Source organism: Corynebacterium sp. Marseille-P8863, assembly GCF_946902955.1.
Lineage (GTDB): Bacteria > Actinomycetota > Actinomycetes > Mycobacteriales > Mycobacteriaceae > Corynebacterium > Corynebacterium gottingense.
This window is the reverse complement of the sequence record NZ_CAMPQC010000006.1, coordinates 1-115343: the sequence shown is the minus strand read 5'-3', so window position 1 is coordinate 115343 and position 115343 is coordinate 1. Positions and strand designations below refer to the sequence as shown.

Genomic DNA, 115343 nt, shown 5'->3' with positions numbered 1-115343 from the left:
CTTCACCACCGTGCCATTGACCTGCTCCAGGGTGCCGTGCTGGAAGCTGATGGTGAGACCGCCGGCGCTGATGTCCTGCATGTCCGAGGTGGGCCAGCCCAGCTCGCCCTGTTCGTAGCCGCGCTTGCCCCACTCGTCGAAGATGTCGCCGTAGTAGATGACGTGCGCGCCGGACTCAGCGGACCAGTAGATGTTGCCCTTCTCAAACGGCTGGAAGAACCCGCCCTTGATGGCAATCTCGTTGCCTGTGGGGAAGCCCAGGTCCGAGGTGGCGGTGCCCATCTCGCCGTACTTCGCGCCGATCGCGCCGTGGACGATGTGGTGGGTGCCGTCCGGGTTGCGGGTGAGGAAGCCGCCCTGGAACTGCTGGACGTAGCCCTCGCCAACCTTGTTGGCCTCCTTGACCGGGTACTTCAGGTCGCCTGTCTCATAGCCGTTCTCGCCCCATGCCTGGAACATGTCGCCCGGGATGGCGTAGGCGCCTGTCTCCGGGGTCCAGTAGATGGAGCCGTTTTCAAAGTGCACGAAGCGGCCGACGCCGTCCGGGGTCGCCTGCTCGCCCGTGGTGGGGAAGCCGAGCCAGCCTTGCGCGCCGCCCAGGCCGCTGTACTTGGCCAGGATGGCGCCGTACAGGGCGTGCGCGCCGGTGTTGGGCGCCCAGAAGGCGGTGCCGCCGCGGAAGTCCTGGGCCTTGCCCTGCTTGTCCTTGCCCGCGTCGTACTCGTTGTTCACGCAGGAGCCGATCGAGCCGTCCGCGGTGACCTCGGCGATCGCGCCAACCGGGGTGCAGTCCGCGCTGCGGTCCGCCTCGGCCACGCCGAGCGAGTTGGCGATGTAGGGCCACGCCTGCGTCATCTCGAACTGCCAGTACTCCCAGGAGTGCACGCCGGACGGGCGGAACTTCACAATCGGCTTAACGTTGGTGCGGCTGGCGTAGTCCACGAAGGTCTGGGTGGACAGACGCGAGAGCACCTCGAGGCCCACGCCCGCCGGGTTGGCCGCGCCCTTGGCCACGGAGTCCGGGCTGCCAAAGTCGTCGCGGCCCGAGCCGGAGGAGACGTAGACCGTCTTACCCTCCAGGTTCTCAATGCCCAGCTTGGGGTCGTGGTCGACCCAGTCCTGCGAGCCGAGCGGGCCCCACATGGCCTCCGCGTCGTAGCCGCCCGCGTCCAGCTGCGCCGCCTTGATCGCCGACGGCATGCCGGTGGTCGTGGTGTCCAGGTAGCCGGAGAAGGAGCCGACGAAGTCGAACAGGTGCGGGTTGCGCTCCGCCAGGTTGATTGCCGAGGTGCCGCCCATGGAGATGCCGGTCAGCGCGCGCTTGTCGTTGGAGCGGAAGCGGTTGTGCAGGACCGGGATGAGCTCCTTGATAAAGAAGGTCTCCCACTTGTAGTTCTTGCCGTTGTTCGGGCGCTGCCAGTCGGAGTAGAAGGAGGACTCACCGCCCACCGGCAGGATCACGTTGACGTTCTTGTCGGCGTAGAACTGCTCGATGTTGGTCTCAATGGTCCAGCCGTTCTCGTCATCACGCGCGCGCAGGCCGTCGAGCGCCCAGACCTCCGGGAACTTCGCGTCCGGGTTCTGGTGCCAGTCGCGCGCCAGGAGGATCTGCACCTGCATGAGTTGGTCAGGCATCGCCGCGGACTTGATAAACACGGCGACGCGGCGGTTGGTCAGCCACTCGATGCGGTCCACGCTCACGCCGTCCGGCAGGCCCGGGATCTGCGGGTGCTCGTCGACCTCGATCGGGGTCCGCGCCGGCGGATCCTTTGGACGGATCGCGTCCGAGAGACCGCGGGAATCGCCGAACGTGCTGCTACCACTGCTCAGCTGTGCCTGCGCCTGCGGGGCGACGCCGGGAAGCGCCGATGCGACCATGAGCGCCGCAGTGGGCACTGCTGCTACCCGAGCGATACGGGCACGCAGCCTCGTGTTGGGGGAACGGTGTTCGCGCATGAAGGTGTCCTGCCTCATCAATTCGTCTGGTCATGGGGGCGTCGCGCCCCTGCAGGCTGGTCCGGGGGTTCCCCTCCCCCGGCGTAGCCAGTGCACGAGCGCTTGTGTAACCCAAAGGTTAAGTTTGACTTGAGACTTTACACGGTGACACGCCGGGAACTTTTGGGGCAAATGTTTTCCGTGTGACTGCGCCGCGGGCGGGGCGCGGACAGCGCCCGCACAGTGCCCGCACGGTGCCAGAACGCAAACTGGCCCCGCTCCCGCGAATGCGGGGAACGGGGCCAGCGGCAGCCGGGGTTTACCAGGCGTTCATCACGTTGAGAATGCGCGGCTGAGTGGCCACGAGCTGGGAGCCGAACTGATCCCAGTTGTGCAAGCCAGTCGGCGTGAACACGGCGGTGTGCTGTACGCCCGTCACGGTCGCCTTCGCGCTCCACAGGTGGGTGGTGAAGTTGGCGATGGACTCCAGCGCGATGCCCGACGCGCGGTGCTCCGGCAGATACTTGTCATCGGCCGGACCTGGGACCGCGCTACCGGAGGACACGTAGACGTCCTTGCCGCGCAGGTTCCCCATGTTCAGGAACGGGTCGTTCTCGTAGCGGCGGGGATTGAAGATGGAGCCCCACATGGCGTTGAGGTTGTACAGGCCGCCGTCGAGAAGCGCGACGCGTAGCGCCGTCTGGCCACCAGGGATGGTGGTGGTGAGGTAGCCGGAGTACGAGAGGACCTGGCGGAACTGGTTCGGGTGCAGCGCGGCGAGGTTGATCGCGGCGGTGCCGCCCATGGATAGGCCGAGGATGGAGTTGTTCGTGGGCGAAACGCCGAAGTTGTCCCGGAGGTAGCTCGGCAGCTCCTGGGACAGGAAGGTGTCCCACTTGTAGGTCACCGGGTGGTTGAAGTCGTACGTCGCGGGCGCGTTCCAGTCCGTATAGAAGGAGGACTGGCCACCGACCGGCATGACGAGCGTGATGTTGTTGTCTTTGAACATCTGCGCCGCGTTGACGTCGTTGACCCAGGCGTTGGTGATCTCCGTGGCGCGCAGGCCGTCGAGCATGTACAGGCCCGCGTTGCCGCCGCGCTGCGCCGGCTGGATCTGCACAGTAATGTGGCGGCCCATCGCGGGCGACCAGACGGTGCAGCGCTGTACCCAGAAGCCGACGCGGTCCCACTCGCACGTACCCGTGGAGTCGGGGCGCAGCCAGTCACGGTTTGCTGCCGAGGCTTGCGGGGCGCTCACCACTGCGCCCAGGGCGGTCAGCAGCGCCATGAGCAGCGCAAGCAGACCACGCTTCGATTTCGTCGCGGACATTACTCTCCCAACTTCGGTGAATGTTTTTCAGCTTTTGGTTACAGCAACGTTACCAAGTTGAGACCGTCAGGGCCATTCAGTTCACCGGCCAGGCGATCCGCTTCCCCGAAACCCCAGGGTCCTCACCCTTTTTAATCTCCCGGATCGTCTCGTCCGAGAGGTAGACCGTTGGATCCTGCTCAAGCTGGAGCGAGCGACCGTCACCCAGGGAATACTGCACATTCTCCCAGAAACGGTGCCAGCTCATCGGCTCGCGCGAGCTGGCCAGCAGGTCCGCGATCGGCTCCTCGCGCAGCGCCGCGCGCACCGCACGCGCCTGCTCGCGGTCCACGTCCTTGGGCATCGAGTCGATCTTCGTCGCGGAGTCCGCCACCTGCCACTCCATGGGCAGGTACTTGTCGTGCCCGACGCGCCCGTCCGGGTCGCGGGGCATGCGCGCGGCCAGCGGCGTGGCCAGGCCCACCGAGTCCAGCACGCGCATCTCCAGCGGCGCGTTCATGCTCGTCATGCCCAGGTTGGTGAGGTATGCCGTGGTCGGCAGGTCCAGCAGGTCGCTCCCCTTGGCCTCGTCCTCGTCCATGCGGGGGCGCCAGTACCAGGAGTATTCGTCCGGGTGAGTGCTCAGCCGCGCGATGTTGAGCTGCCCGGCGTCGTGCTCCTGCCCGTTCTCCACCGCCTCGGTCCACGATTCCATCAGTTTGGAGCCGAGGAAGTCCTCCGCGTGCAGCGGCGGGTCGGCCGGGCTCTGGCCGATTGCGTAGGACCAGAACTCGCGCTCGTCGACAATGTTCAGCTCCTTCTCACCGCGCTCGTACGCGAACCAGTCGATGGGGTGCGCGCGCACGATCGTCACGCCGGCGAACACCGTCGCGGCAAGCGTCAGCGCGATGGTCACGCGCGTCAGCGGCACCGTCATCATCGGCAAGAGCAGGGCAAACAGCGGCAACAGCAGCATGCGCCCGTGCATGAAGTCGCCGCCCACGCGCAGCACGTACAGCACGTGCACGAGGGCGCAGCCCGCGGTGAGCAGGACAATTGCTAATCGACGCCCCCTCGCACCCCGCAGCAACCACACCGCACACCCCGCGACGACCAGCAGCGGCAGCCAGAGCCAGTAGTAGCCAACAAAGTCCCAGAAGTAGGTCCCGCCCCGGGCCCACTCCGCGTCCGAGGCGGACTTGGCCACCGCCGTGTGCGGGGTGAGCAGGCCGTAGAAGCCCATGCGGAATAGCTGGTACGCGGCGGGCACCGGCAGCGCGGCTGCGAGGATGCCCGCCCACTTGCGGGGACTGTGCGCCAGCAGCACGATGCCGGTCACCCCGCCGTAGAGCGCAAGCTCCGGGCGGACCAGCCACGACAGGCCGCACCAGAACGCCAGCCAATACCCGGACACCGGGAGGGCGCGGCGCCCGATCGGGGCGGCCCACTGGACCAGCAGCGCCCACCACACGGCGAGCCACATGATGCACAGGCCCCACTCCAAACCGGAGGTGGCAAAGTCGCGCGCAGGCGGGAGCGCCAGGTAGATGAGGATGCCAAACGGCAGGACAACGCCGCGGGTGGCGGCAGCCTGGTCCCAGAACCGGCCCGAGCCCACGGTGGCCACGACGGCGCCGATGACGGTGCAGGCGAGCGCGAGCCACATCGCCACGTCCTCGAGCCGGGCGCCCGTGAGCCAGCCGAACGCCGTGATGAGGTACTGCCACAGCACTGAGGTGTTGGCCTCCACGCGCTCGCCGATGTTGAACACGGGGCCGTTGCCCGCGAGCAGGTTGCGCACGGTGCGCAGCACGATGAGTCCATCGTCGGACATCCAGCGGCGGGTAAATCCTCCCCAGAACGCAAAGATGCCCGCGATTGCCGCTGCAGCGAGCAGCGAAATGCGGGCCTGTTTGTTCATTCCAGCGATACTACTAAGCCACCGCCGGAATGACGTAAACCGCCATGACGATGCAGAGGATCCACGCCAGGGCGAGCAACTGCAGGACGCGGTCCTCCAGCGCGATCTCGTCCGGCGCGCCGCCCTTGCCGCCGTCCACCTCTGCCGCGTAGCGCAGGATCGCGATGACGAACGGGACCATGGAGATCTGGTACCAGATCGCGGCCGGGCCATCGGTGTCGTTGGACAGCTGGAAGCCCCACAGCGCGTAGCTCATCACGACCGCCGTTGCGGACAGCGTCCACACAAAGCGCAGGTACGTGGCCGTGTAGCCCTCCAGTGCCTTGCGGATCTTCGCGCCCGTCTTCTGCGCCAGCAGCATCTCCGCGTAGCGCTTGCCCGACGCCATGAACAGGGAGCCGAACGCGGCCACTAGCAGGAACCACTGCGACAGGGCGATGCTCGCGGCCACGCCGCCGGCCATCGTGCGCAGCATGAAGCCGGACGAGACCAGCGCGATGTCAATCACCGGGATGTGCTTCCAGCCGAAGCAGTAGCCCAGCTGCAGGGCAATGTAGATGCCGATGACCAGCGCGAGCGCAGGGCCGTCCGTGGCCAGGAAGGACAGGCCCAGGGCCAGGGCGATGAGGATGGCAGCCATGCCGAAGGCCAGCTTGATCGGCAGCATGCCGGAGGCGATCGGGCGGAACCGCTTGGTCGGGTGCTCGCGGTCCGACTCGACGTCCAGGGCGTCGTTGACCAGGTAGATGGAGGACGCGCCGAGGCAGAAGACGATGAATGCGAGTGCGACGTCGATAAGCGTGCGGCCCGTAAACTCACCGGCGGCGAGCGGGGCGGAAAGCACGAGCACGTTCTTGACCCACTGCTTGGGGCGCAGGCCCTTGATCATCGCGTCGGGCAAGTTCTTCGGCGGCTTGCGCTTGGTGCTGATGTCCACGCCCGTGGTGTGCGGCTCAGGCTTGAGCAGGGGCTCGTCGTATTCCTTTTCCGTCATCGGGTTGTCCTTTCCACCTCAACTGCAACCTTGGCCACCGCCGCGCCCAGCGCAGCGCCCGCCAGGGTGTCCGTAGGGTAATGCACCCCGAGCACGTTACGCGAACACATCATTACCGGCACGAGAAGCCACGGCAGTTTCGAGCCCGTAATGTCCGCGAGGTGCACCGCGGCCGCCGCCGTGTTCGTCGCGTGCGAGGAAGGAAACGACAGCTGCGACGGCGTCTTCACGCCGATCTGCACGCGCGGGTCGTGGGGGCGCGGCCGCCGCACGATGCGCTTGAGCACCACGCTCGCCGCGTGCGCAACGAAGGTGCCCGCGCCCAACGCCAGCCACTTCCGGCGGTTCGCGCTTGTCGACGCCGCGCCCACCGCAGCCACGCCCATCCAGCCCAAGTCGTGCTCGCCGAAGTGGCTCAGCGTGCGCGCCACCTTCGTGGTGGCCGGGGTAAACGCGCGGTCTTGCAGGGCGATGAGCAGCTCGGCCTCACGGGCGTCGAGCGAGTGCTTGTTACTGGGCTTTCTGGGCTTACTGGGCATCGAAAATCTTCCCCCACTCCTCGTGGCTGGTCAGGCGTGGCATCGCGGCGCGGTACTCGGACTGCAGGTCCGACCACCGCTCCTTGATCTGCGCCTGGAGTTCCTTGGTCTGCTTGAGCAGGGCGTCGCTCGTGGCCTTGTCGCGCTTGCGGAAGGCCACGCCCGTACCGCCGGCGGTGGATACCGTAGCGGAATCGACGCGGGCCAGCGTGTACCAACGGGCCTCCTCTGCCGTGAGGTTGAGCTGCGGCGCGTCCCAGTGCGCGCGGTCCTCGGTGGTGAACTGGTGGCGCAGCGCCTTCAACGCCCACGGAATCTTCTTCACCTTGGCCAGGCGACCGCCGATGTTGCGGGTGGGCACGCCCGGCGCGCCGGTGGGCGCAGGTAGGTCCGCGGCGGAGCCGATGACCTGAGCGTCCGGGTACTGCTTGCGGATTTCCTGGATCCTTGGCAGCGAGGACTCGAGGATGCTGAACAGCTGGTCCGGCCCCTTGAGGAAGTCCTGCATGGCCTCCACCTGGATCGCCATGGTGGAGTACTCCATGCACATGATGTGCTTGTAGGTGGATTTGAGCATGTTGCGCAGGATGCCGTCGGCCTTCTCCGGGCCGTACATCGCGGCGACGATGAGGCGGTTGCGCAGGTGGAAGTAAGCCTGCCAGTCGATCGCGTCGTCCTTGTCCGCCCACGCCATGTGCCAAATGGCCACGCCCGGCCAGGTCACCGTGGGGTAGCCGGCCTCCTTGGCGCGCAGGGCGTACTCGGTGTCGTCCCACTTAATAAACAGCGGCAGCGGCAGGCCGAGCTGCTCGGCGACGGCGCGCGGGAACAGGTTCATCCACCAGCCGTTGTAGTCCACGTCGATGCGACGGTGCAGCGCGCGCGAGGTGGTCTTGCGCGGGTCCAGCTCCTCTTCCTGGGTGCCCACGTAGCCCAGCGGGTACTTGGAAAAGTCGTGGTCGTAGACGGCGTGCTCGGCAGCGCCCCACATGAAGGTGGAGCGGTCCACGGCCTCGCCGGTGGTACGCAGCTGCGCGCGGTCCTGCAGGTTGAGCATCTGCCCGCCGACCAGGATCGGGGTGCGCGCGTAGCGGGCTGCCTGCACCGCGCGCACGATGGAGTCGGGCTCGATCGCGATGTCGTCGTCCATGTAGAGGATGAACGGCGCGTCCGTATTGTTCAGGCCCTCGTACATGATGCGGCTGTAGCCGCCGGACCCGCCCAGGTTGCCCTGCGGGAAGATGCGCAGCTTGTCACCGAGCGCGGCCTGCGCCTCCGCGAAGTCCGGCTCGTCCGCCGGGTGCTGGTTGCCCTGGTCCGGCATGAGCACGTGGCTGATGCACGCCTCCACTACCGGGTCCTCGGCCAGCGCGTGCAGCGCGTTGACCGCGTCGCGGGGGCGGTTGAACGTGGGGATGCCCACGGCTACCTGCTTGGGCTGGGGAGGGATCGTGGTGGCGTCGTGAAGCACCTGCTCCTGCGGCGCCTGGTCGGCGCACCACGCGGCGTTGGTGACGGTGGCGTCGGACTCCGCGGTGATGTCGAACCAGAGCCAGCCGCCGTCCTCGAAGTTTTTCAGCGGGAGCGGAATCTCTACGTGCTGGTCGGCGACCTCAACGTTGGTCACGCTGATGCGCACGCCGTCGTGCTTCGAGCGGTAGACGGAGATGGTGGCCGCGCCCTGAATATCCAGGCTCAGGACCACGCGGTCCAACTGCGACCAGCGACGCCAGTAGGAAGCCGGGAACGCGTTGAAGTAGGTCTCGAAGCTGACCTCCTGCCCTTCCGGGACAGTCAGGGTCGTGCGGTCCGACCAGCGCACGCGCTGCTTATTCTGCTCCGCCTCAACGAGGTACAGCGAGCGCACGTCGTGCGGTTCGCCCTTGCGCGGCATGAGCACGCGCGCCAGCGTCTCTACGGCAATCTGCGTATCCAAGAGGTCTCACTTCCACTGTATTTGTGTACTGGGTTTGTGTACTGGACGTATTTCAGACAGTTCCTCCCCAGCGTAATGGCTCGCGGCCCGTTTGCTTCGTGCGGCTCGCGCGGCAGCGGGGTTTTCGGGTTGGGATGACAGAGCGGTTGCGCAGCGCCGGAATAGTAACAGTAGTAAGAATAGTAAGAATAGTAACGAGTAAAAACGAGGTGCCTCATGCCACAGCTGCCGCGACGCCCCCGCAACCCGTACACCGCCACCATGGGCAAGACCCCTCCCGTCGTGGCGGGCCGCGACTCCTACGTCCAGGACTTCGCCGAGGCGCTTTACGACGGCCCATCTCCATACGTGACGTATTCAACCATCCAACGGTCCGAGAATTGTCCGACCTGATCGCCGACATCGTCGGCAGCGACGTAGAAGAAGGCGAAATTTAGAGTTCATGCCACACCTGTTTCACTCACCTGACAAGCCACTTGCCCCCAACCCAGTGCTACGCACAAGCAGCCTAATCTGAAAGGAAACATCATGCCCAGTACTCCCCACACCACCCCGAAAGATGCAAAAGCAGGACGGCTGAACATCACCGACCTGATGAACATCGGCATCTTCTTCGTCATCAACTTGGTAGCCGGCGTGGTCATCGCCTTCATCGGCATCACCCCCATCACCTACGTGATGATCACCAGCGTTCAGGCCCTCATCCTGGGCATCCCGATGATGCTGTTCTTGGCCAAGGTGCACAAGCCCGGCATGGTCTTCATATTCCTTCTTCTCAGCGGCCTCGCCAGCCTGCTGCTTGGTTTAGGCATATGGCCACTGCTGCTCAGCTTGGTCATGGCCGTGTTTGCCGAGTTAATTTTGCGCGCCGGCAAGTATACGAGCGCAATACACAGTGTGATCGCCTATGCCTTTATAGCAGTGTCACCCACCGCATCATATATTCCGCTTTTCTTCACCACTCGGCGCTACATAGAGAGCAGCGGCATGCAGACCAAATATGGTGCTAGTTTCGCGGATGGCCTCACCTCTATTGGCCAGATGACTTGGCTATTCCTCATCATTGTGATAGTAACCTTCGTCTGCGGGATCCTCGGCGGGATCCTCGGCCGGCGCATCTTCACCAAGCACTTCCAGCGAGCAGGAATCGCCTGATGTCGCCCACTTTGCCCGGATCAGGCACGCACACAGCGGGACTCCATCTGGACCCACGCACCACGGTGCTGGTCATCCTCGTGGTGTCCTCGGTGCTCATCTCACCGGCCGGGTCCAGTGGGGCGCTGGGCAGCACCGCCCGGTGGATGCTCATTGCCGTTCCCGGGGCACTTTTCCTCGCCTCCGGCATGGTGGCCGCTGCACTGCGATACGCACTCACCTTCGCGGTGCTCGCCGGCTTTCCTGCGGTGGTGGTACAGGCCCTGCCCGAGCGCCACATCATCGTGGACGTGTGCGCTACGTGGTTCGCAGGGCTTTCGCTCATCCTCCCTGGCATCACGTGCTGCTGGTACCTACTACGCACCGTCTCGGCCAGCGAATTCATGGCCGCGATGCAGCGCATGCGGAGCCCCGACGCCCTGACCATCCCCACGTCCATCATGTTCCGGTTCTTCCCGACGATTCTCGAGGAATACCGCGATATCCGCACCGCCATGCAGATGCGTGGCATCTCGGGCCTGCGCAACCCGATCGCTATGCTCGAATACCGCTTTGTGCCACTGTTGGCGTCCGTTGTGAGCATCGGCAACGAGCTGGCTATGTCTGCAGTGACCCGCGGATTGGGCTCGCCTCGCCGACGAACCACGCTGTGCGAGATAGGCTTCCGCGTAGGCGACGCAATAGTCATAAGCGTGCTCGTCGTGTCCCTGATCCTACTACTGGTAAATATAGTGATGCTGCCGTGATAAAGCTGCACGATGTGTCACTATCCTATGGTCAAAACACAGCGGAGCCGGTGCTGCACCACGTAAATCTCACCGTGGCGAAGGGCGAACTAATTCTAGTGTGTGGCGAATCAGGCTGCGGTAAGTCCAGCCTGCTACGCCTGATAAACGGCGTGGCGCACACGTTCTGCGACGCCCAGATTTCGGGGGAGGTGCTGCTGGACGACGAAGACATCACTCATGCCCACCCACACGACATCGCCGAACGCGTAGGCTCAGTGTTCCAAAACCCCAAGTCGCAATTTTTCACGCTGGAAGTAGCCAGCGAACTCGCCTTTGGCTGCGAAAACCTCGGCGTGGCGCCCAACGAGATTCGACAGCGTATTGGGGAACTTTCCGCAGATTTCGGCATGGTTCATCTCCTCGACCGGCACCTGTTCACACTTTCCGGCGGCCAGAAACAAAAAATAGCATGCGCTTCAGTGGCCGCGATGCACCCACAGGTACTACTACTAGACGAACCATCATCAAATCTCGACCTCGCCGCCGTCGATGAGCTGCGCCGCATCGTCGCGCAGTGGAAGACACAGGGCCGCACCGTCCTGATCGCTGAGCATCGGCTTTCCTACCTAGTTGACATCGTGGACCGAGTGCTGGTTATGCAGGACGGGCAGATCGCTCATGATCTCAGCGGCTCGGAGTTTCGCACCCTAGACAAGGCCGAACTGTACCGCATGGGCTTGCGCTCAGCGCAGCAGGTCCCCGAGGTGACCCGCGAGCCACGCCCTTCAAGTGGCACGATGGTGCTCAAAAAGCTACAGTTCACCTACCCCAAGGCTACAGAGCCATCCCTGAGCATCAGCCACACGGAGTTGCCGCAAGGACAAGTCATCGGCGTGGTAGGACGCAACGGGGCCGGAAAATCTACCTTTGTGCGCGTTCTGACTGGCCTGGAATCTAAGGCCACCGGCGTGGTGGACATCAATAACCGCTCGCTCTCGGGTCCCCGGCAGCGCCTGCGCCAGTCCTATTTAGTAATGCAGGACGTAAACCACCAGCTTTTCGGGGAGAGCGTGGAGTCCGACGTAATCATCGGCACCAGTGGACCGGCTGGGAAAAACGAAGCGCGCCTTACCGAGGTGCTTGGTGCACTTGATCTCGCGGACAAGCGGGCCCGGCACCCGATGTCGCTTTCGGGCGGCGAACGCCAGCGCGTGGCCATCGCCTCAGCAGTCCTAAGTGAGCGCGAGGTAATCGTCTTCGATGAACCCACCAGCGGGCTGGACCTGTGCCGCATGCACCGGGTGGCCCACCTGCTAGACGCCCTAGCCCGGCAGGGCAAGACCGTTTTGGTAGTAACCCATGACATGGAGCTGGTGGCGCGGTGCTGCGATCTTCTCCTGCGCGTGGAAAAAGGCCGCCTTACCGCCTGCGAACCGTGCGATGATCTCGCACTGGCGCGCACGGTGCGGTATCTACGCGGCCGCGACAGCTAGTCCCTACAGCTTCCAGCTGGTGGCGTCGCTCTTTTCACCCCAGAAGCTGCGGTAGCGTGGGGAACTCTCCATGAGTTCCTCGTGGTTGCCGATAGACTCCACGGTGCCGGAGGGACTCATCATCACAATCTGGTCCGCGTCGCGGATGGTGTGCAGCCGGTGCGCAATGACGACGATGGTGCGCTCGGCAGAAAGCGTTTTCATACCGCGCATCACAAGGTGCTCATTCTGCACGTCTAGGAGCTAGTCGCCTCATCAAGCAGCACGATCCGCGCGTCCTTCAGTAGCGCACGAGCGATGGAGACACGCTGACGCTCACCACCGGAGAGATTCTGCCCGCCCTCGCTAATCAGGGTGTCAAACCCCTGCGGCAGCTGCCGGGCAATCTCGGTGACACCGGCCAACTCCGCTGCGCGGAGCACCTCCTCCCGCGTTGCATTGTGGCAGCCCAGGCGGATGTTTTCATACAGTGTGTCCTCGAAGAGGTACACGTATTGGAACACCATAGCCAGCGAATCCAACACCGCCCGGGAGCCAAGATCGCGAATATCCACACCACCGATACGGATGGTCCCCTGGTCAACGTCATAGAAGCGTGCCGCAAGTTTTAGCAAGGTGCTCTTGCCGCAGCCGCTGGGACCCACCAACGCAGTAGTAGTTCCGGGCGCCACGCGGAAACTCACGTCGCGGACCACTGGGGTGTTGGGTTCGTAGCCAAAGCCCACCCCATCGAACTCGATGCCATAGTCGCGTGGCGCCGCCGGAACCGCAGGCTCCGGCAACACCCGCGCATCGAGGATCTTTTGGATCTCATCTAAGGTATTGCGCGCGGATTCCAAGCCCTCGCCGTAGGGTATGCCCGACATAGCAACGCGAGCCAGGATGAACACCAACACAATGACGCCAATGTAGGTGCCTGCTTCTAGCCAGTGGTTGAGAAGTAGCACGGTGGCCAGGGCATCAATGACCACGGTACCGACCATGATGATTAAAGCCAGACGACCCATGATCATCTCACCTGTCTTCTGGGTGTGCTGCTGGGCGCTAAGCTGCTCTCGAATCGAGGCGCGCACGGCGCGCTCCCCCAGCGAATCCGGCCCAGCCATGCGCAGCACCGGCTGCACCTGGGCGAACTCCAGCACCTCCGCGGCGCCGTGCTCGTTGCGCTCGCCCTTCTGGCGCTCTGCCACGCGGTACTGCCGCATTAGGCGGTTATAGGCGAACCACACCACGGCAGCCACTGCAACGGTAACCAGCCCCAGCCGCCAGTCCACGGCGATGAGAAACACGCAAGCCAAACCGGCCGAGGCAGCACCGTGCAGCATGGGCCGCAGCATCATTGCCGGCGCGTTAGCGGCAAACAGCGCACCGCTGGTGGCTACAACACCGATCTGGCCGGCGCGATCTTCTTCAAAATAGCCCAGGGGTAGCTGTGCCGTGCGATCGGCGATAAGCCGGTGGATGCGCAGCACGTAATCATGCCCCAGGTCCTGGGCAATAACCTCAGTGGGCCAGTCTGCGGCGGCGTAGACGAGGACGGAGATAATGATCCAGGGCAACCATGCTGCGGCCTGCGCGGGATCTTCGCTAAACAGCGTGTCCAAAAACAGTGCAATGAGGATAAAGCCAATGGCCAACGCCACCGCGGAAATCCCAATTAGCGTAAGGACCAGCACCAGACGGCGACGATCAGCCGGACTGCCCAGTGAATAGAGCGTGCGGATCATTATTTTTCCTCCCCTTGGATGCCCGCCTGCGCGGTTTGGTAGCGTGCCCACATCGTGGCGTAGCCCTTGCCTGCCGCCACTAACTCTTCGTGAGTGCCTGCTTCGGTGACCTCACCGTTTTCCAGCATGAGGATCCGGTCAGCGCCGGTGATCGTGTGGAGCCGGTGTGCGATAACTACTAGCGTGCGCCCGGCCACCAGCTCGGTAATGGCCCGCTGGATCGCGGCCTCGGAGTCCGGATCCGCAAAAGCGGTGGCCTCATCCAACACGAGGATCGGCGCGTCGAGCAAGATGGACCGGGCAATAGCCAGCCGCTGCTGCTCGCCACCGGAAAGCTGCGCGTCCTCTCCCACCACCGAGTCGTAGCCGCGCGGCAGATGGGTAATGCGCTCATGAATCTGGGCGGCGCGGGCGGCGCGAACCACGTCTGCGTCGGTGGCCTCCGGGTGAGCGAGGCGAATGTTATCCCGCACGCTCATCCGCATAAGGTAAGGGTCCTGGAAGACGAACCCTACCCTACGGTAGAGCTGGTCAGATCGGAGATCAGTACTAGGGACGCCACCAATGCGCACCGACCCCTCCGTGGGGTCTAATAGCCGGGGGATGAGCGCGGCTAACGTGGACTTCCCCGAGCCGGAAGGTCCCACCACCGCAGTGATGCTGCCGGCGGTAAGTTTTTGGTTAATGCCGGAAAGCACCGGGGTGTCCGGCACGTAGGAGAAGCTTAAATCTTTCAACTCAATTCCGGCGTTTGCAGGCTCCCTGCCGCCAGCAGCGGGCGGCAATACCGGGATGTTGAAGAACTCGGTGAGATCCGCCGCGGCAGCCTTCGCCTCCGAAAACATGATGTTAGTGCGCGAAAGCATAAGCAGAGGCGCGGCGATGTTGTTGATGAACAAAAACGCTGCCAGCACATCGGCCACTGGTACGCCCGCAGACGTGATGAGCCACGGGCTGGCCGCGGCTACCACCAGCAGGCCAAACCCGGTGGAGGTGAAGATCTTCATCAAAGCGGTGGGGTGTACGGTGGCGTGCAACCACTCGCGATAGAACCCACCAAAACTCCGGGAACGACTAAGGAAAATGCTCTCGTCGTAGCCTTCCGGAACAAACACCTTGATAACCGGGATGCCGCGCACCAACTCTACGACGGCGGCGTCTAGCTGCTTCTGGCTGGACTTAAATTTCTCCGCCTTTTCTTGAAACTCGCGCATCATAAACGGCATGGTGGCCACTGCCAACAGCAGTGGTACCAGGCCCAGCAGGCCTATCCGCCAGTCCACCACGAACATGTATCCCAGGCTCAATAGCGGTACGAGTACACCGGCCGAATAATCGTGCGGCGCGTGGGCGATGAGCTGGTGGATCTTGGTGACGTCGTCTTCGATGTAGGTTTTCACAGTCCCCGAAGGTGTCCGCGTAAACCAAGACAGCGGGAGCCTACCCAGCTTGGTAATCTGCTGCTGGCGTAAGTGCTCGCCCAAAAGGCCGTCGGCCTGGTGGCTTACCTGGAGGCTCTTCACGGTTGCCTGTCCATGTAGGACGGTGGCCACCATGAGCGCCGCGACTAGCAGCCACAGCTTTGACGCATCTATCGGCTCTCCCTGGAAGGACAGCATTACGGTGCGCACCAGCTCAACCAGCACGATTACCGGCACCAGCGACAAAACCGCCGCCAGCACCGCCAATAGCAGCGACACCGTGATCTGCCGGTGGGCAGGTTGAGATATTTGCCTAAATGTAATGGGTGGTTTTTGTTCGGTCATCGGGGCCTCTTTACTTAACAGTCACAATCACGCATTGTTCCGCGCTAACCAGGCAGTGTTCCCAGTAATTCCCGCTAGAAAACCGGCAAGCAGGTCGAGGAACTCGGTTCCAGTATCGAGCGGGAAGAAATGCCCACCCGGCAGGACCTTCAGTTCAAAACTACCGCTGGTAAAATTTTCCCACCGGGAAAGCATCTCTGGGCTGACAGCTGGGTCGCTATCCCCCGCCAATGCCAGCACAGGAGAGCGAAGCACCGTGGTTGCATGGTGAAAGCCCTCGTGTAACACATAATCGCGACGAATGTCAGCGAGCAGCAGCTTCATCACATCATCATTGGCAAGGATCTCAGGTGGTGTGCCACCTACCTTCTCAAACTCCCTGCGCAGCGCACCGAACCCCATTGACGAGTGGTATTCCCCAGGCACGGTTTCTCCGGGCGCCTGCCGTGCGGCCACCACCACGGCTTCCGGTATAGTGGGCCGATGCATCTGCTGCAGGCAGGCAGCAACCTGGTAGGCCAGCGCTGCCCCCATGGAGTGGCCGTACAACGCAATCGGCGCGCCCGCCGCCAGATCTACTATCTCGGTTGCGCACATATCGGCGAGCTTGTCAAAGTCGCTTACCCATTTCTCTCGGCGACGGGTTGCCTTTCCGGGAAGCTCCACCGGCACCACGTCAATGCTTGGGTTGACCCCCACCCATCCACGATAGACGGAAGCGCTGCCTCCTGCGTGATGGAAGCAAAACAAGAGGGTTCCAGTGCGATGTCCGGCCACAAACGGAAAGACTCCCTCGCAGCTGATTTCTGTCATTTTTCGCCTTTCGCTAGGTCGGACTGATTAAGCACGATTTCTACTGCTGCGACGGTACCCGGGTCTGTGGCAAGCAACTCGGGCATCCTGCGGGCTGCGGAGTCGTATGCTCCACTTACCAAATCGGCAATTCCGGCGGCCAGGGACTGGGCACTCAGTTCGCCTCGCTGGGCGTCAATATAGTTCGGCCCGGCACCGTTTCGACAAACTGCGTTGGCATGGAAGTGTTGGTCACCACCGAATGCAACCGCAAGGCACGGCTTGCCGGCGCGCAGGATCGCCCCGGTGGTGCCCAGTGAGCCGTGGCAGATGCCTGCACGGCACCACGGAAGCACAGTCGCGAACGGGACCCGGGCGACGGTGAGGATTCCTTCTCTCACACCAGGCTCATGATCGGGATCGACGATTATCGCCCGCAGACCATGCTCGATGCACGCGTCTCGAGTCCATCGTTGAAGGTCATAAACGCGATCTGAGACCATACTCCCAAAGCTTGCCAGAACCGGGGCCGAGCCGGCAGCCACAAACTCCTCGACTGCTGGGTCTAGGGCGAGTTCACTGTGGTGCGGGTCAAGCCACTCGCCAGTGACGTGAATGTGGTTTTTCCATTCCGGCGCCGGCGGACTCAACGCGGGACTGAATTGGTAGATCGTGGTTGGTGGAGAGGAGAGCGCTCGCTGACGCAGCCCCAACCTACGGCGCCATGCCGCTATCACTGGGCGCATCGCCCAAGCCATCAGAGTATTGGACATCCAGTGGGTGACCAGAGCTCCGACAGAGCCGTCCAGTTTTCGCGGATCCACGAGGCTGTAACGGAGGCAGGGTTCGCTAGGGAAAACCTGCACCCGAACGCTGGGGACTCCGCGTGCAGCCCCTAACAACCGAGCAACTTCACTGAATTGGGTGTACATGACCACGTCAACGCCATCCATGGCATGCTCTAACACATCGAAAACGTGGGCTTCAGATATCATCTCACGGATACCTAAGACAGTGTCCATCATGCCTTTACTATCGCCCAAAAGGCGCTTCATTAACGCCCGGTAATCACCGGGTAACTCGATGTAGTCCACCCCGTTTGCACGAAAACTCCCGCCGAATTCGCTAAACCCAGCCAAAACAAACTGGTGGCCACGATCTCGAAGTGCGACACCAAGGTGCGCAAATGGCAGCATATCACCCTCAGAACCCAGGACGACCGCGAGAACTTTCACAGCCGTCTCAATCCGTAATCCAACTAGGCCACTCAGGAACCCAAGACTCCCCCATGAGCTTATCTTCCGGGCCAATATCACGAATGACTCGGCACGGATTACCGGCTGCGAGTACCATGGGCGGAATATCTCTTGTCACAACACTGCCAGCACCAATTACTGCACCATGCCCAATCGTGACACCCGCAGTTACCGTGCAATTGCCACCAAGCCACACATGGTCTTGTATGGTGATCGCACCCCCGGTACACACCATGTATTGCCGCTCTACGGGGTCTAAGGCGTGATTGCCAGCAAAGAAGGAACACCATGGACCAACCATGACCTCATTGCCAAATGTCACCGGGGCCATATCAAGTACCGTCGTTCCTCGATTGAAGGTCACGCCATCTCCGACCTTGATTTTCGAGCCATATTGGACATGAAATGGCAGGAAAACCATTAAGCGCTCCCCCAGTTCACCAAGCAGGTCTGCCATCACTGCCTGCTTCTCCGCTGTTTGAAGTGGACGAAGCTGGTTGAGATCGTGACACTTCTCCGCCGCCTCCATCATCTCGTAATAGAGATCCGGGTCCTCAATAGGGCGGAAGGGCTGACCGCAGAGAATCTTATCTTCGATTTGCTCTCGAGAATCCATGGATACTCCTTTGCGCTTGAGAGGCGCGAGCCACAATACGAATTACGGTCAGCCACGCGGTTTGACCCTGACTAGTCGGAATACCCAGATTCTTAGCTCACACTTGGTAGCTTACAGGCCTTCGACTTAATTGTCAAGCATGCCATGCCTAATTATGGTATGCTCAACTTTGCAGCAACCTGCAGCGTCGCCGCCGATCAGCCGACCTGTGCAGCCCTCTCCTGCGGGGCGCTGTGCACGACCCGGTGCCGCTAGACATACATCATTTTCTAAGGATTAGTTGGCACTACCCCAGGCGCTTGCTCCGTGGACCACAATCCATCGTTCGCGGGCAATAATCGGTTTTCCTTCTGCGGTAGGAGAATCGGTGCGCCGTCTAATAGACCGTTGACGTATATCCAGGGATGAATCATGAAAGAAAACCCCACCACGGCAACCGCTAGCGGTGACCCCAGCGCCACCGCAGTCCCCTCAACCAGCGCCCACGCAAAAGGCCGCGACCTGGTGCTTGATGTCCAAGATCTGCGATGTAGCCTGGGAAAAGTCAAGAAGCGAACGGAAATCCTGCGCGGTGTGACCCTCGCCATTCCGCGCGGGGGCATCCTCGCCGTCCTAGGCGCCAATGGTGCCGGCAAGACAACCTTGGTCAATGTCCTTTCCACGCTGCTGCCCGCCACGGGCGGAACCGCCATCATCGATGGCCACAACTTAGCCACGGATCCTTCCAAGGTGCGCGCTTCCATCGCGCTGACCGGGCAATACGCCGCAGTGGATGAGGAGCTTACCGGCAAGGAAAACCTCATCTTCTTTGGCCGCCTGGCAGGGCTTAAAGCTAGCGATGCGAAGGCCCGCGCCGCGGAACTTCTTGAGCGCTTCGATCTGGTTGGCGCCGCCGACCGCCTGGTTTCGGCATACTCGGGCGGCATGCGCCGGCGGTTAGATATCGCCGCCTCCCTCACTGTCCCGCCCGCGCTGCTGTTCCTCGACGAGCCGACCACGGGCCTCGACCCCGCCGCGCGCAGCTCCGTGTGGGATACCGTCCGCGGGCTGGCGGCCGACGGCACCTCGATCCTGCTTACTACCCAATACCTGGAAGAAGCTGACCAGCTCGCAGACCGCGTCGCCGTGCTCGCCGGAGGCAAGGTGCTCGACGAAGGCACCCCCGCCGAGCTCAAGGACCGCTATGGCACCACGGTGTGCCTCATCACGATGTCTAGCCCGGACGATGCCGCACGCCTCACCCACACCTTGCAAGAACACCGCATCGACTGCCGCCAAGAGGACACCGTATTGCGCGTCGATGCGCCCGATGGCCACCGCACCCTAGTCCGGGCGCTGGCCTTGTGGGATGGCGACGACACCTCGGTCGCGGACGTCTCCTTGGTTCCGCCCTCCTTGGACGATGTCTACTTCGCTATCGCCGGGTCCGGCGACATCGCGCAGCAGGCTCCCCACACCGGTGGAGGCTCCCAGTGAACGCGCTCGGAGCAGTCGCTGCCTCGTGGCACCGCAATGTCCTGCGCACCGTCCGCAACAAGGCCGTAATGGTTTCCGCCGTGGCAATACCCAGCCTGTTCATGGTCATCTTTTACGCCACCTTCGCCAAGGCTTCGACGGAACTCGGCATCGATTACGCCGCCTTCCTCCTGCCCGCCGGCGTTATTCAGGCGATTGTGTTCGCCGCCGGGGGCTCCTCCTTGGCGATTACGCGTGACGCCGAAAACGGCATCCACGACCGCATCCGCGCCACCGGGACGCCCGCCTGGGCCACGGTCGTCGGCCGGCTGCTGGCAGATCTCACCCGCGCCGCGTGGTCGTGCAGCATCGTCGTCCTCACCACGATCCTGCTCGGTGCCCGCTACGCTGCCGGACCGGGTCGTATTATCCTTACCATCGCCCTTTTCGCCGCCCTCACCATCATCCTCTCCGCGTTTATCGATGGCTCCTGCCTGTTGGCCCCCAAGCCCACCTCGGCGTCCTTGCTCTTCCAAAACCTCGTGCTGGTCATGGTGATGTTCTCCACCGCATTCGTGCCTGCGGATGCGCTGCCCGGCGGCATTGGCCCCATCATCCGGCACGTACCGCTATCTCCCATCTTGGACACCGCCCGCAACCTACTAGGTGGCGCTGCCCTGGGGGCGCGCGGAGTCGAAGCACTGTGCTGGCTCATCGCCATGACCGTCGTTGGCGTATGGGGCTTTATCACCGCTTTCCAGGGGAGGAAACATGACTAACCACACCACCGCCACCGTGTCGCACGACACCACCTGGCTGTCCACTGTCGCCACGCATTTTGGAAGGCACCTGCGCGCCGCCCGCCGCGATAGCGCGGTAATTACCAATACCGTGGCTGGTCCCGTTTTGATGTTCCTGGTCATGCGGTGGCTGTTTGGCGACCTCATGGCGGCCTCGCAAGGCTCTGCCACGCTCGACGCGTTACCGCTTACCATCGCGCTCATCCTTTCCAGCGAACTGATGAATGGCACCTCCGCCGCCGCGCAGATAATTAAGGAACGCCAACGCGGTATCACCACCCGCATCGCGACCACGCGCTACGGCACCAGCCCGGAGATCTTCGGCCGCTGGTGTTTCGATTCCTTACGCAGCCTTATCTCCGGCTGCGCGGTGCTGCTGGCTTCCGTGGCTTCTGGCCTGCGTATTCACACGCTGGCCGGGTTTGGCTGGGTGCTGTTAGTCATCATCTTCGGCGCGGTGGTGGCCGCCTCGCTATCGGCCATGGTGGGCGCGATGTGCGCCACCCCGGAGGCCGCCATTGGCCCGGCCCCCATCATCATGGCGGCCATGGCACTTAACGGCGGCCTCGTGCCAGTGGAGCAATTCGCTGGTGTGGTTCAACCCATCGCCCGGTGGAATCCGCTTACCTTCGCCGCCCGCGCCGGTGCCGCCATCGACGGCACGCCAAGCGCCGAAATCCTTGCCACCGGCCAGCCCGGCACCGCAGTCTGGGCTTTCGTGGCCTGGATGGTAGCACTCACCGTAGTGCTGCTAGCCGCCGCAGCTGCGTTCCGCCGCCCCACCATGTCGTAAATAGCGCCGGTTAGCGCGACAGTGCTACTTGTCGCGCGGCGGCGTCCCCAGCGGCGCGGTAGCGCTACTTGCCGCGCAGGGCGCGCCGCCGCGATAAAGAGCTGCGAATCTTTACCCGCGGCCGCGCTAAGGCGGGTAGTGTCGCCGCCGGTTACCGGCAACCAGGCGGCCTCGCCCGGGGCTAGCTCCAGGTCGTTTACCGTGACCACACCAGAAGTAGCCAGGGCGATGGCCGGTCCGGGAAGCTGCGTGGAAACCGTGGTGCCGGCGGGCAAATCGTAGCGGGTCACCGCAAACTCCTGCACCGGCAGCGGGTACTCTACTACCGTCGCGGTGTTGGGCGCGGCATCGGCAACAGCGGCGCTCTCCGCGCCTGCACCATCGCCCAGGGAGGTGTTCCTATATAGTTTGTCAATTCCGTGGGTGAGTTTGTTGGGGGGTGTGAAGGGTTTCTGCTTTTCCTTGTGGATGTTGTTTTCGGGCACGGTGAGGAGCCGATTGGGCTTGCTGTGCAATCGGCTTGAGGTGAGGGTCTGTTGGTTCTAGGCTGCTGCGGCCTCCTGGACTGTGGAGATGTCTCGGTAGAGCTCGCCGTTTCGCATCATGGCGAAGAGAACGTTGAGGCGCCGGCGTGCGAGTGCGACGACTGCGGCGTTGTGTCTTTTGCCTTCTTTGCGTTTTCGTTCATAGAATTGCCGGGAACGCTCGTGGAATCTGATCGATGCAAAAGACGATTGCCATAGGGCGTTCTTTAATTTTTTGTTGCCAGCCCGGTTAGGCGAATTCGACATGATAGACGTTCCTGACTGATTCGTCCGCGGTGATAGCCCTGCATAGGATGCTAGGTGCGCTGCATCGGGGAAGTCGGACATATCGCCAACAGTCATGAGGATCTGCGCTGCGCTACGCGGGCCGATACCAGGCATGGATAAAAGAATCTCGGTCTGCGGAATGTCCTGAATCAGCTTGAGTACCTGCGCTTCGATTTCTTTACGATGCTCGAGTTTGGTTAGTGCATCTGTGGCGGACATTGCTACGCCAAGTTCGGCGTATTCTGCGCCGGCAATGGATACGGTCTGTTCGTGGATGGCAGCAAGCATGGCATCGATGGCTTTAGGCCAAGGCGAAATAAACATCATGGTCCACGGCCCAAGCAGCATAGCTAACCCCTAACATGTCTACTTTTCGGGAGACAGGCCCGTACCTAACGAAAAGACATGTACACAGTGGGTAAAACAACACGCGTACTGCACTGTGTAGTGGTTAGCGAAATGGCGGTACGTGATGAGGGGTGCCCACTCCTTACCGTCGACGCTCCGGCGCCGTACAGACCCGGCATCCCCAGTATTTTGAAGAAAAGATAACCCCGCAGGTTTCCCTGCGGGGTTTCGGTACTAGAACGGTGTCTCATTGGTGCCAGCGCCTGCCAGTGCGGCTGCCGCAGCGTCGTTGCCTCGACGGGCAGCACGCGCCGCAGACTCAGCCTTAGAGTCGATGAGCTGCACAGTATCAATTCGTGCGACCAGCGGGTAGTGCTTCACGCCTTCCTTGTCGGTAAAGACATCGGTTTTCAGCGAGTAGCTCACTGCAATGCGATCTCCGGCATGAATGCAGCTAAAGACGCCGGGGTTATCAGCGTCCTTGACGTAGCCGGTCAGCTCAACCATCTCGGACTCAACCTCGCCGGTGGACTTGTTTTTGAAGGCGTTGCGCGCATAGACATTGAGTTTCACCGTTGCGCTGCCGTTTGCGTGCTCGAACAGCTTGGGAGCGCGTGCTGCATTGCCGGTGATGACGCCTGCGTTGAATGGGTTGGACATTAGTTTTCTCCTTATGAGTAGTTGACTGTGTAGTCTTTCGATTTTGTGTTTGAGCAGTGGTTTTACCGCTGCTGCTGTGCCGTGTTAGAGCACGACTCAGGGAAGGCTGGCCCCTCTGCTTCCAGGTCGCGCAGTTCCTGCGTTGAACCCGGGTCAGCTTCCTCGCCGTCGATGCCGTCTGCGAGCATGTAGAGCAGTTCTAGGTCCGTGTGCGTGTAGTCGCGCATGATGATGGTGCTGAAGCACATCCCGCGCCCGATCTTCAAGATGCTGCCTATTTAAGGTCTGGAGGGGACCAAGGCCCGAATAGCAGGGCTTTGGTCTCAACCCACAGCTGCAGTTCCAATTGGGATAACCGTGGAGCAATACGATTGCAGCAGCTCATCATCGTGACTGACTAGAACTATGCCCATTCCCTCGCTGTTGAGTTCTTGCAGAACGCTCATCACTTTGGTCGCTGCTTGATAATCAAGCGCCGAGGTAATTTCATCGCAGAGCAGGAGCTTTGGGCGCACGGCTAGAGCACGTGCGATTGCAACACGCTGCCTCTGCCCTCCAGAGAGTCCACTTGGCTTACGCTGTGCGAGCTGCTTATCGATACCGACTTTATCGAGTAAATCTATTGCCGCTCGGCGTGCGTCACGGCGTCCCCTTACCGACACCCGGGCTGCACGCTCTACGGCATCGAGCGCGGTCATTTTCGGGTTCAACGTAGAGGCAGGATCCTGCGGAACTATCTGCATCATCAAACGATTCTTCCGTGGCCATGTACGCTTAGCTTCACGAGTTACACCAGCACATTCAATCTCACCCGACTCTGCGTGGTTTAGCCCGATTAGGCACCGAAGTAGTGTCGACTTTCCGCTTCCCGACGGTCCCTTGACCCCAACCATAGTGCCACGCTGTACAGCGAAAGAGAGGCCCTGAAAAAGAGTCACGCGTTCATTATTCACGCAGCTCAGGTTGGAAACTCTTAAGACTGGAGACGCGCCCGCCCCTGCCCCCGCCCCCGGCATAGATTCACCAATCGAGGCTTTGGAGAGTTCTGTGACCTGGATGCCTTTCGTTACTGAACGCGGGCTGTGGCCAGAAGTCGTCTCTACACTCTGGCGTTCCACGCGCTGGGTGATCGAATCGCTTTTTTCCGTTCCATTCCCGACAGCCACGACCGAGTCAATGCAAATCGCAAGCTTAGGAACCTGGTGGGCGGTGAAAATGACCGTAACGCCACTATCCGCGAGGCCTCTTAGCAGATGAGCGATTACCGTCGAAGTATCGGAGTCAAGGCCGGCGAAGGGCTCATCAAGAGCGATGGCTTCAGGCGAACGCGATAGTGCCCGAGCCAGTGCCACCCGTCGCTGCTGTCCACCAGAAAGCTGGTGAATACGTCGGGAAGCAATGCTGGCTGGAAGATCTACACGCTGCAGCAACGCTGCAACGTCGGCCGCTGGAGCTAGCTCCCGGAGCATCCGGGCTACTGACATCAATGGTGGCAACTCGGCGCCCGGATCCTGTCCTACGAAAGCAATGTGCTCACGGCGAAAATGAGCTAATTCACATGATGAAAGCTCCAGCGGGTTTACATCTCGCCACTCACTGGACTCGACAGAAACCTCACCAATTACTTCCGATCTCTCCGGTACCGCACCAATCAATGCCTTTAAAAGTGAGGTCTTCCCGGAGCCGCTCACCCCAGTTAAAACCGTAATTTCACCCGCTCGGGCAGTGAGCACTGTACGGGGTAGGATAACGTGCCCGCTTTGCATCACGGAAATATCTACATCAATCACGAGCTCGGCACATCCTTCGGTTCCTTCTGCCTCCCATTAATCAGGGCCACTACAGCAATCGATGTCGCTGCCAACGCGGCGGCTGGTGCAAGTACTGACCAGGGGTTCAGTGATATTCCACTCGCGTTATCCCGCACCATCGCTGACCATGCAAACTCACCGAGGCTTCTCCCGACCCCAAGGAAGCTCGCCGTAGCCAGCACATACAGCGCTTCGATAATGCGAAGACTCCATACCGAACGAAGTACTGCGGAAATATTGGGAATGATGTCCCGCAAGATTATCGAGACGGTCGATACGCCACTGCCCAGCGCAGCCTGAACATAACCAGCGTTAGCAACGGGATAGGTGGCGGTGGCGACCACACGGGCAGCATAAGGCGTACCCACCACAACCGAAACACCAATAAGCGCTGGTAGCCCACCATTGGGATACAAGACTGCGGTTAAAAGCAAAAGAATTACTGCGGGCACCAAGATGGTGACATCCGCCACTGCTTCAATAAAGAAGCCCAGTTTTGGCTTTAGCGACCCCAAGATACCGAATAGAGCGCCAAATGCCGTGGTCAAAGAACCGACGATAATTGCAGTTACGACCAAGGACCGGCCACCGACAAGCACTGCAGCGCCCACGCTTCTCCCCAGGTGTTCTGTTCCTAGGAAACCCTCCTCGTTACCGTTAGCGAAGGGCACGCCATGCGCCGACAGTTCAATGCCAAACAAACCAGCAGCGACCGGTCCGCCTAACACTAGGGCGATAAAGGCCCCCGCTAAAAACCTTCGAATCATAGTTGCACCTTCGGGGTGAATGCGACTTTTATTGCATCTGCCACAGTCAGCAACACCAATATGATCGCCCCTGTTACAGCAAGTACGGCAAGAATCACCGAGATATCCCGTTGCGCGACTGCATTAGACACCAAAAGCCCCACTCCAGGATGGTTAAATAACGCTTCGACTGTGACTGTCCCTGCTACCAAAACACCTGCTGTTGTAGCCATTGAAGTAGCAAATGTCGGTGCGGATAGCGGCAGGATATGTCGAAGTGCCAGCTGATTTCCCACGATTCCGTTTAGCTCAGCATTGCGGACCGCAGTGTTGTGAGAAGCATCCTCGAACGCTGCGAAAAGCATTCTCGAATTCCAGGCCGCCTGAGGAATTACCAGCGCCATAACCGGTAATGCGTACATACTTATCTGGGTTGGCAAGCCTTCCGCGGTGATAGTGACCGCGGGAAACCAACCAAGCCAGAGAGAGAATACCGCTACCAGAAACACACCAACGACAAACTCTGGTAGCGCAATTAATGCCACTGTCGATCGGTCAATAATGTGCGAAATCCAGGGTTTTTCAGCACGTGAAGCCCAAAAAATGGCGATTGCTACCGAAAGAACAGCAGTGACTAAAAATGCCATACCAGTTGTTGCCAGCGTCACAGGCAGCGCTGAACTCAGCAGATTAATAATCGGTACTCCGTTTACGGAAGTACCAAAGTCGCCCGCAAACGCACTTCCCAGCCAGCTCAGGAAGCGGGCCATAAGCGGCTTATCAAGATTCAGGTTTCTTTCTAGCGCTGCCAGAGCTTCCGGGGTCCGGTTTGCGCCCAAGATTGCGGAGGCAGCATTACCGGGCAGCCAATCAATCGCTACAAAAACAAGTCCGAGAACTGCGAAAAGTAAGCCTCCACGAATTATCAGCCGAGGAATAAGCCAACGCGCGATTTCCGCTGGCACACTAAGCCTTCTGGACGGTTTCAAGAAGGACACGACCATAGCCTGGAGCCTTAGGCAGACCACTCAAATTAGCTCTCGCAATATCGACTCCGTCAGATGCACCCCAGACCAGATACCCGGATCGCTCGAACTCAATCTTCTGCAGCTGGCGGCTTAGCTGGTTAATTCTCTCAGTATCGGTGCTTTCCAGTACCTGGTCATAGATCTCGTTGAATTCAGCATCATCAAATGCGGTCTCATTAGAGGCCGCGTCACCGTCGAGAACCTTCCCGGCGAAGAAGAGCACGGAATCGTTAGTTCCCCAATAGCCACAATATAGGTCTGCCTTGGTCCATGTCTCGTCGTAGAAAGTACCCGAATCCTGCTCCACTACATTGAGAGTCATGCCGATTTCTTTCACCTGATCAGCGATAACCTTCATCGCCTCTACTTGACCCGGAGCCTCAGGGGTAACGTACAAGTCATACGTTTTCTCAAGGTCAAAATCTGCCTCTTGGAGGAGATTCTTCGCTTTCACAACGTCACGCTTACGCACTAACGAAGAATCCAGGTTCGAATCTGCCGTTCCAAGAATGTCGTTTGCAGGGGTTCCATAACCGGAGAGAGCTCGTTGGATGATTTGCTCCCGATCAACTGCAAGGCGCAGCGCCTGACGAACTTTCACATCTGAGAAAGGCCCATCTGAGGTACGCATGATTAGTGGAATAACCGAGTCATTCATCCGGCGCACAATCTTTATATCTTCATTTCCTTCGACGGATCGGGCCGCAATAGGACCCGCAGCTTGAGCTAAGTCAATTTGCCCGGACAACAGCGCATTAGTCATTGCGGTGGAGTCTTCAAATGGAATGACATGGACCTCAGCAACTCCTGCTACTGTTCCGTGATAGTTATCGAAACGCTTGAGCTTAGCAGAACCATTTTCCCAACTGACCAGCTGGAACGGCCCCGATCCAATGGGCTTTTCAGCAGAAGAACCCTTCTTCATCACGAAGGTCATCAATCGCGCAAGCATCGGAAGCTGTGAATTCGGTTCCGCAGTTTCCATCACAACGACGTTGGCTCCAGCAGCACGAATGCTATCAGGCATCACTGGAAGCCGGAATGAGTTTTCCTCATCCGAAAGCATCTTCTTCAACGACCACACGACATCTTCAGATGTGACCGAGGAACCATCATGGAAGGTAGCGCCGTCGGCAATCATAAATTCCCACTCAGTCGGATTATTCTGTTTCCATTCCTGCATCAGGCGTGGCACTACAGTTTCTTTCTCGCCCGGCACCGTCAGAGCCTCCCAGATCAGGGAGCTAATAAGCATATCTGAACCATTAGGCAAAAGCTGGTAAGGGTCTCGTTGAGCGCTTGCCGCTTTCCCGAGAGCCCCAACACGCAGCACATTAACGTTTTCGACTTCATCCCCACTGGCAGCCCCATCCCCTGCCGTCGACTCTCGTGACGTACACGCCGTCAGAAAAGTGCCTGTCCCAATAACTGCCATTGCAGCGAGGAATTGGCGTCAAGAAAAATTGGTCATGATGGTTCCTTAATCTCTAAGAAAGACTGCCCACAGGAGAAAAGACATTACTAACAACTACAGCAGCAGTAAAGCTTAGGCAAGCCTACTAACGAAATTCTTTTAAGAATAATTATCTAGGTCACCCTTTACAGCATAGGTTACCCTCACCTAATCTCTTTGTCAAGCAGAATTTGCACCTGAGCCAAGAACTCTCACACAGGATCGTTAAAGCTGCCGACGAACTGGCTGCGACACAGAAGATTAACTCTCCCGACTCGTACAATGCCATCAATCATCTTTTGACTGATGAGCTGGAGGAACTGAAAGAACTAATTCTGCTCTCCCCTACTGCCCATGCCACTTCCATCCATGGACTTCCCTTCCCTGCAGTTCACGGACCTACCCCAGCCACGTGGCAGGAATGCGTTGGCAAGGTCCGAACCTGGAGATTCGTTCTTGCGATTATCGCTAGCGCTGTCGGTCGCCCATTCGGATGGTTCGGACAGCAGAAAGGCCGTATCACCACAGACTTGGTGCCGACCCGCGGCCAGGAGAACCAGCAAGTTGGCGCCAGCAGCAACACCACATTGACTCTGCACACGGAAGATGCTTTTCATCCGCGGCGCGCGACGCACTTCGCTTTATTTGGTCTTCGTAACCCCAAAAATGTCGGCACTACGCTGGCCCCCATCGATGAAGCATGGCATCTACTCGATGTAGATTCGAAAAAAATTCTAACCGGGGACGGAGCCATCATTATTCCAGATGCATCTTACGGTGATTACGAATATGCAGCTCCTACTGCCATGACATCAATCTGGAAAACTGATGGCAATTTAGGCATGAGGTTTGACCCCGCCTACACAGACAAAAATTCTGGAACCTTACAGTGGTGGGAGGCATTTGAGAAGCTTCAACAGGCTCTTCACACTGTCACCTATACGGTGCCTATAAAGCCAGGTCAGATGGTCATCATCAACAATGACCGATGCGCCCACGGACGAGTACCTTTCGTAGCCAACTACGACGGGACCGACCGCTGGATGCTACGCATCAACATTATGGGAACCAAAAACACACGCCCCATCAATGAAATCAACGAACCCGGCTACGGCCAACACATCCGATTTATGGATGGTGAAATCCTATGAAACAGCGAACTAACCTGACCGTCCTCAGCAGATCAGAATTAGCTCAAATAAAAATTTCACCCGAGTCCGTACTCGAGTCGGTGAAATCCGCTCTCATCGAGCTCGACCAGCCAGGAACTCTGTGCCCAGGGAAAATCAAAGTTGAAGTACCTGAAAGCGTGAGTTACTCGATGGTCGGCAGAAGTCGTTCTTCAAATTCCGTCGGATTCAAGACTTCCTATACCCATTGGAGCAAAACTCACCAACAAAGCGCCAGGGATAGAAGCTATTACACGACCCTCACACTGTACGACGATTCCAGCGGATATCCTATTGCACTTCTCGACGGCGCTGCGGCAGGAACTCTCAGAACCCCGGCAGTCTCAGCGCTATTGGCACAGTATGCTGGTGCAATTCCTCAGAGCGCTCTCATCATCGGTTCGGGAACCCAAGGACAAAACGCAGCCCCTTTTCTCCTTGAAACCTTTGAAACATTAAACACGATTTATCTCGCCGGCAGCCACAGCGTGGGACTAGAGAAAGGCGCCAAGATTGCATCAACAGCAGCAGTGAAGCTTGGCCGAAAAATAAGAATCAAGATTGTAGACGATCCTACAACTGTGAGTTCAAACTGTGATCTCATTATCGGGGCCGCTGGACCTGAGACTCGTTGTACTGTCACAGCATCCGATATTCCCCGGCACGCAACCGTCGTTGTTGTGGGCTACGGAATCGCCCCTGATATCTGTCATCAAGCGAGCAGAGTCATCACGACGAGTATCGAACAGATGAATGTTACCGGTCGCGATTACGCTGACACCGATGGTCGGTTGCCGAATGTCCATGCCGAACTATCCGATTTGCTCCGCAAAGGGCGCAAACTGCCTCGTATTGACGAAACTACGTTTTGCTATAACAGCGGACTAGTTCTAACCGATATCGCTGTCGGCCAAATCCTCGCCAAGGAAGGTCTTAAGCAGGGATTCGGGACGGAGATATCCCTGTGGTAAGTGCCATATCATGCAAGATTGATGTTCCAAGCTGGCAAACGGCTCTGATTGGCTCAGGGAAACTTGACTTCATTGCTGAGCTTTCCGACACCCCTTTTCATGTCCTTTGCCCAAACCAATTTGCTCAAACACTTTCAGCCTGGCATACAACCGCTAAGGAAGTCGGCATTAAATTCGGTATCCGGTTTGGCAAAAAGGCAAATAAGTCCGCGCACTTCAGTCGCGAGATAGCACTGAGTGCTCTTCGTGGTTTCGACAGTGGAATCGATGTCGCCAGCGTCGAAGAGTTCCAATCATCTCTGGCCGCTGGTGTACCAGGAAATAAATTAATCATTACTGGTGCTACACCGAGTCGAGAACTTATCCATTTGGCAGTTTGCCACGATGCAACTCTAACGATTTCCAATGAAGTAGATTCAAGAATAATTTCCCAATTTGTCGACGAAATCGATACGCCTAATCAGCTCCGAGTTCTTCTCCGGATTGCGAACCAAACCCCCTCCACACGGTTTGGTATGAGCATCGATACCGCCTTGTCTCTAACCGCTCGTCTTAGCCAAGGCCGTGCCAACATCGAAATTACCGGCCTAAGTTTCCACTGCAACGGTTATGACCTCCACGAGAGGATAAACATGTCGCATCTGGCAATCGACACCCTACTCAAGGTGCGCTCCCTGTCTCCACGGGCCGACACTATTTCCATTGGAGGTGGATTTCCCACAAGCTCAGTCGAGTATGGAGTCTGGCGAAACCTGCAATCTCGACTAAAAAACGAAATGTTCATAGATTCGGATAAACCTAAAGACCAATATCCGTTCGGATCACCTTTATCCGGACAATACTCACTACGGTTTATAGCTAATCAACATCGCCCACTGACACGTCGAGATATGGAGTCCACTCGACGCAGCTCGGACTCCATGGCTCAGCGCGCTCATCGTCACAACATAAAGATTTTGGCAGAGCCTGGACGGTCTTTATGCCAGTTCGCGGGTGCTAGTTTCTTTCCTGTTCTTTCGTGTCACGCATTGCCCAATGCTGCACGGACAGTAACTGTCGTACGTGGAACTAGTCTCAGCCTCTCAGAGCAATGGTTCAACTCGGAGTATTATCCGGACCCATACCTTGTGCGCAACGGAGTCATTATCGACTCGGGAGTAGCTACCGCAACAGCAGTTTCCGGATCAACGTGCTTAGACAGCGATTATCTCAGCAAAAGAATGATTCAACTCCCCGACAGGCCTCGACCTGGAGATTTCCTAGTCTATCCCGACACAGCCGGGTATCAAATGGACTCGAACGAGTCTGCTTTCCACGGATATCGGATTCCTCAGAAATACGCCTTTAATCCTGTCACCATGACCATCACGGAAGATCGCTAGAACAGAGGCCAAATAAAGATGCCAAAAAGAATTTATACGCAGATGTCTCAACTCATTGGCAATACTCCTCTGTTCGAGCTTGTCTGTACGCCCCAGAAAAGTCGCGTTTTGCTTAAGCTCGAGCAATTCAACCCAACTGGAAGTGCGAAAATCCGGATGGCCCAGTCGATGATTAAGGCGGCAGAGCAGGATAACCGACTTCAAGAGCATGGCACTATCGTTGAATCGACTTCCGGTAATACTGGACAGGGCTTAGCACTTCTTGCACTTGAGCGCGGATACGACTTCGTAGCAGTCGTCGATAATCATTCTTGTAAAGATAAATTGAACTCCATGCGTGCAATGAATGCACAGATGTGCTTCGTTTCCAATCAAGATGACGATTCGCTCGCCACATCGGCTAGAGAAAACCATGCTGAGGAGCTCGGCAAACAACACGGCTGGGTATTCATGAAGCAGCATGACAATGTCGCAAACTCGATGGGTTATTACCCTGCAGCTGATGAAATTTTGAATGATCTTGGGGAAAGTCCGACTCATATCATTAGTGCCGTAGGCACAGGTGGAAGCCTCTTTGGAGTTACTGAACGTCTCCATCAATTGGGACACCGTCCCACTATTATAGGCGTCGAACCGGAAGGTTCCATTGCATTCGGTGCTCCTGGACACGACTATTGGCAATCTGGAACGGGCACCCCCGAAGGTGCAGTTATCGGCACTTCAGTTCGCTACGACTTACTCGACTACGGAGCAAAGGTATCCGACAAAGCAGCTTTCGCTGCATGCCGAACAATCGGAAAGCACATGGGGCTTCTACTGGGAGGATCTGCTGGCGGAGCCGTAATAGCAGCCCTCGAGCTCCTGCCGGGCTTTCCCGCTGGCTCTACATCGTTGACCATGGTGTGCGATGGAGGGGAAAAGTATCTAGATACCGTATTCAACGATGAGTGGATGTCCGAACGTGGTTTACTCGATGTCGCCCTCGAGGACAAAATTTGGGAACAAGTTATGTCATTGCGCGCTGGGGAAAGCCCAATTTCGCTAAATTCAACACGAGTTTCATGGTCGAAGGAAAAGTAGTGCCCGGAGCTACCTCTCAGAAACTAAACCGCCAGATTTTGGCGTTGTCTCTTCCCCTTGCCGGCACACAGCTTGCGAATATCGCAATTTCAACCACCGACACTTTCATGATGGGCCAACTTAGCCTCGGGGCTCTTGCTGGCGGAGGTTTGGCAGTTGTGTGGTTTAACCAGATACGCACAATGGCCGTGGGCCTATTAACACCGCTGGGCAATAGAATTGCGTCGGCTCATTCACTCTACGAAAGCAAATCTCGCGAGCGAGCGGACTCCGAACTATCTGCCGCTACGCTGCAACGCGAAATTCGCAACCTCTCACGCGCCGGCTGGCTATTAGCAACTGTCAGCGGTCTAGTGGGAGCACTGGTTCTGATGGCGATTGCCTACGCCCTACCGTTTTTCGGCCAGTCCGCTGAGATTAGTTCCGCAGCCACTTCCATGATGTGGTTGCTCGCGCCAGGTCTTGTTCCTTGTTTGTGGTTCCAAGTCTCCCGTCAGTTTTGTGTAGGCCTCGGCAAACCAAAATCGCTACTACACATAACCGTGGCGATGATCGTAGTGAATGCAGCGTTGAACTACGCGCTCGGTTTTGGATTCGGGCCGTTTCCTGCATTGGGTCTGCTAGGCATTGGACTGTCCACCACACTGGTTCATTTATTGTCGGCCCTAATTTATCTGCGAATCACCATCCGAGATCCCGACCTCTCAACTTTTCTTGCCCTCGATTTCTGGAGTGCCGACGGAGACACGATGCACGGAAGGCTCCGTCACCTCGTCCGCACTCAGCTTCGTCTGGGGCTTCCAGTCTCAGCAACCTACGGAGCCGAAGCGGGCATGTTTTCTGTGCTGGCGATGGTCATGGGATCCTTTGGCACAGAAGCACTCGCAGCGCACAACGTCGTCTATCAAATAACCTTTATTGTTTTCCAGATTGGTGTTGGGTTCTCCCACGGCAGCTCTATTCTTGTGAGTCGCGCTTGGGGTCTGAATGACAACTCCCTTGCACGCCAAGTCGGCATTCGAACTCAAACGATGATGGCTGCCATCGTTGCTGTTGCTTCCGTCAGCTTTCTTTGCGCTCCCCGCCTCGTACTTTCCCCATTTATAAGCAGCTCCGAGAAATCCAATGCCACCGAGACATTAAGCATCGCATTGGGGTTGTTGGCTATTGGCGCAGTGATGGAATTTGTCGATACTGCACAAAACATAGCTATCGGTCTCCTGCGCGGGATTAGCGACACCACTACTGGTTTGAAGGCATCCCTCACTGGTTATTGGATTATAGGTTTGCCAGCTGCTTTAATACTTGCTTTTCCCATCGGTCTAGGGCCTCACGGGGTGTGGTGGGGATTGGTCATCGGGCTTGCCAGTTCTTCAATAATCCTTTGGAGAGCTTTCCTTCTCGCGACGCGTAAAGACCTTACCGTGAAACTCTAAAGAACTCGTCCCTCAAAGCGATATCCACGTCGCAGGTATCCGGTCGTTCACGTTCGTGTGCAACACTTAAAAGCATGGTTGACAAGCAGGCCGACACCTCATCATGCAGCGAAGCCCAACAGGCTTCGCCAGCTTTTGACGAAACTACAGAGTTTTCCACAAACCGGCTCGCAGGCGAGTTCACCGACGAAGACCGTTACGAGATTTTCAATGATGACCAGCTCTCCCTCAAGGCTGCCTTGATTTACCTGGTCGCAGCGCTTGTGGGCGGTTCGGTTATCGCTCTGGCGTCCTGGTTCGCCTTCCACCGCCTGAAGTGTCCCAGGTTTTGTTCCGTTTGAGTAGATGGGAAAATTTGGAACGTGCCAAGGAAATTTGACCAGGATGCGAAGGACCGTGTGGTCCGTCTTGTGGAAGACCGCATCTTGGCGGAAAATATGTCGATGCAAGCCGCGTGCCAGGCAGTAGCTCCAAAGCTGGGGGTTTCATGGCACACGGCCCGTCAATGGACTCAGCAGGCCCGCCGTGCGGGAAACATTCCAGAACCTGTGCCTGAAGATTTGGCTGCCGAGAACGCGAGGCTACGTCGTGAAAATCAAGAGCTACGCGACACTAACGAGCTGCTGAAGGCTGCCTCAGCTTTTTTCGCGTCGGAACTCGACCCAAAACGTCGGAAATGATCCGATTCATCGATGAATACCGGAATCGTTTCTCTGTCGAGTTCATCTGTAAGACGTTGAAGGATAACCGGGCTGGTGGGTTCATCACCTCGCGTGGGTATCGCCAGTCCAAGGCCCGTGGGTTAAGTGCTCGTCGCCTTCGTGATGCTGTGCTGGTCGACCGCATTAGTGCTGTTCATCGGGATAATTACGGCGTCTACGGCGTGCGGAAAATGTGGCATGCTCTCCGCCGTGACGGAATTGATATCGGTCGTGAACAAACTGCTCGGTTGATGCGCTTGGCCGGTGTTTCTGGCAAAGGCAAAGGCAGATCACCTCTCACAACCCGTAAGGCTAATGTGCCTGATCTGCGCCCGGACTTGGTCGAGCGTGAGTTCAAAGCTCAGGGCCCGAATAAACTGTGGGTGGCCGACATTACGTATGTGCGCACGAAGAAAGGCTTTGTGTACGCCGCGTTTGTCACCGACGTTTACTCTCGACGGATCGTTGGGTGGGCGTTATCAGACTCGATGCGGACGGAAGCACTGCCGCTGCAAGCTCTTAACCAGGCGATCGTGTGTGCTGAGGAAACAACAGGTCTCATTCACCATTCAGATCACGGCTCACAGTATGTCAGCGTTGTCTACAACCAGCGACTTGCCCAGCACGGGATTGCCGCTTCCACCGGAACGGTCGGGGATTCTTATGACAATGCTCTGGCAGAAAATGTTAATGGTTCCTACAAGAACGAGCTGATCCATGCTCGCAGGTGGGATGATGTTGTCGAGGTAGAAATCGCGACGTTCGAGTGGGTGTCATGGTGGAACGAGACTAGGCTCCACCAAAGCTTGGACTACCGAACCCCGGTCGAGGTCGAAACCGAATTTTGGAAGCAGAACCCGCCACAGGAAATAATAGAAATCAAGGCAAACGCCTAGGAACAAAACCCGGGGCACTTCAATGTATCTCCTTTGTGGATTTATCTTCAAACCGTTTTTTGGAGACAGCTCTGCTGTCTAGACACCGCTCCCCTAACCACAGAAGTTGACTATCTTCGCTGGTCACAGCACTAACAGAAAAGAAAACCCCACTGCAGCAATGAACTGCAACGAGGTAAGAAAATTAAGCGTCAAACAAGATGTGACGCGCCTTCACGGCCCCCTCGTACACGCTCGTAATAAGTTTGGTGCCTAAGCCCAGGTCAATGGTCCTAGCAACCAGTGCTGGAAAATTCTCCGTCTCGCTCAGCTCAGTGGCACGGTGCGCAGCCACGCCTGCTAGGCCAGTTTGTCCTGTAGCTTGCGCGAGAACAGCCACGGTGGCTGTCACTTGCGAGCGCATCCGCGCCCAGTCTCGCGGCACGGCACGCATAAGAGATTCCGCGAACTCTAGTCCCTCTTGCGGCTCGTCCAGCAGCGCTGCGAGCAGTGGATCGCGCAGTGACGGCGAGGTAAAGCATTGCAGTCCGGCGCGAATAGCTCGCGTGTTGGTCGGGGCTGAAATACCCACCGTGGCCTGCTCGTATTCACGCTGCAGCTCATAACGGAGGATAGGCTTGTCGTAGTTCTCGACATCCTCGATAATGCCCCTGTATTCGGTGTCATCGATGCCATGCTCAGTGCTATCCAGGCGTGCCTCTAACTCGTGACGCGACAACGCTGGGAGTTGTCCGGTGTCGAGAATCATCTGCTGCAGGGCGGCGGAACAGGCGACCTCACTGACTTCACCGCTGCGCGGTACTGAAAGCTCTGGTTGTTGGTGGATCGTCCACCAGCCAGTCCCGGAAGTGATCTCTGGGACCTGGACAATGGCTAGCACCGTTGGCAGCGGCGACTCCTCGCTGAGTAGGAACTTCGCCAGATCGTCTGCAGCAGATAGATCGCTGTTTACCACGTAGGCAATAACGGCGTCTGTACCAAACCGATCTGACCAGGCAGTAAACTGATCTTGATTGTTGACCAGCATCTCGACGGCATCGTCGAGATCAAGCCGGGCGAGCGGGCTGAGACTCAGTTGCGGTGAGTCTTCCTTCCTCTTGAAGAACGCAAGCACCAGCGAGTCCTGCGGGTAGAAACCCAAGATGCCTGGAACGTTGGCGAGAATATCACCGTGAGAGGTAAGAGTTTGGGAATGAGTGGACATGGCGGTGCTCCTTTGCACGAATACCGGGTGTATGAGGTCAATCCCGTATTCGGTCCGGCTCTGCCGGGCGGGTCACCGTATCCTTTACCGTGCGGCACTCCCACGTGCTCAGGGCGCCGCTAGCGCTTCCTGGTGCTTGCTCGCAGGGTGCGAGCGCTAGTGGCGCAGTCCGTGGTTAAGAAACGCCCTCGATGCGCTCTAGAACGCGGTAGATCCCCGGCCGCGAGACGCGGAATGTCCTGGTTTATCAGCTTCTGTTATCAGCTGGATAATTTTCCGAACTTTATCTTCACTACCTTCGTAGTTGTTAATCACGATCCCAAGTTGTTCTGGAAAATTGTCTTCTGGGTCTTTGAGATTACGCGGCTCCCCGGTCACTGGGTCGGCTCGATAAGGGCTTACCGGGTGCCGATCTAGATCGATAGGTTCGATATTCCGTATCTGGTAAATTGTATTCCAAAACCCACGGACAGCTGCGGCGCAAGACTTACGTGCGGCGCTGGAGCGGATCTCTTGAGAGCGTAGTCTGGACTCAATCGTCGACAGCTTACCTTTCAGTTTCCCCCACGCTCGGAATTCTTTTGTTAGTTTTTCCTGGTCATCATTAACCGTCATTACCGGTCCTTTTCAATACTCTGTAGATTGTCGGCCGTGAGACGTTGAACGCCCTGGCTACTGCGCTAACGGTCTTGCCGCCGTCGATAAGTTCTCTCGCGACTTGCGCCTGCTCATCGGTGAGCTTCGGCTTTGGCCCAGCAACTCGGCCCTGCGCGCGTGCATGCGCCACCCCCTCGCGGGTGCGCTGGATGAGCAGATCTCTTTCCCACTCCGCGAGTGAGGCCATCACGTTAAGCACAACCTTGTCAGCGGGCCTAGACGTGTCGAGCGCAGGCTCAAGTACCTTGACGTTGATGTTGCGCTCTGCCAGGTCAGCGATAGTGTTGACTGTTTCAGCCAGACTGCGGCCGAGCCTGTCGAGCCGTGTGACTACCAGGGTGTCGTTGGGGCGCATGTATGACAGCGCGCTGTCTAAACCGGGCCGTTGCCACTTGGTACCACTGATAGTGTCCGTGTAAATATGTTTCGGGTCGCAGCCTGCATCAATAAGGGAATTACGCTGAGTATCCAGCGACTGTCCCTGCTTCGATGTAGAGACGCGTGCGTATCCAATGAGCATGTCACACCTCCTCTGCCGCTGCTTCTTCGAGGTCTGCGGGAAGGTTGTGATGCAGTACGTATTCACGCAACAGTCGGTCAATGGCCGTTCGGATTTTAAAGCGCGGCAGTTTCTTTCCCGTTTGTTGATGGAAGTACTCGGCTGCAGCGTCGAGATCGACAGAATCTACGACATCATCAAAGCGGCCGTATTCGTTGATACGCGCCTCATCCACGTGTGCAGCGAGGAGGAGGCGTAGCAACTCGGGATCAACGTCGATAGCGCGCACAAGCTGGTCAATCTCGCGGTCTTGCTGTGAAAGTTTGTACTCGTTGATGTAGTCTTGCACGGACTTACCAGGCTCAAGAACAGCATCGCCGGACTGGATGTTATGGAGCCAGCGGTTCGCAAAGACCTGGTCGTCGGCGCTGAGGCGTGCGAAGCCTGCGTGTAGGTCTGAGAGCAGCTCATCGAGTTCAGCCTGTGGCAGACCTGCCTCGATAGCGCGTAAGTACTTCGTGTACTTCGCGTTGAGGTAGTCAGCGTCGATACGTGCAGTGTCAATATGCGTGATGTGGACGTTGATATCGTACGGCGGCCGATCATCACCGTCTCCCCCGCCTGGTGCTGGCTCGGGTTCACCGTCTGATGGGTCAAGCTCCTTGTAACGTGACAGCAGCGCGATGTACACCGGTTCGGTCAGTTCCACTTTAATCTTGGTGTCGGCCACCCGGTACGTGTCTTGCTCCCAGGTAAAGCCCTGGACCTGGGCTGCTTGGAGATGGTCGTAGAGTTCGGGAAGTACCTTTGCGAACTCAAGACGGTCTGCTTCATCGTCGGGCAAGCGAGAGAAGTCGTCGATGCCAGCGAAGAGTCGTTTGATGATAGTGAAGCACTGGTTGATCTGCATAAGGTGCTCATCGAGATGATCGACGAACAGCCCGAAGGGTTTATCACCGGAGTAGAGCTTCACAGCAGCATTGATGTTGCGCTGCATCGTATGAGGCTTGCGATAGTAGCGAATTGAGCCGAAAGGTTTCTCGGGGCCGAAGACACGGTTGGTACGCGAGAATGCCTGGATGATGTTCTCGTAAGCGATAACCTTGTCGAGATACAGCGTGTTCAGCCACTTCGAGTCGAAGCCAGTGAGCATCTGATCGACGACAATAAGCAGGTCAATCTGCTTGTCGTGCGTAAACGCCGGTGTGTTGTACGGTGCCTTGTGTGCCAACCGCTCAGCGATATCGCGCTTAAAGGCGTCGTGAGTCGGCATCGTAAAGTGCTGGTCAAACATCGCGTTGTAGTGTTCGAGCACCTCGATAAGGCCGTCTTCCTTCGCGAGTTGCTGCTCGCCAGTGTTATCGATGTTGGGGTCAAACAATGCCGTGACGTTCAACTGCGGGTAGGTGTCGCGGAAGATGCGGAAATACTCAATAGCCTCGATGATGGAGTGCGTGGCCAGGATTGCGTGGAAGGCGCTGTTTCGGCTTAAATGCACCCAGTGCTCAGCGATGTCTCGCGCTACGGCCGCGCGGTGTTCCGGCTGATCGTACTGCGCCATCGGAATATAGTCCTCGATGCCCTTATCATAGGACCCATCCTCGTGGAGCACACCCGCCATTGGGACCTGGGCTTTATCCATGTACTTCAGGAAGGTCTTTTCCTTCTTCGGGTCGTTAAAAGCGTCCTGCTCATCGACAGCCTTGGCTTGTTCGAGCGCGACAGATGTGCGCACGTCATGTGCGCGGTAGGTCTCAACCATCTCAGGGTCGAAACCGAGCACATTGCCATCACGGATACCGTCGGCGATGGAATAGCGATGCAGCTCATCACCGAAGATGGTGGCAGTTGTTGAATGCACCTTCTGGTTCTCATCGTGGATCGGAGTACCCGTAAAGCCGAACAGCAGCGCATCTGGCAGCGTGGTCTTGATATTCAGCAGCATGTCTCCGAAGGTGGAGCGATGTGCCTCGTCGACGATGAAGACGATGCGCTTGTCACGCAGTTTCTTTAGCACCGGCTCACGCAGCGTGTCAGCTTGCAAGTGGTGGAATTTCTGCAGCGAGGTCACGATCAGCACCGAGGTGTCGTTTGTGAGCAGCCGAAGCAGCTCGTCAGCGCTGGCGGTATCTGCAACGTCGATGGTGTCGCCGCCGTAGCTGTGGTAGTTCGCCAGCGACTGTATACCCAGTTCCACACGGTCGAGTAGAAACACCACCTTGTCGGCGTTTTTGGAGTCAGCGATCAGCTGCGCTGTTTTGAAGCTGGTGATGGTCTTGCCAGAGCCGGTGGTGTGCCAAATGTAGCCGCCCCTGTTACCACTGCCCCACTCGTGGCTTTCCACGCGGTCAGCGATCCGGTGTGCTGCAAAGTACTGGTAGGAGCGCATGACCATAAGCACGCCGGCTGCGCGGTCTGTCACCGTGTAGAAGCCGATAAGCCGGTGCGCCATCGGGATAGACAGCAGCGAGGTCACAACCGTTGGCCAATCGTTGATCGGCTCGTTATTGAAATCAGCCCAGTTGAAGAAAAAATCGGGGTTGAACTTGCCCCCAGGACCAGGATTAGCGAAGTACAGCGTCTCACTCGGCGTCATGCCGACAAAGATCTGCACCAGCGAGAACAAACCAGTAAAGACGCCCTCATGCGCGTATTTAATGATCTGGTTCGTGGCCTGCGAAACAGGAACACCAGAGCGCTTGAGTTCGAGGTGGATCACAGGCATGCCGTTGATGAGCAGCATGAGATCACCCCTGCGCTCAGGCATGAGCTTGTGCGCTGCAGTGGAGAACTTCGGCTGTCGTGCGATCTGATAATAGGACTGGCCACCGGCGATCTCGCGGCGGTCGTAGATTTTCAGACTTACCTCTTTGCCGAGGTTGTGCGCCTCAGGAGCATCGCGGGTAATAGCCACGCTGCGCCCGTTGATGAACTCGTTGAGTTGCAGCGGCGTGCGCAGCTCCGTGATCTGCTCGATGATCTGATCCATCTCTGAGGATGTCAGGGGCACATCACCGATCCGGTCCTGGTCGCGGTTGTTGTTGTAAAGGATCTGCGCCCAGTTGTCGATGAGCTGGCGCTCAGTGGGACGGTCAAGCACCTCATCCCAGCCGTGACGGCGCAGCATGGCGACAACGTCGTCCTCGAAGAGGGCTTCGTCTGTGTACGTCAGTGGAGTAGTCATGGTGAGCGCTCCTTATACGAACATGCGCTGCAGCAGCGCAGTCTTCGCTTGGGTGAGTTGTGTGATGTAGCGGTGCTCAGCTGCAATAAGCGCATCGAGGTTGGTAAACACCTCGCCGATAGCACGCTGTTCTTCGAGGGTTGGCACTTGGATGCTAAGGGACAAGACATTCTCCTTCGTCAGTCCCTTAATAGACGTTCCTTGCGTTTGCGATGACATTTCCTCAAGCTCGGATTGGAGAAGCACACCCAAGAAAGTCAGGTCCCCCTGCAAACCGCTTAGATTCAAAAAATCTTGGCTTGCGCAGTAGTCCTCGTTCATAATGGCGACTTTTCCTACCCCTACTCGGGTCACAATGGCGATAGACCCACCCTTCACCAGAGAAGTCGCGGAAGAAGCAAGACCACGGCTGGAAATGAAATGTTTCGGAGTACAGCCAAAAACGGTGTGCTCTTTAACATCTGAGCTTTGAATCCAAGGTATAGATCCATTCCAGTGTTCATCTACGGTGCGCGATGGTGTTCCACCACCGATTGCTCTAGTGGCGATGTGTTTGACCTCGGTCGTTTCCCACGCCCCGCTGAACCCGCCGAGTCGCAGCTCCGGTTCATTGGCACCGTCTTGCGGGAACATACGCTGCAGCAGTGCTGTCTTGGTCTGCTGCAGGTTCGCGCGCTTGGCGCGGTGCTGCTCGATAAGCGCGTCGAGGTCAGTGAAGAGTCCACCAATGGCTTGCTGTTCTTCGAGGGAGGGCACGTGGATGTTAAGAGACACAACGTCTTCCTTCGTCACCCCCTTAATAGACGTTCCTTGAGTTTGCGATGAAATACTCTCAAGTTCACGTTTAAGGAGCACTCCCAAAAAGTCAGGTCGCCTTGCACATCACTGAGGTTCAAGAAATCCTGGCTTGAGCAGTAGTCCTCGGTCATAATGGCAACTTTTCCTACGGCTACTCGGGTGACGACGGCAAGAGCTTCCCCCTTCACCAAAGAAGTCGCGGAAGAAGCAAGGCCACGGCTCGATACAAAATGTTTCGGCGTACAGCCGAACACACTGTGCTCTTTAACGTCCGAGCTTTGAATCCAGGGGGTACCCCCGTCCCAGTAACCAGGTACGGCGCGGGAAGGCGTGCCACCACCTATTGCTCTAGCAGCGATGCACCCAACCTGGGTCGCTCCCCACTCGTCATCGAACCCAGCGAACCGCAGTGTTGGCGTGTTGTTCTTAGCCACGCAGACCACCGCCCAGCATCTGCTTCAACGCCTCCACAGCCTGCATGTCTGTATCCGAGCCGGTGAGCCGGTCCAGGGACGTTAGCAGGCTGCGCTCGGTAGTAGCAATCTGCGTATCCAACTCAGTTAGCGGCGTGGCGTACTTATCCTGTAAGTGCTGCACCTGGTCAGTGAGTCCACGCAGCGCCAACGTCGGTAGTAGTCCAAGCTGCACCATGAGCGCTGCGCCCCACTTGGCCGAGAGCACTTCGACGATCTGATTGTCAGTGAGGTTCTCAACAGTCTCGTGAGTCTTGGTCTCAAGCTCTTCGTTGGCCTTCTTGAGCTGCGACTTCACCTTAGTCAGGTGGTCAAGCAGCTGCTTTGCTTCGATCTGGATAGCCTCGATACTTCCCTCGGACCACTGCTCGCCCTTCGGAAGGGCTGGAAGAGCCTTGACCGCCTTATTGAGATCAGCCTTGCGGAAGCCAGTTTCGTTGGCGTTAAGCACATCCGCCAGATCAGTCTTGTCTTCTTCACTTAAGCCCTCGACAAGGGCTGTCAGCTCAGCGTCAACGCTGTCGCGCTTATCGGTGAGGTCACCTACCTGGTCGCGTAGCTCAGGCAGGTACAGGTCGCGGATGACTTCAAAGGTCGCAACACGGCCTTCCCAACCGGTCTGGACATAGACCTTCTTCTTGTCCTTGGTCTTCCACTCCATGACAGGGTCAAAGACACGCATTGCCTCCCAGCCCTCGGTCTGCAGGATCGTCAGGTCATTGGCAATGGTGAGCCACCGCTCATGCAGCAGCTGGTAGCCTTGGTATTCATTGACCAGCGGCACCGGGGCCAGACGCGCGAACAGATCAGCCTTGATCGCATCTTCGGCGGTGTTGACTGGGACAGCCATCGCGTTGTCGATAAGGTCTGTTTCCAGAGACTCCGAGAACCCATCTAGAGCCGCGTTCATCGTGTCTGCCAGTGCTCCGGCAGAGTCGTGTTCAAGGATAGCCTCGCGAATATCGGTGGTGCGGATGGTCGCATAACCGTTGACACCTTCCTCAAACAGCGTCTCACGCAGGCCCGGCAGCACACCCCAGTACTCAGCGAGACCGTCGATCTCGCTGATGGGGATACCGCCGTTGACAGTGGCGAAGAAGTCCACAGACTCCGGGGGCAGCGTTGCAGAGACGTAGCGCGGGATATTGAGGTTGTAGTCGTTGTCCCGGATCCCATCACGAGACACGACACGTGCGAAGTGCTCTACGTCGCGGCGTACATGGACAGTATCGACGATGCGCTCTATGTCACGGGCGCGTAGCAGGTTGTTCTTGCCATCCTTAATAAAGCCCTGAGATGCGTCGATAAACAGCACGTCATCATGACTGCGCTGTTTCTTGAGCACCATGATGATGGTCGGAATGCTGGTGCCGTAGAAAATCGAACTCGGCAGGCCAATGATGGTGTCAATGTTATTGGCCTCGATAAGGCGGGCGCGAATGGTTTCTTCCGCGCCGCCACGGAAGAGCACACCGTGCGGCAGAACAATGGTCATAATGCCGTCAGGCTTGATGTGGAACAGCTCATGGAGCAAGAATGCGTAATCAGCCTTGTTCTGCGGTGCCAGACCATACTGCGTAAAGCGTGGATCTGCGCCCATGCCCTCAGGCTTCCAACTCTGCGAATACGGAGGGTTCGACACAACAGCATCGACAAACAGCGGATCGTAGGTGTTTTCCGGGTCAGCCTCGTCGAACATTGGCCAGTCGTGTTCCAAGCTGTCTCCGTTGCGCGCGACGATGTTGTCTGCCTTGACACCCCGCATGACCAAGTTCATACGCGTGAGGTTAAAGGTGTTGTCCTTGAGTTCTTGAGCGTAATACTTGATTGCATCTGGATCGCCCATATGACGTGCGACAGCCTGGCCGATATTCAGCAGCAGTGAGCCAGAACCAGAGGTCGGGTCGTAGATGGTGATCGTGTCACGGCCCTGGGTGTGTGCTGCAACGATGCGACTCATCACCTCAGAGACCTCGTGCGGGGTGTAGAACTCACCGGCCTTTTTGCCCGAGTTAGCCGCAAACTTCGAGATCAAGTACTCGTAGATAAACCCAAGCACGTCATAGCCCTGAGCACCGCCAGTCGGGATGTCGTCAATAAGGTCCAGTAGGTCCTTAATCGCCTTAGTCTGCGATGTGGCGTTGCTACCCAGCTTCGACAGGCCTGTTTCCAGTGTGCGGAAGATGTCTTTGAACACGTGGGCACGGCTCGGCAGGAGAAGGCGGTCAAAAGCCGCAAGCGCATCACGGACATCAGCGACGTTGAAGTCACTGCCAGCAGCGCGCCACGTCGAGTGGAGGTTACTGTAAGAGATGAAATAGCCCAGACGGTTCTGTACGAACTCGACTGTCTCGGGGTCATCTTCGACGAGCACCTCGGCAAGCTCATCGGGTTCCACATCGTTGGCGTACATGAGCTGCTCAACCTGATCGGAGAGGAACTTATAGAAGATGAAGCCGAGAATGTAGTCCTTGTATTCCTGCGCCTCAATCTTGGAGCGCATGGTGTTCGCGGATTCCCAAATGCGCGATGCGAGTTGTCGTTTATCCATGGTGAATTACCTATTGGGCCCGACCCCCGGTACTCACGAGCGGATTTCCATCGTCACCGGCCCGCGTGGCATCGGAAGAACCGTCCTGCTCAACGAGTTCGAAGAAGCAGCACGACAACAATCTCGGCTCGTCATTTCAGAAACCACGACCGAACATTTCAATGAACGCATCCGCGATACTCTTATCCGGAAAATTCGAGAGGTAACCCCTGACAGCACACGCCTGAGCTTCGACTCAATTTCCGACCAAGCTCCGCCTCAGTCACTTCGCTCAGTGTTAGAGGAGTGCTTCTCCCTACTTGAGACGATTGACCAGAAAATGGGTAAACCACCAACTGGCATCCTCATTACTCTGGATGAGCTGCACTATGCGCACGTGCGCGACATCATCGAGTTCGGCACGACCATGCATCACATGATCCGCGAAGACCGCGAAATTGCCGTCGCGATGGCGGGCATCCCCGGCGCGGTGAAACCCTGTCACTTTTCTCCGACGCGCGAATCGTATCGAGATGGGGCTCGTGCCGCTGGACAGCGTCGCCAATGCGCTCAAGGCCCCCGCCCTCGAGGTGGGAATCGAATGGACCCCGGAGGCACTCGAACTCGGCACCGAGGCGACCGGGGGTTATCCGTTTATGATCCAACTCGTCGGGCAGCACGCGTTCCGCAACACAAGTGGCGGAATTATCGACGAATCCGCGGTACGTGCTGGTATTGAGACAGCGCGACGCAAACTCGGCGAGCTGGTTCATGAACCGTCGCTTGCTGATCTTTCAGATGTGGACCGCACATTCCTCACCGCCATGTCGAAAGACGATGGGCCGTCGCGGATGGCCGACATCGCCGAGCGGATGGGCGTTGATACGCAATACGCGGGCACGTATAGGAGGCGCCTCATTGACGCCGAGATGATCCGCCCAGCCGGCCGCGGTTTCGTGGATTACGAGCTGCCCTACATCCGGGAGTACCTCCGCGCGCATCCAGCGTCCGACGCAATGGAGCAGCTATCCTTTCCATCAGAAAACTACGACGCGTGATACAGACCATTAGACTGTCCGCATGACGATTCTGCACTCCGTTGATTTTGGCCCCCGCGACGCGCACCCGGTGGTGTTTCTCGGCTCCATCGCCTCCACCACCGACATGTGGCTGCCGCAGCTTGACTCACTGGCCAAAGACTTCCGCGTCATCGCCCTCGACCACCCCGGCCACGGGCTCTCCCCCGACCCGCAGGCCATGCCCGGCGAGACCACGATCAATGATCTGGCCAACAACGTCCTCGACACCCTCGACGCTCTCGGCGTGGACGAGTTCGACGTGGTCGGCCTTTCGCTCGGCGGCGCGATCGCGCAGTACCTCGCCGCCACCAGCGGCCGCGTGACCAAGGCAGTCTTCATGTGCACCGCCGCCAATTTCGGTGGCCCCGACACGTGGGCCCCGCGCGCCGAGGAAACACGCGCGGAGGGCATCGCGCCCCGGGTGCAGAGTGCCATCGAACTGTGGGTCACGCCCGAGTTTCGCCAGGAACGCCCGGCGCTTACTTACGCTCTCACCCGCATGATCGACTCCACCCGCGGTGAGGGATACGCCGTCGGCGCCGATGCGCTCGCAGGCTGGGACTACACAGAAGAACTGCGAAACATTACGGTGCCGGTCCTCACCATCTCCGGGGCCGTGGACCCCTCCACCCCTCCCGAGGTCGTCCACGCGATCGGGAAAATGGTCGGCGGCGAGTCGCAGTCCGTCACGCTCAGCGGCGGTGGGCACGTACCCACCGTCGAGGTGCCCGACGAGGTCACCCGCGCGATCCGCACCTTTATTACTGAGTAGACCAATGTAGGTCAATCCCCCGAAACACAGCTGCCACTAGTTGGTGTGGCGGCTGGCGGCCGCGATGGCCTGGAGAACAGTATTCGTCTCGTAGGTCAGGAAACGCTTCCAGAACTTCATTGCAATTCTCCTTTCTGTTTGCCTGTGGTTAACTTCGCGTTAACTTTAGGCAGTTTAGTTGGTTCGCGTCAAGTATTGACATGGATCAACTATCTAAGAATGCAAGAAACGCCCCGCTGTCCACGGACAATGTGGGCAGCGGGGCGCCAAGAAGCGAGGGGCGCGGCTACACGGCAACCTCGAACGGCGCCTCAGTGGCCTCGCGGACGGAATCAACTGTCTCGCCCGGGGCGACCTCGACGAGGGTCAGGCCGTTCTTCGGGTCAACCTTGAACACGGCGAGGTTGGTAATGATGAGGTCGACGCACTTCGCGCCGGTGAGCGGGAGGCGGCACTCCTCGAGCACCTTGGACGCACCCTTCTTGGTGGTGTGTTCCATGAGCAGGATGATCTCCTTCGCGCCGTGCACCAGGTCCATCGCGCCGCCCATCCCCTTGACCATCTTGCCCGGGATCATCCAGTTGGCCAGGTCGCCATACTGGGAGACCTCCATCGCGCCAAGGACCGCCACATCAATCGCGCGGGAGCGGATCATGCCGAAGGAGTCTGAGGAGGAGAAGAAGGAGCCGCCCGGCGCGACCGTAATGGTCTCCTTACCGGCGTTGATCAGCTCCGGGTCCACCTCGCCGTCCTGCGGGTACGCGCCCACGCCCAGGATGCCGTTCTCGGAGTGCAGGACCACCTCGAGCCCCTCGGGCAGGTAGCCCGGGATCAGCGTGGGCATGCCGATCCCAAGGTTGACGTACTGGCCGTCGCGCAGCTCCTTCGCCGCGCGCGCCGCCATTTCTTCGCGGTTCCAGCTCATTTACTTGCTCACCGTCCTAAACTCGATACCTGTTTCCTGCGGGCCGACCTCCACCACGCGGTCGACGTAGATGCCGGGCAGGTCCACATCCGCCGGCTCAATCGTGTCCACAACGTGCTCCGCCTGGACGATGGTGACCTTGCCGCAGGCGGCAACGTCGGGGTTAAAGTTGCGGGCCGTCTTATTGAAGACGAGGTTGCCGTAGCGGTCCGCGGTGTGCGCATGAACGAAGGCGAAGTCAGGGGTCAGCGCCTCCTCCAGCACGTACTGCTCGCCGCCGAACTCGCGGATCTCCTTCGGCGTGGAGTACTCGGCGATGGTGCCGTCCGGGTTGTAGCGCACCGGGATCTCGCCGTTGGCCAGCGGGGTACCCACCCCGGCCTTGGTGTAAAACGCAGGCACGCCCGCACCGCCGGCGCGCATGCGCTCAGCGAGCGTGCCCTGCGGGGTGAACTCGACGGTGAGCTCGCCCTCGAGGTACTGGCGCGCGTACTCCTTATTGGTGCCCAGGTAGGAGCCGATGGAGCGGGCGATCTTGCCGTCCTGCAGGAGGAGGCCCAGACCGAAGCCGTCGGTACCCAGGTTGTTCGAGATGATGGTCAATTCGCTCGCACCCTGCTTGCGCAGCGCGTCAATGAGCCGGGCAGGGATGCCGACGAGGCCAAAACCGCCAACGGCGATCGAGGCGCCGTCACCGATGTCGGCGACCGCCTCGTCGATGTTTGTCACAACTTTGTTCAGCATGGCTCCACCCTAGCGGGCGTTCGACTCCTGCACAAGGGTTCACAAAGCGAACGGTTTTGCGCTATCGTGGGGCGTGGCGCACATTAGAGTACGTAATGTGGCCGGCAACATGGCGTCGAAAAGCGCCCTTGACCTGTGCAAAGGAGATACGATGCAAGTCCAAACCGTACAGTCGCTGATCCGCGGCCTTGCGGTCATCCGCGCCTTCGACGCCGAGCACCCCCGCCGCAGCCTCGCACAGGTGGCCGATGCGACGGGGCTGGCGCGCGCAACCACGCGCCGGTTCCTGCACACGCTTATCGCCGAGGGCTACGCCGCCACCGACGGCGCCGAGTTCTGGCTCACACCGAAGATGCTCGAGCTGGGCTACGCGTACCTGTCCAGCCTGGGGCTGCCCACCATCGCGCAGCCACACCTCGAGGCGCTGTCGCGCACGCTCAACGAGTCCTGCTCGCTCTCCGTGCTCGACGGCACCGACGTGGTCTACGTCGCGCGCTCCGCGGCCCACCGCATCATGAGTGTGAACATCACCATCGGCACCCGCTTCCCGGCGCACGCCACCTCGATGGGCCGCGTCATGATGGCCGGGCTTGACGACGCCACCGTGGACCACTTCCTCGCCCGCCCGCTCGAGGCCATCACGCCATCCACCATCACGGACCCGGACACACTACGCGCCGCCCTGCGCAACATCCGCGACGCCGGGTGGTGCGTCGTTGACCAGGAGCTCGAGGCGGGGCTGCGCTCCATCGCCGCCCCGGTGCGCGACGCCACCGGCGCCACCGTCGCCGCCGTGAACGTCTCCACCCACGTGGCCGCCCACCCCTACGAGGAGCTCGTGGACTCCCTCCTACCCAAGCTCGTGGACACCGCGGACGCCATCACCCGCGACCTCGTGGCCACGCACGCCAACGCTTAACCCGAAAGGACCCCTCATGAACCAGCCCGAAATTGTCATCTGCCACCCCAAGCGCACCGCCGTGGGCCGCTACGGCGGAGCCTTCGTCGGCGTGCCCGTCCAGGACCTCGCCACCGCCGTGGTCACCGCCGTGATCAAGGAGTCCGGCATCGACGGCTCGCTCATTGACGACATCATTCTCGGCCAGGCCTCCCCCAACGGCGCAGCGCCCGCCCTGGGCCGCGTTGTCGCGCTCGACGCCGAACTTGGCGTGAACGTGCCCGGCATGCAGCTGGATCGCCGTTGCGGCTCGGGCCTGCAAGCAGTGGCCACCGCCGCCGCCCACGTCGCCTCCGGCGCGGCCGACTTGATCATCGCCGGCGGCGCCGAGTCCATGTCCAACACCGAGTACACGGTGGACGGCAAGATCCGCTGGGGCGCCAAGGGCGGCACCATGGAGCTCACCGACCGCCTGCAGGAGGGCCGCGAGAAGGCCGGCGGCAAGCACCACCCGATCCCGGGCGGCATGATCGAGACCGCCGAGAACGTCCGCGAGGAGTACTCCATCGCCCGCCAGCGCCAGGACCAGCTGGCCGTCAACTCGCACCAGCGCGCCGCCGCCGCGCAGGAGGCTGGCCACTTCGACGAGGAAATCGTCCCCGTCTCCGTGCCGCAGCGCAAGGGCGACCCGATCATCGTGGACAAGGACGAGCACATCCGCCCGAACGCCTCCATGGAGTCCCTGGCCAAGCTGCGCCCCGTCATGGGCAAAACGCTTGAGCGCGCCACCGTCACCGCCGGCAACGCCTCCGGCCAAAACGACGGCGCGGCTGCCATGATCGTGACCACCCGAGAAAAGGCCGAGGAGCTGGGGCTCACCCCGTCCGTCGTCCTGCGCGGCTGGGCCGTCGCCGGCGTGCCGCCGGAGACCATGTGCATCGGCCCGGTTGCCGCCACTGAAAAACTCTTCGACCGCCTCGAGTTGTCCTTCGACGACATCGATCTCATCGAGCTCAACGAGGCCTTCGCCGCGCAGGCCCTCGCCGTCCTGGATGCCTGGGGCATTTCTGAGGACGACCCGCGCGTCAACCCGGTCGGCTCCGGCATCTCGCTCGGCCACCCGGTGGGCGCCACCGGCGCCCGCATGCTAGTCACCGCCGCGCACGAGCTGCAGCGCACCGACGCCTCACGTGCCCTGGTGACTATGTGCATCGGCGGCGGCCAGGGCCTCGCCGCGGTGATTGAGAAGGTGTAGGGCCCGACGCCAGTTGCCACACCGGGGATCCCCCGGGATACTCGGTGGCATGAAGAAGTCCCACATGGATCTCCTGATCGGCATCGCGCTCATCGTCGTCGCCGGCCTCGCGGTCGCGTTCCTGTCCGGATCGACCGGCGCATTCACCGCGATCATCGGCGCTGTCGCCGGCGCCGTCTTCATTATCAAGGCCATGCAGGCTAACGACGACGCACCGCACCCACCCGCCGGACAGCCCGACCCGCTCGAGCTGAACAACTCCAGCCCGGCGCAAGAGACCAGCGGCTCGGGACTCGGCGCGGGTCTGGCCGGGGAATACGACTGGGACGCGCACTACCAGCGCGAATTCGGCCAGCAGGACGGCAAGCCGGACGATACACAGGGCGGCAGCAGCCAGTACCGCTAGGCGCTACTTCTTCGCCTCGCGGTAGACCTCGCGCGGGCTCATCAGCGCGTTGCGACGCCCCGCCACAATGAGCCGGTCCAGGTCCGCGCGCACCGCGTCCACGTCCGCAGGGTTGTACTTGCGCTCGCGGCGAGCGCGCTGCAGCTCCTGGCTCGCCGCGGCGAGCGCGATCTGCTGCATGTCCGCAGCAGCCAGGCGGACCTGCTGGAACTTCTGCTTGCGGTCCTCCGCCGTCTCCGGGTCCTCCTCCTCGTGGCTCTGCGAGAGTTTGTCCAGCCACTGCTGCACGATCTCGAAGGACTCCGGGGCGAGCTCCGGGCCGTGCTTCTGCACCGACCGTCGCGCCGCCGCGTAGGCGCGCTTGTTCAGCTCCGCCTTCGCGCGGTCGCCGGCCGGGTCCGGGCCGGACTCCATGTCCAGCTTGCTCACCAGCCACGGCAGTGACAGGCCCGGAAGCACCATTGTGCACATCAGGACGGTCAGGGCGATGACGTCGAACTCGTGGTGGTACTGCGTGACCCCCAGCGGCACTGACAGCACCAGGGCCAGCGTGACCAGGCCTCGCATGCCCGACCACGCCATAAGCAGAACCTCCTGCATGCGCAGCGGGGCGACATTGGTGCGCTTCTGTTTCTGGTTGATCCCGCACAGCACCCACATCCACATCAGGCGGACCAGGAACGCGACGACGGAGAGCGCCACGCCGATGCCCACGGCGTGCCAGAGGACGGTGCCGGCGGCGTCGATAGCATCGCGCACGCTCATGCCGATCAGGCCGAAGGCGACGCCGGTGAACAGCATCTCCACAGTGGACCAGAACGAGGAGCCGGACAGGCGGTCCTCCGCGGTCAGGGGCGCGCGCGAGGACATCTCCACCGCCGCGATGACGATGGCGATCACACCGGAGGCCTCGACCTCCTCGGCGATGATGTAGATGAAGAACGGGAGCACCCAGGTGAACGCGGTGCGGATCACGGAGTCCGGCACGGAGTTCACAAACAGGGCCGCGAGCCTACCGACGATCAGCCCGATGACGACCGCGACCGCCGCCGCGTAGAGAAACTTCAGCAGGCCGTGACCGAAGTCGATCTGGTTATCCGCCACGAGCGCTGCGACGGCGAGGTTGAAAGTGACGATCGACGCGGCGTCGTTAAACAGCCCCTCCGTTTGCAGCGTGCCGGTGATGCGTTTCGGGATGCCGGCGGGCCCGGCCACCGCCTCCACCGCGACCGGGTCGGGCGGGGCGATTGCCGCGGCGAGCACCACCGCGGCCGCGAGACTGATGCCGGGCAGGAGCCACATGGCGGTGGCGGTAAGCGCCGCGGTGGTGAGGAAGACGAGGATCACCGACATGGTGACCACCACGTTGAGCTGCGAGCGGATCATGCCCCAGCTGGTGTGGCGCGCGAGCGACCAGAGCAGCGGCGGCAGGAAGATGGGGAGGATGATTTCCGCCGGGATTGTCACCACCGGCACGCCGGGGATGAAGATGGCGGCCGCCACGACGATGGTGAGCAGCGCCGGCCAGGGCAGGCCGGTGCGCTCGCCTACGGCGGCGACGAGCACGGTTGCGAACAGCAGGGCGATAACGGCAATCAGGACTTCCACAGTCCTGATAGTAGTGGGCGCTCGCCGGAGGTGTTCGCGGAACTAGATGGGCTCTAGTGCCCGCGCGCCTGGTTCAGCGCCTCGCCGTCCTCGGTGTAGACCCGAACAGCAATAATTCATACAGCCGGGCTGCTACAGTCGGGTCGGCACCGGTGACGGTGGCGGTACCAAACTCGGAACGGGGCAGTACCGAGTCTTCACCGAGTCTTCGGAACACCGGTACCAAAACCCACAGCCGGCACGCCCGTACGCGCTGCTCGCGCACAACAGCTCGACGGAGTTCGGTACTGACGTGGCTGCTGCCCTCGACCGACCGGTCTCGTCAATTGCGACGAAGTCCGTCATCACGGTGAGCGTCAACGACGACCTCGGCCGCATCTCGGCTGTTCTTGCAGACAAGCACCTGAGAAAGGCCCCCTTCGTTGGCATCATCAATCGCTCCGACATCAACCGCTACCTCGTCTCGACGTTTGTCGCTCCCGTCCCGAGTGCATAGACAGGGATTGCCCGTGAGGTAAGGCATGCCTTAAAATGCATCCTTTAGGTTAGGCAGGCCTAACTGGACATTCTTCATTTACCTACGGAAGGTGCAACCTTGGCACTCTTTACCTCTCGCCCCTTCAAGGCAATCGCCGCCACTGTCACCGCGGCATTCATGCTTGCCAGCTGCTCGAGCGAAGCAAGCAGCCCAACAGCCGCTCCCGAAGCTTCCGATGCCAACGGGTCAGACGAGCGCATCGTGGCACTGGGTCTTGGCGACGTCGATACGCTCCTTGCCCTGGGCGAGCAACCAGTTGGTTACGCCACCTGGGAGCAAGAGGGCTCGGGCGATCCCTCCGGACTTGGACCGTGGGCCAAGGACAAGCTCACGGTCAACCCGAACCCAATCCGTGATACCACCACCGAATTCAGCACCGACACTGCGGAAAAGGTGGCGTCGCTCAACCCGACACAAATCATTGCAGTAAACAGCGGTCTCGAGGACGACAAGAAGGCACTGCTCGAGCAGATCGCGCCAACCACCTTCCACTCGGACGAGTACCAGGATTGGCAGGTCCCTTGGGATGCACAGGTCAAGGAGATCTCCAAGGCCGTAGACAAGGAAGACGAAGGCCAAAAGCTTATCGACGACGCCGAGCAGGCATTCGAAGACTTCCGCGAAGCACACCCAGAGCTGCAGGGGAAGACAGCGGTCATCGGCATGCCTTACGACGGGAAGTTCGGCGTGTACACCGCTGGCGACGGCCGCGGCTCCTTCATCGAAAAACTGGGCTTCAAGATCCCGGAGAAGTTCAACGGTGATGGCTCCAGCTTCTTCCTCGACTGGTCGCCCGAGAACTACGCAGATTTCAACGACGTGGACTACCTCTTCGTGTTGGACCACTACGGCGCGATCGATGCGCTGAAGAACGACGAGAACTTCATAGACCTTGACGTCAACAAGCGTGGCGGGCTCTACTGGCTCGACACCGACACGGCCAACGCAATGAGCATGCCCAACCCCCTCACTATCCCGTACGCAATCGAGCAAATCGACGAGCGAGCTCCCCACGCAGTTCCTGCAGCTGACCAATAGTCAGGCCACGGTACTCGGTGAGGAAGATGGAGCTAGAGTCCTTAAACTTGTTCTTCAAGGCAGCAAGCTCAGCAACATTCTTCGGGTTTACCATGGCACACGCCTCCTGCCCATTACTTCATGTCTTGTCCGCCCGGGACAATAAAAAATTGCCCCGCGCGGAAGCACGAGGCAGTGCGCATATTGCGCGAAGGGTGCCACGTTTCTCCTGCGTGGGCCGATCCCTGGGTGGGATCCTTCGACCTAACCGGATTATCTCCAGTCAAGTGACCGACGGTCTTCGGTGAAACTTGAGCTCGGCCCCCCCCTTGTGCGGGCCGTTCAAACTTCGATGATGAGCTTTAGTGCAGGGTATCGTGCGGCACCAAATCGCGGCCTCACTTCTTCTTAGCAGGGTCCTCCAGCTCGAGAAGTTCGAACGCGAACGATTCAATGTCCGTATACGAGTCAGCTACGACAAACGACGCTCGCTGTTTGTCCGTGTCGAGCAACAGCATGGACGAGAACCCGAACGTTCCGCCGTTATGCCAGTACAGCCCGGTACCTGCGATGTTGTTCCAAGTGAAACGGAAGTTATCCCGCTCGAGCGCGTGTGCGGCGTATCGAGCCATGTCGGTAGTTGTGGATCGCACTCCACCGGAAGGAGCCGTGCCGTCCATCTCCCATGCCTGGACGCGCCAGCCAAGCCAGGACACCCCTCGTGGCTTATCCGGCGCCACAGTGCCGGGCAGTGCCACGTAGGTCTCCCCCATTCCTAGTGGGTTGAGGACGCGCTGCTTGATCAGCCCGGGGTAATTAGTTCCCGCACTTTCAGCCAGCAGAAGCCCAAGCAGGTCATGGCCGAGGTTTGAATAATTTTCGGTGCCACGTCCTTCCACCTGTGCTGCCACCGCTTGGTCGACAACATCGTCAACCGTGATGCCCACGTCTGGATTAAGGCCCAGAACTGCCCTGACCTTGTTGCTCAGTTTTTGCTTTCCCGTTCGCGGCAAGCCCGAAGTGTGGTTGGCTAGTTCTTCCAGCGTCACCGGCGACACTGGGGTACCGCTTACCCGCTCCCCAAACACTTCCTCCACCGTCGTGCCGGGCGTAGCCTCACCCAGTTCGATCGCTTGCTCCAAAAGATCGGCGTTGAATGTCTTCGTAACTGACCCGATCTCGAATTCGGTGTGCTCGTCCGCGCCGAGTCCAGCGAAAAGAGCCTTCCCGTCTTCGAAGACAAAAGTCGCAATATTGTGAAGCGGGTAGGCGTTGTCACCCGCTTCCGCGACCAACGCCGCGAGCACACCCGCCAAACGCCGATCGCCTGTTTGGACCTGGGAGAGAGCGACACGCTTCAGCATGCCAACCAGTTATACCGGCGCTGCTCGCGTTTTACAGCAGACAATCTTTCTCTGTCTTAGGCTTCCCGTCAGCCGTCGACTTTCTACTGTCGGCCGTGCCTCGGTGCCTCTTACTCGCCGCGCAGTCACGCTTTTCCACTTAACCGAAAAATGTCTCGTACAGCTGCAAGAGACATCGAGAAGTCACGAAACCTTGTTTCTTCTTATGAGGTCTGCCGCTGGGCCCGGCGGTGGTCGAGGATCTCCTGCAGGGCGGAACCGTCCCTCGCCCATCGTGCGTATTCCTCTGACGTGAAACCAAGGAAGGCATCGAGTGAAAGGTTCTCGCTCCTTGAAACATCGTCGTGCCATGCATCGACCCAGTCGTCGACATCGTCCGGGCGCGCATCCTCATCGAGACACGTGTCCACATACGTCTTGATCATCGATCCTCCTCCCTTTCACAGCCGGTCCAATGAGTTACCCTGAAACCACGTCGAACACTCCAACGTGCTTTCCTTGCAGGTGATAGCTCTCAATATGACCATGCAAGGGGTCATACTCGAAATTACGCTTGGCTTTCCGATCCCTTCAACGAGGTGCGCCACGCCCGCGGGTTTTTCCAAACTGTCGACAAGGCTCTTCCTCGGTCGATGAATATAACTAGCGGCCACAACGCTCCCCTTTCCATTTGCATGATTAGAGGGTTAAGTAGCAAAAAGTGTGTCTGAATCTCAGCATTATTGCTGATCATGCTGGGTAAATCGGGCAAATACAGCTCTAAGCTGCAAAGATTGTCTTGGCGTCTACCAAGGGACGACCAGTGGGCCACCGCTCACTGGGTCTGACGCCACGACCGCGGGGAGATCAAAAACGCGGCTCAGCAAAGACTCCGTGACCACCTCGGCAGGCGCACCGACCGCACGAACCTCGCCGCGCTGCATCACGATCAGCTGATCTGAGTAGCGTGCGGCGAGGTTCAAATCATGCAACACCATGAGCACAGTTCGCCCCTCCTGATCAGCGAGGCGACGTACAAGCGACAAGACCTCGACGGAGTGAGACAAATCGAGGTACGTCGTCGGCTCGTCCAAAAATACAAGCGGAGTGTCCTGCGCTAAGACCATCGCGATCCAGGCGCGCTGGCGCTGTCCGCCAGAAAGCCGTTCGAGTGGACGTTCTGCAAACTCCGCAATATTGGTCAGCTCCATCACTGCATCGACCGCATGCGCATCCTCCGCAGAGGCCTGCCGTAGCCACGACTGATGCGGGTGACGCCCGCGACTGACTAAGTCACGGACCGTGAGTCCTTCGGGTGCGACAGGTGCCTGTGGCAATACTGCAAGCTGTCGCGCAATCTCGCGGCGCTTCAGTTTCGCCGTGTCCACGCCGTTGATCGTTACCGTGCCACCATCGCGCGCAATAAGCCCAGCGGTAGCTCGCAACAGCGTTGACTTGCCGCAACCGTTCGGGCCGATGATCGTGGTGACGCCGCCCTGAGGCACGTCGAGATCAATGCCATCAACGATGACGGTAGCGCCATAACTCACCTTGAGATTTCGAACTTGAAGCATCATACGGACACCTTTCGTGTTGCACGTAGCAGCGTGTAGAGCAGCGCTGTGCCACCAATCGCAGTTGTAGCTATACCTACCGGCAGGTTCCCGGGCACCAGGGTGCGCACTGCTAAGTCAGCGCCGGACACGATCGCCGCACCGACGAGCATCGCGGTGCCTAAAGTTGGCGTTGCTGCGTGTGTGATCTTGCGTCCGATCTGTGGCGCGACAAACGCCACGAAGGCTATCGGCCCGGACGCCGCGACGGCCGTCGATGCCAGCACGACAGCCATGAGCATGAGGATGAGTTGCATTTTCCGGAGCTCCACCCCGAGGCCAGCAGCCGTATCCTCCCCGAGCGAGAGCGCCTGAAGATTGAAGGCTGCCCACCGCAAGAACGGAACGACGACTGCCAGCGCAATAAGTACGGCGAGTGCATCGCGCCAGTTCGAAGACCCCACCGAACCGGTGATCCACGCCTGCGCTTTGCCCACATCGCGATAGTCGGCGCGAACGAGCAGGAACGAGGTATATGCCATCGTCAGCGCATTGATGATGATCCCGGCGAAGACAAGTTGGAAAGACCCGAGACCCGCGCCACGGCTCAGCCACCAGATTGCCGCAGACACTGCCAATCCACCGAGGAACGCACTGAGCGGGACCCCCAGAAGATGCAGCAGCATTCCGGAGCTTCCACCAGCAAGTAACGCAGTCAACGCGAAAGCGGAGGCACCCGAGGTGACGCCCAGAATGTCTGGGCTCGCCAATGGATTCCTCGTGATGGTCTGGAAGATCGCCCCCGCAAAACCCAGCGCAGCTCCTACTCCCAAAGCTGTCACTACCCGCGGCAGACGCCACTCAATAATCACCGTACGAGCCAATTCCGTGGTTTGGCCCATGAGCGCAGAAACAATATCCCGGACCGTAAGCTCGAAGTCTCCGACCATGACACCCCCGAGGGCCGCGGCGAGAGCCAACACCGCAAGGACACCATTCGTCACGAAAACCCGCATCACAGTTTCGCCCCTTTACGCAAGAGGTACAGGGCGAACGGGGCGCCAACAAAGGCGAGCGTGATACCCACCTGCAATTCGCCGGGCCGTGCGATGACGCGGCCAATGACGTCGGCAAGCAAGAGTAGCGAGGCCCCAGCCAGCGCGGAGCAGGGCAGCACCCAGCGGTAATCGGGCCCGGTGAAGGCGCGCACAAGGTGCGGAACAACCAGGCCAACGAACCCGATTGGGCCCGCCCCAGCCACCGCGGCGCCAGTAAGCAATGCAACCAGGACGATGCCCACGGCACGCGCGATGGGGACGCTCACCCCAAGTCCACTTGCCACGTCGTCTCCCAAGTTCAAGAGGTTCACCCGATTGGCTGTGGCAAAGGCCCCCACAAGCCCGAGGAGAATCACCGGGGCGAGCACCGCAACCACCTGCATGTCGCGCCCAGCGATAGCACCCGCTGTCCAAAACCGCATCTCGTTGAGGCTTTGCGTATTCGTCAGCACGATGCCACTGGTAAGCGCACTACAGACCGCGCCCAGCGCAGAACCACCGAGCACGACCATGATTGGGGTAGATCCCAGGCTCCTCATGCTAAGCGCGAACACGAGCGCCACCGCGAGTATTGCGCCGAGGAAGCCCACCCCAACAGTGCCCAACACCGTCATGGAGCCGTGAAAGGAAATAGCTGCCGCCACTGCGAGCGCCGCACCTGGCCCTACGCCCAGCAGGTTTGTGTCTGCGAGCGGGTTTCGGGTGTGGCCCTGCAGCAGCGCCCCCGCTGTACCTAGCGCTGCCCCTACCAACAGGCCGAGCAGGGTGCGCGGAACTCGAAGTTGTGCAATGATCTTCGCCTCGTCGCTGGCCGCCTCGAGTTGTTCGGCGCCTCCCGAGAACGCCAGCGTGATTCCGTCGCGAACCGCGCTCACCGTTGCCGCGAACCCCATTTCGCGCGCCCCGAACAGAAGCGACACTAATGCTGCGCACACGGTGAAAGCCGCAAGGAAAGCGACAAGCCCTACACGTTTATCCACGTTGTAACCCCGTTATCGCCAGTACCCCATAAACGACACGTGGTGGCGAGGCACACCTGCCTCTTTCACCAGGAGCCGCCGCATCGCCGTCACAGCCGTGTTCTTCCCTGCGATCCAGTAGTAGGTATGCCCTGCAGTACCCGAAGCGGGGGCGATAGATTCACCGCCGCTGGAGTACGTGGGTGTCTCCCAGACCATGTCGAGGAGGGCCTCATTAACTGGCTCTAGTTTTCCAGCTCCCGAAGATACTGAGGCACAGCGGGATGCGACATCGTCTTGCAGTTGTGCGCGAAGTAAATCCCCGTGGTCGACGTCGTGGTGTTCGCGGGAGTGCCAGCGGACGTCGACCTGCGCAGGAGCATCGATGGGCAAGTGGTTGCCGGCCGGTACCTCAATGTCAGCAGACCCGGCGAGACCCCCGGGCCAATCCTCCAAGATGCGGGCTATTGCTGGAAGCGCGGTTTCATCACCATAGAGGCATGCCATTGCTGCAGACCCCGGATTGAATTCGATGCCAACACCGGAATCATCGTCGCGGGTCGGCCCAATTATCAGGAGCTGCTGGCCAGGTTGCGCGTCCTCCGCCCATGCCGAGGCGGGGCCGGGGTTGTCACTGTGCAGAACAAAAACCACATCTATTTCATCAGGGCCGTCGGCGCATCGTCGGAGCTCTCGAATCGAGTAGGTACGGAGGTGCCCGCGCGTGTGCTCCGGCATCGCACGCCACGCGTCCCACCATCCTTCCTCTGGGAGGCTGAGCATTCCGCTGGCAGACGGGATCAGCAGCTTGATGCGCAAATCCCTGATGGGTACGGCAGGCCCCATTGCATCGACCCCGGTGAACGTCACTCGTTGGAAATTCGGCGCGACACGTTCACTACGGAGGACGGTTGCAAGGAAGGGCCTAAAACTCACCCTGCAGACTATATAGGATTGCCTTACCTAAAGGAAGAAGGGCGGGCTGTCGGCCCCCTTAGCGCCCGCGCGCCTGGTTCAACGCCTAGCCGTCCTCGAAGTGCGGGCGCAGGTGGCTATCAAACAGGGAGAGCGCCGCACCGATGGCCATGTGCATGTCCAGGTACTGGTAGGTGGCTAGCTACCTCATGCAACAGCCATTCAACGTTCACAAACATTGTGAACATAGATTGACGCGACACTCCCAGATACACTCGCGGGACAAAGTGCCCGAACTAAGCCTTTTAGAATGTGAACAGACATAGACTTGCGCACGCTGTGAACGTAGGTTAAAGTTCATCGTGTTGGCCAAAGAGCCAGAAAGGACCTCAACAAATGAACGCACTAGCACTCGTCAAAGCGCCGCAGCGCCACCCTAACCCCCGCCGCCTCATCCTCATTGACATTGAAAACTTCAACGGCAGCCCGATTCAAAGCCCAGCCCAGGCCAAGTGGTGCAAGAAGATGCTCACAGTCTGGCTGAGACTTAAAGAAGGCGAAATCGTTGTAATTGCATCCGACAAGAGCGGGATCCTAGATGTGAACGCAGGTTGGAAGGGGCCCCGCCTACTCGCAGGAATAGGGGCAGATGGCGCAGACCATCGACTAATCGAAGAGATTATGCACATGAATCTCGGACAGTTCGATGAGATAGCGCTCGTGTCTGGAGACGGAGTCTTCGCAGAGCCAGTAGCCCACGCGGCAGAATTGGGAGTGCCAACCAAGGTGTATTCCCACGGCTTTCAGCTCTCCACACAGCTTCGGCTCGCTGCAGCCGAGGTACACCTAGCAGAGGATGGCTATGTGCGGCCCACCACCGACCGTTCCACCTCCCAAAAAGAACACACAAACGCTATTCAACTCACCCAGCACGTTAAGGAGACAGCTTAAATGGTTGCAACCACCGGACACCTCACCCTCAAGGACATCGCAGAGCTCGCCCAAGTCGGCCGCCCGGCGGTGAGTAACTGGAGAAAGCGTTACGGCGACTTTCCGGCCCCTGTAGAAGAGTCAACCCCACGTAAACCCCTGTTTGAGGCAGCCTCGATCATCGATTGGCTCAAGCGTAACGATTTCTTCCCTGAAGACGCCGAACAGGAACTACAAATCACCGCCCTGTGGGCCGTCGCAAACCTATTGCGAGGCGCGATCCCCGTTGAAGACTACCCGTTGGTAATGCTGACGCTATTGGCAATGGATAAAGATCCCGCGTTTAAGCCCTCGGATGAATTCGAAAAACTCCGGTCCCACATAAGCGCTAAAACCATCGAAGACGTAGAAAATGGCATCGCCAAGCTGGTTTTAAGGGAATACGGCAAAGCTGCTCAGCTTATAGTCGACCGATTCCTAGGCATCGGATCACGTGGAGCTCGCAGCCAGTATGGGACCTCCAGATCGCTTTCTAGTGCAGCACTTGCGGCAGCAGCTTCAACTACGACCAAAAACGTGAAGACAATTTTGGACCCCGCGTGCGGTATTGGCGGGACGCTCCTTAGCGTCGGAAAACATACCCCCACGGCGCAGCTCATGGGTGCAGATATTGACCGTTACTCCGCTAGCCTAGCCCGACTGCTCGTGCACCTCACAGGGCAGGAAGCCAGCATCCAAACTGGGGATTCCCTTCGCTACGACGCGTTTTCCGGCGTCCAGGCTGACCTCATCGTCTGTGAACCTCCGATAGGTATGCGCTTTGCACGAGAAGAGCTAGATCACCTGCAGCGTGTTTTCCCAAATTATCCCTTGAGGGGACTTACGAGCGACGCCCTCTTCCTGCTTTATTGTGTGCAACACCTAGCTACCGACGGTCGCGCGTACGTTATCACAGGGATGGGCACAACGTTCAATGATCGGTTCAAGGAGCACCGGCAGCGCCTCACAGCGGAAGGCCAAATTGAAGCTGTCGTGCAACTCCCTGGTGGGATACTCTCTGCCTCGCGTATTCCAGTTGCACTGTGGGTACTGAGTGCCGGGGGTATCGAAGAGCCGTTGCTCATCGATGCTTCTCACCAGAAGCCGGAATCTGTCCCCCAGCGAATCGCAGATTGGCTCACCGCCGCACGTAACAAGGAAGATACGGCTGTGCCATACAAGGCAGTTACCTTGGCAGATGTTGTTACCAACGACGGATCGCTTCACCCGTCAACCTATCTAGTTCAGGCCATCGCTGTCGACCCCAGCGATGCAGCCGCCGAATTCGATGCTGCCTTCCAACGCTTACGAACAACCACAAAGGACTTCATGGAAATCTCCACCCCTCGCGTCTCCGCAGACGCAATCCCGTCTTCAACCACATCCACCACTATGGGCGAGCTCGTCAATGCCGGTCACTTCATTCGCATTTTCGGCAATTACAGTTCCGACGAAAGCCAAAACCAGGGTAGCGCCCGTCTCGCAACTCCGAACGACAAGGCGGAACCCGCTTTTGTCAATGACTTCGATCCCGAGGACGTTTTACAGCCTGGTGACATCCTGATGCCGCGGTTGGGAACCGCCCCGGCGCGAGTTCACGAGGACGATGGCCAAAATTGGGTTCCTTCAAGGCATTTCATCGTGTTCCGCGCTGCATCCGATGCCTACGACCCGTACTTCATCGCCGCGTGTCTCAACGCCCCGATGAACTCCGACAGTCGTGGCCGGGTGCCACGTCGAAATCCAGTAGCACGTCTTATCATCCCAGAGCTCAACCGTGATCAACAGGCGGTCATTGCAGAGACGCAGCGTTCGCTCGACAGCGCCCGCTCGGCTGCACACCAGCTTGAGCGCGAAACCAAACACGCGAGCGAAGCCCTGATCAATCTTGTCTTCGCAGGAAAGTAGGATCCCAGATATGACCCCGACCCCCGTCAAAGAATTCCAGGACACCCTGTGGAAAGCAGCCGATAAACTGCGCGGTTCCATGGATGCTTCGCAATACAAGGACATCGTCCTTGGCCTTGTATTTCTTAAATACGTCACCGACGCTTTCGACGCCCGCCGCGAGGAACTTCGAGCTGAACTCGAAGAAGACGGCGCGAGCGAAGAGGATATCCTCGAGGATCTCGAAGATCGTGACGTGTACTTGGAAAAGAACGTCTTCTGGGTAGCAGAGACAGCCCGCTGGGATTACCTCAAGCGCCATTCAAAGGGCAAGACTGAAGGTGCCGGCGGTGAGTTTAAGAGCATCGGCAAGCTTATCGACGAAGCCGCCGAAGCCCTCATGGCCGACAACCCCTCTCTCGAGGGCACCCTGCCGCACAATTACAACAGCGATAGCATGGACCAGCGTCGCCTGGGCGAGCTCGTGGACCTGTTCAGCACCACTCGCTTCACCGCAGAAGGCCCGGAGCGCGCACGCGATCTGTTGGGGGAGGTGTACGAGTACTTTCTCGCGCGCTTCGCATCTGCAGAGGGTAAGCGCGGCGGCGAGTTCTATACCCCACGCTCAGTGGTGCGGACGCTGGTGGAGATCCTCGAGCCGACCGAAGGCCGCGTCTACGACCCATGTTGTGGTTCCGGTGGCATGTTTGTTCAGGCAGAAAAGTTCCTCGACGCGCATGATAAGGACCCGTCTGCGATTGCTGTCTATGGACAGGAGCTCAACGAACGCACATGGCGCATGGCCCGCATGAACTTGGCCATCCATGCGCTCAATTCACAAGGCCTCGGCGAACGCTGGGGGGATACCTTTGCCCGCGACATCCACCCAGGTGTGGAGATGGATTATGTGCTGGCCAACCCCCCATTCAACATCAAGGATTGGGTGCGCAACACCGACGACACGCGTTGGGTGTACGGTGTGCCACCGAAGCGCAATGCAAATTTCGGCTGGATGCAGCACATCATCTCGAAGCTGAGCGCCCAGGGTGAAGCTGGCGTTGTCATGGCGAATGGCACCATGACCTCAAATATCTCCGGTGAGGGCGAAATCCGTAAGAACATGCTCGAAGACGACATCGTTTCTTGTGTGGTCACACTGCCGGCTCAACTCTTCCGCGGCACGCAGATCCCTGTGTGCGTCTGGTTCTTCGCCAAAGACAAGGGCGTCGGTTCTAAGGGGGCCATCGATCGCCGTGGTCAGTTCCTCCTTATTGACGCCCGCTCACTCGGCCACATGGTTGACCGCACCGAACGTGTTTTCTCCGATGAGGATATCCAGAAGATCGCGAACACGTTCCGTAGCTGGCGTGGCCGCACCTCTGCCGAGGACGAGTACGAAGACGTACCTGGCTACTGCAAGTCCGTCTCTCTGGAAGAGCTTCGCGAAGCGGACTGCGCGCTCTCCCCAGGCCGTTATGTAGGGTTCGTCGAAGAGGAAGAAGATGATGAACCTATCGACGAGAGAATCGCACGCCTCACCTCCGAGTTAACCGCAGCCCTAGACGAGTCCGCGCGCCTTGACGCAGTGGTCCGCGAGCAGCTGAGGAGGTTGGGATAATGGTTACTATTCGCGATCTCTGTATTTCAATTGGGTCTGGATCAACACCAAGCAGAAAACGTCCCGAGTTCTTCGTCGGAGATATTCCTTGGCTTAAGACGAAAGAGCTCGCCGATGCCACGGTATTCGATACTGAAGAGAAAATCTCTACCGATGCACTCGAGAAATCTTCATGCAAGCTTCTCCCCGTTGGGGCCGTAGTAATGGCAATGTACGGAGCAACCGTTGGGAAACTCGGGATCTTGGGCCGGAAGATGGCTACCAACCAAGCTTGCTGCGCGATGGTGACAAATCCTGAACTATTAGACAGCAGATATCTCTTCTATTGGCTAAAGAGAAACCGTCGGGAAATTCAGGATCTAAGCACCGGGGCGGCACAGCAGAATCTGAGCGTCCGAACTATTGGGGCCATAGAAATCGAGCCTCCTCCGGTCGGGATGCAGATCCGTATTAGCCGTGTCCTTGGTTCCCTCGACGACAAGATCGCGGCAAACAACCGCGTAATAGCGGTCATAGACGAGACGATTCTGGCGCTGTGGCGCGCTTCAGTCAGTTCCAAAGCGGCCTTTGTGCGTCTCGACGATGTAGTTGAGCTCAACCCGAGAACCTCCGTCCCTAAGGGCACGGTAGTTAGAACCATCGAAATGAAGCACCTACCTGAGAGCGGGTTTTCGGTAAAAGAATGGGTAGCCCGCGAAGCTAAAGGTGGATCACGCTTTCGAAATGGCGACACGCTTCTTGCCAGAATCACTCCTTGCTTTGAAAACGGCAAATGCGGATACGTGGATTTTCTCGGCGCTGAGGGAATCGGCGCTGGGTCGACGGAATTCATAGTGATGCGACCGCAACCAGGAGTTCCGCCAGCAGCCCCTTACTCTATTGCTCGGTCAACAGATTTTCGGACCTTTGCGGAACAAACGATGACAGGCACTTCCGGTCGACAGAGAGTCCAACATGGCGATTTAGGGACTTACGAAACTGCTTGGCCTGACGAAGACAGCCTTACCACTTTCGGCTCGGCGACCTCTCCCCTCCTTGAGCTCGCTGAAAAATTGAGAGATGAAAACAGTTCCCTCGCCAAAACCCGCGATGAACTACTTCCGCTCCTCATGAATGGCAAGATCACAGTAAGAGAAGCGAAACAGGAAGCCGCTGCTGCAGGTGCGGAAATCCTGGGTAAGGAGAACGAGGCGTAAAACCATGATGTACAGCGAAGCGATGTTCGAAGTCGATGCACTTGACCTGCTCGGTGAGCTAGATTGGAAGCCTAAGGAAGGCAAAACGCTCGCTCCCGGCAGTGGCGAGCGTGAGAACTGGCGCGACATCGTGCTTCGCGGTCGCCTCCTCAACGCACTACGCAATCTAAACCCCGAAGTACCAGACGAGTACTTGAGACAAGCGATGGCAGAAGTGATCACACCCCAGTCGCAAAGCGCGATCGCCGAAAACCACCGCCTACATGAAATTCTCGTAGAGGGATACCGCGGGATTGAATATGTCGATGCAAACGGAAAGCGTCAGAACCCAACCATCACGTTCTTCTCCCGCAATCCATCCAAGAATGACTACATTGCGGCCAACCAAATCACCATCCGTAACCTGGACAAAGAGCGTCGCTTCGACGTCGCGCTCTACGTCAACGGGATGCCGCTGGCCATCATTGAGCTGAAACAATCAGGATCCACCGCGACCGTCGAAGACGCCTACAACCAGTTGCGAACCTACGTCGAAGAGTTCCCGCTTGCTTTCCGCTTCGCAAACGTAGTTGTCGCATCCGACGGCATCGGCGCGCTTTATGGAACGCCATTCACCCCACGCGAACACATGAGCAGCTGGCGCGTCGACGACGACGGCAATCCCTTCGAACAGGGGCCACTCGTCGTCGTGGACGGGGAAGGAATGACCGAGTTCGACATGCTCATGTGGGGCCTGTTCAATGTCGAACGCTTCGGCCAGATCTTTGTGGACTTCACCGCATTTGACGAAATCGGCGGCGAGCTCCGCATGCGCGTGGCAAAACCCCACCAGTATTTCGCAGTGACGAAAGCTGCCGGCAGGACTATCCAAGCAGCCCGGAGCGACAAAAAGGCCGGCGTTGTGTGGCACACAACCGGGTCTGGCAAGTCTATGGAAATGGAAATGTACACCGCGAAGATCATGCGCGACGCACGGATGGACTCCCCCACTGTCGTCGTATTAAACGACCGCAACGAGCTAGATAAACAGCTTTTCGACACATTCTCCGTCTCAACGCTTCTGCCTGAGTCACCAGTCCACATCACTAGCCGTGAAGACTTGCGTGAACAGCTCAGTCAACGCCAATCTGGTGGCATTTACTTCGCCACTTTGCAAAAGTTCGGTTTGCAAGGAAAAAACGACGACCGCGAGCTGGAACACCCAGTACTTTCTGAGCGACACAACATCGTGGTTATCTCGGACGAGGCTCACCGATCCCACTATGGATTCGGCGACACCAACGCGGATGGCTACGCACATCACCTCCGTACCGCACTGCCGAACGCCACCATGATCGCGTTCACCGGCACCCCAATCGATGAGTGGGACCGAAACACCCGTAACGTATTCGGTGGTGAAATCGACGTCTACGACATGAATCGGGCCGTCACCGATGGTGCCGTGGTTCCAGTCTATTTCGAGCCCCGCCTCATCCCCCTCGAACGGATTCAGGGGATTACGGATGAAGATATCGACGAAGCAGCCACCGATATCCTCGCCGACATTGACGAAGAAGATCGGGAGAAGGCACAGCGCTCAGTCGCCGTGCTGAACACTATTTACGGATCGGAGCAGCGCCTCACCACGCTTGCCGAGGACTTCATACGTCATTGGGAAGACCGCCGCGAAAACATGCGGCAGTTCATTGGCGCGCCTGGCAAAGCAATGATCGTGGTACAGACCCGGGATATCGCGGCCAACCTGTACGAAAGAATCATCGCACTCCGCCCAGAATGGCACAGCGACAACGACCTCGATGGCAAGATCAAAGTCATCTATTCCGGTTCAGCATCCGACCCTGCTCACCTGCAGAAACACATCCGTAACCAGAGCCGAATGGACGCTATCAAGGACCGCATGAGAGACCCCGATGACGAGCTCGAAATTGCCATCGTCCAGGGCATGATGCTGACCGGGTTCGATGCACCTCCGCTACACACGCTGTATCTGGACCGCTCGCTGAAAAGCGCGCTGCTGATGCAAACACTCGCCCGGGTCAATCGGAAGTTCCGCCAAAAAGAAAGCGGTCTCCTCGTTGCCTACGCGCCACTCATCGACAATCTCCAGGCAGCAATCGCCGAGTTCACAAAGAGTACGACCGAAGCAGACGAGAAAGTAGTCGGCCAAAGCATTGAGGAAGCACTGAAGATCGTACGCGGGTTCGTCGAAAAGCTCGATGCTCTCGCAGGCGAAGAATGGCGGGCGCTCGAGGCAGCCGGTGAGCAACGCAAAGCACGCCTCCAACTACTTGCAAAGCTCCGCGATCCAAAGACTGCTGACGAGAACGGCCGCTACCCACTCGCGAAGCAATTCAACGAATTAGCTGGCAAGCTCGCTCGAGCATGGTCACTGGCATCAGGCAGCCCCAACGCCGACGAATACCGTAGCGACGTGCGTTTCTACTCCGACATACGCAATCAACTCATCAAAATGGACGCTGCAGACCGGCGTGCCAACGGCGAACCACTCAACGAGGAAGTCCTTACGCTGCTCGGCCAACTCGTCGTTGACTCAAGCGCGTCTTCAAAGGTCATCGACATCTATGAAGAAATTGATCGCGACCTGCCAAACCTTCAAGACCTCAACATCGAAGCACTTCAACTCGAAAAGCACGGAGATTCGCGGACCGCGCTACTGATCGACGCCCTTCGTCGCGACCTCCTCCAAGAGTCTCGCGCAGCCACCGGCAACAACGAAGTACGCGCGAAACAGTTTTCCGAACGCATCCGCGAACTGATGAACCGCTATACCAACCAGCAGCTCACCTCCGCCGAAATCATCGCTGAGCTGATCGAGCTGTCAAAGGAGATCGTGGCGGAAACTCAACGTGGCGAACAGTTTCACCCACCGCTGAACAATGACGAACTTGCGTTTTACGACGTTGTTGCTTCCAACGGCTCGGCCGACGAAGTGCTGAGCGACGATGTCATCGCCCAAATCGCCCGCGACCTCGTGAAAACGTTGCGCCGCGACGCCAAGACTGACTGGACCGTGCGCGACGACGTCCGCGCCAAACTTCGGCGCTCCATCAAGACCTTGCTGCGCAAGAACGGATACCCACGAGAGCAACGCAACGAGGCAGTAGTGCTCGTTCTGGAACAGATGGAGCGATTCGCTCCACGCTGGTCGGAGGCGGCGTAATACGACTAATAAGTTTCAACTTTTTTAAAGAACTACCCATGAAAGGGAAAACATGAGTGGGCTTACGCCATCGCTTGTCATCTATCTCATGAAATCTGGCCAGCGACAGACAGACATCGCCCAGAGCTACGGCGTCACTCGCCAGTACGTGAATAAGCTCGCCAAGCAAGGCGGTCATATTTCGCCTATCACTACTGTGAGGGAAAACATGCCTTGGGAGGTCGATCCAGAGCTAGCGAGAAACTCAACCATCGTATCTTTTCGCCTGGTGGGCCATGCTGCGGTCGCTCCGGATAATTTAAGCGAAGAATCCCTAGAACGCGCGAACAGCCTAATACGGCGCCTCAAGACATATAACGTAGTTGTGGATTACGATCCGACCTATCCTCCGATTATTGGTTTAACAAGTACACCTGGCGCAAAATACTTCCCCCGCACCGAGGCCGACGAAGATTTCATAATGAAGATTAGACCGGGTGTCCTCGTCACCCCTTTGGGCAACAGAATCTGGCGCTTACCGAAGCAACTTCTTTAGCAAGAAGGACCACGCGATATGTCAATGAACGAAAGAATCATTAATGCCGCGCCCGGCCCGAATACTACCCGTGAGAATCTCGTTCTCGTCCGACAGATCGAAGCTATACGCGTGGCGTTGCGATTGTTCGACAGGCAGTTAGAAGCTACTGCCAAAGAGGCGCTGGAGTCAACGTCTAGAACAGTTTCATTCGATGTGCCACGGAGGCGATTCCTCGAGGAACTCACGAGCATTTGCGAAGGGCACCGATACGAGAAGATCCGCAAGGAAGCAATGAAGTTTAAGCCCCAGAAGGGGCGTGAGTCTTCAGTCAACGGCGATACTTCCAGCAGTTTTAGATCCCGACAGAAGTATGACGGGTCGGAGTCCGAAGCTGAAGCGAAGAAAACCGGCAAGCCCAAACAAACGCTGAGAAAACTCCCGAGCTCACTCCATTTGACCGCGCTCAACTGTTGGTCGACCGCGAAGCAGCTGATGTTCGACTTCTTTATGAAAAAGAACGAGGTGCACTGCTGGACACCCTCAAACAGATCCGAGAGGGTGCAGTCCCGGCAACACAGAAACCGGAAACGCTCGACAAATTGAATGAAGTCGAAAAGAAATACTCACGCATCTGGCGCAGGCTCGAATCCGGCGTGAGGGGCGCCGAAATTCTTGAATCCATCACAAGAAAAAACCGCAGCAGAAACAAAAGGGGCCGTAAGAACAAGAAATCGGCTGTTGCGCAGAAAGTTAGCTCCCCCAAAACACGGATGCGCCGAAATTCCTCGATGAATGATTTTCAGTTAGCCATTCGTCGGCTAGATCAAGAAGCTCGGAGGCAAGAGGACTTGGCAGCGAAGCATCGAGAACTGCAGTCAATGGTCTGGACTCACCCTTACCGGGCTAATAGTACTGCAACCGACAGAGTGTATAGGACCTCAGGATTCCGTAACCCCAGGGCCAAGGAATAATGTATTTGGCCCTGGCGGGCGCTATCGCGCGAGTACCGGAGATACTCAAGCCAGATACCTAGCAGCGCCCGTTGTTCCGAATCGCCTCTACACTACCGCGTATACGGCCCAAGTAAGCAGGAAACCGATGAGCCCAAATACGGTAGACACAATGGTCCAGTATCGGAGACCCTGTTTGACGCTGAGGCCAAGGTACTTAGTCACGATCCAGAAACCGGAGTCGTTGATGTGGCTGAGGCCCAGGCCACCGAAGCCTATAGCAACCATAATGAGGGCAGCTTGGACGCTGCTCAGACCAGCGTCCGCGATGGGCTGAGCCACGAGACCTGCGGTGGTGAGAAGCGCCACCGTTGCGGAGCCCTGCGCGGCGCGGAGTGCAGCGGTGAGCAAGTACGCGGTAAGGATGAGCGGGAGGCCGCTGCCGGCGAGGAGGTCCGAAAGGACCTGGCCGATGCCGGATTCGACGAGCACGTTAGCGAACGCGCCACCAGCGCCAGTAACGAAGATGATTACAGCTACAGCCGGCAGGGCGGAGTCCAAGACTTCCGAAGATTCCTGACGGTTCCAGCCACGCTGACTACCAAGCACGAACCAGGACACAAGCACAACGGTGAGGAGGGCCACCGGGGAGGCACCGATGAAAGCGGCGACATCGCGGGCGACGGACCCCTCCTCAAGCACCATTGCACTGGTAGTGCCCAGCATGATGAGAATGATCGGCAGGAGAATCAGACCAATGATCGTCCATGGCGACGGTGGATTTTCCACCTCAGTAACGCCTGCGTCTTCGACCGGGGATGTAGAGCGCCCAATGGCGCTGACGTCGATGCGGCGGGTAACCAGGTAGCCCAACGCCACAGTAACTGCGGCGATTGGCAGGCCGATAGTGAGAAGGAGACCAGCATCGCCCTCGAGCAGCTCAGCTACTGCAACGGGGCCCGGGTGAGGTGGCACCACAACATGGACGGTGAGAAGTGCTGCGGCAACGGGCAGCCCGATCTTGATTGGGTTGATGTTGGCTACTGCCGCGAAACCGAAAATAATCGGCGCGAGAATAATGAAGCCGACGTCGAAGAATACCGGGATGCCAAGGATGAAGGCGGCGATGACCACGGCAGCGACAATGCGTTTACGGCCGAGTTTGCCGGTGAAGTACTGGGCGAGGGCTGTCGCACCACCGGATTCTTCAATAATCTTGCCCAACATGGCGCCAAGGCCGACAACCACTGCGACGGAGCCGAGAGTTTTGCCCACACCGCCAGTGATCACGCCGACAGACTCGGTCAGCGGGATGCCGGAGAGCAGTGCTGTGGCAAGGGAAACCAGGAGCAAGGCCACGAAGGCAGGCATGCGCACCCAAATCACCAGGGCAAGCAGAACGGCAACGGCCGCGAGCCCAAGCCAAATGAGACCAATTCCAGTGATCATGCGTTGTCACCCTTCGGGCCGCTCGGGGAGGCAATCGTGATGATGGAGGAATCGTCCTGCGCAGCCATGCCGCGAGCGAAGGCCTGCAGGTACTGCTGCTCGGCAGAGGCGGCAACAGGCACTGCGATGCCTGCGGACTTTGCGGCGGCAGTCACGATGCCCATGTCCTTGACGAAGATATCGATGCGGCTCTTGACCTCCGCACCTTCTTCGGTGTAAGCGTCCAGCATGCGCTCACCGCGATCGCCCAGCATGAAGGAAGCCGCAGCACCGCTCATCAGGGCATCCAGCGTAGCCTTCTGATCCAGACCAAGCTCGCCTGCCAAGGCGAGGGCCTCACCGGCAGCAGCAATGTGCACGCCACAGAGCAGCTGATTTACGGTCTTCAGTGCTTGCCCTTTGCCAGGATTGCCACCGACAATCACAAGATTGCCGGCCATGGCCTCAAGAACATCGCGGTAGCGGTCGACGACTGCAGGCTCAGCACCGACGGTGACCAACAGATCACCTTCGCCGGCGCGGACCGGGCCGCCGGAAACGGGGGCGTCGATAAGTGCAATTCCCATTTCTGCGAGCAGCGCTGCGGTTTCTTCAACAGCTGCGACACCGACGGTGGAGATCAGTAGGATCGCGGCACCGTCCTTCATGCGGTCGGCAACGCCGGCTTCCCCGAAGAGCACCTCGGTAAGCTGCGCGTGATTGCGCACGGCAAGCAACACCACATCAGCACCCTCGACGGCATTGAGCGCGGTGTTGAATACCTCCAGGCCAGCCTCGTGGCCGAGCGCCAAGCGCGCTTCGTCGATATCCACGCCGCGCACTGAGAGGTCGTGGTTACGCAGATTCGTGGCAATCGGCAGGCCCATGGCGCCGAGGCCTACGACGGTGATGATGTGCTGTGACATGTTGAGCTCCTTAAAGTTAAGTGTTTGCAGTGGTTTAGTTGTGCTCCGTAGAAAGGGCGGCGACGACCTCGGCGAGCGAGTCATCGGAACCCACGTTTCCGGCGAAGACGATGTACGGTACGCCAGCGGCAGGGCCGTCAAGCAGCTGCCACATGGAGATGATTCCTGGCTGCATCGGACCGATGACCATCGCGCGAGTCATCTCCAGCCCCTTCGACGCGACATCGGAAGACGTGATGCCGCCCTTCGCAATCACGAATGCGGGTGTGACGCGATTGACTACGCGGTTGACCACCGTGACCAGGGAATCGGAGACCTTGCGGGCAATTGCAAGCGACTCATCCGGGGTTGCGCCGCGTACTAGCTCACGGGAGGTATGGAAAATTACGTTGCCATGGGTGAGTAGCTGCTCAATCTCGGCGGAGAGCTCCGCGATATAGTCCTCGCTGCCCTCCTCGATCACGCGCGCGACATCCATCTCCACCACGGGCGCATCGTCAGTCTTCTTCAACCGTGCAAGCTGACGTGTAGTGGTGGGCACATGCGAGCCAATCACGATCAGACCACCGTCGACGTTGTCAGTGTTTTGTCGCAGTTCAGCCACACGCTCCGGGTGCACCGGCTCCGGTACATCTTGGCCAATCCGCGCACGCACAAACGGCGGACCGACACGGTAAATGAAGTTCTTACCTGCACGTTCAGCCGCAATCAGACCGAGTGACAGCAGACGCAGATCATCTTCCGTGACAATGTCCACCGCGATCGGGACGCGGTCGCGTGCTTCGAGCAGTCGCTTTTCGACGCCTCCCGGCTCCCCCCGCACCACGTCTAGAGGGATCTCAATCACGTCGGCGGCCTTCACTGCGCCATCAGTTTTCTCTTCCACCCAGTCAGCGATGCGGGAGTGCTTGTACCCAAACGTGGCGTCCTGGGCGAATTCGGTGTCTTCCACCTTTTGGTAGCCATCCGAGTCATTACCGGCGTAGTGCACCCCACCGACAGTGATACGGCCGGCATCGCCGAAAGCGGGAACAATGATGTAGCCGTCGATACTCTGGCCATTCGCCTCGGCAACTTCTGCAAGCGTGTCCGGTTCAAGCGGATAGTGGCCGCGCAGCGTGGAGTCAGACCTGGACACGAACGCAACCTTCTTATCCAATTTCTTCGCTGCGGCGATCGCGGCGTGCGCGACATCAAGGTTGATTGCTCGAGCATCAACCGGGTCAAGCGAACGGGAGTTAGTCATGACATAGATCGCCGAGACGTCCTGCTGGAGCGCCCACACCATGTCGTCCTCTTTCCAGCGGGTCAGCACCGGGAGGTCAGCAACTGATTGAGTACCCGTCGGATCATCATCCAGCACCACTAGCGTGATCTCGGTAGCGGGGATGTCAGACGCGGAAATGCGGACTGCGTCGGGGTAGCCCTCAAGCAGTGTGTGCAGGGAAACCATAGTGGCTCGCTTTCTTCTAACCAGATCCTCAGACCTCTGAGGAGTTACTCGCAGCGTAATACATAGATCGCACAGCGCCCTAAATTGTGATCTGCGCCACCAGTAAATTACCCCTGATTGTAAGGTCAGTCGGAACCTCGCAAGTCTTCCCAAGTCTGATTCATGTGCGCGCGCATGGCATTTTTTGCCCCCTCAGAATCCCCCGCCGAAATCGCTTGCAGTATCTTCCGGTGATGCCAGTCCGCGCGGGAGCGCACTTCAGGATCCGCTGTAGTCCTGCGCCGAGATTCCGCCAACGCTCCCTCGAGCGGTCGCATCACGGCCATGAGAAATGGATTCTTGGTGGCACGGAGAATTTGATTATGAAAGTCCACATCCGCCCTGTTCGCACCTTCAAGATCTCCGGCCGCGGCCGCCTCCGAAAACCGCTCGAGGCAAGCCTCGAGCTGAGTGATATCTTCCGTCGTTCGATTGTTGGCGGCATGGCCACATGAGCCAACCTCAATCATTCGACGCACTTCAGTAAGCCGCTCATCCACCTCAGACTGAGGCAAGACCTGGCCCCACACTTCAACCAGAGTATCCACATCGCGCCACTGAGCGCGTGGCAATACGAAGGTCCCCCGCCCATGGACCACCTCTAGGACCCCTCGGTCCGCTAACGCACGGACCACTTCCCGCATAGTCGGCCGAGAGACTTCCAGAAAATCAGCAAGCCCTTGCTCACCAGGCAAGGCCTGCCCCTCAGGGAAATGGCCACTTGCTATTGCGTTGACCAGCTTCTCAATCCCCGCAGTCACCAGATCCCGTCGCACGTTTGCTTCCTAGTGCCCGCGTGCCTGGTTCAGTGCCTCGCCGTCTTCGAAGTGCGGGCGCAGGTGGTTATCAAACAGGGACAGCGCCGCGCCGATGGCCATGTGCATGTCCAGGTACTGGTAGGTGCCCAGGCGGCCGCCGAAAAGCACCTTGTTCTCGCGGGATTCTTGTGCGGCGAGCTCGCGGTACTTCTTCAGCTTCTCGCGGTCCTCGGGCGTGTTGATCGGGTAGTACACCTCGTCGCCGTCCTCGGCGAAGCGGGAGAACTCCTTCACAATCACCGTCTTGTCGGCAGGGTATGCCTCCTGCCGCTCCGGGTGGAAGTGGCGGAACTCATGGATGCGGGTGTACGGCACGTCCGCGTCGTTGTAGTTCATCACCGGGGTGCCCTGGAAGTCGCCGGTCTCCAGCACCTCGCGCTCGAAGTCCAGGGTGCGCCAGCCCAGGTGGCCCTCGGCGTAGTCGAAGTACTGGTCCACGGGCCCGGTGTAGACCACGGGGGCGTCGGGGGATTCGGCGCGAAGCTTTTCGCGGACGTCGAAGTAGTCGGTGGACAGGTGGACGTCGATAAGCTCATGCTCCGCCATCTTCTCCAACCAGGCGGCGTAGCCGTCGACCGGCAGGCCCTCGTAGGTGTCGTTGAAGTAGCGGTTGTTAAAGGTGTAGCGGACCGGGAGGCGGGAGATGATCTCCGGCGGCAGGTCGGTGGGGTCGGTCTGCCACTGCTTGGCGGTGTAGTGCTTGACAAAGGCCTCGTAGAGCGGCTTGCCAATCAGCGCGATGCCGCGCTCTTCCAGGTTGGTCGCGGCGGCCGGGTCGAGGCCCTCGCGCTGCTCCTCGATGAGCTTGCGCGCCTCATCCGGCGAGTAGTACTTGCCAAAGAACTGGTTGATCAGGCCCAGGCCCATGGGGAACTGATACGCGGTGCCGTCGTGCATGGCAAACACGCGGTGCTGGTAGTCGGTGAAATCCGTAAAGCGGTTCACGTACTCCCACACGCGCTTGTTGGAGGTGTGGAAGAGGTGCGCGCCGTATTTGTGCACCTCAATGCCGGTGTCCGGGTCCTTTTCGGAGTAGGCGTTGCCGCCGAGGTGGTCGCGCTTTTCCACGATCAGCACGCGCTTGCCCAGCTCGCTCGCGGCCTGCTCCGCCACGGTCAGCCCAAAGAATCCGGATCCAACAACGATGAGGTCATAAGTCATGGCCTCAATCTTTGCATATTTGCTTATCGACGTAGCCCTGCCCGACACGACGACACGCCGGAAGTCTCAAGACTTACTTTAGACTTTAGATTCCTCTACACTGCTCAACAGATAACTGTTTTCACATCCGCCACAGGAGTTTCCAGGAGTCCTACCGTGCAACAACGCAAACGCCTTAATCCGGCGCCCACCCGGACCTCGCCGCTGCTGACCACCACCGTGGCCGCAATCCTCACCGTGGCCGTCGTCGCCGCGGGCGCCTTCGGCGGCAACCACATCCTCAACGTCCAGTCGGTCGGCAGCGCGGACGCCGAAATCTACTCCGACACCGCCCCCTTTGACACGGGCAACAACACCACGGTGGACGACGCCGCCGTGAAGACCCAGGGCGGCGACTCGCAGGCACGCCGCGTGGTCAAGGAGTTCAGCCGCGACCGCGAGTTCAACCTCTTCGGCCTGACCTGGAAGGGCGACCGCGACATCGTCGCCTACGTACGCTCGCAAAAGGCCGACGGCTCCTGGACCGAATGGTTCGAGATGGACCACGCCGACAACGCGCAGGGCGAGACCAACGGCACCGAACCGATCTTCGTCGAATCCACCAAGCGCATCCAGGTCTCCACCGGCAACGTCGACCTGCTGGATGAGGGCCGCACGGACTCCGCCGCCCCCACCACCGCGAAGGACCTGCAAGCCGTGTTCCTGGACGGCGGCAGCGGCAACGCGAACCCCATCGCCCCGGCGGCCGACTCCTACACCCGCGGCATGCCCAAGGTGATCACCCGCTCCCAGTGGGGCGCGGGTGCCTCCTCCAACCCCACCTACACCGAGCCGGTGACGGCGGCGACGGTGCACCACACCGCGGGCTCCAACAGCTACTCCGAGGCCGAGGCACCGGGCATTGTCCGCGGCATCTGGCAGTACCACGCCCGCAACCTGGGCTGGGGCGACATCGGCTACAACGCGCTGGTGGATAAGTACGGCAACATCTACGAGGGCCGCGCCGGCGGCCTGGACCGCGCCGTCGAGGGCGCGCACGTGGGTGGCTTCAACCAGAACACCTGGGGCGTGTCCATGCTGGGCAACTACGAGACCGCCTCCCCCACCGAGGCCGCCATCAACGCGATGGGCGAGATCATCGGCTGGAAGGCCGCCGTCGCCGGCTTCGACCCGATGGGCTCCGACTACCACTACGCCGACTTTTCCTTCCCGGGATCCCGCTACCCCGCGGGCCAGGGCGCGATGTTCCCCAACATCAACGCCCACCGCGACTTCCACTACAACGCCTGCCCGGGCCAGAACCTGTACAACCGGATGGGCGACATCCGCCGGATTGCCAACCGCAAGTACGACAGCCTCAAGGGCTCCACGGGCCTCGACTCCATCCTCAACCCGTCCAAGCCGGGCAACAACGGCGGGATTGATAACGGCCTGCCCGACAACGCCAACCCCGACGTCGAGGCCACCGACACCACCGTCGGCGACCTCTCCTCCGCCCTCGGCTCCAGCGACGCCGACACGGAGACCGTCACCAACCCTGACGGCACCACCACGACCGTGGTCCGCCCGAACGGCGATGCGCAGAAGGCGAAGAGCAACGTCTCCCTCGAAGGCCTGGCCTCCGGCGACGCCGTCGCCATCGCCGCCGCTGCCGGCACGCTCGCTGGCCTGGTCATCCTGTACGCCAACTCCCGCGGCCTGTTGCCGGGTGCCACCAAGTCCGTCGCCGGGATGGAGATCATCCCCGGCCTGACCGTGCAGCAGCTCACCCCGTACATCGGCCCCGCGCTGCAGGCGGTGGGCAAGCAGGACCTCGCTGACGTGTGGTACCAGTTCGAGCCGACCCTCGGCGCGATCACCGCCGGCGTGGGCGGCCCGCAGGTGGGCGGCCGCGAGTACGCCTTCTTCCAGAAGGGCATCGGTGTCAAGGACCGCCAGGGCCAGATCTACACGCTGGCTGGCAAGGTGGCGGACGCCTGGCTCCAGCAGGGCATGGACGCCGGCCCGCTCGGCATGCCGATCTCGCAGGAGCGCACGCTTGGCGACGGCACCGTCCAGGTCACCTTCCAAGGCGGCTCCATCAGCTACAACCCCGCCACCAACGCGGTAAACATCACGACCAACTAGGCCGTCAGGCCCGCAGCTAGGCCTGGTCGTAGGAGCGGCGCACCGCGTCCTCCCACCGCGCCACCAGCCGGTCCCGTTCGGGGCCGGCCCACGTGTTTTCCCAGGCGGTGGTGGGGCCGAGGGACAAGGGGGCGCAGATAAGCTTGGCCCCAATGCCCGCAGCCGACGCCGCGCCCATCACCGTGGTTTCCGTGTTTGCGGGACGCTCGACGCGAAGGCCGAGGATGTCGGCCTGCATCTGCATGAGCAGGTCATTGGTGGTCATGCCACCGTCGACGCGCAGCTCCGTTGGCTCGCCACCCATCGCGCGCACCACCTCGAGCGCCTGCAGACAGGTGGCCTCGAGCGCGGCGCGGGCGATGTGGCGGCGATCCACAAACCTGGTCAGGCCCGTGATCACGCCGCGCGCGTCGGGGCGCCACCGCGGCGCGAACAGCCCGGAGAACGCCGGTACGATCACCACCCCGCCGCTGTTGTCCACCTGCGCCGCGAGCCGCTCCGACTCCTCCGCGGTACGCAGGATGCCCAGCTGGTCGCGCAGCCACTGGATCAGGGAGCCGCCGACGGCCACGGACCCCTCCTGCGCGTACACCGGCGGCTCGCCGTCGATCTGGTACGCCACGGTGGTAAGCAGGCCGTCGCTGCTGATTCGCGGCTGCGCACCCGTGTTGAGCAGCATGAACAGCCCAGTCCCGTAGGTCATCTTCGCCTCGTTCTCGCGCAGGCAGTGCTGCCCGAACAGCGCGGCCTGCTGGTCGCCCAGCACGCCCGCGATGGGCACCCCTGCGAGCGGGCCGCGGCGGCGCACGGTGCCGAAAGTGCCTATCGACGCCCGTATCTCCGGCAGCAACCGCCGCGGAACCCCGATCTCCGCGCACAGGTCCTCGTCCCACGCAAGCGTGCGCAGGTCCATGAGCAGGGTGCGCGAGGCGTTCGTGACGTCGGTGACGTGCAGCGCGCGCTCCGGTTCCCGCGCGCCGCCGGTGAGGTTCCAGATCAGCCAGGTGTCAATGGTTCCGGCGAGCAGCTCGCCGCGCTCGGCGCGCTCGCGCGCGCCATCGACGTTGTCCAGGATCCAGGCCCACTTCGGTCCGGCCGGGTAGGAGTTGTGCAGCAGGCCGGTCCGCTCGAGGTAGCGGCCCGGGTCGGCGTCGTTTTCCGGGTTGGTGCGGGTGTCCTGCCACACGATCGCGTTGTAGATCGGCGCGCCCGTCGCCTTGTCCCAGATGACGGCGGTTTCGCGCTGGTTGGTCAGGCCGAGCGCGCCGATGTCGTCCTCGGCGATGTCGGCCTCCGCCATCGCCTCGCTCAGCGCGCGGCGGGTGTTGCGCCAGATCTCCATGGGGTCGTGCTCGACCCAGCCTTCGCATGGCATGTGCTGGGTGTGCTCGAACTGCGCCTGGGCGACGACGCGTCCTTCGGTATCGGTGATGACCGCGCGGGTCGAGGTCGTGCCCTGGTCAATGGCGGCGATGAGAGGCATGCCGACAATTGTATGGTGTGGGCTAGAACCAGTGTTCCAGCACCTGCGCCACCCCATCTTCGGAGTTGGTGGCGGTGGTGTAGTCGGCGGCGTCGAGAAGCGCGGGCGCGGCGTTGCCCATCGCCACGCCCATCCCGGCCCAGGCGAGCAGCTCGAGGTCGTTGGGCATGTCGCCGAACGCGATGACCTGGGAGGCGTCGATGCCGTAGCTGGCGGCGAGCACGGACGCGCCGGTCGCCTTGTTCACGCCCGGGTGGGACAGCTCGATGAGGCCCTCGTCCATGGAATAGGTCAGGTGCGCGTCCTCCGGCTCGATGGTGGGCGCGACCAGGTCGAACAGTTCCGCGGAGCGCAGCTGCGGGCAGCGCACGAGCAGCTTGGCGGCGGGCTCGGCCACGATTTCCGCGGCGGTGCCGATGCCGAAGCTGCTGTCCCAGGCGTCCCGGTTGTACTCGGGGGTGATGAGGAAGCAGTCCTCCTCCGGGTCGAGCGCGCTTTGGCCGACGCGCTCCACCCCAAAGCCGTGCTGCAGGCCGTGCGGGGCGAGCGCCTTGCCGACGGCGTCGACGACGCGCTGCATCGTCTCCGGCGCGAGCTCGAAGGAGCGCACCACGGTGTCATTCACCGGGTCGTAGACCACGGCACCGTTCGCGCACACGCAGGTCGGCGCGATGGGCAGCTGATCCAGCACCGGCATGAGCCAGCGGTGAGGGCGCCCCGTGGCCAGGGCGAACTTGGCCCCCGAGCGCACCGCGCGGACCACCGTGTCGCGCAACCTCGGTGTCACCCGGCCGGTGGGGGTGATGAAGGTGCCGTCGATGTCGCTGATGATGAGCTTGGGGGCGTGCATGGGTTTAGGTGCCTTTCTTGGCTTGCTTCGCGGCCTTTTTCGCCTTGCGTTCCGCGCGTTCGCGCTCGTACATCTCCGCCGCCTGCTCCAGCGTGGGCGCGCCGCCGCCGAGGGAGGCGGGCACCCACTTGTCGCCGGGCGCGAACGGGCCGAACTCCGCGTCGTACTCAGCGCGGGACTGCTCGAGCATGCGCTGCATCGCCTGCTTGAGCCGCGCCGTGTCGGCCTCGGCGTCGCCGGTGACCTCGACCGGTGCGCCATAACGCACGATCACGCCGACGCCGCGGAACTTTTTGGGCAAATCTTTGGTCCAGATGCGGTGCGAGCCCCAGATCACGCACGGGATCAGCGGCGCGTCCGCCTGCGCGGCGATGCGTGCCGCGCCCGTCTTGAAGTCCGCGAGCTCAAAGGAGCGCGAGATCGTGCCCTCCGGGAAGATGCCGACCAGGTCGCCGTCGCGGAGGCCGCGCACGGCGGCGTCGACAGCCGAGCCCCCGTTGTCCCGGTCCACCGGCACGTGCTTCATGGTGCGCAGCAGCGTCCCCAGCACGGGGATGTCAAACACGCCCTGCTTCGCCATGTATCGCAGCAGGCGCCCGCCCTGCAGGAGCGGGCCGGTGCCGGTGAGCATGAAGTCGTAGTAGCCGGTGTGGTTGGCAGCGATGATCGCGCCACCGCGCTCCGGGACGTGCTCCGCCCCCACCACGCGCACGCGCATGCGCTGCAGGCGCATCAGGCGATTGAACATGCGCACGGTGAACGGGTAGAGCCGCTCCTTCGACTCCACCGGGTGCTTCGCCGGGGCCCGGTAGTCCGCCGGGACGGTGAACCCGCGCAGCGTCTTCCACTGCGGTGCGGTGCCCATTAGGCCTCGAGCACTTCCTTGCCCACCCACGGCTGCAGCGCGGCGGGCACGCGGACGGAGCCGTCGGCCTGCTGGTTGTTCTCCAAGATAGCCACCAGCCAGCGGGTCGTGGCCAGGGTGCCATTCAGCGTCGCGGCGATCTGGGTCTTGCCGTTCTCGTCGCGGTAGCGGATGTTCAAGCGGCGGGCCTGGAAGGTTGTGCAGTTGGAGGTGGAGGTCAGCTCACGGTAGGTGTGCTGCGACGGCACCCACGCCTCGGTGTCAAACTTGCGGGCCGCGGAGGAACCGAGGTCGCCCGCGGCGACGTCGATGACGCGGTAAGGCACCTCCACGTCGGCGAGCATCTCGCGCTCCAGCCCGAGCAGCTTCTGGTGCATGTCCTCTGCCTCTTCCGGCTTGCAGTAGACAAACATTTCGAGCTTGTCGAACTGGTGGACGCGCAGGATGCCCTTCGTGTCCTTGCCGTAGGAGCCGGCCTCGCGGCGGAAGCATGAGGACCAGCCAGCGTAGAGCAGCGGGCCGTCGGAGAGATCGATGATCTCGTCCTGGTGCAGGCCGGCCAGCGCCACCTCGGAGGTGCCCACCAGGTAGAGGTCGTCGCGCTCGAGGTAGTAGATCTCCTCGTCGTGCTCATCCAGGAAGCCGGTACCCGCCATGATCTCGGGGCGCACCAGCACCGGCGGGACGACGACCTTGAAGCCAGCCTCGCGCGCCTTCTTCGCGGCGTGCATGAGCATGCCCAGCTGCATCCAGGCGCCGTCGCCGACCAGGTAGTAGAAGCGGGCGCCGCCGATCTTGGTGCCGCGCTTCATATCAATCGCGCCGAGTGCCTCGCCCAGGTCCAGGTGGTCCTTGACCTCAAAGTCGAACTCCGGGACCTCACCAACGTGCTCGAGCACGACGAAGTCTTCCTCACCGCCGGCGGGCGCGCCCTGGATGGGGTTCGGGATCTTGAACTGCAGCGCCTTGACCTTGGCCTCTGCCTCCTCCTGCTCGGCCTCGGCGGCCTTCACGCGCGCCTTGAGCTCGTTCGAACCCTCCAGCAGTGCGGGGCGGTCCTCCGGCGCCGCCTGCCCAATCTTCTTGCCAAACGCCTTCTGCTCACCGCGCAGCTCGTCCGCCGCCTGGATCGCGGCGCGGCGCTGCTCGTCGGCGGCAATCAGCTGGTCAACCAGCGCCGGGTCCTCACCGCGGGCGGTCTGGGATTGGCGTACAACGTCCGGATTTTCGCGCAGGAATTTCAGATCAATCACAAGCACTCACTCTACCTTGTCGCCGCCCCACCGCAGCCGGGAATGGGGCGTGGCGTTGCGCACCGAGCTTAGCGACGCACACCACATCCCATTTCACCCCAGCTGGTCATAACCAGCGCGGTATGGTGGAGGTATGATCACCAACGGCCCGGTCCCCAAACACGCCCAGCTGCGGGCGCTGTTGGAGCGGCGCTGCGCCGAGGAACTCGCTCCCGGGGACCTGCTGCCCGGCGAGCGGGCGCTGGAGGAGGAGTACGGCGTTTCGCGCATCACGGTACGGCGCGCGATCGGGGACCTCGTCGCGGACGGGAAGCTGCGGCGGGTGCGCGGCAAGGGCACGTTCGTGGCGCCGTCGCCGCTGGTAAGCCGCATGCACCTGGCGAGCTTTTCGGAGGAGATGCGTGAGCAGCGGGTGGACGCGGCGTCGATAATCTTGCACTCTGGCCTCGCCACTCCCCCGCTCGACGCGGCCGAGTTCTTTGGCACCGCGCCGGAGACCCCGCACATCCAGCTGCGCCGGCTGCGGCTTGGCGACGGCCAGCCCTACGCCGTGGACGACGCCTGGTACAACGCGGCGCTCGTCCCGGATCTACTCGAGCACGACGTGGAGCAATCCGTCTACTCGCTACTCCGTACCCGCTACGGGCTGCCCATCACCGAGGCGGAGCAGACCGTCACCGCAGCGAGCGCCACGGCCGCCAACGCGAAGGCGCTGGAGGTGCAAACCGGGACCGCACTGCTGCGCATCGTGCGGCGGGCCGGAAGCGGCGCGCGACCGGTGGAATACTGCACCTCGTGCTACCGCTCGGACCGCTACTGGCTGACCACCCGCGTCGGCCAGGACGCCGACTGCGGCGAGCAGTTGCCTAGTATGTAAGGCATGGTTTCGACTTCCAACGCCACCCGCGCGTTCCTCATCGCCGCGCTCGCCGGCTCGGTGGGCATGGGTTCCTACGCCATGACCACCGACGCGAACGCCCCAGGCGGGGGCGCGAACGGCGAGCAGGGACAACCCCAGGCGCAGACCAGCGAGCACGGCGCGCCGCCAACGCCGTTTACCACCGCTGACCAGGGCGCTTGCCTGACTTGGAACGTGGCCGAGGACGGCAGCGTCACCGGCTTTGAACAGACCGACTGCGCCGTCGAGCACCGCTTCGAGGTGGCCTCGCGCCAAGACCTGGCCATCTACCCCACCTCCGAGTTTGGGCAGGACGCACCCATGCCCAACCCGACGCGCCAGGCGCAGCTGCGCGAGGAGCTGTGCGGCGCGTCCACCCTGCGCTACCTGGAGGGCAAATACGACCCGAACGGCCGCTACTCCATCGCGCCGATCCTCCCGCCGGCCACCGCCTGGGAGGCTGGCGACCGCACCATGCTGTGCGGCCTGCAGGAGACCAACCGCGCCGGCGAGCAGCTGCTCACCACGGGCCGCGTCGCCGAGGAGGACCAGGCGCGCACCTTCGCGCCCGGCGAGTGCGTGGCCATCGACGGCGCGAACAACGCCACCGTGGTCGACTGCGGCCAGCCGCACCAGATGGAGATCACCAGCAAAGTCGACCTCGCACCGGTCTTCCCCGACGGCACGCCGTCCGTGGAGGACCAGGACAAGTACCTCGGCGACGCCTGCACCGAGGCCGCCCACACCTACCTGGGCAGCGAGGAGAACCTGTACCAGATCTCGCTGCAGCCGTTTTGGACCACGCAGCAGCCCGCCTCGTGGGAGGGCGGCTCGCACAGCGTAAACTGCGCGCTCGTCTTCTCCTCGCCCAACGGCGGGTTCTCCGAGCTCACGGGCTCGGCAACCGGAGGCCGGGAGGCATTGCTTATCGACGGCACCCCGCCGCCGGAGCGACCCCAGCGCCGCCCGCTGCGCGAGAACCAGACGCCGGCGGCCTCCTCCGCCCCGGACTCGCCTGCCCCAGAAGCCGCCCCAGAAGCCGCCCCGGAGACTGTGCAGTAATGGTCGAGGTCAGCGACGAGGAGTTCGAGGCGATGATCGACGACGCCCTGGACACCATCCCCGATGAGTTTGCCCGCCGGATAACCAACGTGGTCATCCTTGCGCGCGAGTTCAACGAGGACCAGCCCGAGATCCTGGGCCTGTTCGAGGGCGTGCCGCTGCCGGAGCAGCACGCCAACCACACCGGCTACCTGCCCGACGCGGTGTTCATTTACAAGCAGCCGCTCCAGGCGATGTGCCACTCCGTGGAGGAGCTGCGCCACGAGGTGGACGTGACCGTCAAGCACGAGGTGGGCCACTACTTCGGCATGGAGGAGCACGAGCTCCACGCCCTCGGCTGGGGCTAGTCGGCGCGCCCGGCGCGGGCCGCGTCGACCCACTCCGCAGCCGCCGCGATGCGCGCGTCGCGCACCGGGTGCGGCCCGCCGGCGCAGCGCGGCCACGACCCGAGGAACCGGATCCGCGAGGAGCGCAGGTACACCCCGCGCAGCGCCTCCGCCACCGGCGCGTCATCGATGTGGCCGACGAGGTCGGCGAAGAAGTTGTACGTGTTCGGTTCCTCGCGGGTCGGGCGGGACTCGATGCGCGAGAGGTCCACGCCGCGGTAGGCGAACTCCTGCAGGATGCCCACCAAGCTGCCGGGCTCGTTGGGCGTTTGGAAGACGATGGAGGTGCGGTCGTTGCCTGTGCGCGCGGGCGGGGCCGCCACCGGGCCCGCGAGGACGAAGCGGGTGCGCGCCGCCTCCAGGTCCGCCACGTTGCGGGCGTGAACCTCAAGCCCGAAGAGCTCGGCGGCGCGCTCCGGGGCGGCGGCGACGTCGGCCGCTCCCTCGGCGACCTGCTGCGCGGCGGCCGCGTTCGAGGTCGCGGCCTGGAAGGTGGCGCCCGGCGCGTGCTCGCCCATCCACCGTTTCACCTGCTGGTAGGCGACGGGGTGGGTGGCGAAGCGGGTGGCGCTCGCAAGCGATTGCCTCTTGCGAGTCATGATGGCAAACGCGATCTCCAGCTCGGTTTCGGCGAAGATCTGCACGCCCGGGGTGGCCAGGAGCGCGTCCGAGGTGGTGGTCACGGCTCCGTCGACCGAGTTCTCGATGGCCACCACCGCGCGGTCGGCCCGCCCCTCGGCCACCGCGGCGAGCGCCTCCGCCGACGAGTCCACGGCCACGAGCTCCGGTGCGGGCAGCGCGAAGGCGTGCACAGCCTGCTCAGTAAACGTGCCGGCAGGTCCCAGGTACGCGATACGGGTCATGGGCTTAAAGTTATCGCATGCGCCGCCGCCTCATCACCGAAATTATTCTCGTGCTCGCAGTCACCTTCGGCATGAGCGGGCTTCGCTCCGGGCTCAAGCTTATCGACGCCTACCTCACCGCCCCCTTGAACGAGCAGTCCACCACGCTGGTGCAGCAGGCCTCGGCCATCGGCTGGTTGGACCTGGCCATGCAGGTCGCCTCCGCGGGCACGCTGTTCGCGTGGGGCGGGCTGGCCTGGTACCTCCTTGGCTCTCGATGGTGCTGGCCGAGGTGGCGCGACTGGGCGCACGCGGCGGGGTTGGCCGCACTCATCGGGCTGCCGGGCCTGGCGTTTTACGTCGGCGCGGTGCACCTCGGCCTGTCCAAGGTGGTGGTGCCCGCCACGGAGGCGGTGCAGATCCCCGCCTCGCTGCTGTGGGCGCTGGCCAACGGCTTTGGCGAGGAGGTCGTGGTGGTGGCCTACCTGGTGACCCGGCTGCGGGCCCTGGGGTGGGCACCCTGGCAGGCGGTCGCGGCGTCTGCGCTGCTGCGCGGCTCCTACCACCTCTACCAGGGCGTTTCGGCGGGCGCGGGCAATATTGTGATGGGCGTGGTCTTCGCGGGCTACTTCCTGTGGCGGAGCAGGCGGAGCCACTCTGCGGCCGCAGAGTGGCGCACACCCGAGATCGGCGCCGTGTGGCCGCTGGTGCTCGCGCACTTCCTCATCGACGCCGTGGCGTTCGTGGCGTACCCGCTTGTAGACCTCTCCTGGCTGGGTATCTAGATATACTCACTGTGCTAGTCGGCTCCGCTGGTTTTGCCACAGTCACACGTCCTCGCAATCCGCCAGGATGCACGGCCTGGGCGCTGGCGAGCACGTGTCTACTCCTTGGAATTCATGCGCTGCCTAAAAAGCTGGCAAAGCAGTGCCATCCCGGCCACGGCAGCTGCAGAGCTACAGAGAACGGTAGGCGCCGCCTGTGCCGCTACGAGCAGTGAGCCAGCAGTCGCGCCCAGTGCCGATCCCAAGTAGTTAGCAGAGGCATTCGCGGCCACGGCAGTGGCGCCGTCAGCCGGGTTTGCCTGGAGAAGGATGTGCTGCTGGGGCGCAAGTGAGGCCCACCCACACATTCCCCAAACAAATAGGCTCGCAACCAGAAGCCAGACGGTCTGCCCCTGCGTCATGCCGAGCAACGCGCAGATGAGCCCCACGAGAATGGTCACACTGAGACGCAGCGGGTTGCGCCGATCCATGAGTCTGCCTATACCTAGCGCACCCACCGCGCCTCCAACGCCCCAAACCCAAATCGCAAGAGTCTGGTGTGTGGCGAGACTTCCCACGGACAGAATCACGGTCATATATGTATAGAGCCCCAGAGAAGCTACGCCAGTCAGCAATGTCACTGTCACCGTGAGCAAGTTCTTGGGGCGCGCGATCGATCGCAGCCGGTCGCCCGCACCCGACGCAGGTATTGCTGGCAGTTCTCCTCCGCGCACAGCGACTCCCACTAGGGATGCGCCGCCGATAGCCACGATCAACAAAATGGCGGCTCGCCACCCCCAGCGATGTGCCAGCTCCAAGCCTATCGGGACACCGAACACGGTACCAACTGCCAAACCCGCAAGGACCAGGGCTAACGCGCGTCCCCGGCGTTCTTCTCCCACGAGTTCGGCGGCAACCGCGGACGATAAGGGCGAGTACACCCCCGCTGCCGCGCCAGCCACTATTCGGGTAACCAAGAACACCACGACGGTCGACGAGAGCGCTGTGGCTAAGTTCGCCACTGTAAAAACCAGAAGGGAAAGGATCAGGCTCCGTCGTGATCTCCGACCCGCACGCCCAGCCAGCAGGGGTCCTGCTACTGCATATGCGCCGGTGAAGGCCGCCACCCCCAGGCCCACGGTGGATTCGCGTGCATTCATGGACGAGGCAATAGCAGGAAGAAGACCGGCAACAACGTAGGCGTCTAGCCCGAGAGCAACACTGCCCACCACGAAGGGCCAAAGCCGCCCCATCAAGCTCGTCCCGCCTTCGTGCCGGCGTTGGCGATCACAGCCGCAAGCACGCCCGGGAACAACTGATCTAGATCCTCACTTCTCAGCCGAATGAGACACGCACGACCTTCACTCCGCGTCCATGTCACACCCGCATCGCGCAGCATGCGGGTGTGATAAGTCAGGGTCGACCGAGGAAGATCGTCTGCGAGCTCGAGACTATCGTGCTCACCCCCGTCCGCTAGGCGACGAATCATCTCCAGACGCGTGGGATCGCTCAGGGCTGCCAACACTCTAGCCAGTGTGATCTCATCGGTTTCTGGATGGTGGTATGTGCGAGGGGACATGAAACCTCCTTCTTTCGTGCAGTGATACCTGCATGATAATCGTGCAGCAATTGTTGCACAACTCTTCTTCGGTAGCTTCCGACCGCCCCGTCCAGGGCATCTACTGGCGGATTTCCCGGCGAACTCCCAGCGCGGGACGCTACGAAGCAGTAGGTCCCACGCGCCACAACCGTTACACTAAGTGCATGTCTTCGACGCCCCACTCCAACGACCCACGCGATCACCTGGGGGAGTTCGTGCTGGGCAAGGATGGAAAGCCCCTGGTAGACCGGTACGGTCGGCCAATCCGCAAGCGCAGCGCGCGCCAGGAGCCTCCCCGGCAGCCGGCGCCGCGCCAGGAATACGAGCCGCGACGCGTCCCCGAATTCACCCGCGTGGAGCGCCCCCGACAGCAAGCACCCCGCCAGGAGTACCAGCCCCGTCGCACCCCGCAGTACTCGCGCCCGGCGCCCGAGCCGGTGCCGTCGCAGGTGTCGCGGGGGCGTCGAAGGGGAACGAAGCGGCGTCGAAAAGCGAAGGCCCCAGGCTGCGGCGTCCTCTTCCTCGCGCTGATCGTGCTCGTGGTGGTGGGCACGCTGTTTACCGACGCCCGCCTCACCCGCATCCAGGCGCTCCCGCCCGAGCAGATTGCGAACACTTCGGGCACGAACTGGCTGCTCGTCGGCTCCGACTCCCGCCAGGGCCTGAGCGAGAAGGACGTGGAGCGCCTCGGCACGGGCGGCGACCTGGGCACAACCCGCACCGACACGATCATGCTGCTACACCTCCCGCTGCACGGGAAGCCGACGCTGGTGTCCATCCCGCGCGATTCCTACGTGGCCGTGCCGGGCTACGGCTACGACAAGATCAACGCCGCGTTCGCGTACGGCGGCGCCCCGCTGCTGGCGCAGACCGTTGAGGAGAGCACAGGCCTGCACATCGACCGCTACGCCGAGATCGGCATGGGCGGGCTGGCCAACGTGGTCGACGCGGTCGGCGGCGTGGAGATCTGCGTGCAGGAGCCGATCGACGACCCCCTGGCCAACATCTCCGTCCAGCCCGGTTGCCAGAAGATGGACGGCGCGACCAGCCTGGGCTACGTGCGCACCCGCGCCACCGCACAGGGCGACCTGGACCGCGTCATGCGGCAGCGCGACTTCCTCGGCGCGATGCTGGACAAGGTGACCTCGCCCGCCGTGTTCCTCAACCCCTTCCGCCTGGTCCCGCTGCTGTGGACGGTGCCGACGATGTTCTCGGTCGGCGAGGGCGACCACATTTGGAACCTGGCCCGCATCCCGCTGGCGATGCGCGGCGGCATCAACGCAGAGACGATCCCGCTCGGTGGTTTCCAGGACACCGACGTGGGCAACGTGTTGCTCTGGGACGAGGCCGCGGCGGAGGAGCTCTTCGCGTCCCTGCGGTAATCACATCAGCCCCGACCACGCCGAGGACGTGTTTTGGGGCGACGCCGCAAACTTCTACCGGCTCTACAGGTAGTCGTAGTTGATCTCGGTGTCCGGGGCGAAGAAGACGCAGCCGCCCTCCATCGGGCGCAGGTAGATCGTGTCGCCCTGATCCACGTTGATGCCGCGCGGCACCTTCACCGTGATGCGGTCGCCCCGCACGGCGATCACGTCGTCGGCTTTCTCCTCGCGGCTGCCGTAGACGTACAGCTCGGAGCCGAGGTGCTCCACGATGTCCACGCGCACCGGCAGGCCGTACTGCTCGCCCGGCTGGTTCACGCCGAGGATCTCCCAGTTCTCGGGGCGGATGCCCACGATCACGCGGTCGGACTGCACCTTGGCCATCTGCTCCGCCGGCATGTGGTAGTCCAGCGCGTGGTCCTTGCCGCCCGCGACGCGGTTGCCAACCACCGGCACGTTCTCAATCAGCGTCATCGCCGGGGAGCCGATGAAGGTGGCGACGAAGGTGTTGCCCGGGTTCTCGTACAGCGTGTTCGGGGCGTCGACCTGCTGGATGATGCCCTTCTTCAGCACGCAGACGCGGTCACCCATGGTCATCGCCTCGGTCTGGTCGTGCGTGACGTAGACCGTGGTGGTGTTCAGCTCCCGCTGCAGCTGCAGGATCTGGGCGCGAGTGGACACGCGCAGCTTCGCGTCCAGGTTGGACAGGGGCTCGTCCATGAGGAAGACCTTCGGCTGGCGCACGATCGCGCGGCCCATGGCCACGCGCTGGCGCTGGCCGCCGGACATGGCGGAAGGCTTGCGGTCGATGAGGTCCTCGAGCTCGAGCATCTTCGCCGCGAAGTTCACGCGCTCCTCAATGGTCGCCTTGTCCACCTTGGCGTTCTGCAGGGCGAACGCCATGTTTTGGCGCGCCGTCATGTTGGGGTACAGCGCGTAGGACTGGAAGACCATGGCCACGTCTCGGTCGCGGGAGCGGGTCTCGGTGACGTCGGTGCCGTCGATAAGAATCTGCCCCTCGTCAACCGGCTCCAACCCGGCGAGCATGCGCAGCGTGGTGGACTTGCCGCAGCCCGACGGGCCGACAAGCACCAGGAACTCGCCGTCGGCGATCTCCAGGTTGAGGCGGCTGACCGCCGGCGGCTTCTGCGGATCGTAGATCCTGGAGGCCTGGCGGAATTCAACAGTGGCCATGATGTCCTTTCAGGTGGTGCGAAATGTGCAGGGTGCGGGCTTAGAGCTTCGGTGTGATGTCGCGGTCGATGACGCCCTGGGTCTCCTTCTGCAGGTCGGCGAAGGTCTGCTCCACGTCCTGGCCGCCGACGGTGATGCGGTCGAGCGCGCCGCCGATGCGCTGGCCGCCGCCCGAGACGAACACGCGGGCGTAATCCTGCGGCTTGGTGTTCTCGTTCAGCTGCTTGATCGCGGTCTCCGCGTTCGGGTTCTCCTCCAGGAACTTCTTCTCCTCCGGATCCTCCAGGGCGTCCTTACGCACCGGCATGTAGCCAGTCTTCTGAGAGAACTTGATGGTGTTCTTGGTGTTGGTCATGAAGTCGATGAACTTCACCGCGTTGGCCTTGCGCTCATCAGAGATGCCGTTCGGCACGGCCAGGCCGGCACCGCCGGTTGCGGCGGACGGGCCAGGGCCGGGCAGGTAGGTAGTGATGAACGGGATGGTCGCGGTCTCCTTCAGGCCGCCGAGGGAGCCGGTGGACTCCAGCAGGCCGGACGCCTTGCCCGAGCCGAACGCGACGGTCGGGTCGGTCGCGATCTCGATGTGGCCCTCCTTCACCTGATCCTGCAGGAACTTGCCCGCCTCGATGGACTCAGGGGAGGTGAAGTTCGGCTCCCACTCGTTGGAATAGGAACCGCCGAATGCCCAGATCATGCCCTGGAAGTACCAGTCCAGGTAGTTGGAGCCGTCCGGCACGGTCACGGCCGGCTTGTTCAGCTTCTCCTTGATGGCGGCGGCCCACTCGTCGAACTCCTGCCAGGACTCCGGGCCGCGGTCAGTCGGCAGGCCCGCAGCCTCGAGGTCGTCGGTGTTCCAGTACATCAGGTTGGTGGAGCGGGAGTACGGGACGCCGTAGTGCTTGTCGTTGTACTTGTAGTCCTCGCGCAGGGTGTCGACGTAGCTGTCGGCGTCGATGTCGTTCATCTCCCACAGCTCATCCAGCGGGGTGGTTGCCTCGTTGAGCGCGAAGTTGAACCAGGTGACGTCGGAGGCCACGAGGACGTCCGGCTGGTCGCCGCCGGCCAGCGATGCATTGAAGCGCTGCGCCACCTCCTCGTAGTTGGAGCCCGCGGTCACCAGCTCGACGTGCAGGTCCGGGTTCTCCTGCTCAAACTCCTTGATCATTTCCTCTTCCAGGTCGCGGGAGGAACCCGGGTGGTTGGACCAGAAGGTGATGGTGTTGGCGTCGCCGGAGTCCTTGGAGCCGTTGGAGGCGGTGGTGGAGCCGCCCGCGCAGGCGGTCAGCGAGACGGTGGTGAGCAGTGCTGCGCCCAGGGCGGCGATGCGCTTGGTGTGACGGGACATGGTGTTTCTCCTTGATGTGTTGTTGGAAGTGTTGCGGTTGGTGGGGGTGACGGTGGCGTCGAAAAGCGCCTAGCCCTTCACCGCACCAGCGGTGAGGCCCTTGATCATCGGCTTCTGCAGGATGAGGAAGATGATGATCATGGGCAGGGTGGTCAGCACGGTGCCGGCCATCACCGGGGCCCAGTTGGTCACGCCCTCGGCGTCCTGCAGGCGAGTCAGGCCGACGGGCAGCGTGGCCGCCGCCGGGGTGTCCGTGATCAGGAACGGCCACAGGTACTGGTTCCACTCGTTGACCACGGTGATCAGGACGAACGCGGAAAGCGTCGGCCACGACATGGGCAGCACCACACGGAAGAGGGTGGTAAAGAAGCCCGCGCCGTCCATGCGGGCGGCCTCCAGGATCTCAGGCGGCAGCGACTGGAAGTGGTTGCGCATAAGGAACGCGCCGAAGGCGACGCCGGCCAGCGGGATGATCACACCGGCGTAGGTATCGCGCCAGCCCAACGACGCCACCAGCGAGTAGTTAGAGATGATGGTGATCTGGTTGGGCACCATCAGCGAGGCGATGATGAGCAGGAACAGCAGGTTGCGGCCCGGGAAGCGCAAGAACGCGAAGGCGTAGGCCGACAGCACGCCGAGGACCACCTCAATGATGGTGAGCACGAGCGTGATGATGACGGAGTTCTTCAGGTAGCTGGCAAAGCCGGAGGTCTGCCACACGTACGAGTAATTCTCCGCCTTGAACGGGTTGGGCCAAAACGAGATCGGATCCGAGTAGACATCCTGGAACGACTTAAAGCTGGTGATGAAGATGAAGTACAGCGGCACCATGATCACCAGCACCGTCAGCACGAGCGCGATGTAGCCCAGCACCTTCACCGCCGGGTGCGAATGGTCCATCGGCGCGCCCTTGCGCTTGCGCTGCGTTTCCGTGATCACCGGCTCCGCGTCGGACTGGGAGCCCGGCACCGGGGGCAGGTCGCCCTGCGGTGCGCTGTGGGCAGCGGTGTGCGTGACCGCCGGGATGGTCTGCTTCGTAGACATCTACTTCTCCATCCTTTCCTGCATCTTCACCTGGATGACCGTGATGATGAGGACCACGAGGAACATGATCGTGGCCACCGCGGCGCCGTAGCCGGCGCGGTTGTTCACAAACGTCTCCTGGTAGACCTGGAACACCATCGTGGAGGTGCCGTAGCCGAACGGACCGCCGCCGGTCATGGCGTTGATGATGTCGAAGACCTGGAAGGAGTTCAGCAGCACCGTGATGAGCAGGAAGAAGGTCGTGCCGCGCAGCTGCGGCAGGACCACGCGGAAGAAGTGGCGCGCCGGCGAGGTGCCGTCGATCTCCGAGGCCTCGTCCAGGTCGCGGCGGCGCCCCTGCAGCGCGGCGAGATAGATGACAAAGACGTAGCCCACGTTCTTCCACACGTAGGTGACGGTGACCATGAACAGCGCCCAGTTCTGCTGTTGGTAGAAGTTGGGCACGTCCACCCCGATCTTGCCCAGGAAGAACTGGATGAGGCCGTAGGAGGGGTCGAAGACGAACTGGAAGGCCACGCCGATCGCCGCGCCGGCGATGACGTAGGGAGCGAAAACCATGGAGCGCACCGCGGCGCGGCCGAACAGCTTCTGGTCCAGCAGCAGCGCCAGCGCCAGCCCGATCACCATGGAGCCGGCGACGGCGAAGAAGGTGAACACGACGGTGTTAAACACCACGCGCCCGGTGTCCGGGGCCTGGAACCAGTCAATATAGTTCTGCAGGCCGACAAAGTGCATCGTCGGCGAGGAGATGTTCCAGTCGTAGAAGGAGATGCGGATGTTATCTACCAGCGGCCGGTAGGTAAACAGAATGAGGAGCAGCAGGTTCGGGCCGATGAGCAGCGCGGCCAGGCCGATCTGCCGCCAATCAATCTTCCGTTTGCGCGGGTTGCGCGCGTACTCCTCGGAAACCTCCGGGACTTCGGAGACCGCGGGAATCCGCGCGCGCGTCTGCGATGTGGGTTGCATGCGCAAGAACTTAGAGGCCCCGGGTGAACATCCGGTTGACAGAAAGTTCTCCCCGAGAAAACTACTTGCAAACTTCAAGAGATCTGCAAGAGATGTACAAAAGCTCTGCGCGACAACTGTCCTTCAGCTGGGTTTAGATGGTCACCTGGCGCGACTTGATGTTGTCCAGCTGTTTGCGCTCGGCGGCGGTGAGCTGCGCGTCGTTGCCCAGCTCCGCCTCCAGCTTCGCGTCCAGCGCCTTCAGCGCCTCCGCGTAGGACTCCGGAGCGACCTCCGGGTCCAGGTCCCACACCGGCACGACCACGCCGTGGGTGCGGAACGCACCGGCGAACTTCGTGCCCTCGCCCAGCACCAGCTCGCCCTTCGCGGCGATGCGCGCGAGCGCGTTGAGCACCTGCGACTCGTTGTCCTCCGTGCGGATCCAGCGGATGTGCGCCTTCCCGCCACCCGGGTTGACCCACCACACGGCGCCCGGCACGCCCGCGCTGACCTCGGCGGACGGCCACACAGCGCCGTTCGCCTGGTTCATCGCCTGCCGCAGCTGCGCGGGGACGTCCTCGCCCTCGGCGAACCACCAGTTGAAGTCGTTGTGAACGGTGATCTCGGGGGTGAAGGTGGCGTCGACAAGCGCCTTGAGCTCCGGCTGGCTCCCATCGGCGGCGGTGGACTGGAGCGTCTCGCCCGGCTTCGCCTCGAGCACCCAGCTCAGCGCGTACGCGAGGTCGCGGCCGGGGTTCTGCGAGTGCGCGCCGACCTGCAGGGCCACGAGCCGCTCGCCGCTCTCGCGCACCATCGCCGCGGCCGCGCCCGGCAGCACGGTGGCCACGGTGACGTCCTCGCCCTTGACCTGGAACTTCGCGCTTGCCGACGGCACGAACTCCTGCAGCGCGATCAACTCGGCCTCAGCGGCGAGCCCGCCGAACGGGCGGGGATCCTTCTGCAGCGCCTCGCGCTCCTTCGCGCGCGCGGCCATCTTGGCCTGGCGGCGGCTCATGCCCTCGGGCAGGTCCTCTTGCTTCTTACGCTTCTTCTTAGCCATGCGGTCAAATCTACCGGAAGCGCGCTACTCGCCCGCGAACGTTTCCAGCGCGAGCTGCGGCAGGTCCGTGGCCATGAGGTCCACCCCGCGGGCGCGGCACCACTGCATCTCGCGCGGCAGGTTGACGGTCCACACGTAGGACGGCTGGTCGGCCGCGCCGAGCGCCTCCGGCTCCGCCTGCGCCTGGCGCACGGACGGACCTGGGCCCGTGGCCTGGCCGAAGTCCACCGGCAGCGGCTCGGTCGGGCTCATCAGGGCAAAGGAGCGCAGCTCAGGCAGCAGCTCGCGGAAGCGCTCGATGGCCTCCGGGTTGAAGGAGATGAGGTGCACCTGCTCGCCGGTGTCCATGCCGTGCGCGCGCACGACCCGCGCGACCTCCTCGTCCAGCTCGGCGCCGAACGGGGACGGGTGCTTCGTTTCAATGAGCAGGTGCTTTCCCGGGTACTGGGCGAGGAGGTCGAGCAGCTCGCTGAGCAGCATGATCTGCTGCGGGTCCTCCGGAGTGCCGAAGTTGAGCTGGCGGATCTCCTCCAGCGTCAGCTCCGCGACCTCACCGGTGGCGCGCTCGCCGTCGGCGGTCATGGCGGTGCGGTCCACGGAGAGGTCGTGGATCACCACGGCCTGGCCGTCCTTCGTCATGTTCACGTCGCACTCGATGCCGTAGATGTCCAGCTTGAGCGCCTCCTCGAAGGCGCGGCGCGTGTTCTCCGGGTAGCAGCCGTTGAATCCGCGGTGCGCGACGATGCCGGGAATGTTGGAATCCATGGAGTCTCCTTAACTCGCAGGTGCCGGGGCGGGCACGCTCGTGGCGTCCGCGCGCGCGAACGTCTCCAGCGCCAGGTTGGGCAGGTCGGTGGCCAGGACGTCCACGTTGTGGTCACGGCACCACATCATCTGCCGCGGCGTGTTCACGGTCCACGTGTACGTCTTCAGCCCGCGCAGCCCGACCAGCTGCTGCCGCGCCTGCAGGTGCTGGATGGACGGGCCGACGCCGTACGGGCGCGACAGCATGGTGCCGCGCGGGTTCCACCGCTTCTCGCGCACGCGGAACAGGTAGTAGGTCTCCAGCTGCGGCGCCATGTGCGTGAAGTAGCGCACCGCCTTGTGGGAGAAGGAGATGATGTGGATGCGCTCGCTGTGCAGCAGCCCCGCGTAGGTGAGCACGCGCAGCGTCTGCTCGTCCACCTCGGGCCCGTAGAGGGTGGGGTGCTTCGTCTCGATGTAGAGGTGCTTGTCCGGGTAGTCCTGCATGAGCTCCAGCAGCTCCTCCAGCAGCATGATCTGCTGCGGGTCCTCGTCGGTGCCGCAGTTCAGCTCGCGCAGCTGCGCGTAGTCCATGCAGTCGACGCGCCCGCGCCCGTTCGTGGTGCGCGAGACGTTCGCGTCGTGGAAGACGACGAGCTTGCCGTCGCGCGAGAGGCGCACGTCGCACTCGATGCCGTGGATGGGGAGCTTCAGCGCTTCCTCAAACGCTCGCCTGGTCAGCTCGGGGTACATGCCGGAAAATCCGCGGTGCGCAACAATGTTCGTCTGCCTCACAGTGCCCAAACCTACAACGGGTTGCGCCCCCGCGCGACCGGAGAAACTTTGTCATAATGCTGGGCATGGGCACACCCAAGCTTATCGACGCCACCGCGCCCCTTTCCCGCCTCACCGCCGGTATCGACTCGGCGCGTCGGGCCGTGCGGCGCGCCCGCGGCCGGTACAGCTTCGACCGCCACGGCGTGCTGGCCGCCCCGCTCGCCGCCGTGGAAATCCTCGCGGACCTCTCCCCCATCGTCCGCCTGCAGGGCCTGCGCCGCCTGCCCAACAACTTCCGCTCCGGGGTGATCGGCGCGGAAATCGCCTCGTGGGGCGCGGTCGCGCCCTCGCTGCTGCCCCGCCGCTGGTGGACCACCGCCGCGAACGTGGCGATCTGCCAGGCCGTCGGGCACATGATCGGCTCGGGCGTGGGCAGCGTCGCGCGGGCCTGCGGGACGAGCGGGCCGCGGGGGCGGCACGCCAACCCGGCGCGCATCGTGATGAGCTCGATGACGATGGCGGCCTACGGGGCGTCGTTAAGCGTGCATGCCCGGCAGGAGCGGCTGGTGGAGAACCCGCGCCCGGTGCGGGCGGCCGACACGGTGGCCGGCTTAGCGGTGGGCACGCTGGGGTACGGCGCGACGCTGCTGCTTGGCGAGGCCCTGCAGACCTCCGTCGACCGCATCAACGCCGTCTTCGGCCGCCGTCTCCCGCCCGTGACCTCGTGGCCGCTGGCAATTCTCGCGGTGGGCGCGGGCGCCTACCTGTTCACGGATCGCCTGGTGGTGCGCAACTTCCTCTCCAACGTGTACAAGGAGGCGGAGGAGCTTAACCGGCAGTTCCTCCCGGGCGCCGCGCAGCCGCGCGAGCCGGAGCGCACGGGCTCGCCCGCGTCCGGCGAGGCGTGGCGCAGGATGGGCCGCCAGGGCCGCGCGGTGGTCGCGGGCGGGCCGCGCAAGCGCGACATCGGTCTGGTCCTGGGCGAATCCCCCGACAAGGTCAAGGAGCCGATCCGCATCTTCATCGCGCTTCGCGACGGCGACCGCAGCCGCTCCTACGAAGAGATGGCCGCCGCCGCCCTGCGCGAGATGGACCGCACCGACGCCTGGTCGCGCCGCCACATCGCGGTCCTCTCCGCCGCCGGCACCGGCTGGATCAATGACTTCCACACCTCCGGCTTCGAGTTCGTCGCGCGCGGCGACTGCGCCATCGTGGCCATGCAGTACTCCTACGTCCCGTCGCTCTACTCCTACATGGCGGACCGCGAATCCGCCGTCCAGTCCTCCCGCATCCTCATCAATGCGATTCGCAACCGCATTTCGCTTCTCGACGCCCACCGCCAGCCCAAGCTCTACGTCGGCGGAGAGTCCCTCGGCGCTTACGGCGTCGCCGACGCCTTCCACGCACCCGAGGAGCTGCTCGCCCGCACCTCCGGCGGCGTGTTCACGGGGGCGCCGGCGTTCTGCGCCGCCCACGCGGCGCTGACGCGACGGCGCGAAGAGGGCAGCCCACAGCGCCTCCCCGTCGTGGACGGCGGCCGCCACTTCCGCTTCATCTCCCACCCCGACCACCTGGACCACGACTATGCGGGCAACGAGTACGACGCCCCGTGGGAGTTCCCCCGCGCCGTCTTCGCCCAACACGCCTCGGACCCCATCGTGTGGTGGGACTGGAGCTTGCTGTGGCGGGCCCCCGACTGGCTCAAGGAACCCGGCTCGCGCGGGGTCCCCGCCCCCGCCGCCCAGCACTTAGACGTGCTGGACACGCTGCGCTGGTGGCCGTTTGTCACCTTCTGGCAGGTGGGTATCGACCAGATCAACTCCAAGGACTTCGCCGCCCCGCACGGGCACAACTACCACGCCGAGACCGTCGCGGCGTGGAACAAGGTGCTCGACGGCGGGCTCACCAACGCCGAGCTGGAGCGCATCAACCGGTGGATCGCGGCGGACGCGACGAAGCTGCGCGCTTAGATCCCGCAGGCGACGCCCGTGGAGTGGTGCGGGCAGTAGCCGTTGGGCACCTTGTGCAGGTACTGCTGGTGCTGTTCCTCCGCCAGGTAGTAGTCCACGTCCGCGCGGACCTCAGTGGTCATGTCCCCGTAGCCGGCCTCCTTGAGCTGGCGGCCGTACTCGTCGCACCACTGCCGGATCTGTTCCGCTTCCTCTTCCGTGTCCGGGTAGAAGGCGGAGCGGTACTGGGTGCCGTGGTCGTTGCCCTGACGGTAGCCCTGCGTGGGGTCGTGCGCCTCGAGCGCGGTGCGCACCAGGTCCTTCAGGCTGATCGTTTCCGGGTCGTAGACCACCTCGACGGTCTCCGCGTGGTTGGTCCTGCCGCCGCACACCTCGGCGTAGGTGGGGTTGGGAGTCTGCCCGCCGGCGTAGCCCGCGGAGGTGGACTCCACCCCGTCGAGCTCCCAGAACATCTTCTCCACGCCCCAGAAGCAGCCAATGGCGATGCGCAAGCGGCGCTGCTCCGGCTTCCACGGCCCGGTAATCGGGGTGCCCAGCACGGCGTGCAGCTGGGGGTTTGGCAGCAGCGGCTCCGCGCGGCCGGGCAGCGTCTGGTCGGCCGGAACGAGCTCAGGTGTCAGTGCAAAAAGGAATCCCATGTGTCTAATAACTAACAATTGGGCCCCGGAAATTCCACGGATATTTTCATTGCACGAAATGAGTTTTTGTCTACTATGGGGCACGTCATCACAAGCTGACGAAAGGATTTAGCACAATGGCTGTTTACGAGCTTCCGGAACTCCCGTACGCATACGACGCGCTTGAGCCCCACATCTCCAAGGAGATTATGGAGCTGCACCACGACAAGCACCACGCAACTTACGTCGCTGGCGCGAACGCTGCGCTCGAGGCCCTCGAGGCTGAGCGCAACGGCGAGGCAAACCCGGACAAGCTGCGCGCGCTGTCCAAGAACCTCGCGTTCAACCTGGGTGGCCACACCAACCACTCCATCTTCTGGAAGAACATGGCATCGAACGCTGGCGGCAACCCGACCGGCGCAATCGCCGAGGCCATCGACCGCGACTTCGGTTCTTTCGAGGCATTCCAGAAGCAGTTCGCTGGCGTCGCCACCGGCCTGCAGGGCTCCGGCTGGGCCGTCCTGGGCTACGACCACATCGCTGGCCGCCTGATCATCCAGCAGCTGACCGACCAGCAGGGCAACATCTCCGTTGACTTCACCCCGGTCCTCATGCTGGACATGTGGGAGCACGCGTTCTACCTGCAGTACAAGAACGTCAAGGCTGATTACGTCAAGGCTTGGTGGAACGTCGTCAACTGGGACGACGTCAACGAGCGCCTCGCCGCTGCGTCCAAGTAAGGTCCTAGTAAGGCCCGAGTAAGACGCCGCACCCCGCGCCGACCACGCACCCGCGTGGCCGGCGCGGTTTTTTATGGGCACGCCACAGGAAATCCGGCGAAACCGTTGCGGGAGCGCGCAAAAAGGTGGACCATAAGTCCTTATGAGGAAGGGCACGATTGAGTATCGCAGGGCGTCGATAGGCATGCTCCTCGTCGGCCTGGCGATCTTCTCCTCGCTCTACGCCACGCAGGCGCTGCTGCCCACGCTCACGCACGAGATGGGGATCGACCCGTCCACCGCCGCGCTCACCGTGTCCGCCGCGACGGGCGCGCTCGCGGTGTGCGTGGTGCCGGCGTCGATCCTGTCGGAGAAGTTCGGGCGCGGCCGCGTACTGGTCATCTCCGCGCTCGCCGCCACCGCGCTCGGGCTGACGTTGCCGCTGGCGCAGAGCATCGAGCAGCTCGTGGTGCTGCGCTCGCTCCAGGGAGCGCTGCTCGCGGGCACGCCCGCGGTGGCGATGGCGTGGCTGTCGGAGGAGCTGGACGAGCGCGACCTCGCCGGCGCGATGGGGCTCTACATCGCGGGCACCTCGGTCGGCGGGCTGACCGGCCGCCTCATCCCGGCGTTCATGCTCGAGGTCACCGACTGGCGCTGGGCGCTGGCCACGAGCGCCGCGGTGAGCCTCGCCCTGGCCGTCGCCACCGCCATCCTGCTGCCGGAGCAGCGCAACTTCCGCCCGAAGGCGTCGATCCGCCCGGGCGCCGAGGTCCGCGCCGTGGCCGGCCACCTGCGCAACCCGCGCCTGGTCGGGCTGGTCGCCACCGCGTTCATCGCCATGGGCGTGTTCGTGTCCATGTACAACTTTTTCGGGTTCCGCGCCATCAATGATTTCGGGCTCGCGCCGTCGCTGGCGGGCCTGACCTACGTGATGTACCTGTCCGGCACGTGGTCGAGCGCGCGGGCGGGCAGCTTCGTCTCCCGCTTCGGTCGCGGCCGGGTCGTGCTCGCCGCCGCGGTGCTCATGCTCACCGGCGCGCTCATCGGGTCGAGCGGCAACCTCATCGTCACGCTGGTGGGGCTGCTCCTCTTCACCGCCAGTTTCTTCGCCCTGCACTCCACGGCGTCCGGCTGGGTAGGGCTGATTGCGGAGAAGGACCGCGCGGAGGCGTCGAGCCTCTACGTGTTCTGCTACTACATGGGATCGTCGCTGTTGGGGGCGGCGACGGGCCAAGCGTTTGAGGCGCTGCCGTGGGCGGGGTTCGTGGCCGTGCTCGCGGCGCTGCTGGGCGCGCTCATCGCCATCGCGGTCGCGCTCGCCGTGGCGGAGAAGCGCTCAGAGTAGCGGCAGGCCCGGCGCGCCCGCGTCGAGGAACTCGCGCACGGCGCGCGTGGCCCGGCAGTCGTCCTCGTTGTAGCGCAGCAGCGTCTCCCGCGCCGCCGCGCCGTCGACGCCGCCCTCCCGCGCTGCGCGGCGCAGCGCCACGGAGACCTCGCCGTCCACGTCGTCGTCTTCCCAGGTGAACCCCACCACCGGCCCGAGGACTTTGAGGCCCAGCCCGTCGGTGCCCACCAGGTGCGTGCGCACGTGCGCGAACACGTCCACCCACTCGTCGGAAGCGATGAAGGCCTGCACCTCGGCCAGCTCCACGGAGTCGAAGCGCTTGGCAGACGACTTCATCCAGTGGTTCTCGCCGCCCGCCGCGTAGCAGTAGGCCGCAAACGTCTTGCCCGCCGCGTGCGCCGCGTCGCGCACGCCCATCAGCCAGCGCCAGAACTGCGTGAAGTTGCGTTCCTCGGCCTCGCCTCCCACGTCGTCCCAAGTGACAAACGCGCGGTACACCGCGCCGTCGTACGCGCCCCACAGGTAGGCGCCTTGGTCCAGGTACGCCTCCATGTCCACGTCGATCTCCACGTCGGCGCGCGGCACGCGGATCGGCCCTTGGCGTCGCAGCACAGGGATACCCTCGCGCCAGGAGCGGGCGATTACCGACGCCTCGCCGCAGGAGGCGTCGATAAGCCCCTGCACCGTGACGATCCCCCTGTCGCGCCACGCGTCGCCCCGGCCGCCGGAGAAGACGAGCGAGATGTCGTCGAGTTCGCGCAGGCGCGGCTCGCAGAGCTGCCAGAACCGGCAGCCCGCGCACTGCTTGAGGCGCAGCGGCTCGTCCGGGATCGGTGCGCCGAGCGCGCGCAGCATCGGCGGCACGAACCGGGTGACCTCGCCGAGGTAGGCGCGCTCGCGGTCCTGGCCGATGCTCGCGCCGAGGCCGGTGGCGGAGTCGCCGAGCAGGAGTTCCGCCATGGCGAGGCGGTAGCCGTCGATGGTGTGGTGGCGCGGCTTGGCGCGCACCGCGAGCGGTTTGCCCAGCCCGAGCCGGCCGGTGGGCACCATCCGCGTGCTGGACTCCGGGTCCTTGCGCGCGACGCGGTGGTTGGACACGATGACGGGGAGGTAGCCGTCGTCGGTGCGCACGAGCACGTCGATTTCGTCCACCACGCGGATCCCCTCGAGCGTGCCGCAGAGGACCGCGCGCGTGATCAGGTGGGCACCGCGGCGCATCGCCGCGCGCGTCTCCGCGTCGCGGCTGAGCAGCTCGGTAGGGGTCGTGGCCGGCGGGAGGTCGACGCGGACGAAGGCTTTCCGGCGGCCGTCGCCAACCGCCCGCTTCGTGGGCAGCGCGGCGAAGACGAGTTCGCGGGCGGCCTCGAGCTGCGCCTGGCGGGACTCGCCGCTCGGGGTTGGACCGATCTCCGGGTGCGCCCAACGCTGGCGCAACCGGAACCTGCATCCCACGAGGTCCGCGGGACGGACCTGAAACGGCTCATTCACAATATGGACCACATTACCTGGACGGCGGGTAAGATCGGGACAGCGAAAAACGACACGACCAAGGAGCACCACCCCAATGGGAGTTTTTGAAGCGATCCGCAAGGCCCGCGCGAGGACGAAGGCGGAGATCAAGGCCGCCGAGGCGCGCGCCCGCAAGATGGCCAAGGAGCAGGCGAAGGCCGATCAGAAGACGGCGAAGCTGCTGGACAAGGCAGAAAAGCGCCTGATCAAGGAAGAGAAGAAGGGCCTGAAGCGTAAGCGCAAGCACGAGAAGCAGCTGGCCGAGGCGCACCTGAAGCGCATCGAGCAGACCGGCTTTACGCAGAAGAAGGCGAAGCAGTGGGTCGGCGCGTCGCGCATCCTCGTGCCCATCCTGCTGCCGCTGGCGTACAAGGCGTACACCTCCTACCAGCAGAGCCGCATGAACTCCCGCGCCGCCGGCCTGGGTGTCAACCCGCAGGACCTCGCGCGCCACTCCGGCCGCGGCGCCGAGCTCAAGGCGCGTATTGACGCCCTGCGTACCTCCGTCGAGTCCGCCGACAACCTGCCGTCTGGCTTCTCCGGCGACGCGAAGGTGCGCCTCAACGAGCTGGCGCGCAACGTGCGCGACGCGGAGCACCTCAACCCGGAGCAGCGCCGCCTGGCGTACGGCACCGTGGAGGAGGAGCTGGACACACTCGGCGCGGAGATCGCCAAGAAGTCCCGCTAAGCCTCGGGGCTCTCGGAGCTCTTGGGGGTTACAGCACCCCCTGCTCGCGTGCCGACGCCACCGCCGACGTCCGCGAGCGCACCCCCAGCTTGTCGTAGATGTGCACCAGGTGCGACTTCACCGTTGCCTCCGACAGCATGAGCTGCTGGCCGATCTCCCGGTTCGAGGAGCCTTCGGCCACCAGCTGCAGCACCTCCAGCTCGCGCGGCGTAAGCGAGGAACGCGGCGCCCTGTCGCGCGTCTCCAGCTTGTCGCGCACGACCGGCGACAGTGAGGCGTCGCCGCGCGCGGTGGAGCGCACCGCGGCGAGCAGCTCCTCCGGCGGCGCGTCCTTGAGCAAGTATCCCACCGCGCCGGCCTCGATCGCGCCCAGGATGTCCGCGTCCGTGTCGTAGTTGGTCACCACCAGCACCTTCGGCGGCGTCGCCATGCTGGAGCGGATCTCCGCCGTCGCCTGCGCGCCCGTGGTCACCCGCGCGCCCTCGGACCCGGCGCCGAAGCGCAGGTCCATCAGGATCACGTCGATGCCGCCCGCCTGCGCGGTCGCGATTGCGGCCTCGGCGGTCGCCACCTCACCCACGACGCGGATGTCCTCCGCCGCCTCGAGCACGGAGCGCAGCCCGAGCCGCACAATTTCGTGGTCATCGGCCAGCAGCACCCGGATCATCGTTCACCTCGTCCTTATCTTCGTCGATGCGGTTGGCCGCATCATTCTTTTGATTGACATTACTCGGTACCGCGACCGAAAGCGCCGTAGGTCCACCCGGCGCGGACTCCACCACCAGCTCCCCGCCCAGCTCCGCGGCGCGCGAGCGCATCGCGTCCAGCCCCAGGTGCCCCAGCCCCGCGGGCTGCTCCGCCTGCGCCTCCGTGTCGAACCCGTGGCCGTTATCCACCACGTCCAGGCGCACCTCCCCCGCTCCGTACGTCAGCGTCACCCGCATCCGCGTCCCGCCCGAATGCTTCACCGCGTTCGCCATCGCCCCCTGCGCGATCCGCAGCAGCCCGGCCTCGGTGCGCATCGGCAGCTGCTGCGCCTCCCCGTCCGTGTCGATCTCAATGCGCATGTCGCTCGCCGTCTCCAGGTCGCCCGCGATGCGGGTGAGGGCATCGCTTAACGACGTCTCACTCAACGGGGCCGGCGCCAACGCCGCAATCATCGCCCGCGTCTCCGCCAAGTTGTTGGACGCAGCCCGGCGCGCCGTCTCCATCCGCTTCAGCGGTGCCTCCAGCTGCTCGGCCGGGACGTCCAGGCCCGCGAGGTCCCGCTCGGCGGCGTGGAGCAGCATCTGGATCGAGGACAGGTTCTGCGCCACCGTGTCGTGGATCTCGTGCGCGAGGCGCTCGCGCTCCTGCGCCACGCCGGCGGCGCGCTCGGTGGCGACCAGTTTGTCGCGGGTGGAAAGCAGCTCGTCGATAAGCGCCTCCCGCTCCTTGCTCACCCGTCCGATGGTGGTGAACGCGTAGTTGATGGCCACCACGACCGCGGCGGAAAGGACCGGGCCGAGGACGCCGCCGAGGGTGAGCCCGCCCGGGATCTGGATGAGGACGGAGATGATGAGGCCGGCGGCGACAAGGAGGAGGCCGCGCCAGTTGTTAAAGACGCGGAGGAAGACGAAGAAGAGGATGAAGACCCAGTAGACCGCGACCGGTGAGATGGTCATATCCGCGACCCACACCGCGGTGAGCGCGAGGCACCACAGGCCGCGCATCCAGCGGCCCCATCGGTGCATCTCCACCATGCCGTAGAACAGGACGAAGGAGAAGGAGGAGACCAGGAGGATCTGTAGCAGCGCCAGGTTCAGCGGCATCCGGGCCAGCGCGCCGAGGGAGACGAGCACGAGGCACACGGCGAGCACCGTGATGCCGGTGTCGAGCGCCTTGTTGTCCGGCACGTCTGCGGTCGGCTGCGCCGCGCTGGCTAGTCTAGAGCTCATGCGTTTGACACTACCCACTGTGTGGATGACCCCCGTGCTCGTGGCAACCGGTCTCGCGCTCGCCGCGTGCGGCAGCGGTAGCGAGGGCGGAGCAGGCACCGCGGGTGAGGAGCCGACGGAAGCGGCCGCGCCAGACTCCGGGCTGCCCGTCGAGGCGCTGCCGGCGACGGACCGCAACGGGTGGGTCGACTGCCCCTACCTGGATACGGAGTGGGTGGCGCAGACCAACGGGCAGCGCGTCACGGGCGTGGGCATCGACGAACGCTTCGACACGCCCGCCTGCCAGTTCTGGTCCTACCCGGAGGAGCCGCAGCTGACGGTGGTGGTGCGCCACATGGACAGCCCGGAGGCGGCGATGCAGGTGGTGGACTGGGCCACGCCGATCGCGTACACCTCGCCCGCGGACCAGCCGGTCGGGTGGAACGGCGGGCGCCACGGCGGCGGCGAGGTCCCCGACCGGATCGGTGCCGCATACTCGGTGGCCAAGGGCTCTCACGCCGTCACCGTGTTTACCAACCAGGACGAGTCGGTGAAGGCCCAACACGTGGCGGAGCAAGTTATCGCTACCCTGGGCCTGTGACCGAACACGTAACGCCCCCAGACCAGCCACTCGCAGAGATCATCGTCGCCGCAATCGTCTTCCGCGACGAGGAAGGGCGGGTGCTGTGCGTGCGCAAGCACTCCAGCCCCCGCTACCAGCTGCCGGGCGGCAAACTCGAGCCCGGCGAGAGCCCCCTGGACGCCGCGCTGCGCGAGACGCGCGAGGAGATCGGCGTGGAGGTCGAACGCTCGCACCTGAGCTACCTGGGCCGCTTCAGCGCGGAGGCGTCAAACGAGCCGGGGCACACCGTCACCTCGACCGTGTACGTGCACCCCGCCCCGCCCGCCGCGCCGGCGCCCGCGGCGGAGATCGCCGAGGCCGCCTGGATCGACCCGGAGGAGCCCGGCGACCGGCAGATCGCGCCCCTGCTCGCCTCGCGGATCTTCCCGGCGCTGCGCCCGCGCCGGCTGCGCGCCGTCACCGTCTTCGCCGGGGCCAACCCCGGCAAGCGCCCGGAATACCTCGAGCAGGGCCGCCTGCTCGGCGAGGCACTCGCCCGGCGCGGCGCTACCCTGGTCTACGGCGGGAGCAAGGTGGGCGTGATGGGAGCGGTGGCCGCGGGGGCGTCGGCAAGCGGCGGCTCCTCGCTCGGCGTGCTCACGACGCAGCTGGCCAACTACGAGCTCAAATTCGACGGGCTGGACCGGCTCGAGCTGGTCGGGTCGATGGCGGAGCGCAAGGCGATGATGAGTCAGCAGGGCGACGCGATCGTGGCGCTGCCCGGCGGGACGGGCACGCTGGACGAGCTGTTCCAGGAATGGACGAGCCAGCAGCTCGGGCTGCACTCCAAGCCAATCGGGCTGCTTGGCAGCGAGTTCTGGCAGCCGCTGCTGGACATGGTGGATCACATGGTGCACAACGGGTTCGTGCGGCAGACGGACCGCGACCACCTCGTCGTCGCGGACGACCCGAACGAGCTGCTGGACAGGCTTGAGCGCTGGGTGCCGCCGGTGCCGCGATGGACGGACTAGACATGGACGGACTAGACATGGACGGACTAGACGGCGCTCAACGGCGCTAAACGGCGCTAAACGGCGCTAGACGGCGCTAGACGGCGACGTCGTTGTACGGCATCATCGCCGAGATCCACGGGAACACGACCTCCATCAGCAGGAAGAACACCGCGACCAGGACGACGACGGTGATGAGGGCCTTGACCCACGTGTTGCCCGGCAGCTTGCGCCACAGGAATGCGTACATGCGCTACTTCACCTCCGACATCGCGCTCGGGAGGGTGTTGCCCTCCGGGTTCTTCGGCAGGACCTCGGTGCGCATCGCGTGGACCACCATGCGCTCCGCGTTGGAAAACTGCGGGTGGCAGGTGGTCAGCGTCATGATGCCCTCCATGCCGTCCACCACCTCCATGGACTTCGTCTCCGGCATCGGGTTGACCACGTCGATGTCGCCGGGCAGCGTGATGTGGCGCCCCTGCACCTTGCCGTAGTCGCCGGTGGCCACCCGCTCGTTCATCTCGCCCGGCAGGCAGTCCGCGGTCTCGGCGCGGCGCTCGTCCGGCTGCTGCGACATGGGGAGCACGCGGTAGGTCACCCACTGGGTCTGGGTTTCCACCACGATGGCGTCGCAAGCCTTGAGCCCGCCCAGGTCGTTGAAGGGCGCGCCCTTGCCCACGCGGTGGCCGGCGACGGCGAAGTTGCCGTTCTCGCCGGGCATCTGGGTGTCCGGGTAGCGGCCCGGCCCGACGAGCAGCTCCTGTTCCTGCACGCCCTCGATGATGGCGAACTCGTAGTCGGGGCCGAAGGCAGGGATGTACATGCGCGCGAAGGCGTCGCCAAGCGCCGGCGCTTTCGCCTCGCGCGGGTTGACCCAGCCGTCGCCCCATTGCAGCTCGAGCTTCTGCTGCGCCTCATGCTGCTTCTCGCCGGAGGCGATGTTGGTCCAGAACGACTCGTAGAACGCGAACAGGAGGAGGAGGGCGCCTGCGGTGAGCAGGAGTTCCCCGATGACCTGTGAGGCACTGATGCGGTGTGGGGCTGCGGGCATGGCATAACATTAACCCACGACCGCTCGCGCGCGGCACTGCGAACGACGCTACGAAAGGGGCGCTTGCTCAGCATGCTGGAAATGTTGGTCTACCCGGTCTCTGCGGTGATTAAGCTGTGGCACTGGCTGCTTGCAGACGTCCTGGGCATGGGCCCCTCCGCCGCGTGGGTCGCCTCCGTGATCCTCCTCGTGGTCACGGTCCGCGCGCTCATCATGCCGTTTGCGCTGCAGCAATACCGCATCAGCCGCGTCGGCTTCCTGGTCCGGCCGCACCTCGCGCGCATCAAGGCCCAGTACGCGGACGCCACCTCGCCGGAGGCCATCGCCGCGGAGAAGCAGGCCATGAAGAAGGTCCAGGACGAACACAACTACAACCCGCTCGCCGGCTGCATCCCGGCGCTCATCCAGTTCCCGGTGTTCATCGGCCTCTACCGCCTGCTGCGCTGGATGGCCGTGCCCACGGACGGCGACAACCACACCATCGGCATCCTCACCCCGCAGGACCTCGAGACGTTCCGGGCAGCTTCGCTTTTCGACGCCCCCCTCCCCGCCTACATGGCCATGCCCCCAGAACACCTCGCCGCTCTCGGCACCACGGAGGCGCAGGTGCGGGCCGTAGCCCTGCCCATGGTGATCGCCGCCGTCATCTTCACCTGCTCCAACCTTGCGATCTCGCAGATGCGCAACCGCTCCACGCTGGACTGGGAGAACGCGATGACGCGGAAGTCCTACGGCCTGCTGTGGTGGGCCATTCCGCTCATCGCCCTGAGCCTCATCTCCGCCGGGCTCTCCGGTATCGTCCCGATCGCGGTGCTGCTGTACTGGGTCACGGGCAACCTGTGGACGATGACGCAGACGATCCTTTTCTGGGCCTGGACGGTCCGCCGCTACCCGGCGGAGGCGCTGCACCGCGAGTTCTGGGCGGAGACGAAGCAGAAGGCCGAGGAGCTACGCGCCGCACGCAAGGAGCGCACACGGTCGCGCCGCGCGAAGCGCCTGCGCGCGCTGCGCCACCCGGGTGAGGCGGGCGCAATCGCCCGCGAGCTGCGCGCCGAGAAGCGCGAGCGCAAGCAGGAAAAAGCGCGCGAGAAGCAGGAGCGGAAGGCACTCCAGAAGGCGCGCAACGAGGCGAGCCGCCAGCTCGCGCGGGACAAGAAGCGCCAGAAGCAGGATCAGATGGAGTAGTCTGCGGGCGGCGCGCCGAGCTGGCTTTCCGCCAGGTCGCGCGCCTTGCGCAGCGGTGCGACGTCGCGCAGCAGGCGCGCGCCCGACATCCCGCCGTCAAGGAAGATGAGCAGCTCGTCCGCCTGGTTCGAGGAGTCGTAGCCGTTCTTGTTGCTCAGCAGCTCCGTGAGGGTGTCGTGCATCCAGGTGCGGTGGTTCAGGCAGGTCTGCACGATCCGCTGCTCCGACTCGGTGTCGGGGCGCGGGTACTCCGTCGCCGCGTTGAGGAACGGGGAGCCGCGGAACTCGCGCTGCGGTTCCGCCTCGATGGCCATGTCAAAGAAGGCGAGGACCTTCTCGTCCGCGCTCGAGGCTTTGACCGCGCGCTCCTCCCACCGCTGCCGGTACTGCTCGTCCAAGCGCTCCAGGTAGGCGATGACCAGGTTGTCCTTGGAGCCGAGCAGGCTGTACAGGGACGCCTTCGCCACGTCGGCCTCGCGCAGGATCCGGTCGATGCCGATGACGCGGATGCCTTCCTCGGTAAAGAGTTTCGTGGCCGCGTCGAGGAGGCGCTGCCGCGGGCTCGGGCGGTTGCGGCGACGAGTCGTCGTCGTCTTCTTTTTCGCCGTGCCACTGCTCACGTTGCGTCCTCACTTCCTCCGGTCTTTGCGTCTGGTCTCAATATAGACAAACCGGTACGTACATTCCAGTCGGCCGGGCATATCTTTCACCCCGCGCATGCGAAAGCCCCCGGTGGTGCTGCGGTAAGCCGCAGGCCGATCCGGGGGCGAATCGTGATCTAGCGCTACTTGCGCTTGTTGGTCACCGCGTTGATGATGCCAAGGAGGATCGCCGCGCCCAGCAGGCAGGTGAGGAAGCTGAAGAACAACCCGGCGCCGGCGACGTCAACGCCGAACAGGCCGAGGACCCAACCACCGATGAGGCCGCCGACGATGCCGACGACGATGTTCAGACCGATGCCCATCTGCGCGTCGCGGCCCTGCATCTTGGAGGCGATCCAGCCCGCGATGCCGCCGATGATGATCCAGGCGATGAAGCCCATAGACAGAGTCATAGTGAGAAAATTCCCTTCGTATTCGTGCGTACCTTCGTTCGCCCTCCCATTATGCCCGGCTTATATGAGGACCGCTAGACCTTACTCCTCCGGGCGGACCACCATCATCGGGCACGGAGCGGATTGCAGCAGCGCGCGCGAGGTGGAACCGAGCAGCATGCCCTTGAAGCCACCGCGGCCGTGCGAGCCCGTGACCAGGAGCTGAGCGCCTTCCGACGCCTCCGTCAGCGCTCGGACCGGACGGTCGCGGGTGATGAGGGTGCGCACCTCGACGTTGGGGAACTGCTCGCGCAGCGTGCCCAGGTACTCCTCGAGTTTGTCGGCCTTTTCCTTTTGCACGGCCGCCCAGCGGTCATCGTCCACGGCGAAACCGGCGCCCGGCGCCTGCACCTGCGTATCGATCCAGGTGTGCACCGCCACGAGCTCCGCCTTGCGAGCGTTCGCCTCCTCAAAGGCGTACTCAACGGCGCGACGGGACACCTCAGAACCGTCGACGCCGACAACAACCGGGCCGTACTTGTTGGCGTCGGTGACGTTGTTGTCCTCGCGCACCACCACGACCGGGCAGGACGCGTGGGAGACGACGGCGCCGGAGACGGAGCCCAGGACCATGCCGGACAGCCCGCCCAGGCCGCGGGAACCCATGACCACCATCGTGGAGCTACGCGACATCTCCAGCAGCATGTCAATCGGGGAGCCCTCGGCGACGGCGTGGCCGATCTTGATGTCCGGCGCCACCTCGAGGGCGATGTCGCGGGCCTCGTCGATCTTCTTCAGGGTTTCGCGCTGGAGATCGTCGAAAAGCTCTTGCGGCGGAACCATACCCTCCGCGTAGAGGAACTGGGGCATGGTGTAGCTGGAGGCCAGACGCAGCGGGATGCCTCGCTTCATGGCGGTGTTTGCCGCCCAGCGCACCGCAGTCTGCGATGCGGGGCTGCCATCCACGGCGACAACGACGATGTCTTCGCGGTCTTCCAGGTTTTCTCGTTCTTCGCGGCTCATAGCCTCCGCCCTTTCGATTGGGGAACTGGTTATATCCTCAGTGTAGCGCGGTGGCGGGGGCGCAGTCGCTGTTACTGCGGAATCTCAACCTTCTCGGCGGCTTCCGCGTTGGCGGGGAAGAAGACCTCGTACAGGAACCCGAACAGGTCAGCGATGCCCTTACCGATCCCCTCGGAAAAGAACTGCAAAATTGGGTCTAGCATTGCTCCAATGTCCATGCCGGATACGCTACTACATACTATGGCCCGCAAAAAGAGCAAGCTCGCACCGCCGTTGCCCCCGCGCGACGGCCTCGGCGCTTCCCGCGTCCGCGTGCCCGAGACCGACGCGCCGCTCACCGCCTTCGAGTTCCTCGCGGAAGTCATCGCGAGCCAGCGCCACCGCCACCCCGAGGACACCCCCGACGCCGTAGCCCGCCGTTTCGCCGACGGCGAGGTCGTGCTGCGCAGCGGCCAGCCCATCGCCGCCGACCGGATTCTCTCCCCCGGCACCGACGTCTTCTTCTACCGCCGCCCCGCCCCGGAGCGCGAGGTCCCGTACCGGATCACGACGGTGTTCGAGGACGACGACATCCTCGTCATCAACAAGCCGCCCTTCCTCGCCACGATGCCGCGCGCCGCCCACATCACCGAAACGGCCACGGTCCGCCTCCGCCGCGCGACCGGCAACGAGGAGCTCACCCCGGCGCACCGGCTCGACCTCATGACATCCGGCCTCCTCCTCTTCACCAAACGCCGCGAGCTCCGCGGCCCCTACCAGGAACTTTTCGCCCGCCGCGAGGTGCGCAAACAGTACACCGCCATCGCGCCGCACCGCCCGATCTCGCCCACCACGTGGCGCCACCGCATCCACAAGGTCACCGGCGACATCGCCGCCACGCTCGTCCCCGGCACACCCAATGCCACCACGCACGTCACGCAGATTTCGCTTATCGACGCCCCCTTGTCCCCCTCCCTCGCCTCCACCTATTCCACCCCAGAGCCGCTGGCCAGCTACCTCCTCGAGCCCGTCACCGGCAAGACCCACCAACTGCGCATCCAGATGTGCGCAGCCGGTGCCCCAATCCTTGGCGACCCCATCTACCCCACCATTCGCCCCTTCGGCACCGAAGACTTCTCCCGACCGATGCTGCTCACGTCCGTCTACCTCGGCTTCACCGACCCGCTCTCCGGCCGGGAGCGGGAGTTCCGAGCTGAGGCGTGGCTGCCGGGGGCAGGGTGGCGCCTATAAGCAAACCGCTCCCACGCCGCGCGCTGCTGCTTGCCTTGAGCGACGAGCTGCGCAAACAGCTCGTCCTCGGGCGCCTCGTCCGCGATCTGCGCGAGCCGCTGCACCATGCGGCGAAACTGGCGCCGGTACGACAGAGAGAGGACCTGGCGCGCGTACTCGGCGGCGAGCAGGTCGTTCGCCTGGAGGCCGAGGAGCGTGGCCATGAGCTCGGTGGTGTCGCGCGTAGTCATCCCGTCTTTCGCGCCCTTGGCGCTCAGCGTGGCGATCACCGTTGCTGAATCGGTCGGGCGATCCTCCGCGGCACGCTCCTGGATCGCTCGGAAGATCTTGGCGTAGTTAGGGCGGTAGAAATCTCCCGCCTCGACGATATTGAGGGCTTCGTTGACAGTCTGGAGATCGCCGCGCTGACCTGCCCACAAAAGCGCGGAGAGGAGGAGCGCCTCGCTGTCGTGCCGAGGGTTGTAGGGAGGAAAGTCCGGGTCGAGATCGGGGTGCCCCTCCGTCTCGACCTCGATGTAGCGGCGCTGTTGATCTGCCATGCCACTCCTTTCAGCTAGTTGACTATTCGCACATACTAGCGGATGGAACGGAGTGGTGCGCGGCTACGGAATAAGCGCGGTGACTTCCGCCGGAAGCATCGGCGCGATCTGCGGCCACGCGGCACCGACTACCCCGCCGACGACGAGAAGCGCGAGAAGCGTGGGCCAGAGGATCATTGCCGGCATCGGGGAGCCGTCCGGGTAGAACAGCCCTGATTGCCACTCCGACTCGTCGTACGACAGGTTCCGCCCCTTGATGCACGCACGTAGGCCCGGTGCCAGGTAGGACCCGGCTCCGTTTACCTCGAGGTAGTCATCAATCCCCTCCGAGGAACCAGTAGCCGGGCGCTTGCCGCCCTTGTCCAGGTAGGCCTTCTCCTTAGCGATGATCCGGTCGAGCTCCTTCTGCGCCTGAGCCTTCGTCATAGTACGGGTGCGCACCTTCGTGTAGGGAGTACCCAGGTCGCCGGAGTAGTTAAAGGTGCACTTGTCACCCTTCACGATTACTTCGGAGGCCGACGACTCGAGAGGTGCTGCCACCATTACGGCAGCGGCGAGCGAGGCGGGGAGGGCGATGGACGTTGCGCGGATCTTCGGGGCACTCATTGTGGTCTCCTTGTGTTGTACTGCACTGCTGCTCCCGCTGGACGGGAAGCGAACTGAGTGTTTGAGCACAGCATAATCAAGAACCGTTAACGTGGGGTCGTTTTCGGGGCTGTTGTGTTGATAGGGACCGAAAGTTGCCGACGCGCCCCCGGGAAGTGGGTTCACTCTCTGCGGTGGGCGGGGTGGAGTAAGTGGTTGCCGACTCAGGGCGGCCTTCGTCTGGCTCGCTGTTTCGGTGGGGTGTGGTGTCGGGTGTTTGACGAGAAGACCATGTGTTTGATGGCAGCTGTGTGTGTTTGACGAGAAGGGGGAGAGTGTCCGATTGTTTGTGTGCGGGGGCTTGGTTTACAAGTAGTCCGCGAATCGGTCGGGGTAAGCCACGGCTAGTTGGTTGATGGCTTGTTTCCACCCGGTGGCTTTCGCCCCTTCAATATAGCCGTTGCGCTCAATGTCGCGCTTCGCTTTCTTCGCCCGCTGAGCAGCACGCTTGTCCTCGATGTTGCAGATCATCAGCCAAAGCGTCTTCAGCGCCGCGGTATCGTTCGGGAACTGACCCCGGTTTCGAGTAGCTTTACGCAGTTCAGCATTCAGCGACTCGATCGAATTGGTGGTGTAGAGCACCCGCCTGGCCGCAGGCGGGAACTGCAGAAACGGCACGAACCGCTCCCAGGCGTCGCGCCAGACTTTGACCGACTGGGGGTATCTCCGGCCCAGTTCACTGGCCTCGAACGCATCCAGGTTGGCGCGTGCGGTCTCCTCGTTGTTGGCGGTGTAGACCTCACGTAGCGCGCGGGAGACAAGTTTGCGGTCCTGATAAGACACCCACCGGTTCGCAGCCCGAATCAGGTGCACAATGCAGGTCTGCACCATGGAATTCGGCCAGGTCGCCTCCACAGCTTCCGGCAGGCCTTTGAGCCCGTCGCAGCACACGATGAACACGTCCTGGACCCCGCGGTTGGCCAGATCTGCGCACACCGATGCCCAGAATGCGGCGCCTTCATTCTCAGCGATCCACAATCCCAGGATGTGCTTGATGCCGTCCATGTCGACACCAACTGCCATGTAGCAAGCCTTGTTGACCACGCGGTGGCCGTCACGAATCTTCACGCGTAGCGCGTCGAGGAAGATCACCGGGTAAAACTCGTCGAGCTGCCGGTTTTGCCAGATCATGACCTCTTCCAAGACCGCATCGGTAATGGTACTGATCGTATCCGGGCTCATATCCACCCCAAGCGTGGTCGCAAGATGGTGCTGAATATCGCGCACTGTCATCCCACCGGCGTAGAGCGAGACGATCATGTCGTCAAGCTCGGTCAACCGGCGTGCGCCTTTGGGCACCATGCGGGGAGTAAACGTGCCGGCACGATCCCTGGGCACGGTTACTTCCACCGCGCCGTAGCCAGAATTGACGGTCTTGGTGTACGACCCGTTGCGGTGGTTATTCTCCTGCGCG

108 protein-coding genes and 6 pseudogenes (1 of these 114 running past the window's edge) are annotated in these 115343 nt (G+C 61.8%); 43 read left to right on the top strand and 71 right to left on the bottom strand.

Features of this window, described 5'->3' with window-relative positions; genetic code table 11:
* The 6 genes from OVO38_RS06295 to OVO38_RS06270 all read right to left on the bottom strand — a co-directional run.
* Positions 1-1956, bottom strand: the 5' portion of a protein-coding gene (locus tag OVO38_RS06295; protein WP_095536089.1) for an alpha/beta hydrolase-fold protein. It extends 6 nt beyond the left edge of the window; 1956 of the gene's 1962 nt are visible here — the first part of the coding sequence; the start codon lies at positions 1954-1956; the stop codon falls past the left edge of the window.
* Positions 1957-2254: 298 nt separating this feature from the next.
* A complete protein-coding gene (locus OVO38_RS06290) occupies positions 2255-3265 on the bottom strand; it encodes an alpha/beta hydrolase (RefSeq protein WP_095536009.1) in 1011 nt (336 codons plus the stop codon).
* Positions 3266-3341: 76 nt separating this feature from the next.
* Positions 3342-5165 carry a hypothetical protein gene (locus OVO38_RS06285; RefSeq protein ID WP_267208004.1) on the bottom strand — a complete coding sequence of 608 codons (1824 nt, stop codon included), beginning with the start codon at positions 5163-5165 and terminating at the stop codon, positions 3342-3344.
* 13 nt (positions 5166-5178) lie between these two features.
* A complete protein-coding gene (locus tag OVO38_RS06280; RefSeq protein ID WP_095536007.1) occupies positions 5179-6159 on the bottom strand; it encodes a decaprenyl-phosphate phosphoribosyltransferase in 981 nt (326 codons plus the stop codon).
* A complete protein-coding gene (locus OVO38_RS06275; RefSeq protein WP_095275743.1) occupies positions 6156-6698 on the bottom strand; it encodes a phosphatase PAP2 family protein in 543 nt (180 codons plus the stop codon). The genes OVO38_RS06280 and OVO38_RS06275 overlap by 4 nt, the downstream gene beginning before the upstream one ends.
* Entirely contained in the window at positions 6688-8634 is a 1947-nt protein-coding gene (locus OVO38_RS06270; RefSeq protein WP_267208003.1) for a glycosyltransferase, read from the bottom strand. The genes OVO38_RS06275 and OVO38_RS06270 overlap by 11 nt, the downstream gene beginning before the upstream one ends.
* Before the next feature lie 216 nt (positions 8635-8850).
* On the opposite strand from OVO38_RS06270, the gene OVO38_RS06265 reads away from it, so the two are divergent.
* From OVO38_RS06265 to OVO38_RS06250, 4 genes are all read left to right on the top strand, one after another.
* Positions 8851-9027 (top strand): hypothetical protein, encoded by a 177-nt coding sequence (locus OVO38_RS06265; RefSeq protein WP_158522222.1) that lies wholly within the window; start codon positions 8851-8853, stop codon positions 9025-9027.
* A 135-nt stretch (positions 9028-9162) separates the two neighbouring features.
* Positions 9163-9789 carry an MptD family putative ECF transporter S component gene (locus OVO38_RS06260; RefSeq protein WP_014307391.1) on the top strand — a complete coding sequence of 209 codons (627 nt, stop codon included), beginning with the start codon at positions 9163-9165 and terminating at the stop codon, positions 9787-9789.
* Positions 9789-10535: an energy-coupling factor transporter transmembrane component T gene (locus OVO38_RS06255; protein WP_014303365.1), complete on the top strand. Its 747-nt coding sequence runs from the start codon at positions 9789-9791 to the stop codon at positions 10533-10535. Before OVO38_RS06260 ends, OVO38_RS06255 begins: the two co-directional genes overlap by 1 nt.
* Positions 10532-12010, top strand: a complete 1479-nt coding sequence (locus tag OVO38_RS06250; protein WP_144717886.1) for an ABC transporter ATP-binding protein — start codon at positions 10532-10534, stop codon at positions 12008-12010. The genes OVO38_RS06255 and OVO38_RS06250 overlap by 4 nt, the downstream gene beginning before the upstream one ends.
* Positions 12011-12013: 3 nt before the next feature.
* Here OVO38_RS06250 and OVO38_RS06245 read toward each other — a convergent pair whose 3' ends face one another.
* The 6 genes from OVO38_RS06245 to OVO38_RS06220 are packed head-to-tail and all read right to left on the bottom strand — an operon-like array spanning position 12014 to position 18167.
* Positions 12014-12214: a hypothetical protein gene (locus tag OVO38_RS06245; protein ID WP_267208002.1), complete on the bottom strand. Its 201-nt coding sequence runs from the start codon at positions 12212-12214 to the stop codon at positions 12014-12016.
* A gap of 32 nt (positions 12215-12246) precedes the next feature.
* Positions 12247-13737 carry an ABC transporter ATP-binding protein gene (locus OVO38_RS06240; protein WP_267208001.1) on the bottom strand — a complete coding sequence of 497 codons (1491 nt, stop codon included), beginning with the start codon at positions 13735-13737 and terminating at the stop codon, positions 12247-12249.
* Positions 13737-15503, bottom strand: a complete 1767-nt coding sequence (locus tag OVO38_RS06235; protein WP_034970331.1) for an ABC transporter ATP-binding protein — start codon at positions 15501-15503, stop codon at positions 13737-13739. The genes OVO38_RS06240 and OVO38_RS06235 overlap by 1 nt, the downstream gene beginning before the upstream one ends.
* 27 nt (positions 15504-15530) lie before the next feature.
* Complete coding sequence (locus OVO38_RS06230) at positions 15531-16316, bottom strand: thioesterase II family protein (RefSeq protein ID WP_023018093.1); 786 nt, start codon at positions 16314-16316, stop codon at positions 15531-15533.
* A complete protein-coding gene (locus OVO38_RS06225) occupies positions 16313-17530 on the bottom strand; it encodes a glycosyltransferase (protein WP_066511036.1) in 1218 nt (405 codons plus the stop codon). Before OVO38_RS06225 ends, OVO38_RS06230 begins: the two co-directional genes overlap by 4 nt.
* A gap of 7 nt (positions 17531-17537) precedes the next feature.
* The gene (locus OVO38_RS06220; protein WP_014303359.1) at positions 17538-18167 is read right to left on the bottom strand and encodes a sugar O-acetyltransferase; all 630 of its coding nucleotides are present in this window, start codon (positions 18165-18167) and stop codon (positions 17538-17540) included.
* A 411-nt stretch (positions 18168-18578) separates the two neighbouring features.
* Between OVO38_RS06220 and OVO38_RS06215 the strand changes: the two genes are divergently transcribed.
* The 3 genes from OVO38_RS06215 to OVO38_RS06205 are packed head-to-tail and all read left to right on the top strand — an operon-like array spanning position 18579 to position 21215.
* Positions 18579-19643 (top strand): ATP-binding cassette domain-containing protein, encoded by a 1065-nt coding sequence (locus tag OVO38_RS06215; protein WP_014303358.1) that lies wholly within the window; start codon positions 18579-18581, stop codon positions 19641-19643.
* Complete coding sequence (locus tag OVO38_RS06210) at positions 19640-20401, top strand: ABC transporter permease (RefSeq protein ID WP_014303357.1); 762 nt, start codon at positions 19640-19642, stop codon at positions 20399-20401. The genes OVO38_RS06215 and OVO38_RS06210 overlap by 4 nt, the downstream gene beginning before the upstream one ends.
* A complete protein-coding gene (locus tag OVO38_RS06205; protein WP_014303356.1) occupies positions 20394-21215 on the top strand; it encodes an ABC transporter permease in 822 nt (273 codons plus the stop codon). The genes OVO38_RS06210 and OVO38_RS06205 overlap by 8 nt, the downstream gene beginning before the upstream one ends.
* 542 nt (positions 21216-21757) lie before the next feature.
* Here OVO38_RS06205 and OVO38_RS06200 read toward each other — a convergent pair.
* The 8 genes and pseudogenes from OVO38_RS06200 to OVO38_RS06170 all read right to left on the bottom strand — a co-directional run.
* A pseudogene (locus OVO38_RS06200) lies at positions 21758-22324 on the bottom strand (transposase); the annotation flags it as partial.
* A 285-nt stretch (positions 22325-22609) separates the two neighbouring features.
* Complete coding sequence (locus tag OVO38_RS06195; protein WP_068801519.1) at positions 22610-23035, bottom strand: single-stranded DNA-binding protein; 426 nt, start codon at positions 23033-23035, stop codon at positions 22610-22612.
* A gap of 62 nt (positions 23036-23097) precedes the next feature.
* Complete coding sequence (locus OVO38_RS06190; RefSeq protein ID WP_267208000.1) at positions 23098-23301, bottom strand: hypothetical protein; 204 nt, start codon at positions 23299-23301, stop codon at positions 23098-23100.
* A gap of 57 nt (positions 23302-23358) precedes the next feature.
* Positions 23359-23949: pseudogene (locus OVO38_RS12470) on the bottom strand (ABC transporter ATP-binding protein); the annotation flags it as partial.
* A 365-nt stretch (positions 23950-24314) separates the two neighbouring features.
* Positions 24315-24801: pseudogene (locus tag OVO38_RS12465) on the bottom strand (ATP-binding cassette domain-containing protein); the annotation flags it as partial.
* Positions 24802-24821: 20 nt separating this feature from the next.
* Positions 24822-25613: an ABC transporter permease subunit gene (locus OVO38_RS06180; protein ID WP_035010177.1), complete on the bottom strand. Its 792-nt coding sequence runs from the start codon at positions 25611-25613 to the stop codon at positions 24822-24824.
* Positions 25610-26557, bottom strand: coding sequence for an ABC transporter permease (locus OVO38_RS06175; RefSeq protein ID WP_035010180.1), 948 nt, complete (start codon positions 26555-26557; stop codon positions 25610-25612). Before OVO38_RS06175 ends, OVO38_RS06180 begins: the two co-directional genes overlap by 4 nt.
* A 1-nt stretch (position 26558) precedes the next feature.
* Entirely contained in the window at positions 26559-28055 is a 1497-nt protein-coding gene (locus tag OVO38_RS06170) for an ABC transporter substrate-binding protein (protein WP_267207999.1), read from the bottom strand.
* Between the two features lie 209 nt (positions 28056-28264).
* On the opposite strand from OVO38_RS06170, the gene OVO38_RS06165 reads away from it, so the two are divergent.
* The 7 genes from OVO38_RS06165 to OVO38_RS06135 all read left to right on the top strand — a co-directional run bounded on the left by OVO38_RS06165 (position 28265) and on the right by OVO38_RS06135 (position 35708).
* Positions 28265-29224, top strand: coding sequence for a TauD/TfdA family dioxygenase (locus OVO38_RS06165; protein WP_267207998.1), 960 nt, complete (start codon positions 28265-28267; stop codon positions 29222-29224).
* Complete coding sequence (locus tag OVO38_RS06160) at positions 29221-30213, top strand: ornithine cyclodeaminase (RefSeq protein WP_046648446.1); 993 nt, start codon at positions 29221-29223, stop codon at positions 30211-30213. The genes OVO38_RS06165 and OVO38_RS06160 overlap by 4 nt, the downstream gene beginning before the upstream one ends.
* Entirely contained in the window at positions 30207-31595 is a 1389-nt protein-coding gene (locus OVO38_RS06155) for an alanine racemase (RefSeq protein ID WP_076772194.1), read from the top strand. Before OVO38_RS06160 ends, OVO38_RS06155 begins: the two co-directional genes overlap by 7 nt.
* An 18-nt stretch (positions 31596-31613) precedes the next feature.
* The gene (locus OVO38_RS06150; protein ID WP_035011700.1) at positions 31614-32675 is read left to right on the top strand and encodes a PLP-dependent cysteine synthase family protein; all 1062 of its coding nucleotides are present in this window, start codon (positions 31614-31616) and stop codon (positions 32673-32675) included.
* Positions 32657-34111, top strand: coding sequence for an MATE family efflux transporter (locus OVO38_RS06145; protein ID WP_046648445.1), 1455 nt, complete (start codon positions 32657-32659; stop codon positions 34109-34111). Before OVO38_RS06150 ends, OVO38_RS06145 begins: the two co-directional genes overlap by 19 nt.
* A gap of 74 nt (positions 34112-34185) precedes the next feature.
* Positions 34186-34452 (top strand): hypothetical protein, encoded by a 267-nt coding sequence (locus OVO38_RS06140; RefSeq protein WP_070762363.1) that lies wholly within the window; start codon positions 34186-34188, stop codon positions 34450-34452.
* A gap of 21 nt (positions 34453-34473) precedes the next feature.
* Positions 34474-35708 (top strand): IS3 family transposase gene (locus OVO38_RS06135; protein ID WP_192816336.1). Its coding sequence is split into 2 segments (ribosomal slippage): positions 34474-34762 and positions 34762-35708, totalling 1236 coding nucleotides; the frame shifts between segments, so codons are not numbered across the junction.
* Between the two features lie 184 nt (positions 35709-35892).
* On the opposite strand, the gene OVO38_RS06130 is transcribed toward OVO38_RS06135, so the two are convergent.
* The 7 genes from OVO38_RS06130 to OVO38_RS06100 form a co-directional block, all read right to left on the bottom strand.
* Positions 35893-36912, bottom strand: coding sequence for a DUF4192 domain-containing protein (locus OVO38_RS06130; protein WP_095279003.1), 1020 nt, complete (start codon positions 36910-36912; stop codon positions 35893-35895).
* Positions 36913-37110: 198 nt separating this feature from the next.
* The gene (locus OVO38_RS06125) at positions 37111-37527 is read right to left on the bottom strand and encodes a hypothetical protein (RefSeq protein WP_133065265.1); all 417 of its coding nucleotides are present in this window, start codon (positions 37525-37527) and stop codon (positions 37111-37113) included.
* Positions 37517-38089: a recombinase family protein gene (locus OVO38_RS06120; protein WP_095279001.1), complete on the bottom strand. Its 573-nt coding sequence runs from the start codon at positions 38087-38089 to the stop codon at positions 37517-37519. The genes OVO38_RS06125 and OVO38_RS06120 overlap by 11 nt, the downstream gene beginning before the upstream one ends.
* Before the next feature lies 1 nt (position 38090).
* Positions 38091-41252 (bottom strand): type I restriction endonuclease subunit R, EcoR124 family, encoded by a 3162-nt coding sequence (locus tag OVO38_RS06115; RefSeq protein WP_267207997.1) that lies wholly within the window; start codon positions 41250-41252, stop codon positions 38091-38093.
* Between the two features lie 12 nt (positions 41253-41264).
* Positions 41265-42107, bottom strand: a complete 843-nt coding sequence (locus OVO38_RS06110) for a restriction endonuclease subunit S (protein WP_254048817.1) — start codon at positions 42105-42107, stop codon at positions 41265-41267.
* Positions 42041-42484, bottom strand: a complete 444-nt coding sequence (locus OVO38_RS06105; protein WP_267208027.1) for a hypothetical protein — start codon at positions 42482-42484, stop codon at positions 42041-42043. The genes OVO38_RS06110 and OVO38_RS06105 overlap by 67 nt, the downstream gene beginning before the upstream one ends.
* Positions 42477-45074: a type I restriction-modification system subunit M gene (locus OVO38_RS06100; protein WP_267207996.1), complete on the bottom strand. Its 2598-nt coding sequence runs from the start codon at positions 45072-45074 to the stop codon at positions 42477-42479. Before OVO38_RS06100 ends, OVO38_RS06105 begins: the two co-directional genes overlap by 8 nt.
* On the opposite strand from OVO38_RS06100, the pseudogene OVO38_RS06095 reads away from it, so the two are divergent.
* Positions 45025-45390, top strand: a pseudogene (locus OVO38_RS06095) (AAA family ATPase); the annotation flags it as partial. The gene OVO38_RS06100 and the pseudogene OVO38_RS06095 sit on opposite strands and share 50 nt — an antisense overlap.
* Here the strand turns inward: OVO38_RS06095 and OVO38_RS06090 are convergent.
* Positions 45370-45558, bottom strand: coding sequence for a hypothetical protein (locus OVO38_RS06090; RefSeq protein WP_254048819.1), 189 nt, complete (start codon positions 45556-45558; stop codon positions 45370-45372). The pseudogene OVO38_RS06095 and the gene OVO38_RS06090 overlap by 21 nt on opposite strands.
* Before the next feature lie 28 nt (positions 45559-45586).
* Here OVO38_RS06090 and OVO38_RS06085 point away from each other — a divergent pair, with 28 nt between their 5' ends.
* Complete coding sequence (locus OVO38_RS06085) at positions 45587-46111, top strand: hypothetical protein (RefSeq protein WP_254048818.1); 525 nt, start codon at positions 45587-45589, stop codon at positions 46109-46111.
* 22 nt (positions 46112-46133) lie between these two features.
* On the top strand, positions 46134-46904 hold the full coding sequence (locus OVO38_RS06080) for an alpha/beta fold hydrolase (protein ID WP_095278997.1): 771 nt from the start codon (positions 46134-46136) through the stop codon (positions 46902-46904).
* 286 nt (positions 46905-47190) lie between these two features.
* On the opposite strand, the gene OVO38_RS06075 is transcribed toward OVO38_RS06080, so the two are convergent.
* Positions 47191-47829, bottom strand: a complete 639-nt coding sequence (locus OVO38_RS06075; protein ID WP_095278996.1) for a 3-oxoacid CoA-transferase subunit B — start codon at positions 47827-47829, stop codon at positions 47191-47193.
* Positions 47830-48573 (bottom strand): CoA transferase subunit A, encoded by a 744-nt coding sequence (locus OVO38_RS06070; protein WP_095278995.1) that lies wholly within the window; start codon positions 48571-48573, stop codon positions 47830-47832.
* A 151-nt stretch (positions 48574-48724) separates the two neighbouring features.
* Between OVO38_RS06070 and OVO38_RS06065 the strand changes: the two genes are divergently transcribed.
* From OVO38_RS06065 to OVO38_RS06055, 3 genes are read left to right on the top strand one after another with little or no spacing between them, the layout of a single operon-like run.
* Positions 48725-49492 (top strand): IclR family transcriptional regulator domain-containing protein, encoded by a 768-nt coding sequence (locus tag OVO38_RS06065; RefSeq protein ID WP_095546245.1) that lies wholly within the window; start codon positions 48725-48727, stop codon positions 49490-49492.
* Positions 49493-49508: 16 nt separating this feature from the next.
* Positions 49509-50726, top strand: coding sequence for an acetyl-CoA C-acetyltransferase (locus OVO38_RS06060; RefSeq protein ID WP_095278993.1), 1218 nt, complete (start codon positions 49509-49511; stop codon positions 50724-50726).
* Between the two features lie 49 nt (positions 50727-50775).
* Entirely contained in the window at positions 50776-51132 is a 357-nt protein-coding gene (locus tag OVO38_RS06055) for a hypothetical protein (protein ID WP_133065264.1), read from the top strand.
* Between the two features lie 3 nt (positions 51133-51135).
* Here the strand turns inward: OVO38_RS06055 and OVO38_RS06050 are convergent, their stop codons facing one another.
* Positions 51136-52740: a cation:proton antiporter gene (locus tag OVO38_RS06050; RefSeq protein WP_095278991.1), complete on the bottom strand. Its 1605-nt coding sequence runs from the start codon at positions 52738-52740 to the stop codon at positions 51136-51138.
* 292 nt (positions 52741-53032) lie between these two features.
* Here OVO38_RS06050 and OVO38_RS06045 point away from each other — a divergent pair, with 292 nt between their 5' ends.
* Both OVO38_RS06045 and OVO38_RS06040 read left to right on the top strand, forming a co-directional pair.
* Entirely contained in the window at positions 53033-53236 is a 204-nt protein-coding gene (locus OVO38_RS06045; RefSeq protein WP_233127020.1) for a hypothetical protein, read from the top strand.
* Between the two features lie 99 nt (positions 53237-53335).
* Positions 53336-54316 carry an ABC transporter substrate-binding protein gene (locus OVO38_RS06040; RefSeq protein WP_233127019.1) on the top strand — a complete coding sequence of 327 codons (981 nt, stop codon included), beginning with the start codon at positions 53336-53338 and terminating at the stop codon, positions 54314-54316.
* Here OVO38_RS06040 and rplJ read toward each other — a convergent pair.
* The 8 genes and pseudogenes from rplJ to OVO38_RS06005 all read right to left on the bottom strand — a co-directional run.
* A pseudogene (rplJ, locus tag OVO38_RS06035) lies at positions 54282-54410 on the bottom strand (50S ribosomal protein L10); the annotation flags it as partial. The gene OVO38_RS06040 and the pseudogene rplJ sit on opposite strands and share 35 nt — an antisense overlap.
* 283 nt (positions 54411-54693) lie before the next feature.
* Positions 54694-55659, bottom strand: coding sequence for a serine hydrolase domain-containing protein (locus OVO38_RS06030; RefSeq protein ID WP_095278987.1), 966 nt, complete (start codon positions 55657-55659; stop codon positions 54694-54696).
* A 203-nt stretch (positions 55660-55862) separates the two neighbouring features.
* On the bottom strand, positions 55863-56084 hold the full coding sequence (locus OVO38_RS06025) for a hypothetical protein (protein ID WP_095278986.1): 222 nt from the start codon (positions 56082-56084) through the stop codon (positions 55863-55865).
* 34 nt (positions 56085-56118) lie between these two features.
* Positions 56119-56202, bottom strand: a pseudogene (locus OVO38_RS12460) (colicin E3/pyocin S6 family cytotoxin); the annotation flags it as partial.
* 242 nt (positions 56203-56444) lie between these two features.
* Entirely contained in the window at positions 56445-57215 is a 771-nt protein-coding gene (locus OVO38_RS06020) for an ABC transporter ATP-binding protein (protein ID WP_095278985.1), read from the bottom strand.
* Positions 57212-58207 (bottom strand): FecCD family ABC transporter permease, encoded by a 996-nt coding sequence (locus OVO38_RS06015; RefSeq protein ID WP_095278984.1) that lies wholly within the window; start codon positions 58205-58207, stop codon positions 57212-57214. The genes OVO38_RS06020 and OVO38_RS06015 overlap by 4 nt, the downstream gene beginning before the upstream one ends.
* A complete protein-coding gene (locus OVO38_RS06010) occupies positions 58207-59229 on the bottom strand; it encodes a FecCD family ABC transporter permease (RefSeq protein WP_369801157.1) in 1023 nt (340 codons plus the stop codon). Before OVO38_RS06010 ends, OVO38_RS06015 begins: the two co-directional genes overlap by 1 nt.
* Before the next feature lie 12 nt (positions 59230-59241).
* Entirely contained in the window at positions 59242-60144 is a 903-nt protein-coding gene (locus tag OVO38_RS06005) for a siderophore-interacting protein (protein WP_267207995.1), read from the bottom strand.
* 375 nt (positions 60145-60519) lie between these two features.
* On the opposite strand from OVO38_RS06005, the gene OVO38_RS06000 reads away from it, so the two are divergent.
* From OVO38_RS06000 to OVO38_RS05970, 7 genes are read left to right on the top strand one after another with little or no spacing between them, the layout of a single operon-like run.
* On the top strand, positions 60520-61074 hold the full coding sequence (locus tag OVO38_RS06000; protein ID WP_267207994.1) for an NYN domain-containing protein: 555 nt from the start codon (positions 60520-60522) through the stop codon (positions 61072-61074).
* Positions 61075-63000 (top strand): N-6 DNA methylase, encoded by a 1926-nt coding sequence (locus tag OVO38_RS05995; RefSeq protein ID WP_267207993.1) that lies wholly within the window; start codon positions 61075-61077, stop codon positions 62998-63000.
* Positions 63001-63010: 10 nt separating this feature from the next.
* Positions 63011-64597, top strand: coding sequence for a type I restriction-modification system subunit M (locus OVO38_RS05990; protein WP_267207992.1), 1587 nt, complete (start codon positions 63011-63013; stop codon positions 64595-64597).
* Positions 64597-65793 carry a restriction endonuclease subunit S gene (locus OVO38_RS05985; RefSeq protein ID WP_267207991.1) on the top strand — a complete coding sequence of 399 codons (1197 nt, stop codon included), beginning with the start codon at positions 64597-64599 and terminating at the stop codon, positions 65791-65793. The genes OVO38_RS05990 and OVO38_RS05985 overlap by 1 nt, the downstream gene beginning before the upstream one ends.
* A 4-nt stretch (positions 65794-65797) precedes the next feature.
* Positions 65798-68974 carry a type I restriction endonuclease subunit R gene (locus OVO38_RS05980; protein WP_416358576.1) on the top strand — a complete coding sequence of 1059 codons (3177 nt, stop codon included), beginning with the start codon at positions 65798-65800 and terminating at the stop codon, positions 68972-68974.
* A gap of 52 nt (positions 68975-69026) precedes the next feature.
* Positions 69027-69509, top strand: coding sequence for a hypothetical protein (locus OVO38_RS05975; RefSeq protein ID WP_147453281.1), 483 nt, complete (start codon positions 69027-69029; stop codon positions 69507-69509).
* Positions 69510-69527: 18 nt separating this feature from the next.
* Positions 69528-70094, top strand: a complete 567-nt coding sequence (locus OVO38_RS05970) for a hypothetical protein (RefSeq protein ID WP_095279048.1) — start codon at positions 69528-69530, stop codon at positions 70092-70094.
* 455 nt (positions 70095-70549) lie between these two features.
* On the opposite strand, the gene OVO38_RS05965 is transcribed toward OVO38_RS05970, so the two are convergent.
* The 5 genes from OVO38_RS05965 to glf form a co-directional block, all read right to left on the bottom strand.
* Positions 70550-71887, bottom strand: a complete 1338-nt coding sequence (locus OVO38_RS05965) for a GntP family transporter (RefSeq protein ID WP_095279052.1) — start codon at positions 71885-71887, stop codon at positions 70550-70552.
* Positions 71887-72795: an NAD(P)-dependent oxidoreductase gene (locus OVO38_RS05960; RefSeq protein WP_095279049.1), complete on the bottom strand. Its 909-nt coding sequence runs from the start codon at positions 72793-72795 to the stop codon at positions 71887-71889. Before OVO38_RS05960 ends, OVO38_RS05965 begins: the two co-directional genes overlap by 1 nt.
* Before the next feature lie 34 nt (positions 72796-72829).
* A complete protein-coding gene (locus OVO38_RS05955; RefSeq protein ID WP_095279050.1) occupies positions 72830-74248 on the bottom strand; it encodes a four-carbon acid sugar kinase family protein in 1419 nt (472 codons plus the stop codon).
* A 125-nt stretch (positions 74249-74373) separates the two neighbouring features.
* Positions 74374-75063, bottom strand: a complete 690-nt coding sequence (locus OVO38_RS05950) for a FadR/GntR family transcriptional regulator (protein WP_095279051.1) — start codon at positions 75061-75063, stop codon at positions 74374-74376.
* A gap of 9 nt (positions 75064-75072) precedes the next feature.
* Positions 75073-76266 carry a UDP-galactopyranose mutase gene (gene glf / locus OVO38_RS05945; RefSeq protein ID WP_095537449.1) on the bottom strand — a complete coding sequence of 398 codons (1194 nt, stop codon included), beginning with the start codon at positions 76264-76266 and terminating at the stop codon, positions 75073-75075.
* A gap of 156 nt (positions 76267-76422) precedes the next feature.
* Here glf and OVO38_RS05940 point away from each other — a divergent pair, with 156 nt between their 5' ends.
* Entirely contained in the window at positions 76423-78393 is a 1971-nt protein-coding gene (locus OVO38_RS05940; RefSeq protein ID WP_267207990.1) for an N-acetylmuramoyl-L-alanine amidase, read from the top strand.
* A gap of 16 nt (positions 78394-78409) precedes the next feature.
* Here OVO38_RS05940 and glpK read toward each other — a convergent pair whose 3' ends face one another.
* From glpK to serS, 4 genes are read right to left on the bottom strand one after another with little or no spacing between them, the layout of a single operon-like run.
* Positions 78410-79876 carry a glycerol kinase GlpK gene (glpK, locus tag OVO38_RS05935; protein ID WP_267207989.1) on the bottom strand — a complete coding sequence of 489 codons (1467 nt, stop codon included), beginning with the start codon at positions 79874-79876 and terminating at the stop codon, positions 78410-78412.
* A 22-nt stretch (positions 79877-79898) separates the two neighbouring features.
* Positions 79899-80726: an HAD family hydrolase gene (locus OVO38_RS05930; protein WP_267207988.1), complete on the bottom strand. Its 828-nt coding sequence runs from the start codon at positions 80724-80726 to the stop codon at positions 79899-79901.
* A 4-nt stretch (positions 80727-80730) separates the two neighbouring features.
* Entirely contained in the window at positions 80731-81591 is an 861-nt protein-coding gene (locus OVO38_RS05925) for a lysophospholipid acyltransferase family protein (RefSeq protein ID WP_095278891.1), read from the bottom strand.
* A complete protein-coding gene (gene serS, locus OVO38_RS05920) occupies positions 81591-82844 on the bottom strand; it encodes a serine--tRNA ligase (RefSeq protein WP_095536086.1) in 1254 nt (417 codons plus the stop codon). Before serS ends, OVO38_RS05925 begins: the two co-directional genes overlap by 1 nt.
* Before the next feature lie 133 nt (positions 82845-82977).
* On the opposite strand from serS, the gene OVO38_RS05915 reads away from it, so the two are divergent.
* From OVO38_RS05915 to OVO38_RS05905, 3 genes are read left to right on the top strand one after another with little or no spacing between them, the layout of a single operon-like run.
* Positions 82978-83721 carry a GntR family transcriptional regulator gene (locus OVO38_RS05915; protein WP_095535985.1) on the top strand — a complete coding sequence of 248 codons (744 nt, stop codon included), beginning with the start codon at positions 82978-82980 and terminating at the stop codon, positions 83719-83721.
* A gap of 3 nt (positions 83722-83724) precedes the next feature.
* Positions 83725-84804, top strand: coding sequence for a septum formation family protein (locus tag OVO38_RS05910; RefSeq protein WP_144718450.1), 1080 nt, complete (start codon positions 83725-83727; stop codon positions 84802-84804).
* Positions 84804-85151, top strand: a complete 348-nt coding sequence (locus OVO38_RS05905; RefSeq protein WP_267207987.1) for a metallopeptidase family protein — start codon at positions 84804-84806, stop codon at positions 85149-85151. Before OVO38_RS05910 ends, OVO38_RS05905 begins: the two co-directional genes overlap by 1 nt.
* Here OVO38_RS05905 and pheA read toward each other — a convergent pair.
* Positions 85148-86053, bottom strand: a complete 906-nt coding sequence (gene pheA / locus OVO38_RS05900) for a prephenate dehydratase (RefSeq protein WP_267207986.1) — start codon at positions 86051-86053, stop codon at positions 85148-85150. The two genes, OVO38_RS05905 and pheA, sit on opposite strands and share 4 nt — an antisense overlap.
* Positions 86054-86070: 17 nt before the next feature.
* Here pheA and OVO38_RS05895 point away from each other — a divergent pair, with 17 nt between their 5' ends.
* Positions 86071-86817 (top strand): CPBP family intramembrane glutamic endopeptidase, encoded by a 747-nt coding sequence (locus OVO38_RS05895; protein WP_267207985.1) that lies wholly within the window; start codon positions 86071-86073, stop codon positions 86815-86817.
* Positions 86818-86915: 98 nt separating this feature from the next.
* On the opposite strand, the gene OVO38_RS05890 is transcribed toward OVO38_RS05895, so the two are convergent.
* Positions 86916-88049: an MFS transporter gene (locus OVO38_RS05890; RefSeq protein WP_240511744.1), complete on the bottom strand. Its 1134-nt coding sequence runs from the start codon at positions 88047-88049 to the stop codon at positions 86916-86918.
* The gene (locus OVO38_RS05885) at positions 88049-88375 is read right to left on the bottom strand and encodes an ArsR/SmtB family transcription factor (protein ID WP_095278884.1); all 327 of its coding nucleotides are present in this window, start codon (positions 88373-88375) and stop codon (positions 88049-88051) included. The genes OVO38_RS05890 and OVO38_RS05885 overlap by 1 nt, the downstream gene beginning before the upstream one ends.
* 185 nt (positions 88376-88560) lie before the next feature.
* On the opposite strand from OVO38_RS05885, the gene OVO38_RS05880 reads away from it, so the two are divergent.
* Positions 88561-89778 carry an LCP family protein gene (locus tag OVO38_RS05880; RefSeq protein ID WP_267207984.1) on the top strand — a complete coding sequence of 406 codons (1218 nt, stop codon included), beginning with the start codon at positions 88561-88563 and terminating at the stop codon, positions 89776-89778.
* Between the two features lie 63 nt (positions 89779-89841).
* Here the strand turns inward: OVO38_RS05880 and OVO38_RS05875 are convergent, their stop codons facing one another.
* The 7 genes from OVO38_RS05875 to OVO38_RS05845 all read right to left on the bottom strand — a co-directional run bounded on the left by OVO38_RS05875 (position 89842) and on the right by OVO38_RS05845 (position 96905).
* On the bottom strand, positions 89842-90972 hold the full coding sequence (locus tag OVO38_RS05875) for an ABC transporter ATP-binding protein (protein WP_095535980.1): 1131 nt from the start codon (positions 90970-90972) through the stop codon (positions 89842-89844).
* Between the two features lie 40 nt (positions 90973-91012).
* On the bottom strand, positions 91013-92317 hold the full coding sequence (locus OVO38_RS05870) for an ABC transporter substrate-binding protein (RefSeq protein WP_267207983.1): 1305 nt from the start codon (positions 92315-92317) through the stop codon (positions 91013-91015).
* Between the two features lie 69 nt (positions 92318-92386).
* Positions 92387-93217, bottom strand: a complete 831-nt coding sequence (locus OVO38_RS05865; protein WP_233127024.1) for a carbohydrate ABC transporter permease — start codon at positions 93215-93217, stop codon at positions 92387-92389.
* A gap of 144 nt (positions 93218-93361) precedes the next feature.
* On the bottom strand, positions 93362-94327 hold the full coding sequence (locus OVO38_RS05860) for a carbohydrate ABC transporter permease (RefSeq protein ID WP_095537437.1): 966 nt from the start codon (positions 94325-94327) through the stop codon (positions 93362-93364).
* A gap of 133 nt (positions 94328-94460) precedes the next feature.
* On the bottom strand, positions 94461-95366 hold the full coding sequence (locus OVO38_RS05855; protein WP_267207982.1) for a DUF5926 family protein: 906 nt from the start codon (positions 95364-95366) through the stop codon (positions 94461-94463).
* A 24-nt stretch (positions 95367-95390) separates the two neighbouring features.
* Entirely contained in the window at positions 95391-96131 is a 741-nt protein-coding gene (locus OVO38_RS05850) for a glycerophosphodiester phosphodiesterase (protein WP_095554083.1), read from the bottom strand.
* Positions 96132-96140: 9 nt separating this feature from the next.
* Positions 96141-96905: a glycerophosphodiester phosphodiesterase family protein gene (locus OVO38_RS05845; RefSeq protein WP_233127012.1), complete on the bottom strand. Its 765-nt coding sequence runs from the start codon at positions 96903-96905 to the stop codon at positions 96141-96143.
* Between the two features lie 65 nt (positions 96906-96970).
* On the opposite strand from OVO38_RS05845, the gene OVO38_RS05840 reads away from it, so the two are divergent.
* A complete protein-coding gene (locus OVO38_RS05840) occupies positions 96971-98857 on the top strand; it encodes an alpha/beta-hydrolase family protein (RefSeq protein ID WP_267207981.1) in 1887 nt (628 codons plus the stop codon).
* Here the strand turns inward: OVO38_RS05840 and msrA are convergent.
* Positions 98854-99495, bottom strand: coding sequence for a peptide-methionine (S)-S-oxide reductase MsrA (gene msrA / locus OVO38_RS05835; protein ID WP_267207980.1), 642 nt, complete (start codon positions 99493-99495; stop codon positions 98854-98856). The genes OVO38_RS05840 and msrA overlap by 4 nt on opposite strands.
* Before the next feature lie 116 nt (positions 99496-99611).
* On the opposite strand from msrA, the gene OVO38_RS05830 reads away from it, so the two are divergent.
* A complete protein-coding gene (locus OVO38_RS05830) occupies positions 99612-100214 on the top strand; it encodes a superoxide dismutase (RefSeq protein ID WP_095278874.1) in 603 nt (200 codons plus the stop codon).
* Between the two features lie 142 nt (positions 100215-100356).
* Positions 100357-101538: an MFS transporter gene (locus OVO38_RS05825; protein WP_267207979.1), complete on the top strand. Its 1182-nt coding sequence runs from the start codon at positions 100357-100359 to the stop codon at positions 101536-101538.
* On the opposite strand, the gene OVO38_RS05820 is transcribed toward OVO38_RS05825, so the two are convergent.
* The gene (locus OVO38_RS05820; protein WP_239216713.1) at positions 101530-103026 is read right to left on the bottom strand and encodes a TM0106 family RecB-like putative nuclease; all 1497 of its coding nucleotides are present in this window, start codon (positions 103024-103026) and stop codon (positions 101530-101532) included. The genes OVO38_RS05825 and OVO38_RS05820 overlap by 9 nt on opposite strands.
* A gap of 76 nt (positions 103027-103102) precedes the next feature.
* On the opposite strand from OVO38_RS05820, the gene OVO38_RS05815 reads away from it, so the two are divergent.
* Positions 103103-103735, top strand: a complete 633-nt coding sequence (locus OVO38_RS05815; RefSeq protein WP_239216714.1) for a DUF6474 family protein — start codon at positions 103103-103105, stop codon at positions 103733-103735.
* A 28-nt stretch (positions 103736-103763) separates the two neighbouring features.
* Here the strand turns inward: OVO38_RS05815 and OVO38_RS05810 are convergent, their stop codons facing one another.
* Both OVO38_RS05810 and OVO38_RS05805 read right to left on the bottom strand, forming a co-directional pair.
* Complete coding sequence (locus OVO38_RS05810; protein ID WP_095278870.1) at positions 103764-104402, bottom strand: LuxR C-terminal-related transcriptional regulator; 639 nt, start codon at positions 104400-104402, stop codon at positions 103764-103766.
* On the bottom strand, positions 104377-105672 hold the full coding sequence (locus OVO38_RS05805; protein ID WP_095546271.1) for a sensor histidine kinase: 1296 nt from the start codon (positions 105670-105672) through the stop codon (positions 104377-104379). The genes OVO38_RS05810 and OVO38_RS05805 overlap by 26 nt, the downstream gene beginning before the upstream one ends.
* Here OVO38_RS05805 and OVO38_RS05800 point away from each other — a divergent pair.
* The gene (locus OVO38_RS05800; RefSeq protein ID WP_122086246.1) at positions 105671-106252 is read left to right on the top strand and encodes a DUF2020 domain-containing protein; all 582 of its coding nucleotides are present in this window, start codon (positions 105671-105673) and stop codon (positions 106250-106252) included. The two genes, OVO38_RS05805 and OVO38_RS05800, sit on opposite strands and share 2 nt — an antisense overlap.
* Positions 106249-107244, top strand: coding sequence for a TIGR00730 family Rossman fold protein (locus OVO38_RS05795; RefSeq protein ID WP_267207978.1), 996 nt, complete (start codon positions 106249-106251; stop codon positions 107242-107244). The genes OVO38_RS05800 and OVO38_RS05795 overlap by 4 nt, the downstream gene beginning before the upstream one ends.
* 76 nt (positions 107245-107320) lie before the next feature.
* On the opposite strand, the gene OVO38_RS05790 is transcribed toward OVO38_RS05795, so the two are convergent.
* A complete protein-coding gene (locus tag OVO38_RS05790; RefSeq protein ID WP_095278866.1) occupies positions 107321-107473 on the bottom strand; it encodes a hypothetical protein in 153 nt (50 codons plus the stop codon).
* Between the two features lie 3 nt (positions 107474-107476).
* On the bottom strand, positions 107477-108274 hold the full coding sequence (locus OVO38_RS05785; protein ID WP_095535967.1) for a class E sortase: 798 nt from the start codon (positions 108272-108274) through the stop codon (positions 107477-107479).
* Between the two features lie 72 nt (positions 108275-108346).
* Here OVO38_RS05785 and yidC point away from each other — a divergent pair, with 72 nt between their 5' ends.
* Complete coding sequence (yidC, locus tag OVO38_RS05780) at positions 108347-109459, top strand: membrane protein insertase YidC (protein ID WP_267207977.1); 1113 nt, start codon at positions 108347-108349, stop codon at positions 109457-109459.
* On the opposite strand, the gene OVO38_RS05775 is transcribed toward yidC, so the two are convergent.
* The 4 genes from OVO38_RS05775 to OVO38_RS05760 form a co-directional block, all read right to left on the bottom strand.
* The gene (locus tag OVO38_RS05775; protein WP_154879574.1) at positions 109447-110079 is read right to left on the bottom strand and encodes a TetR/AcrR family transcriptional regulator; all 633 of its coding nucleotides are present in this window, start codon (positions 110077-110079) and stop codon (positions 109447-109449) included. The genes yidC and OVO38_RS05775 overlap by 13 nt on opposite strands.
* A gap of 164 nt (positions 110080-110243) precedes the next feature.
* A complete protein-coding gene (locus OVO38_RS05770) occupies positions 110244-110513 on the bottom strand; it encodes a GlsB/YeaQ/YmgE family stress response membrane protein (RefSeq protein ID WP_095535964.1) in 270 nt (89 codons plus the stop codon).
* 81 nt (positions 110514-110594) lie between these two features.
* Complete coding sequence (locus tag OVO38_RS05765; RefSeq protein WP_095537421.1) at positions 110595-111515, bottom strand: universal stress protein; 921 nt, start codon at positions 111513-111515, stop codon at positions 110595-110597.
* Between the two features lie 71 nt (positions 111516-111586).
* Positions 111587-111733: a hypothetical protein gene (locus OVO38_RS05760; protein ID WP_267207976.1), complete on the bottom strand. Its 147-nt coding sequence runs from the start codon at positions 111731-111733 to the stop codon at positions 111587-111589.
* On the opposite strand from OVO38_RS05760, the gene OVO38_RS05755 reads away from it, so the two are divergent.
* On the top strand, positions 111669-112745 hold the full coding sequence (locus OVO38_RS05755) for a pseudouridine synthase (protein ID WP_416358575.1): 1077 nt from the start codon (positions 111669-111671) through the stop codon (positions 112743-112745). The two genes, OVO38_RS05760 and OVO38_RS05755, sit on opposite strands and share 65 nt — an antisense overlap.
* Here OVO38_RS05755 and OVO38_RS05750 read toward each other — a convergent pair.
* The 3 genes from OVO38_RS05750 to OVO38_RS05740 all read right to left on the bottom strand — a co-directional run.
* Entirely contained in the window at positions 112658-113284 is a 627-nt protein-coding gene (locus OVO38_RS05750; RefSeq protein WP_267207974.1) for a DnaB-like helicase N-terminal domain-containing protein, read from the bottom strand. The genes OVO38_RS05755 and OVO38_RS05750 overlap by 88 nt on opposite strands.
* Positions 113285-113347: 63 nt before the next feature.
* Complete coding sequence (locus OVO38_RS05745) at positions 113348-113890, bottom strand: hypothetical protein (RefSeq protein ID WP_267207973.1); 543 nt, start codon at positions 113888-113890, stop codon at positions 113348-113350.
* Between the two features lie 345 nt (positions 113891-114235).
* Positions 114236-115343, bottom strand: a 1108-nt coding sequence (locus OVO38_RS05740; protein ID WP_267207972.1) for an IS256 family transposase, incomplete at its 5' end; no start/stop codon positions are given.

Coding starts and splice junctions, on each gene's coding strand:
- OVO38_RS05970 (WP_095279048.1), top strand. CDS start 69,528: ATGTCAATGAACGAAAGAATCATTAATGCCGCGCCCGGCCCGAATACT.
- OVO38_RS06235 (WP_034970331.1), bottom strand. CDS start 15,503: ATGACCGAACAAAAACCACCCATTACATTTAGGCAAATATCTCAACCT.
- OVO38_RS05990 (WP_267207992.1), top strand. CDS start 63,011: ATGACCCCGACCCCCGTCAAAGAATTCCAGGACACCCTGTGGAAAGCA.
- OVO38_RS05915 (WP_095535985.1), top strand. CDS start 82,978: ATGATCACCAACGGCCCGGTCCCCAAACACGCCCAGCTGCGGGCGCTG.
- OVO38_RS05980 (WP_416358576.1), top strand. CDS start 65,798: ATGATGTACAGCGAAGCGATGTTCGAAGTCGATGCACTTGACCTGCTC.
- OVO38_RS05770 (WP_095535964.1), bottom strand. CDS start 110,513: ATGACTCTGTCTATGGGCTTCATCGCCTGGATCATCATCGGCGGCATC.
- OVO38_RS05755 (WP_416358575.1), top strand. CDS start 111,669: ATGCCCTTACCGATCCCCTCGGAAAAGAACTGCAAAATTGGGTCTAGC.
- OVO38_RS06180 (WP_035010177.1), bottom strand. CDS start 25,613: ATGATTCGAAGGTTTTTAGCGGGGGCCTTTATCGCCCTAGTGTTAGGC.
- OVO38_RS05875 (WP_095535980.1), bottom strand. CDS start 90,972: ATGGCCACTGTTGAATTCCGCCAGGCCTCCAGGATCTACGATCCGCAG.
- OVO38_RS06260 (WP_014307391.1), top strand. CDS start 9,163: ATGCCCAGTACTCCCCACACCACCCCGAAAGATGCAAAAGCAGGACGG.
- OVO38_RS05975 (WP_147453281.1), top strand. CDS start 69,027: ATGAGTGGGCTTACGCCATCGCTTGTCATCTATCTCATGAAATCTGGC.
- OVO38_RS05910 (WP_144718450.1), top strand. CDS start 83,725: ATGGTTTCGACTTCCAACGCCACCCGCGCGTTCCTCATCGCCGCGCTC.
- OVO38_RS06230 (WP_023018093.1), bottom strand. CDS start 16,316: ATGACAGAAATCAGCTGCGAGGGAGTCTTTCCGTTTGTGGCCGGACAT.
- OVO38_RS05750 (WP_267207974.1), bottom strand. CDS start 113,284: ATGGCAGATCAACAGCGCCGCTACATCGAGGTCGAGACGGAGGGGCAC.
- OVO38_RS05760 (WP_267207976.1), bottom strand. CDS start 111,733: ATGGACATTGGAGCAATGCTAGACCCAATTTTGCAGTTCTTTTCCGAG.
- OVO38_RS06015 (WP_095278984.1), bottom strand. CDS start 58,207: ATGCGGGTTTTCGTGACGAATGGTGTCCTTGCGGTGTTGGCTCTCGCC.
- OVO38_RS05765 (WP_095537421.1), bottom strand. CDS start 111,515: ATGAGCCGCGAAGAACGAGAAAACCTGGAAGACCGCGAAGACATCGTC.
- OVO38_RS06020 (WP_095278985.1), bottom strand. CDS start 57,215: ATGATGCTTCAAGTTCGAAATCTCAAGGTGAGTTATGGCGCTACCGTC.
- OVO38_RS05930 (WP_267207988.1), bottom strand. CDS start 80,726: ATGCACGCCCCCAAGCTCATCATCAGCGACATCGACGGCACCTTCATC.
- OVO38_RS06220 (WP_014303359.1), bottom strand. CDS start 18,167: ATGGATTCTCGAGAGCAAATCGAAGATAAGATTCTCTGCGGTCAGCCC.
- OVO38_RS05800 (WP_122086246.1), top strand. CDS start 105,671: ATGCGTTTGACACTACCCACTGTGTGGATGACCCCCGTGCTCGTGGCA.
- OVO38_RS06265 (WP_158522222.1), top strand. CDS start 8,851: ATGCCACAGCTGCCGCGACGCCCCCGCAACCCGTACACCGCCACCATG.
- pheA (WP_267207986.1), bottom strand. CDS start 86,053: ATGACCCGTATCGCGTACCTGGGACCTGCCGGCACGTTTACTGAGCAG.
- OVO38_RS06025 (WP_095278986.1), bottom strand. CDS start 56,084: ATGATCAAGACGTATGTGGACACGTGTCTCGATGAGGATGCGCGCCCG.
- OVO38_RS06070 (WP_095278995.1), bottom strand. CDS start 48,573: ATGCTGAACAAAGTTGTGACAAACATCGACGAGGCGGTCGCCGACATC.
- OVO38_RS06100 (WP_267207996.1), bottom strand. CDS start 45,074: ATGGATAAACGACAACTCGCATCGCGCATTTGGGAATCCGCGAACACC.
- OVO38_RS06285 (WP_267208004.1), bottom strand. CDS start 5,165: ATGAACAAACAGGCCCGCATTTCGCTGCTCGCTGCAGCGGCAATCGCG.
- OVO38_RS06160 (WP_046648446.1), top strand. CDS start 29,221: ATGAAACAGCGAACTAACCTGACCGTCCTCAGCAGATCAGAATTAGCT.
- OVO38_RS06125 (WP_133065265.1), bottom strand. CDS start 37,527: ATGACGGTTAATGATGACCAGGAAAAACTAACAAAAGAATTCCGAGCG.
- OVO38_RS05790 (WP_095278866.1), bottom strand. CDS start 107,473: ATGTACGCATTCCTGTGGCGCAAGCTGCCGGGCAACACGTGGGTCAAG.
- OVO38_RS06075 (WP_095278996.1), bottom strand. CDS start 47,829: ATGAGCTGGAACCGCGAAGAAATGGCGGCGCGCGCGGCGAAGGAGCTG.
- OVO38_RS05810 (WP_095278870.1), bottom strand. CDS start 104,402: ATGATCCGGGTGCTGCTGGCCGATGACCACGAAATTGTGCGGCTCGGG.
- OVO38_RS05870 (WP_267207983.1), bottom strand. CDS start 92,317: ATGTCCCGTCACACCAAGCGCATCGCCGCCCTGGGCGCAGCACTGCTC.
- OVO38_RS05985 (WP_267207991.1), top strand. CDS start 64,597: ATGGTTACTATTCGCGATCTCTGTATTTCAATTGGGTCTGGATCAACA.
- OVO38_RS05830 (WP_095278874.1), top strand. CDS start 99,612: ATGGCTGTTTACGAGCTTCCGGAACTCCCGTACGCATACGACGCGCTT.
- OVO38_RS05925 (WP_095278891.1), bottom strand. CDS start 81,591: ATGGGCACCGCACCGCAGTGGAAGACGCTGCGCGGGTTCACCGTCCCG.
- OVO38_RS05880 (WP_267207984.1), top strand. CDS start 88,561: ATGTCTTCGACGCCCCACTCCAACGACCCACGCGATCACCTGGGGGAG.
- OVO38_RS05860 (WP_095537437.1), bottom strand. CDS start 94,327: ATGCAACCCACATCGCAGACGCGCGCGCGGATTCCCGCGGTCTCCGAA.
- OVO38_RS06055 (WP_133065264.1), top strand. CDS start 50,776: ATGAAGAAGTCCCACATGGATCTCCTGATCGGCATCGCGCTCATCGTC.
- OVO38_RS05955 (WP_095279050.1), bottom strand. CDS start 74,248: ATGGTTTCCCTGCACACACTGCTTGAGGGCTACCCCGACGCAGTCCGC.
- OVO38_RS06255 (WP_014303365.1), top strand. CDS start 9,789: ATGTCGCCCACTTTGCCCGGATCAGGCACGCACACAGCGGGACTCCAT.
- OVO38_RS06290 (WP_095536009.1), bottom strand. CDS start 3,265: ATGTCCGCGACGAAATCGAAGCGTGGTCTGCTTGCGCTGCTCATGGCG.
- OVO38_RS06205 (WP_014303356.1), top strand. CDS start 20,394: ATGACTAACCACACCACCGCCACCGTGTCGCACGACACCACCTGGCTG.
- OVO38_RS05995 (WP_267207993.1), top strand. CDS start 61,075: ATGGTTGCAACCACCGGACACCTCACCCTCAAGGACATCGCAGAGCTC.
- OVO38_RS05840 (WP_267207981.1), top strand. CDS start 96,971: ATGGGCACACCCAAGCTTATCGACGCCACCGCGCCCCTTTCCCGCCTC.
- OVO38_RS06195 (WP_068801519.1), bottom strand. CDS start 23,035: ATGTCCAACCCATTCAACGCAGGCGTCATCACCGGCAATGCAGCACGC.
- msrA (WP_267207980.1), bottom strand. CDS start 99,495: ATGGGATTCCTTTTTGCACTGACACCTGAGCTCGTTCCGGCCGACCAG.
- OVO38_RS05890 (WP_240511744.1), bottom strand. CDS start 88,049: ATGGGGCGGCTTTGGCCCTTCGTGGTGGGCAGTGTTGCTCTCGGGCTA.
- OVO38_RS06130 (WP_095279003.1), bottom strand. CDS start 36,912: ATGTCCACTCATTCCCAAACTCTTACCTCTCACGGTGATATTCTCGCC.
- OVO38_RS05825 (WP_267207979.1), top strand. CDS start 100,357: ATGAGGAAGGGCACGATTGAGTATCGCAGGGCGTCGATAGGCATGCTC.
- yidC (WP_267207977.1), top strand. CDS start 108,347: ATGCTGGAAATGTTGGTCTACCCGGTCTCTGCGGTGATTAAGCTGTGG.
- OVO38_RS06240 (WP_267208001.1), bottom strand. CDS start 13,737: ATGATCCGCACGCTCTATTCACTGGGCAGTCCGGCTGATCGTCGCCGT.
- OVO38_RS05745 (WP_267207973.1), bottom strand. CDS start 113,890: ATGAGTGCCCCGAAGATCCGCGCAACGTCCATCGCCCTCCCCGCCTCG.
- OVO38_RS05960 (WP_095279049.1), bottom strand. CDS start 72,795: ATGTCACAGCACATCATCACCGTCGTAGGCCTCGGCGCCATGGGCCTG.
- OVO38_RS06120 (WP_095279001.1), bottom strand. CDS start 38,089: ATGCTCATTGGATACGCACGCGTCTCTACATCGAAGCAGGGACAGTCG.
- OVO38_RS06215 (WP_014303358.1), top strand. CDS start 18,579: ATGAAAGAAAACCCCACCACGGCAACCGCTAGCGGTGACCCCAGCGCC.
- OVO38_RS06145 (WP_046648445.1), top strand. CDS start 32,657: ATGGTCGAAGGAAAAGTAGTGCCCGGAGCTACCTCTCAGAAACTAAAC.
- OVO38_RS06280 (WP_095536007.1), bottom strand. CDS start 6,159: ATGACGGAAAAGGAATACGACGAGCCCCTGCTCAAGCCTGAGCCGCAC.
- OVO38_RS05885 (WP_095278884.1), bottom strand. CDS start 88,375: ATGTCCCCTCGCACATACCACCATCCAGAAACCGATGAGATCACACTG.
- OVO38_RS06030 (WP_095278987.1), bottom strand. CDS start 55,659: ATGCTGAAGCGTGTCGCTCTCTCCCAGGTCCAAACAGGCGATCGGCGT.
- OVO38_RS06065 (WP_095546245.1), top strand. CDS start 48,725: ATGCAAGTCCAAACCGTACAGTCGCTGATCCGCGGCCTTGCGGTCATC.
- OVO38_RS05895 (WP_267207985.1), top strand. CDS start 86,071: ATGCGCCGCCGCCTCATCACCGAAATTATTCTCGTGCTCGCAGTCACC.
- OVO38_RS06000 (WP_267207994.1), top strand. CDS start 60,520: ATGAACGCACTAGCACTCGTCAAAGCGCCGCAGCGCCACCCTAACCCC.
- OVO38_RS06080 (WP_095278997.1), top strand. CDS start 46,134: ATGACGATTCTGCACTCCGTTGATTTTGGCCCCCGCGACGCGCACCCG.
- OVO38_RS05855 (WP_267207982.1), bottom strand. CDS start 95,366: ATGGCTAAGAAGAAGCGTAAGAAGCAAGAGGACCTGCCCGAGGGCATG.
- OVO38_RS06085 (WP_254048818.1), top strand. CDS start 45,587: ATGGGGCTCGTGCCGCTGGACAGCGTCGCCAATGCGCTCAAGGCCCCC.
- OVO38_RS06150 (WP_035011700.1), top strand. CDS start 31,614: ATGCCAAAAAGAATTTATACGCAGATGTCTCAACTCATTGGCAATACT.
- OVO38_RS05815 (WP_239216714.1), top strand. CDS start 103,103: ATGGGAGTTTTTGAAGCGATCCGCAAGGCCCGCGCGAGGACGAAGGCG.
- OVO38_RS05850 (WP_095554083.1), bottom strand. CDS start 96,131: ATGGATTCCAACATTCCCGGCATCGTCGCGCACCGCGGATTCAACGGC.
- OVO38_RS06275 (WP_095275743.1), bottom strand. CDS start 6,698: ATGCCCAGTAAGCCCAGAAAGCCCAGTAACAAGCACTCGCTCGACGCC.
- OVO38_RS05905 (WP_267207987.1), top strand. CDS start 84,804: ATGGTCGAGGTCAGCGACGAGGAGTTCGAGGCGATGATCGACGACGCC.
- glpK (WP_267207989.1), bottom strand. CDS start 79,876: ATGCCTCTCATCGCCGCCATTGACCAGGGCACGACCTCGACCCGCGCG.
- OVO38_RS05865 (WP_233127024.1), bottom strand. CDS start 93,217: ATGGACCATTCGCACCCGGCGGTGAAGGTGCTGGGCTACATCGCGCTC.
- glf (WP_095537449.1), bottom strand. CDS start 76,266: ATGACTTATGACCTCATCGTTGTTGGATCCGGATTCTTTGGGCTGACC.
- OVO38_RS05805 (WP_095546271.1), bottom strand. CDS start 105,672: ATGAGCTCTAGACTAGCCAGCGCGGCGCAGCCGACCGCAGACGTGCCG.
- OVO38_RS06115 (WP_267207997.1), bottom strand. CDS start 41,252: ATGACTACTCCACTGACGTACACAGACGAAGCCCTCTTCGAGGACGAC.
- OVO38_RS05785 (WP_095535967.1), bottom strand. CDS start 108,274: ATGCCCGCAGCCCCACACCGCATCAGTGCCTCACAGGTCATCGGGGAA.
- OVO38_RS06060 (WP_095278993.1), top strand. CDS start 49,509: ATGAACCAGCCCGAAATTGTCATCTGCCACCCCAAGCGCACCGCCGTG.
- OVO38_RS06140 (WP_070762363.1), top strand. CDS start 34,186: ATGGTTGACAAGCAGGCCGACACCTCATCATGCAGCGAAGCCCAACAG.
- OVO38_RS06245 (WP_267208002.1), bottom strand. CDS start 12,214: ATGAAAACGCTTTCTGCCGAGCGCACCATCGTCGTCATTGCGCACCGG.
- OVO38_RS06170 (WP_267207999.1), bottom strand. CDS start 28,055: ATGGCAGTTATTGGGACAGGCACTTTTCTGACGGCGTGTACGTCACGA.